97 protein-coding genes and 2 tRNA genes (2 of these 99 only partly in view) are annotated in these 115,343 nt (G+C 64.3%); 57 read left to right on the top strand and 42 right to left on the bottom strand.

Annotation, left to right across the window (positions count from 1 at the left end; translation table 11 throughout):
* Positions 1-10, top strand: partial view of a mechanosensitive ion channel family protein gene (locus BLV45_RS13120; protein ID WP_090533574.1) — the end only. 2,612 nt of this gene lie to the left of the window's left edge; the window shows 10 of its 2,622 coding nt (coding positions 2,613-2,622); its start codon lies beyond the left edge, outside the window; it ends in the stop codon at positions 8-10.
* A 16-nt stretch (positions 11-26) separates the two neighbouring features.
* Here the strand turns inward: BLV45_RS13120 and BLV45_RS13115 are convergent, their stop codons facing one another.
* Entirely contained in the window at positions 27-707 is a 681-nt protein-coding gene (locus tag BLV45_RS13115) for a cysteine dioxygenase family protein (protein ID WP_245753219.1), read from the bottom strand.
* A gap of 130 nt (positions 708-837) precedes the next feature.
* Between BLV45_RS13115 and BLV45_RS13110 the strand changes: the two genes are divergently transcribed.
* Both BLV45_RS13110 and BLV45_RS13105 read left to right on the top strand, forming a co-directional pair.
* Entirely contained in the window at positions 838-1,311 is a 474-nt protein-coding gene (locus BLV45_RS13110; RefSeq protein ID WP_090533570.1) for an Lrp/AsnC family transcriptional regulator, read from the top strand.
* A 170-nt stretch (positions 1,312-1,481) separates the two neighbouring features.
* Positions 1,482-1,676 (top strand): hypothetical protein, encoded by a 195-nt coding sequence (locus BLV45_RS13105; protein WP_090533569.1) that lies wholly within the window; start codon positions 1,482-1,484, stop codon positions 1,674-1,676.
* A gap of 28 nt (positions 1,677-1,704) precedes the next feature.
* Here BLV45_RS13105 and BLV45_RS13100 read toward each other — a convergent pair whose 3' ends face one another.
* Positions 1,705-4,140: an FUSC family protein gene (locus BLV45_RS13100; protein WP_090533567.1), complete on the bottom strand. Its 2,436-nt coding sequence runs from the start codon at positions 4,138-4,140 to the stop codon at positions 1,705-1,707.
* Between the two features lie 206 nt (positions 4,141-4,346).
* On the opposite strand from BLV45_RS13100, the gene recC reads away from it, so the two are divergent.
* The 3 genes from recC to BLV45_RS13085 are packed head-to-tail and all read left to right on the top strand — an operon-like array spanning position 4,347 to position 13,500.
* Positions 4,347-7,736, top strand: coding sequence for an exodeoxyribonuclease V subunit gamma (gene recC, locus BLV45_RS13095; protein WP_090533565.1), 3,390 nt, complete (start codon positions 4,347-4,349; stop codon positions 7,734-7,736).
* A complete protein-coding gene (gene recB, locus BLV45_RS13090; RefSeq protein WP_090533562.1) occupies positions 7,733-11,446 on the top strand; it encodes an exodeoxyribonuclease V subunit beta in 3,714 nt (1,237 codons plus the stop codon). The genes recC and recB overlap by 4 nt, the downstream gene beginning before the upstream one ends.
* On the top strand, positions 11,443-13,500 hold the full coding sequence (locus BLV45_RS13085; protein ID WP_090533561.1) for an AAA family ATPase: 2,058 nt from the start codon (positions 11,443-11,445) through the stop codon (positions 13,498-13,500). The genes recB and BLV45_RS13085 overlap by 4 nt, the downstream gene beginning before the upstream one ends.
* A gap of 158 nt (positions 13,501-13,658) precedes the next feature.
* On the opposite strand, the gene BLV45_RS13080 is transcribed toward BLV45_RS13085, so the two are convergent.
* A complete protein-coding gene (locus tag BLV45_RS13080) occupies positions 13,659-14,303 on the bottom strand; it encodes a VC0807 family protein (RefSeq protein ID WP_090533558.1) in 645 nt (214 codons plus the stop codon).
* A 252-nt stretch (positions 14,304-14,555) separates the two neighbouring features.
* Here BLV45_RS13080 and arfB point away from each other — a divergent pair, with 252 nt between their 5' ends.
* Positions 14,556-14,960 carry an alternative ribosome rescue aminoacyl-tRNA hydrolase ArfB gene (gene arfB, locus BLV45_RS13075; protein WP_090533556.1) on the top strand — a complete coding sequence of 135 codons (405 nt, stop codon included), beginning with the start codon at positions 14,556-14,558 and terminating at the stop codon, positions 14,958-14,960.
* Between the two features lie 101 nt (positions 14,961-15,061).
* Here the strand turns inward: arfB and BLV45_RS13070 are convergent, their stop codons facing one another.
* Complete coding sequence (locus BLV45_RS13070; RefSeq protein ID WP_090533554.1) at positions 15,062-16,348, bottom strand: EAL domain-containing protein; 1,287 nt, start codon at positions 16,346-16,348, stop codon at positions 15,062-15,064.
* A 293-nt stretch (positions 16,349-16,641) separates the two neighbouring features.
* On the opposite strand from BLV45_RS13070, the gene BLV45_RS13065 reads away from it, so the two are divergent.
* The gene (locus tag BLV45_RS13065; protein ID WP_090533552.1) at positions 16,642-16,932 is read left to right on the top strand and encodes a putative quinol monooxygenase; all 291 of its coding nucleotides are present in this window, start codon (positions 16,642-16,644) and stop codon (positions 16,930-16,932) included.
* Between the two features lie 162 nt (positions 16,933-17,094).
* Here the strand turns inward: BLV45_RS13065 and BLV45_RS13060 are convergent, their stop codons facing one another.
* From BLV45_RS13060 to BLV45_RS13050, 3 genes are all read right to left on the bottom strand, one after another.
* A complete protein-coding gene (locus BLV45_RS13060; RefSeq protein ID WP_090533550.1) occupies positions 17,095-17,352 on the bottom strand; it encodes a DNA-binding protein in 258 nt (85 codons plus the stop codon).
* Positions 17,353-17,515: 163 nt separating this feature from the next.
* Positions 17,516-17,743 carry a hypothetical protein gene (locus BLV45_RS13055; RefSeq protein ID WP_090533548.1) on the bottom strand — a complete coding sequence of 76 codons (228 nt, stop codon included), beginning with the start codon at positions 17,741-17,743 and terminating at the stop codon, positions 17,516-17,518.
* A 257-nt stretch (positions 17,744-18,000) separates the two neighbouring features.
* Positions 18,001-18,720 carry a YdcF family protein gene (locus tag BLV45_RS13050; protein ID WP_245753217.1) on the bottom strand — a complete coding sequence of 240 codons (720 nt, stop codon included), beginning with the start codon at positions 18,718-18,720 and terminating at the stop codon, positions 18,001-18,003.
* A gap of 245 nt (positions 18,721-18,965) precedes the next feature.
* On the opposite strand from BLV45_RS13050, the gene BLV45_RS13045 reads away from it, so the two are divergent.
* Positions 18,966-19,289 (top strand): hypothetical protein, encoded by a 324-nt coding sequence (locus BLV45_RS13045; RefSeq protein ID WP_090533546.1) that lies wholly within the window; start codon positions 18,966-18,968, stop codon positions 19,287-19,289.
* 298 nt (positions 19,290-19,587) lie between these two features.
* Here BLV45_RS13045 and BLV45_RS13040 read toward each other — a convergent pair whose 3' ends face one another.
* Together BLV45_RS13040 and BLV45_RS13035 are read right to left on the bottom strand one after the other, a co-directional pair.
* The gene (locus BLV45_RS13040; RefSeq protein ID WP_090533543.1) at positions 19,588-19,839 is read right to left on the bottom strand and encodes a hypothetical protein; all 252 of its coding nucleotides are present in this window, start codon (positions 19,837-19,839) and stop codon (positions 19,588-19,590) included.
* Between the two features lie 296 nt (positions 19,840-20,135).
* Complete coding sequence (locus BLV45_RS13035; RefSeq protein WP_090533541.1) at positions 20,136-20,537, bottom strand: transposase; 402 nt, start codon at positions 20,535-20,537, stop codon at positions 20,136-20,138.
* Between the two features lie 408 nt (positions 20,538-20,945).
* On the opposite strand from BLV45_RS13035, the gene BLV45_RS13030 reads away from it, so the two are divergent.
* The 9 genes from BLV45_RS13030 to truB all read left to right on the top strand — a co-directional run bounded on the left by BLV45_RS13030 (position 20,946) and on the right by truB (position 33,537).
* Positions 20,946-21,848, top strand: a complete 903-nt coding sequence (locus tag BLV45_RS13030; RefSeq protein WP_090533539.1) for a LysR family transcriptional regulator — start codon at positions 20,946-20,948, stop codon at positions 21,846-21,848.
* A 248-nt stretch (positions 21,849-22,096) separates the two neighbouring features.
* On the top strand, positions 22,097-23,305 hold the full coding sequence (locus tag BLV45_RS13025) for a pyridoxal phosphate-dependent aminotransferase (protein ID WP_090533537.1): 1,209 nt from the start codon (positions 22,097-22,099) through the stop codon (positions 23,303-23,305).
* Positions 23,306-23,591: 286 nt separating this feature from the next.
* Complete coding sequence (gene scpB / locus BLV45_RS13020; RefSeq protein WP_090533535.1) at positions 23,592-24,758, top strand: SMC-Scp complex subunit ScpB; 1,167 nt, start codon at positions 23,592-23,594, stop codon at positions 24,756-24,758.
* A gap of 61 nt (positions 24,759-24,819) precedes the next feature.
* Complete coding sequence (gene rluB, locus BLV45_RS13015) at positions 24,820-26,694, top strand: 23S rRNA pseudouridine(2605) synthase RluB (RefSeq protein WP_090533533.1); 1,875 nt, start codon at positions 24,820-24,822, stop codon at positions 26,692-26,694.
* A gap of 404 nt (positions 26,695-27,098) precedes the next feature.
* Positions 27,099-27,557, top strand: coding sequence for a ribosome maturation factor RimP (gene rimP / locus BLV45_RS13010; protein ID WP_090533531.1), 459 nt, complete (start codon positions 27,099-27,101; stop codon positions 27,555-27,557).
* Complete coding sequence (gene nusA / locus BLV45_RS13005; RefSeq protein ID WP_090533529.1) at positions 27,554-29,029, top strand: transcription termination factor NusA; 1,476 nt, start codon at positions 27,554-27,556, stop codon at positions 29,027-29,029. Before rimP ends, nusA begins: the two co-directional genes overlap by 4 nt.
* Positions 29,030-29,122: 93 nt before the next feature.
* Positions 29,123-32,035: a translation initiation factor IF-2 gene (infB, locus tag BLV45_RS13000; protein WP_090533527.1), complete on the top strand. Its 2,913-nt coding sequence runs from the start codon at positions 29,123-29,125 to the stop codon at positions 32,033-32,035.
* Between the two features lie 164 nt (positions 32,036-32,199).
* Positions 32,200-32,565, top strand: a complete 366-nt coding sequence (rbfA, locus tag BLV45_RS12995; RefSeq protein ID WP_090533525.1) for a 30S ribosome-binding factor RbfA — start codon at positions 32,200-32,202, stop codon at positions 32,563-32,565.
* 36 nt (positions 32,566-32,601) lie between these two features.
* Positions 32,602-33,537 (top strand): tRNA pseudouridine(55) synthase TruB, encoded by a 936-nt coding sequence (gene truB, locus BLV45_RS12990; protein ID WP_090533523.1) that lies wholly within the window; start codon positions 32,602-32,604, stop codon positions 33,535-33,537.
* A gap of 109 nt (positions 33,538-33,646) precedes the next feature.
* Here the strand turns inward: truB and BLV45_RS12985 are convergent, their stop codons facing one another.
* The 4 genes from BLV45_RS12985 to BLV45_RS12970 are packed head-to-tail and all read right to left on the bottom strand — an operon-like array spanning position 33,647 to position 38,632.
* Positions 33,647-35,203 carry a DHA2 family efflux MFS transporter permease subunit gene (locus BLV45_RS12985; protein ID WP_090533520.1) on the bottom strand — a complete coding sequence of 519 codons (1,557 nt, stop codon included), beginning with the start codon at positions 35,201-35,203 and terminating at the stop codon, positions 33,647-33,649.
* A gap of 49 nt (positions 35,204-35,252) precedes the next feature.
* On the bottom strand, positions 35,253-36,488 hold the full coding sequence (locus tag BLV45_RS12980) for an EmrA/EmrK family multidrug efflux transporter periplasmic adaptor subunit (RefSeq protein ID WP_090533518.1): 1,236 nt from the start codon (positions 36,486-36,488) through the stop codon (positions 35,253-35,255).
* A gap of 59 nt (positions 36,489-36,547) precedes the next feature.
* On the bottom strand, positions 36,548-38,059 hold the full coding sequence (locus BLV45_RS12975) for an efflux transporter outer membrane subunit (protein WP_090533516.1): 1,512 nt from the start codon (positions 38,057-38,059) through the stop codon (positions 36,548-36,550).
* A gap of 48 nt (positions 38,060-38,107) precedes the next feature.
* Positions 38,108-38,632, bottom strand: coding sequence for a MarR family winged helix-turn-helix transcriptional regulator (locus BLV45_RS12970; protein WP_090533513.1), 525 nt, complete (start codon positions 38,630-38,632; stop codon positions 38,108-38,110).
* A gap of 358 nt (positions 38,633-38,990) precedes the next feature.
* On the opposite strand from BLV45_RS12970, the gene typA reads away from it, so the two are divergent.
* The 6 genes from typA (at position 38,991) to BLV45_RS12940 (ending at position 48,812) form a co-directional block, all read left to right on the top strand.
* Positions 38,991-40,817, top strand: coding sequence for a translational GTPase TypA (typA, locus tag BLV45_RS12965; protein WP_090533512.1), 1,827 nt, complete (start codon positions 38,991-38,993; stop codon positions 40,815-40,817).
* Between the two features lie 366 nt (positions 40,818-41,183).
* On the top strand, positions 41,184-44,045 hold the full coding sequence (locus tag BLV45_RS12960; protein ID WP_090533510.1) for a 2-oxoglutarate dehydrogenase E1 component: 2,862 nt from the start codon (positions 41,184-41,186) through the stop codon (positions 44,043-44,045).
* Between the two features lie 146 nt (positions 44,046-44,191).
* A complete protein-coding gene (odhB, locus tag BLV45_RS12955; RefSeq protein WP_090533508.1) occupies positions 44,192-45,460 on the top strand; it encodes a 2-oxoglutarate dehydrogenase complex dihydrolipoyllysine-residue succinyltransferase in 1,269 nt (422 codons plus the stop codon).
* Positions 45,461-45,574: 114 nt separating this feature from the next.
* Entirely contained in the window at positions 45,575-47,005 is a 1,431-nt protein-coding gene (lpdA, locus tag BLV45_RS12950) for a dihydrolipoyl dehydrogenase (RefSeq protein ID WP_090533506.1), read from the top strand.
* Between the two features lie 88 nt (positions 47,006-47,093).
* Positions 47,094-48,191, top strand: coding sequence for a cell division protein ZapE (zapE, locus tag BLV45_RS12945; RefSeq protein WP_090533504.1), 1,098 nt, complete (start codon positions 47,094-47,096; stop codon positions 48,189-48,191).
* 153 nt (positions 48,192-48,344) lie between these two features.
* Positions 48,345-48,812 (top strand): transposase, encoded by a 468-nt coding sequence (locus tag BLV45_RS12940; protein WP_090533502.1) that lies wholly within the window; start codon positions 48,345-48,347, stop codon positions 48,810-48,812.
* A 132-nt stretch (positions 48,813-48,944) separates the two neighbouring features.
* Here the strand turns inward: BLV45_RS12940 and BLV45_RS12935 are convergent, their stop codons facing one another.
* Both BLV45_RS12935 and BLV45_RS27035 read right to left on the bottom strand, forming a co-directional pair.
* Positions 48,945-49,439 (bottom strand): DUF2147 domain-containing protein, encoded by a 495-nt coding sequence (locus tag BLV45_RS12935; protein WP_407671004.1) that lies wholly within the window; start codon positions 49,437-49,439, stop codon positions 48,945-48,947.
* Positions 49,436-49,618, bottom strand: a complete 183-nt coding sequence (locus BLV45_RS27035; RefSeq protein ID WP_143130418.1) for a hypothetical protein — start codon at positions 49,616-49,618, stop codon at positions 49,436-49,438. The genes BLV45_RS12935 and BLV45_RS27035 overlap by 4 nt, the downstream gene beginning before the upstream one ends.
* 454 nt (positions 49,619-50,072) lie before the next feature.
* On the opposite strand from BLV45_RS27035, the gene BLV45_RS12930 reads away from it, so the two are divergent.
* The gene (locus tag BLV45_RS12930; protein WP_090533500.1) at positions 50,073-50,810 is read left to right on the top strand and encodes a DUF2968 domain-containing protein; all 738 of its coding nucleotides are present in this window, start codon (positions 50,073-50,075) and stop codon (positions 50,808-50,810) included.
* Positions 50,811-51,061: 251 nt separating this feature from the next.
* Here the strand turns inward: BLV45_RS12930 and BLV45_RS12925 are convergent, their stop codons facing one another.
* Positions 51,062-52,252, bottom strand: a complete 1,191-nt coding sequence (locus BLV45_RS12925) for a low temperature requirement protein A (RefSeq protein WP_090533496.1) — start codon at positions 52,250-52,252, stop codon at positions 51,062-51,064.
* Between the two features lie 143 nt (positions 52,253-52,395).
* On the bottom strand, positions 52,396-52,557 hold the full coding sequence (locus BLV45_RS27535; RefSeq protein ID WP_176954155.1) for a hypothetical protein: 162 nt from the start codon (positions 52,555-52,557) through the stop codon (positions 52,396-52,398).
* A gap of 242 nt (positions 52,558-52,799) precedes the next feature.
* On the opposite strand from BLV45_RS27535, the gene BLV45_RS12915 reads away from it, so the two are divergent.
* Positions 52,800-53,042 carry a hypothetical protein gene (locus BLV45_RS12915; protein WP_407671003.1) on the top strand — a complete coding sequence of 81 codons (243 nt, stop codon included), beginning with the start codon at positions 52,800-52,802 and terminating at the stop codon, positions 53,040-53,042.
* Positions 53,043-53,095: 53 nt separating this feature from the next.
* Here BLV45_RS12915 and hfq read toward each other — a convergent pair whose 3' ends face one another.
* Together hfq and BLV45_RS27530 are read right to left on the bottom strand one after the other, a co-directional pair.
* Positions 53,096-53,599: an RNA chaperone Hfq gene (gene hfq / locus BLV45_RS12910; RefSeq protein WP_090533492.1), complete on the bottom strand. Its 504-nt coding sequence runs from the start codon at positions 53,597-53,599 to the stop codon at positions 53,096-53,098.
* A 286-nt stretch (positions 53,600-53,885) separates the two neighbouring features.
* Positions 53,886-54,062, bottom strand: coding sequence for a hypothetical protein (locus BLV45_RS27530; RefSeq protein WP_176954154.1), 177 nt, complete (start codon positions 54,060-54,062; stop codon positions 53,886-53,888).
* Here BLV45_RS27530 and BLV45_RS27525 point away from each other — a divergent pair.
* The 6 genes from BLV45_RS27525 (at position 54,055) to BLV45_RS12885 (ending at position 58,381) form a co-directional block, all read left to right on the top strand.
* A complete protein-coding gene (locus BLV45_RS27525) occupies positions 54,055-54,201 on the top strand; it encodes a hypothetical protein (RefSeq protein WP_176954153.1) in 147 nt (48 codons plus the stop codon). The two genes, BLV45_RS27530 and BLV45_RS27525, sit on opposite strands and share 8 nt — an antisense overlap.
* Positions 54,202-54,214: 13 nt before the next feature.
* Positions 54,215-54,748, top strand: coding sequence for a sigma-70 family RNA polymerase sigma factor (locus tag BLV45_RS12905; protein ID WP_090533885.1), 534 nt, complete (start codon positions 54,215-54,217; stop codon positions 54,746-54,748).
* On the top strand, positions 54,748-55,557 hold the full coding sequence (locus tag BLV45_RS12900; protein WP_090533490.1) for an anti-sigma factor family protein: 810 nt from the start codon (positions 54,748-54,750) through the stop codon (positions 55,555-55,557). The genes BLV45_RS12905 and BLV45_RS12900 overlap by 1 nt, the downstream gene beginning before the upstream one ends.
* Positions 55,558-55,695: 138 nt before the next feature.
* Complete coding sequence (locus tag BLV45_RS12895; RefSeq protein ID WP_090533488.1) at positions 55,696-56,223, top strand: hypothetical protein; 528 nt, start codon at positions 55,696-55,698, stop codon at positions 56,221-56,223.
* Between the two features lie 87 nt (positions 56,224-56,310).
* A complete protein-coding gene (locus BLV45_RS12890; protein ID WP_090533486.1) occupies positions 56,311-57,888 on the top strand; it encodes an FAD-binding protein in 1,578 nt (525 codons plus the stop codon).
* A gap of 55 nt (positions 57,889-57,943) precedes the next feature.
* A complete protein-coding gene (locus BLV45_RS12885; protein WP_090533484.1) occupies positions 57,944-58,381 on the top strand; it encodes a hypothetical protein in 438 nt (145 codons plus the stop codon).
* On the opposite strand, the gene BLV45_RS12880 is transcribed toward BLV45_RS12885, so the two are convergent.
* From BLV45_RS12880 to BLV45_RS12865, 4 genes are all read right to left on the bottom strand, one after another.
* Positions 58,378-59,331, bottom strand: coding sequence for a DUF1571 domain-containing protein (locus BLV45_RS12880; RefSeq protein ID WP_090533482.1), 954 nt, complete (start codon positions 59,329-59,331; stop codon positions 58,378-58,380). The genes BLV45_RS12885 and BLV45_RS12880 overlap by 4 nt on opposite strands.
* Before the next feature lie 50 nt (positions 59,332-59,381).
* Positions 59,382-61,121, bottom strand: a complete 1,740-nt coding sequence (locus BLV45_RS12875) for an AMP-binding protein (protein ID WP_245753252.1) — start codon at positions 61,119-61,121, stop codon at positions 59,382-59,384.
* 475 nt (positions 61,122-61,596) lie between these two features.
* The gene (locus tag BLV45_RS12870; protein ID WP_090533884.1) at positions 61,597-63,006 is read right to left on the bottom strand and encodes a 3-oxoacyl-ACP reductase; all 1,410 of its coding nucleotides are present in this window, start codon (positions 63,004-63,006) and stop codon (positions 61,597-61,599) included.
* Positions 63,007-63,608: 602 nt separating this feature from the next.
* Positions 63,609-64,829, bottom strand: coding sequence for an MFS transporter (locus tag BLV45_RS12865; protein ID WP_090533479.1), 1,221 nt, complete (start codon positions 64,827-64,829; stop codon positions 63,609-63,611).
* A gap of 428 nt (positions 64,830-65,257) precedes the next feature.
* Between BLV45_RS12865 and BLV45_RS27520 the strand changes: the two genes are divergently transcribed.
* Together BLV45_RS27520 and BLV45_RS12860 are read left to right on the top strand one after the other, a co-directional pair.
* Complete coding sequence (locus tag BLV45_RS27520; protein WP_176954152.1) at positions 65,258-66,934, top strand: hypothetical protein; 1,677 nt, start codon at positions 65,258-65,260, stop codon at positions 66,932-66,934.
* A gap of 119 nt (positions 66,935-67,053) precedes the next feature.
* Positions 67,054-68,172: an acyltransferase family protein gene (locus BLV45_RS12860; protein ID WP_176954151.1), complete on the top strand. Its 1,119-nt coding sequence runs from the start codon at positions 67,054-67,056 to the stop codon at positions 68,170-68,172.
* 161 nt (positions 68,173-68,333) lie between these two features.
* Here the strand turns inward: BLV45_RS12860 and BLV45_RS12855 are convergent, their stop codons facing one another.
* Together BLV45_RS12855 and BLV45_RS12850 are read right to left on the bottom strand one after the other, a co-directional pair.
* On the bottom strand, positions 68,334-69,026 hold the full coding sequence (locus BLV45_RS12855; protein ID WP_090533474.1) for a phosphatase PAP2 family protein: 693 nt from the start codon (positions 69,024-69,026) through the stop codon (positions 68,334-68,336).
* Between the two features lie 251 nt (positions 69,027-69,277).
* Positions 69,278-70,837, bottom strand: coding sequence for a hypothetical protein (locus BLV45_RS12850; RefSeq protein ID WP_090533472.1), 1,560 nt, complete (start codon positions 70,835-70,837; stop codon positions 69,278-69,280).
* Positions 70,838-70,894: 57 nt separating this feature from the next.
* On the opposite strand from BLV45_RS12850, the gene BLV45_RS27515 reads away from it, so the two are divergent.
* The 4 genes from BLV45_RS27515 (at position 70,895) to BLV45_RS12835 (ending at position 73,716) form a co-directional block, all read left to right on the top strand.
* Positions 70,895-71,038, top strand: a complete 144-nt coding sequence (locus BLV45_RS27515) for a hypothetical protein (protein WP_176954150.1) — start codon at positions 70,895-70,897, stop codon at positions 71,036-71,038.
* A gap of 278 nt (positions 71,039-71,316) precedes the next feature.
* Positions 71,317-71,766: a MarR family winged helix-turn-helix transcriptional regulator gene (locus BLV45_RS12845; RefSeq protein WP_090533470.1), complete on the top strand. Its 450-nt coding sequence runs from the start codon at positions 71,317-71,319 to the stop codon at positions 71,764-71,766.
* Between the two features lie 37 nt (positions 71,767-71,803).
* Positions 71,804-73,072: a M20 family metallopeptidase gene (locus BLV45_RS12840; protein ID WP_090533468.1), complete on the top strand. Its 1,269-nt coding sequence runs from the start codon at positions 71,804-71,806 to the stop codon at positions 73,070-73,072.
* Complete coding sequence (locus BLV45_RS12835) at positions 73,069-73,716, top strand: trimeric intracellular cation channel family protein (RefSeq protein ID WP_090533466.1); 648 nt, start codon at positions 73,069-73,071, stop codon at positions 73,714-73,716. Before BLV45_RS12840 ends, BLV45_RS12835 begins: the two co-directional genes overlap by 4 nt.
* A 443-nt stretch (positions 73,717-74,159) precedes the next feature.
* On the opposite strand, the gene BLV45_RS12825 is transcribed toward BLV45_RS12835, so the two are convergent.
* Positions 74,160-74,244 (bottom strand) — tRNA-Leu (locus BLV45_RS12825).
* A 200-nt stretch (positions 74,245-74,444) separates the two neighbouring features.
* Positions 74,445-74,529: transfer RNA gene (locus tag BLV45_RS12820), tRNA-Leu, on the bottom strand.
* Between the two features lie 308 nt (positions 74,530-74,837).
* On the opposite strand from BLV45_RS12820, the gene rnr reads away from it, so the two are divergent.
* The gene (gene rnr / locus BLV45_RS12815; RefSeq protein ID WP_090533462.1) at positions 74,838-77,294 is read left to right on the top strand and encodes a ribonuclease R; all 2,457 of its coding nucleotides are present in this window, start codon (positions 74,838-74,840) and stop codon (positions 77,292-77,294) included.
* Between the two features lie 218 nt (positions 77,295-77,512).
* Positions 77,513-78,262: a 23S rRNA (guanosine(2251)-2'-O)-methyltransferase RlmB gene (rlmB, locus tag BLV45_RS12810; protein WP_090533460.1), complete on the top strand. Its 750-nt coding sequence runs from the start codon at positions 77,513-77,515 to the stop codon at positions 78,260-78,262.
* Between the two features lie 90 nt (positions 78,263-78,352).
* Here rlmB and BLV45_RS12805 read toward each other — a convergent pair whose 3' ends face one another.
* The 4 genes from BLV45_RS12805 to BLV45_RS12790 form a co-directional block, all read right to left on the bottom strand.
* Positions 78,353-79,390 (bottom strand): porin, encoded by a 1,038-nt coding sequence (locus tag BLV45_RS12805; protein WP_090533459.1) that lies wholly within the window; start codon positions 79,388-79,390, stop codon positions 78,353-78,355.
* A 171-nt stretch (positions 79,391-79,561) separates the two neighbouring features.
* The gene (gene dctA, locus BLV45_RS12800) at positions 79,562-80,929 is read right to left on the bottom strand and encodes a C4-dicarboxylate transporter DctA (RefSeq protein ID WP_090533457.1); all 1,368 of its coding nucleotides are present in this window, start codon (positions 80,927-80,929) and stop codon (positions 79,562-79,564) included.
* 79 nt (positions 80,930-81,008) lie between these two features.
* Positions 81,009-81,926, bottom strand: a complete 918-nt coding sequence (locus BLV45_RS12795; protein ID WP_245753215.1) for a substrate-binding domain-containing protein — start codon at positions 81,924-81,926, stop codon at positions 81,009-81,011.
* Between the two features lie 29 nt (positions 81,927-81,955).
* Positions 81,956-82,807 carry an amidohydrolase family protein gene (locus BLV45_RS12790; RefSeq protein ID WP_090533455.1) on the bottom strand — a complete coding sequence of 284 codons (852 nt, stop codon included), beginning with the start codon at positions 82,805-82,807 and terminating at the stop codon, positions 81,956-81,958.
* 143 nt (positions 82,808-82,950) lie between these two features.
* Between BLV45_RS12790 and BLV45_RS12785 the strand changes: the two genes are divergently transcribed.
* The 13 genes from BLV45_RS12785 to BLV45_RS12725 all read left to right on the top strand — a co-directional run bounded on the left by BLV45_RS12785 (position 82,951) and on the right by BLV45_RS12725 (position 95,988).
* Positions 82,951-84,186 (top strand): LysR family transcriptional regulator, encoded by a 1,236-nt coding sequence (locus BLV45_RS12785; protein WP_090533453.1) that lies wholly within the window; start codon positions 82,951-82,953, stop codon positions 84,184-84,186.
* 103 nt (positions 84,187-84,289) lie between these two features.
* Entirely contained in the window at positions 84,290-85,009 is a 720-nt protein-coding gene (locus tag BLV45_RS12780) for a GntR family transcriptional regulator (RefSeq protein WP_090533452.1), read from the top strand.
* Positions 85,010-85,036: 27 nt separating this feature from the next.
* Complete coding sequence (gene mtnK, locus BLV45_RS12775; protein ID WP_090533449.1) at positions 85,037-86,305, top strand: S-methyl-5-thioribose kinase; 1,269 nt, start codon at positions 85,037-85,039, stop codon at positions 86,303-86,305.
* Positions 86,306-86,364: 59 nt separating this feature from the next.
* Positions 86,365-87,435 (top strand): S-methyl-5-thioribose-1-phosphate isomerase, encoded by a 1,071-nt coding sequence (gene mtnA, locus BLV45_RS12770; protein ID WP_090533447.1) that lies wholly within the window; start codon positions 86,365-86,367, stop codon positions 87,433-87,435.
* Positions 87,432-88,175 carry a class II aldolase/adducin family protein gene (locus BLV45_RS12765; protein ID WP_281246310.1) on the top strand — a complete coding sequence of 248 codons (744 nt, stop codon included), beginning with the start codon at positions 87,432-87,434 and terminating at the stop codon, positions 88,173-88,175. Before mtnA ends, BLV45_RS12765 begins: the two co-directional genes overlap by 4 nt.
* 50 nt (positions 88,176-88,225) lie before the next feature.
* Entirely contained in the window at positions 88,226-89,317 is a 1,092-nt protein-coding gene (locus BLV45_RS12760; protein ID WP_090533445.1) for a sugar ABC transporter substrate-binding protein, read from the top strand.
* 106 nt (positions 89,318-89,423) lie between these two features.
* Positions 89,424-90,977, top strand: a complete 1,554-nt coding sequence (locus BLV45_RS12755; RefSeq protein ID WP_090533443.1) for a sugar ABC transporter ATP-binding protein — start codon at positions 89,424-89,426, stop codon at positions 90,975-90,977.
* Entirely contained in the window at positions 90,974-91,975 is a 1,002-nt protein-coding gene (locus tag BLV45_RS12750; protein ID WP_090533439.1) for an ABC transporter permease, read from the top strand. The genes BLV45_RS12755 and BLV45_RS12750 overlap by 4 nt, the downstream gene beginning before the upstream one ends.
* Positions 91,976-92,011: 36 nt before the next feature.
* Positions 92,012-93,022 (top strand): dihydroxyacetone kinase subunit DhaK, encoded by a 1,011-nt coding sequence (locus tag BLV45_RS12745; protein WP_090533438.1) that lies wholly within the window; start codon positions 92,012-92,014, stop codon positions 93,020-93,022.
* A 45-nt stretch (positions 93,023-93,067) separates the two neighbouring features.
* Positions 93,068-93,697, top strand: a complete 630-nt coding sequence (locus BLV45_RS12740) for a DAK2 domain-containing protein (protein WP_090533436.1) — start codon at positions 93,068-93,070, stop codon at positions 93,695-93,697.
* 281 nt (positions 93,698-93,978) lie between these two features.
* Positions 93,979-94,830, top strand: a complete 852-nt coding sequence (locus tag BLV45_RS12735) for an N-acetylmuramoyl-L-alanine amidase (RefSeq protein ID WP_090533434.1) — start codon at positions 93,979-93,981, stop codon at positions 94,828-94,830.
* 46 nt (positions 94,831-94,876) lie between these two features.
* A complete protein-coding gene (gene rpiA, locus BLV45_RS12730) occupies positions 94,877-95,572 on the top strand; it encodes a ribose-5-phosphate isomerase RpiA (RefSeq protein WP_090533432.1) in 696 nt (231 codons plus the stop codon).
* 182 nt (positions 95,573-95,754) lie between these two features.
* Positions 95,755-95,988, top strand: a complete 234-nt coding sequence (locus BLV45_RS12725) for a hypothetical protein (protein WP_143130417.1) — start codon at positions 95,755-95,757, stop codon at positions 95,986-95,988.
* Positions 95,989-95,998: 10 nt separating this feature from the next.
* Here the strand turns inward: BLV45_RS12725 and BLV45_RS12720 are convergent, their stop codons facing one another.
* The gene (locus BLV45_RS12720) at positions 95,999-97,255 is read right to left on the bottom strand and encodes a glycosyltransferase family 4 protein (protein ID WP_090533427.1); all 1,257 of its coding nucleotides are present in this window, start codon (positions 97,253-97,255) and stop codon (positions 95,999-96,001) included.
* Positions 97,256-97,432: 177 nt separating this feature from the next.
* Here BLV45_RS12720 and BLV45_RS12715 point away from each other — a divergent pair, with 177 nt between their 5' ends.
* A complete protein-coding gene (locus BLV45_RS12715) occupies positions 97,433-98,623 on the top strand; it encodes a glycosyltransferase family 4 protein (RefSeq protein ID WP_090533425.1) in 1,191 nt (396 codons plus the stop codon).
* Positions 98,624-98,835: 212 nt separating this feature from the next.
* On the top strand, positions 98,836-99,567 hold the full coding sequence (locus BLV45_RS12710) for a class I SAM-dependent methyltransferase (RefSeq protein ID WP_090533423.1): 732 nt from the start codon (positions 98,836-98,838) through the stop codon (positions 99,565-99,567).
* 182 nt (positions 99,568-99,749) lie between these two features.
* On the opposite strand, the gene BLV45_RS12705 is transcribed toward BLV45_RS12710, so the two are convergent.
* The 10 genes from BLV45_RS12705 to BLV45_RS12660 form a co-directional block, all read right to left on the bottom strand.
* Positions 99,750-102,158, bottom strand: coding sequence for a polysaccharide biosynthesis tyrosine autokinase (locus BLV45_RS12705; protein WP_090533422.1), 2,409 nt, complete (start codon positions 102,156-102,158; stop codon positions 99,750-99,752).
* Between the two features lie 23 nt (positions 102,159-102,181).
* The gene (locus BLV45_RS12700; protein ID WP_090533420.1) at positions 102,182-103,462 is read right to left on the bottom strand and encodes a polysaccharide biosynthesis/export family protein; all 1,281 of its coding nucleotides are present in this window, start codon (positions 103,460-103,462) and stop codon (positions 102,182-102,184) included.
* 31 nt (positions 103,463-103,493) lie between these two features.
* Positions 103,494-104,432, bottom strand: a complete 939-nt coding sequence (locus BLV45_RS12695; protein WP_090533877.1) for a glycosyltransferase family 2 protein — start codon at positions 104,430-104,432, stop codon at positions 103,494-103,496.
* Positions 104,433-104,455: 23 nt separating this feature from the next.
* Complete coding sequence (locus tag BLV45_RS12690; RefSeq protein ID WP_090533418.1) at positions 104,456-105,850, bottom strand: undecaprenyl-phosphate glucose phosphotransferase; 1,395 nt, start codon at positions 105,848-105,850, stop codon at positions 104,456-104,458.
* A 25-nt stretch (positions 105,851-105,875) separates the two neighbouring features.
* Positions 105,876-106,610, bottom strand: a complete 735-nt coding sequence (locus BLV45_RS12685) for a Crp/Fnr family transcriptional regulator (protein WP_090533417.1) — start codon at positions 106,608-106,610, stop codon at positions 105,876-105,878.
* A 508-nt stretch (positions 106,611-107,118) separates the two neighbouring features.
* Entirely contained in the window at positions 107,119-109,638 is a 2,520-nt protein-coding gene (locus BLV45_RS27850) for a glycosyl hydrolase 2 galactose-binding domain-containing protein (RefSeq protein ID WP_245753213.1), read from the bottom strand.
* Between the two features lie 48 nt (positions 109,639-109,686).
* Positions 109,687-110,688: a DUF1839 family protein gene (locus tag BLV45_RS12675; protein WP_090533415.1), complete on the bottom strand. Its 1,002-nt coding sequence runs from the start codon at positions 110,686-110,688 to the stop codon at positions 109,687-109,689.
* Positions 110,685-111,704: an amino acid--[acyl-carrier-protein] ligase gene (locus BLV45_RS12670; protein ID WP_090533414.1), complete on the bottom strand. Its 1,020-nt coding sequence runs from the start codon at positions 111,702-111,704 to the stop codon at positions 110,685-110,687. Before BLV45_RS12670 ends, BLV45_RS12675 begins: the two co-directional genes overlap by 4 nt.
* 2 nt (positions 111,705-111,706) lie before the next feature.
* Positions 111,707-112,996 (bottom strand): acyl-CoA dehydrogenase family protein, encoded by a 1,290-nt coding sequence (locus BLV45_RS12665; protein ID WP_090533412.1) that lies wholly within the window; start codon positions 112,994-112,996, stop codon positions 111,707-111,709.
* On the bottom strand, positions 112,993-113,244 hold the full coding sequence (locus tag BLV45_RS12660; RefSeq protein WP_090533874.1) for an acyl carrier protein: 252 nt from the start codon (positions 113,242-113,244) through the stop codon (positions 112,993-112,995). Before BLV45_RS12660 ends, BLV45_RS12665 begins: the two co-directional genes overlap by 4 nt.
* A gap of 248 nt (positions 113,245-113,492) precedes the next feature.
* Here BLV45_RS12660 and BLV45_RS12655 point away from each other — a divergent pair, with 248 nt between their 5' ends.
* Complete coding sequence (locus BLV45_RS12655; protein ID WP_090533872.1) at positions 113,493-114,029, top strand: GNAT family N-acetyltransferase; 537 nt, start codon at positions 113,493-113,495, stop codon at positions 114,027-114,029.
* Positions 114,026-115,343: the 5' portion of a hypothetical protein gene (locus tag BLV45_RS12650; protein ID WP_090533410.1), read on the top strand. 401 nt of this gene lie beyond the right edge of the window; only the first 1,318 of its 1,719 coding nucleotides appear in the window; its start codon is at positions 114,026-114,028; its stop codon lies off the right edge, out of view. Before BLV45_RS12655 ends, BLV45_RS12650 begins: the two co-directional genes overlap by 4 nt.

The raw sequence follows: 115,343 nt of genomic DNA, 5'->3' as shown, positions 1-115,343 counted from the left end.
CAGAAACTAGCGACGCGACATAACCGTCATGCGACGGTGTATCGGGCCGCGTCTTCGGTCGTCGCGGCCACGCGGAGCAGGTCGTTCACGTGCGTGGCGATCTGTTCGCCCTGCACGCCGTACACATGCAGCGACACCGCGCGCGCGTCGCCGCGATTGCCGAGCTGATGAATGCCGGTTCGCCCGGCGCGCGTAAACGACACGGCGCCGCGCTCGCGCGGATGGGTGCGCACTTCGGACGCGCACTGGCCGGCTTCGCTCCATTCAAAAACCGTCTCCGTGAGCGCGCCTTCGATGACCGCGTAGCCGCACCACGTGTGATGGGCGTGTACCGGGCTCATCTGGCCCGGCATCCAGACGAGCGCGGCGACAGCGTAACGGCCAAGGGGATCGGCGGCGAGCAGGTGGCGGCGATAGCAGTCAGGCGAGCCTTCGCGGTGCGCGGAGCCCAGCAGCGTGTCGTCAGCGATGGCTTCGGCCAGCGCGGCGCGCACGACGCGTGCGAAACCCGCTTCGTGTGACGGTTCGATGTGGCTGACGCAGCGCTCGGGGCCGCCAAAGGCTGTGTCGAGCGAACGACACAAATGGTCGATGGCCGTGAGCGGCCGCATTGTCTGCCGCTCGCGCGCCTGAAGGGGGCGGGTGTCCGCGCCAGCGAGCATAAGGGCGGCACGGTCGGAGGGCATCAGGTTGGCGTCGTGGCTCATGGCGGTATTGGATGTGTTGTTGTGTGGTGTTCGGACAACGTCATTTATACCGGTTTGCATGGAGAAAGAGTTTCCATATAATTTCCCGTGCTAGCGTAAAAATAGAATAATTTCCTACCAGGATGCCATCATGGGAATGGACCTTATCGACCGGAAGCTGCTCGAGCTGCTTCAGCTGGACGCTACGATGCCGATCGCGGAACTCGCGCAGCAGGTACACCTGTCGCAGACGCCTTGCTGGAAACGCGTGCAACGGCTGAAGGAAGCCGGCGTGATCCGTGCGCAGGTGGCGCTGTGCGACCCGCGCAAGCTGGGCGTCGGGACAACCGTGTTCGTGGCCGTACGCACGAACCAGCACACGGAAGAATGGGCGCGGATGTTCACGCTCGCCGTGCAGGACATTCCCGAAGTGGTGGAGGTCTACCGCATGAGCGGGGAGACGGACTACCTGCTGCGCGTCGTGGTGTCCGATATCGACGACTACGACCGCGTCTACAAGCTGTTGATTCATGCAGTGCCGCTCTACGACGTCAGTTCCAGCTTCGCCATGGAGCAGATCAAGTATTCAACGGCGTTGCCGGTGCGCGCGTCGGCGATCACGTAAATAGCGCGGAACACGCCGGCCATGCGTGGGCTGACTGATTGCGCTGGTTGCCCGGTGAGGGTTGCCATGCAGGGCCGTCCGCGTGACGGGATGCGCGTTGCAAGCCCAGTGCAAGGACTGCGGGCGTAGAATGCCGCTTCCTTCGACACAACCCACCCTCTGGTGTTTTCATGAACGAACCGCGCAGGAAGAATCCGACTTTTGGCGTCGCCGTGTTTATCGTGGTCGCCGTGCTGATCGTGATCGGGACGCTGGCCTATAACGCGATCAAGGACAAGCGCGAGTTCGATCAGCAAAATGCCTCGGTGCCGCAGGCCGCCTCGCTCACCACAACGACGACCGGCGCGGCCGGCGCCTCGCAGTAACGCGGCATGGCGCGTTGGGTCGGGTCGGTCAGTCTTCCGGCAGCCTGATCACGCTCGCGTCCCGGCGGATCTGCGAGGCCGCCGCGATCATCTGCTTGCACTGATGCGCGAGCTGTTTCAGATCATGAACCGCATCCGCCGAATAATCCGCTGACTGCTCCGCTTCCACGACCGTGGTGTCGAGTTCGCGTGTCATCTGTTTCGCGATGTCGGCCTGATCAGCCGGCGGCGGGCTGCCCAGTTCGGCTTCGCTCAGGTTGTCCCGTACGAGGGTGAGCGCACGCTGCAGCGAGTTCAGCGACACGCCGTCTTTTTGCTGCGCTGTCGTGCGCAACAACGGCGCGGCGGCCGTGATGTGCGACGCGAGCACGTGACTGCGAACCAGCAGGTCATTCAGCTCGGGCACGAACTTCTGCACCGGCTTCGGTTCGAGCATCATGCGCTGGAATGCCTGGCCGAGATTCGCAAACGCGACGTGTACGTTCTTGCGCGCGAGGCGATAACGAAAGTCGCGATCGAGCGCGTTGGCGGCGACGGCGGCCGCGGGCGTGGCGGTTGCGTTCGGCGACACGCCCGGCACAGCGGTCGAGGCACCGGCAGCCGGATTGAGCGCCACGTTGCCGACGATTGACGGCGCGAGCACCGCCGTGTCGCCACCCGCCGACGCTTCCGCCAGCGCCGCGACCGGCGCCCGCGCACCCGCTTCGGTTACGGCCGTCGCGGAGATGCCGGCGCTGGCCGCGGCGGGCTTGCCGCTCCACCACCAGCTTGCTTCCAGATACTGCCGGGTCGCCGAGATCATGTCGTTGACGAGCTTGCCCATCAGCCGGTATTCCCAGTACGGAAACAGATGACTCGCGGCGATCGCGATCGCACAGCCCACGACCGTATCGATCGCGCGCTCGCCGATGATGTGCAGGCTGCCCGGCGCGAGCAGATGAAACATCAACAGAACATACGATGACGTGAACACGACGCTTGCCGTGTAATTGAACAGCAGCAGGCTGTAGCTCATCACCATCGAGGCGAACATCACGATCAGCAGGATGTGCGGCTCCTTGACGAAGATCATCAGCGCGATACTGGCCGCGCAGCCGATCATCGTGCCGATGATCCGCTGTCCGTTGCGCTGCTTGGTCAGCGAATAGCCGGGCTTCAGGATGATGACGGTGGTCATCACGATCCAGTACGCGTTCGTGAGGGGCAGCAGACGGCCCAGCCAGAAGCCGACCGCGACCGCGATCGTCACGCGCAGCGCGTGCCTGAAACTCGGCGACGCCATGGTCAGGTTCGAGAAGATCTGCCGGAACGGCACGCGGCGGCTGGAGATGAAGCGTGACAGCGCCTGGTCGACACGGACTTCGGTTTCCGTCACGTTGGCGTCATCAGACAGGCTCTTCCTCATCCGGTCGATCAGGCGCGTCGCGCTCCAGATGCGCCGGAAAGTTGCCGACACCGCCGCGTAGGCCTCCGGATTTTTCGTCTGCACCTCGTGCTTGCGCAGCTGTTCGATTTCGTATTCGATGGCCCGCAGTTCAGCCTTCATGCTGATACGCAGGCGCGGCGGCCGGTTGCGCAGGGCCGCGAGCCCGATGTCCTCGAGATCGGCCGCGACCTTGCGCATGAGGTCGCGATAAAAGATCAGCAGGTCGGAGCCGCCGAACGTATTGCGGATCAGCGGATAGTCGGTGTGCGCCCCGACGATCAGTTCGTGCAGGTCGACCGTGTTGATGAAGAGATTGAACAGCGCGGCGCGGCGGCCGTCCATCCGGCCGCTTTTCAGTTTCGGCAGATTGCGCAGCACGATGTCGCGGGCCGCGTCCTGGCGCTCGACCGCGGCGATCTGCCTCGCGACCAGATTGCGATAGCACTCGTCGAGATCGCGATCGAGGTCGTAGAAATCAGAGCGGGCCAGCAGATAATCGGCGCAGGCGAACACGCCTTCCGCGAGCGCCTGCTGTTCGATGCGGTGCATCTGCCAGCGGCTCACGAGCGTGGCCCAGTACGTGTACCACAGCCCGCCGAGCAGGATCCACGATGCATTGACGAGCGCCTGCACTGGCGTGAAGTGATCCTCCAGCGTCATGATCATCATGAAGAGCGTCGCGAAGCTGATCTGCGGCCAGCGGTTGCCGTAGACGACGATCAGCGACAGCACGAACGTGAGCGGGACGACAGTACACCAGAGCGCCACGGAGTTGACCGTGGCGAGCCCGGTGGCGAGCGCGGAAAGAAACCCGATCACCGTGCAGGCAAGCATCTCGTTGTGCTTGTACTTGAGCGGACCGGGCATGTCCACGACGCAGGCGCCGAGTGCGCCGGTGGCGATCGTGAACCCGAGGTCGCGATTGTGAAACACGACGAGGCAAAGCACGGCCGGCAACGATACGCCCACCGCAATGCGCAGTCCGCCATAGAAGTACTGGCTGTACAAAAATTTCTTGATTTCGACCGAATAGCGCATCGACTGCCTGGGCTTTACTGAGTTGAGGGAAACATAAAACGCCTGGAGGGTCAGACTCAAGCTGCGTCGAGTCTAACTGATTTCGCACGTGCTCTGACCTCATCCATCCGGCCAGGTTCTACGCGACCGACGCCTTTGTTATGCTGTCGCCTCAATGTCTGTCGCCGTGTCCTGTCCGGGTCGCGGCGCCGCTTTCCCCGGGTCCCATGCTCCAGCTCTTCTATTCGAACCGCTACGAAACGCTCGCAGCCGCGTTGCTCGACGACCTGCTGGCCGCGCCGTCCGATCCATGGGCGGCGCAGTCCGTCATCGTGCCGAGCGCCGCGGTGCGCCGCCAGCTCGAAATCGATATCGCCGAGCGGCATGGCGTCTGCGCGAACATCACCTTCGGCTATCTCGCGCAATGGTTGTGGGCGCGCATCGGCGGTGTGATTCCCGTGCCGGTTCATTCGCCGTTCGCGCCCGACCGGCTCGTGTGGCGGTGCTACCGTCTGCTCGGCGAGGCTGGCGAAGGCGAGGGCGGCGCGCCGTGGAACGCGTCGCCGCGGCTGCGCGGCTACCTCGATGCCGCCGATGCACCGATGCGCTACGAACTCGCGCGGCGCGTCGCAACGGTGCTGGATCACTACCTGACATACCGGCCCGAGTGGTTGACGCAATGGCAGGCGAGCGGCTCGATCTTCGCGGGCGCTCCGGGTTCCGCGCAGGATCGCGGCCCGCGGCTCACGGGCGGCACCGAGGCCATCCGCGAGGACGAACGCTGGCAGGCCGCGCTCTGGCGCGCGCTTTCGATGGAAGTCGCGGGTAGCGTGCAGTCGCCCGCCGATGCGGCGCCGCCGGCTTACCGCTTTCTCGATCAGGTATCCACGCTCGATCTCGATGCCGTCGCGCGGGCGCAATGGCCGGAGTCGGTGAGCGTGTTCGCGCTGCCGACCATGCCGCCGCTGCACGTCGCGCTGCTGCGCGAACTGTCGCGCTGGGTCAACGTGCGGTTGTACGTGATGAATCCGTGCCGCGAGTACTGGTTCGATATCGTCAGCGAAGGCCGTATCGAATCGCTCGATGCGGCGGATCAGCTCGATTTTCAGGAGGTGGGTCATCCGCTGCTCGCGGAGTGGGGCAGACAGACCCAGGCGCAACTGCACATGCTGCATGAACTGACGGAAAGCGCTGCGTCGAGCGAGGTGTCGCACTTCGTCGAGAATCCCGGTTCGAGCTGGCTTGCCCGCGTGCAGAACGCGATTCTCGATCTGCGCGACGAAGCGGACGGTGCGCCGCCGGCCGTGCATGGTATCGAGGTACACGTTTGCCACAGCCTGTCGCGCCAGCTCGAAGTGCTGCATGACCGTCTGCTTGGCTGGTTCGACGCGTTCGACGACCTGCAGCCGTCGGACGTGCTCGTCGCGTTTCCCGATCTCGGCGCCGCCGGTCCGCTGATCGACGCGGTGTTCGGCACGGCGCCGCCTGGCGACACGCGGCGCATCCCGTATCGCATCACGGGCTTGCCGCCTTCGCAGGCGAATCCGGTTGCACGCGTGCTGCTCGACTGGCTGGCGTTGCCGGAGCGCAACGTGGGTGCGCCGGAGCTGATCGAATGGCTGCGCGTCGACGCGATCGGCGCGCGCTACGGCATCGACGCAGTCGCGCTCGAAGCCGCGCAGGAATGGCTGGCGGCCGCCGGCGCGCGTCGCGGGCTCGCGCCGGTCGAGCCGGACGACGCAGCGGTGCCCGTCGCGCGCCATACGTTTTCAGACGCGCTGACGCGCCTCTTTCTGGGCTACGCGATGCCCGATGGCGGCGACCCCGTCGATGCGTGGCTTCCCGTCGAGGGCGCCGACGGCTCCGATGCCGAACTGCTGGGGCGGCTCGCGCGCTTCGTCGACGATATCGACGCGTTCGCGCGTATGTGCGAGACGGAGCACACGCCGGCCGAATGGACGCAGTTGCTGCTCGAAACGCTGGGTCAGTGCTTCGACGGCGGCGTGCTGTTCGCCGACGCGCTCTCGGGCGTGCGCGATGCGCTCGACGCGATGGGCGCGGCGATGCATGCCGGTGCGGAGCACCTGACGCTGCCGGCAGCGGTGGTGCGCACCGCATTGGCCGAGGCGCTCGACGATCCCGCGCGTGGCGGCGTGCCGTGGGGCAGTGTGACGTTTTCGTCGCTAACGAGCCTGCGCGGCTTGCCGTATCGCATCGTGTGCCTGCTCGGCATGGACGACGGCGTGCTGCCAAGCCTCGCCCGCGCCGACGAGTTCGATCTGATGGCAGCGTTCGGCAAGGCCGGAGACCGCCAGCGGCGCGACGACGAACGCAACCTGTTCCTCGATCTCGTCCTCGCCGCGCGTGACCGTCTGCTGATCGCCTATACGGGGCGCAGCATTCGCGACAACGCGCCGTTACCGCCGGCCGCGCTGGTCGATGAATTGCTCGATCACCTGGCGCGTGTCTCGTCGGAGCCGGATGCCACGCCGGCCGAAGTGGACCTCGCGCGGCGTGCATTCATCGTCGAGCATCCGTTGCAGCCGTTCGCATCGGAATACTTCAGGTCGAACGAGGGCCTTTTTACGTACGACACGGACCGTGCCGAGCTTGCTGGTTTGCTGACTGCGCCACAACAGGCGGCCGCCGCGCCGTTTTTCGCACAACCGTTGCCAGCCGAGGCGGCAACGCCCGTCGCGTTCGACAGTTTTCTGCATTTCTGGCGTCATCCCGCGCGCGCGATCCTGCGCGACCGGCTTGGCATCGTGCTGACGGATGCGCAGGGCGAACTGCTCGATGTCGAGCCGTTCGAACTCGACTACGCGGGCCGCGACGCGCTCGCCGACCGGTTGCTGCCGGGCCTGCTCGATCGCGACGAGTGCGATCAGGGCGGCGATGCCTTTGCGCGGGCACGTCGCGTGGCGCAGGCGAGCCCGGAGTTGCCAGGCGGTGCGACGGGCGGCGTGTGGCGCGAGCGCGAGCTTGGTGCGTTGCGCCATCTGGCGGAGCGTGTTCGAAGTGAACTCGCCACGCGTGTCGAGCGTTTGCCTTTTGCGCTCGATATCGTCCCGGCGTGGCCCGACACCGGCAACGTTGCTTTGTTCGGCGAGCATGACGCGGTGCTTCGACAGGCGGTTTCAGCATCTCCGCTGCAGTTGCATGGCACGCTCAACCTGCTCACGGAAGCCGGCCAGGTCGTGTTTCGATACGCACGTCCTTCAGCGCGCGATTATCTGTCGGCGTGGCTTGCGCATCTGGTCTACTGCGCCGCGTATCCAGCCGGACCGCGGCGCACCGTGTGGCACGGCAGCGGCGAGACCTTCGAACTCGCGCCCGTCGAGTCACCGCTCGACGAGCTCGCGCCGCTCGCCGCGCTGTATCGGGCCGGGCGCATGTTGCCGTTGCGCTTCTTTCCGAAGAGCGCGTGGGCCAGGATCAGCGACAGCGAGTCGGCGGCCCAGGGCGCGTGGATCAACGACCGCGTGCGCGGCGAATCCGACGATGCGGCGTTGCGGGTTGCGTTGCGCGGCACGCCACTGACGCTCGACGAGCCGTTCGGCACGCTCGCCGCGATTGTCTTCAAACCGCTTGTCCAGCATCTGCGGAGTGGATCATGAGCGGCGCATCGTGGGTGCATGAAACCACGGCGCAGGAGCTCGACGTTTTCGCGTGCATGCTCGACGGCGTGAACCAGATCGAAGCTTCGGCGGGAACCGGCAAGACCTGGAATATCTGCGCGCTGTACGTGCGGTTGCTGCTCGAAAAGAAGCTGAACGCCGACCAGATTCTCGTGGTCACCTTCACGAAGGCGGCGACGGCGGAATTGCACGAACGCATTCGCGGGCGGCTCGCTGAACTGGACCGCGCAATCGAAACGGGCGACCACGGCGGCGACCCGTTTATCACGCGGCTGTTCGAGACCACGCTCGCAGCGGAAAACGGTATCGACCTGGCCGATGCGGCGAAGGTGGTGCGTCGCGCGTTGCGCACGTTCGACCAGGCGGCCATTCATACGATTCACGCGTTCTGTCAGCGTGCGCTGCAGGAGGCGCCGTTTGCCGCGGCCATGCCGTTTGCCTTCGACATGGAAGCCGATGACGCCGCGTTGCGCTTCGAACTCGCCGCCGATTTCTGGCGTCAGCGTGTCGAGCCGCTCGCGGCGTTGCATCCCGCGTTCGCGTCGTGGCTTGTGGCAAAGCGTGCGGGGCCCGCGTCGCTCGACGCGCAACTCGCGCGGCGTCTCAAGAAGCCGCTTGCCCAGTTGCGCTGGGGCGGTCTCGATCTCGCGGATGCGTCCGGGGCGTCCGGCTCACCTGCGATGCAGGTGCGCTTCGACAACGCGCATGAACTCTGGCGCGCGCAGGCTGACGCAGTCGCCGGATTGCTGGCTGCTGCGCAGGAGCGTCTGAACAGGACGACGCACAAACCCGAGCAGGTGAGCGCAGCGATCTCCGCGTGGACCGAATATTTCGCCGGTGACGATCCTCACGAGGCGCCGCCCAAAGCCGCGCTGAAGCTGACCGCATCCGCACTGAAGAAGGCGACGAAGGGCAAGTTCGAGCCGCCGGAGCATCCGTTCTTCGCGCTGGCTGAAGAGCTTGCGGCTGCGGTCGTCGCATCGGAGGCGATGCAGCGGGCGCGCTGGCTCACGCTCGTCCAGACGTGGCTCGACACCGCGCCGGCCGAACTGGGCGCGCGCAAGCGCACGCGCCGGGTCGTGTCGTTCGACGATCTCCTGTCGAATCTGTATCGCGCGCTCGCATCGCATCCGTGGCTGGCCGACGCGTTGCGGACGCGCTATCCGGCCGCGCTGATCGACGAGTTTCAGGACACGGACCCGCTGCAGTTCGCGATCTTCGACCGCATTTTCGCGCCGGCGGGGCCACTTTTTCTCGTCGGCGATCCGAAGCAGGCGATCTACAGCTTCCGCGCGGCCGATCTGCACACGTATCTGGCGGCGCGCGATGCAGCGTCTGCCCGCTATACGCTCGCCGTCAACCAGCGTTCGACGCCGCCCATCGTAGAGGCCTGCAACCGCATTTTCGAAGCGAATCCCCAAGGGTTCGTGCTGGAGGGTCTCGACTACCATCCGGTGCGCGCGGGCGCACGGCAACGTCCGCCGTTCGTCGACCGGCACGGCACGGGCGCGGACTTCCGCATATGGATGCTGCCGCACGGCGAAGCTGCGTTGCTCAAACGCGAGGCGCAGCATCAGGCGAGCGAAGCGTGTGCAGCGGAGATCGTGCGTCTGCTGCGCGGCGCGCGCGAAGGCACCGTGTCGATCGGCGACGCGCCGCTTGCGCCGGCCAGCATTGCCGTGCTCGTGCAGACGCACCGGCAGGGGAGTCTCGTCAAACGCTCGCTGGCGGCGTGGGGTGTCGGCAGCGTCGAACTGGCGCAGGCATCCGTTTTCTCGACGCTGGACGCCGAGCAGATCGGGCGCGTGCTGGCGGCGGTCGACACGCCAGGCGACCTGCGGCGGCTGCGGGCCGCGCTCGCCACTGACTGGCTCGGGCTCGATGCGGCGGCGCTGTGGCGTCTCGAGCAGATCGTCGAAGCGCCCCCGGCGCAGGACGACCCCACGCACGCGGCCGATGCGATGAACTGGGTCGAGCGGTTTTCGCGCTACCGGACGCTCTGGCATGAACGCGGCTTCGCGGTAATGTGGCGCACGCTGATGCGCGAGCTTCGCGTCGCGCAGCGGCTGGTGGCGGGCGTGGATGGCGAGCGTCGTCTGACCGATATCAACCATCTCGCCGAACTCGTGCAGGCGCGCGCCGCGACCCAGCCGGGCATCGCGCCAACACTGCGCTGGCTCGCCGCGCAACGCACGCAGGGCGGCGGCGAGGAGGCGCAACTGCGTCTCGAATCCGACCGCAATCTCGTGCAGATCGTCACGGTACACAAGTCGAAGGGCCTCGAATACGCGGTCGTGTTCTGTCCGTTTCTCAACGACGGCAAGTTGCGCGAGCCGCCTTCGTCGGGTCTACCGGACGCGCGTGAGTATCACGATGACGACGGCGTCGCCGTGCTGCACTACGGCTGCGACGAGGACGAAGCGGAGCGCGCGCAGCGCTCGGCCGCCCGCGAACAGGCGGCCGAGCGGGCGCGGCTCGTGTACGTGGCGCTCACGCGCGCGGTGTATCGCTGCTATCTCGTCGGCGGTGTCTATCTGGCGTCGCGCGCTACCAGGGAGTCGCGTCGCAGCGTGCTGAACTGGCTGGTGGCGGGCGAGGGCCACACGTTCGACGGCTGGCTCGCTGAACCGCCCGATGAGGGCGTGTTGCAGGCGCGCTGGCAGGCACTCGCCGGCGGGCCGGTTTCGGTCGAACCGTTGCCGCCGCTCACGCGCCGCGTGCCGCTCGAAAGCCAGCAGGGTGACAGTGCGAACATGCAGTCGCGCATGAACCGCAGGCTGTTGCGCGATCAATGGCGCATTGCCAGCTTCAGCGGGCTCGTCGCGGCAGGGGCGCGCACCGAAGAGATCTTTACGCCGATCGAAGAAGCGCGTCCCGATCACGATGAAATTGTCGATGTGGCAGCGGGCGCGAACGCCGCGCCGGTCATCGTGCAGCGTCCGGTGCATGCGCCGGACGACATCCTCGGTTTTCCTCGCGGCGCGGCAGCCGGCGAGTGTCTGCACCTGATGTTCGAACTGGCCGACTTCTCCGACCCCGCGACGTGGCCCGCCGCGATCGAACGCGCGTTGCGCGAGCGGCCCGCGCCCGCGCTGCCGGAACTGGCGCGTCAGATGCCTTCGATGATGTACGCGCTGCTGACGGACATCGTCGCGACCGAACTCGTGCCCGGCATGACGCTCGCCGCGTTGAATCCGCAGCATCGGCTGAACGAACTCGAGTTCCTGTTTCCTGCGCACGCGCTGGATTTTTCCGCGCTGCGTGCATTGCTGGTGTCGCACGGTTATCCGGACGTCGCGCTGGAAGCGGGCGCGTTGCGCGGTTTCATCAAGGGATTTATCGACATGATCGTCGAGCATGACGGCCGCTACTGGATCGTCGACTGGAAATCGAATCACCTGGGCGATACGCCGGATGATTACGACGCGGCTTCGCTGGATGTGGCGATGGCCGATCACGCGTATCACCTTCAGGCGCTGCTCTATACGGTTGCGTTGCACCGCTATCTGCGCACGCGCGTGCGCGACTATGCCTATGACACGCATGTCGGGGGGTATCTGTATCTCTTCGTGCGGGGCGTGCGGCCTCAGTGGCGTGATGGCGGTGGTGCCGCCGGTGTGCATGTGCGCACGCCATCGGCGCAACTCGTCTTTGCGCTCGATGCCCTGATGGATGGAGACGCGGCATGAGCGCATTCGAACCACCGCCGCTCGACATCGAGGTCACGCTGCCGACGCCAGCCGATTTCAGCACGGCGCTCGCCGAGGGATTCGCGCGTCGGCTGGGCGTGCTGGCGCGCCGGCTCGGCGGCGACGCGGCAAGCGTGCGCTGGGCGCAGCGCGCGGCGTTTGCTGTCAGTCGCGCAACGTCGGAGGGACACGTCTGCGTGCCGCTCGACGTGCTCGCCGCACGCTATGAAACGCCGCAGGCGGAGGTGCGCGCGGCGCTGGCCGCGAGCGGGATCGCCTGTGACGGTTCCGCGAAAGCGCAGGCGCTGCGGCCGCTTGTCGTCGACGCGCAGGGCCGTGTGTTTCTCGCCCGTTACTACGAGCACGAGCGGCAGCTTGCACGCGCGCTCGTCGCGCATGCGGGGGGCGACGACGGACCGTCCGCGTCGGCGATGCACCACGTGGTGCAAGACACCGACGCGCTCCGCGCGCGTCTCTTGCGCTACTTTGGTCCGCCGCGCGATGACGAGCTGGACTGGCAGCGCGTCGCCGCGGTCATGGCGTTGTCGGGTCGGCTCACGATCGTGAGCGGCGGCCCGGGCACGGGCAAGACGACGACCGTCGTGGGCGTTCTTGCGTGCCTGCTCGACGCGTCGCCCGATCTGCGCATCGCGCTCGCCGCGCCGACGGGCAAGGCCGCGCAGCGCATGCAGGAAGCGCTGCTCGCCCGCGCCGGCGACCTGCCGCCGGAGATTGCCGCGCGGCTGCCGCAGACGTCCAGTACGCTGCACCGGCTGCTCGGCAGCGGGCCGGGTGGCCGCTTCCGGCATCATCGCGACAATCCACTGCCGTTCGACGTGATCGTGATCGACGAAGCATCGATGATCGACGTCGCGATGGCCGCGCATCTGCTCGACGCGATCGCGCCACGGACGCGTCTCGTGATGCTGGGCGACAAGGATCAACTCGCGGCGGTCGAGGCAGGTGCCGTGTTCGCCGAACTCAGCGCGCGCCCGGCGTTCAGCGCAGAGGGAATCGCGCGCGTTGCCGCGGCGCTGGATATTGGCGTCGCGCAGCTTGCAGCGGCTTTACCGGTGGCGGCGTCTGACGTAGCTGTGCCGTCGGTGACGCCGAACACGTCGAACGCAGAAGGATCGACGCCAGCACTATTCGACGACGATCTCGCCGGCATGACTTCCTACGAAGAAGTTCGCCCCGGCAGTCCTGCGCCCGCGCGGACCGGCGAGCCGCTCGCCGACGCCGTCGTCTGGCTCGAGCGCAACTACCGGTTCGGTCTGGATTCGGCAATCGGTCGCCTGTCGCTCGCGATTCGAGGCGGCGATCCACAGGCCGTACTCGATACGCTCACGCCGAACCCCGACGCGCCGTGCGCGGCCGCACTCTTCGAGGACGCGTCGCCTGCCTTGAGCGGGCGCACCGTCGCGCGACTCGCGGCCGGTTTCGCACCCTATGCCGAAGCGCTTGCGAACGCGCTTGCTTCCCGCGTGCCTGATCCCGCGCCGCTCTTCGAGGCGCTGAACCGTTTTCGCATTCTGTGCGCGACGCGCTCCGGGCTTCGCGGCGTCGAGCAGGTCAACACGTTGATGGCGGCCGAGGTGCGGCGCATGGCGCGGATTCCGTTGACCGTTGGCGCGGGCTGGTTCGCGGGCAGGCCGGTGATGGTCACGCGCAACGATTACGCGCTTGGCCTCTTCAACGGTGACATCGGCATTGCGTTGCCTGGCGCGGATGGTGCGCTGCGCGTGTATTTCTGGACGGGCGACGGCAGTGCGCGCGCCGTGTCGCCGGCCGCGCTGCCACCGCACGATACGGCCTTCGCGCTCACGGTCCACAAGTCACAGGGTTCGGAGTTCGGGCACGCCGCACTCGTGCTGCCGACGACGTTTAGCCGCGTGCTGTCGAGAGAGCTCGTTTATACGGCGATCACGCGGGCGCGCGAGCGGGTGGAAGTGATCGGCTCACGCGCGGTGCTGGCGCAGGCGATCGCCGCGCCCACGCAGCGCGACTCCGGTCTCGCAGCACGTATCGAGGAGGCGATGGCGCGCGACGCGTGACTCGCGTGACGGGCCGCGTTGCGTTGCATTGCATCTCAACGCGTGCCAGAGGGCGTCGCCACAGGTGGTAACTTCGCTGGATCGTCCGGGCGCAGGCGGTGCCGCGAACGGGGCCTTTCCACACATGCGCTTGCCGACCGGGCGATAGCGCCAGAGCACTATCCCGCAAAACCGTCCGTCACGCCGTCGGTATCCGACGTGCGCTGGTGAAGGCTTTTCCGGTACCACAACGTCCACAGCAGCAACGCGCCGTAGATGCCGTAGCTCACAAACGGCGACACGACCAGAAAGCGCTCGATGGGCCACGTCATCGCCATGAAGGCGCGCAGCGCGGTTTCGAGCGTCAGTCCCGCGCCCCACACGAGCGTCATCAGCCGAAGCGCGGATGCGAAAGCGGGGCGCGCGTGCCACAGCGCGTCGATCCGCGCGGCGCCGTCGGCGTTTTCGCGCGCGACGGTCGCCCGTGCGAGATAGAACACGAGCGGACGCGGCATCACGAGCGAAACCAGGAACGCGACACCGATCGCGCCCGACACCAGCGATTCCCGCAGCAACAGCATGCGCGGACTGCCGCCCGCCGCCATCGCCGCGATCGACAGCACGATGCCGAGCAGCACCAGCACGCTGAGCGCATCGACGCGGCGAAAGCGCGCGAGCTCGACGACGCTCCAGATCACCGGCGGCACCGCCGAGGCGATGAGCCCGCCCGTTTCTCCCCAATGCGGCACGGCGAGGCGATAGGCAAGCCACGGCAGCGCCAGGTTCACGACCAGTTCCAGCAAAAAGCTCGCGCGTATTTTCATGCTGATCCGTCTGTTCTTAACATGTCGCAAGTATCGTGAGCGCGCTGGTTGCCGGCAAATGTTTTTTATTCGATGCGCCTGGTCCGCGACGCGGGTAAAGTGCCGCGCATACGGCCGGATGCCGCGCCAGCGCTTTAGCGGTGCCGTCATCACGTGCGGTGTTAACCGGGCTTCGGACTTCGGTCTCCGGTTGAAAAGCACGCCGACGGTCGCCCAGGCTATCCTCGCGTTTGATCGAAATACATCCGGACCATGACTTCCCGTTACCCCATCCCACTGAACGAAATCGAACTGACGGCCGTTCGCGCGCAAGGCGCGGGCGGGCAGAACGTCAACAAGGTGTCGAGCGCGATCCATCTGCGCTTCGACGTGCGGGCGTCGTCGTTGCCGGACGTGCTCAAGATGCGCCTGCTCGCGCTGTCGGATCATCGCCTGACGCGCGATGGCGTCGTGATCATCAAGGCGCAGGAACACCGGACGCAGGAGATGAACCGCGCGGCCGCGCTGGCACGGCTCGACCAGCTGATCGAAAGCGTCAGCGTCAGCCGCAAGGCGCGCGTCGCGACACGTCCGACGCGCGCGTCGAACCGGCGCCGGCTCGACGGCAAAACAAGGCGCGGCGAAATCAAGGCAGGCCGTGCACGCGTCGACGACTGAAGTGTCCGCGCGTCGAACCAGAAGGCGGGCGTAGCGCGAATCTCCGCGCACCCGTATCAATCCGCGCGCCGGTGTGCTCAACGCGCTGTGCCTCGCTACCTCTAGGAACTCACAGACCTCTCCGGCCTGTCAGGCAGAAAATCCGCGCAGAACACATCCGGGCCTTCGCTGCCGTTCTCGCTATCGACGGTGATCGCGGCGGTATAGCAATCGTCGCCCTCGGTCAGCGAATAATGCGGTCCCATCAGCGCGACGCGCCCGGGCGTCGCCTGCGCGTGACGAAAATACGCGCGCCGTGACCAGTTGTTATGCGTATCGGGGAAGAGCGGCGCAAGGCGACCCGGCGGCGGCGCAAGATCCTTCGCGGTCACGGACGGCTGGTCCTGCAACCCATGCGAGTTGAGTACGAAGATGCGTCGTGCGTCGCTCATGGCGAAGACGTGCTCGGCCGCCTGCGCCAGATTCCGCGTCGCCGAATAGACCCGCGCGCCCTCGCGCACCGCTTCGGCGTAGGTCTCGAAACCCAGTTGCTGGTGGCGCCTGTTCGCGCGGTCATACGCTTCATATTTGCGCCACATCGAGTCGATCAGTTCCGGCGCACGGGCACCGGCCGCGAGCACGGACGCCTGCGGCTGGCCGAACCAGTATCCCTGCACGAAATCCACGTCGGCCTGCATCAGGATCATCAGTTCGTCGTCGGTTTCGACCCCTTCGGCGAGCACGAGCGTGCCGGCCTGGTGCAGCATCGCGATCAGATGCGTCATCAGCGATTCGTCGCCTTCGCGCTTGCCGGCGCGCGCGATCAGCGAGCGGTCCAGCTTGACGATGTCCGGGCGCAGCCGCCACACGCGGTCGAAGTTCGAAAAGCCGGTGCCGAAGTCATCGATCGCGATCAGAAAATCCCGTGGCCGGGTGGCCGCGAGCGTGCGCGCCACGGCTTCTTCGTCGCCGGCGGGCTGCTCCAGCAGTTCGATCACGATGCGCTCGTGCGGCAGGCCGAAATGGGCGCAGAGTTCGTCGATAAACGCGCGATGCGGCCACTGCGTTTCGAAAACCTGCGGCAGCGCGTTCAGAAACAGCCAGCACGCATCGATTTTCTGTTCGACGAAATTCGCGACGTGCAGACAGCGCGAAAGCCGGTCGAGGATCGGTGCGTTCGCGTGAACCTGCGCCTGGGAGAAGAGCGCCTCGGGGGTGACCGGGTTGCCCGACGAATCGGTCGCGCGCAGCAGCGCCTCATAGCCGACGATGCGTTGATGCGTGATCGACAGCACCGGCTGGAACACGCTGTGCAGCGTGATGGAGCGCCAGTTGGCCGACCAGCCGTCCCCCGCCCGGACGATGCGGGGCAGGAGGCGGCTAAGCGTCAGTTCGTCGACGGTGGACATCGGGTCGTGTGATGGCAAGGTGCTTCGGCATGCTGCCGGCCGCGCGTTGCGTTTTCGCGGTATCGGCGATACCAGCGATACCGGCCGGCGAAAGCCTCGCCTGCGCGCGGCTGCGTAACCTGTGCCTGAAGACGCGCTCCGGCGACTTCGCGCGTAGCGCCATGCAGACCCGGGGTCGAAAAGAGTCTATCAGTTCATTTGCCCGATGAGTGTTCGGCGGATCACAGAATCCGGCATTCAGCGCGTTCGCGGCGCGGCGAGTATGCTGCTGTTTTTCTGGAACGGAGAGCGATATGTCGGAAGTGGCAGTGGTGGCGATCTCGGTAGCGAAACCGGGCTGCGAGGAACAGTTGCGCGAGGCCATGGTGGGCATCGTCGGGCCGACGCGCAAGGAACCGGGCGCGCTGCAATACGATCTGCATCGCGATGTGAAGGAGCCGCGCCGCTTCGTGTTTGTCGAGCGCTGGGAGAGCGAGGCCGCACTCGCCGCACATGCAAAGTCCGCGCATATCGCGGCTTATAAGCAGGCGAGCGCGGACTGGGTCGAACACTTCGAACTTCGCGTCGTCTCGAAGATCGCGTGATGACATAGCGGCGCCATCCGGCTGCGCGTCGGTGACGGACCGGGCGAGGATCAGGCGAGGATCAGGCGACCCCGGATGGACCGACGGCGGGCATGTGCCCGCCGTCGTCGTTCTGGCCCGCCGTCGATGCCGGGCACGCGTTCACTCGCTGAAAGCGACGCTTTAGTGCGTTGCCTGCGGGACGTCGAGGATCAGGATGATCGTCCAGTCCGCATCGCCGTCGTGATGGTACTGGCGCTCCGCGACGATAAACGGTTGCTGCTTGCCAGACGGGCCGAGGAAGAGCACGTCGCCTTCCATGGGCAGGCATTCGACCGGCGGTAACGCGAGAAACGCTTCCTGGCTGCCACGCGGCATCAGTTTTTCAATCTTGCGGGACGCTGCTTCGGTCCATTCGATGTCCAGCTCGATGTTGCTCATTCTGTCCTCCGCACCAGGGTGCGCACGGGTTGGGATGGGTGGGTGCGCGACTTTAGCATACCGTCACCCAGGTACCGGCAACAAAAAAGCCGAAGCCGGTGACGCCGGCTTCGGCTTTTTCTCCTTGATGCGGCAAGATTTCGCCGCGACGCTGGAGCAGGCGTTATTCAGCCTTCGGGGCTTTCTTGTGCTTCATCGACTTGCCGTGGTGAGCGGGCCTCGGCGCGCTTTCCATGGCTTGCTGCCTTGCCTGCAAATCCTGCGCGCGTTGTTCGACGTCGGCTGCCTTTGCCGGATCGGTGCTCATCGTGACGCCGTTTTCGGACTGCGCATAAGCCGCCGTCGTCAGCGCCGAAAGGGCAACCAGGACTGCCAGGGACACTTTTTTCATTGCTACCTCCGTAGAGTGATTGATGGACCCGAGTAAAGCCTGTCCAGTCGGAAAGACACTGCATTCTAGCGAGCAATATCTGCTATCGCGGACCACTCGTAACAGAATTGACAGTTCGTTACATTCAGTTACGTTTGGCGCAAGCGATATGTTCTGTCCGGCCAGGCCGGTATCGATGCGATCCGCATGATCCGGTTCGCGGGGCGCGCTCACATCGATCTGCGCGTGCGAGCAGCATGTTGCGTGCCTCGATCAGCTCAGAACCAGCCGATCGCGTGATAGACATGAAATTGTGCAATTCCGATCAATTCGTGCAGCGCGATGTTCGCGTTGACGAGGTTGATATAGCGCGGTAGCACGCCAGGATGGGCGCGGCGCGTATTGGAAATAACCGGCTGCGGGAAACTGCCGAACCGGTGGAAGTCGAGCAACGCGCGTGGCATCTGATGCGCGGATGTCACGAGTATCGTCGAATCGTAATGTTCCCGTTGCAGAATGGGTACGACGAGCTTTGCGTTTTCGTAAGTCGTCAGGCTGCGGTTTTCGAGCACGATGTCGCTGCGCGCGACGCCGCGTTCCACGAGCCAGGGCAGATAGGTGTCGGCTTCGGTGGCTTCGTGCCTCTGCGGATTGCCGCCGCTTACGATGACCTCGCAGCGCACCGCGACGCGCGTGCAGTCGGCGTAGAGCGCGGCGGTTTTCTCGATGCGGGCGATGGCGTCGCGCTTCGGAACCAGGCGGTCGTGGCTGTCGTATTCGGTGCCGCTGCCGAGCAGCACGATCGCGGCGCGCCCGGAGAAAGTTGCATGCGCAACCGGGTTCGCGCCGTGCCCTGCCCACGCGAGCAGCGGCGCCGTTAGCCAACCGGACGAGAGCAGCCAGAAGAGCGCAAGTGCGATAATGACAATGATCGAACGTTGCCGGCGCAATAGCAGGAAAGCTGCAAAAAAAAGCGCCAATAAAGTGAATAGAATCAATTTAAATGGGGTAACGTATGACTTTCGGGACAATCTTCGCGCCTGCCATCGCACCGGCACGGACCGCATCGTCGGCACGGGGATAGAACGTCGGCAACGCGTTCGTACGGGGGTCCTGAATATAACAGGCAGCACCCGGTGGCAAACGGAACATCGGGAGAATCCGGTGCTTCGCCTCTCACCAGTGGCGCGGTGACAAGCGTTGCGCAAGTCGTGTCATGGCTGCACTTTAAGAAAGAAGTGAGATGACCACGTATTCCAACGAAGCGGTACTCGAAGCGCTAAGGCGGGCGCAATATCGCCAGGTACCCTGGGCCAGACGGCCCGGTGTTTTCGAATATCTCCGCGCACTGGGTCTCATGGAGACCGTTCGACAGCGCACGGTGGCGCCAGCCCCGGGCTTTCATGCCCCGGTCGATATAGCGGTGCTGACCGAACGGGGCAGGGCAGAGTTCGCGCGGCTCGAACGCGACGAGCGCTCGCTGCAGTGGCATGCCCACCGGATGAACGACTACACCGCAATCACGCCTGAAGCGAACCCGGTCGCCGCGCTCGAAGCGCGTTCCTGACCGCTGCAGATCCGGTTCACCGCGAACCGGCGCCTGGCGTCGGCGAGACCACCTTTCGCAAAAAAAGCCCGTATCGCAAGATATGGGCTCGAGATACGGGCATACCGGATTTACTTCTGCCACGCTGTGCTTATGGCTCGAGTGAGACAACGCTCATTTCGAAGTGGTTCCCGGTGTTGTCCGCATGCGTCGGTCACGGATCTGCATTCTTCCGATGCGCGCTGGCACCGCCATTCGACCGTGCATATCGAAGGTTAAACAACCGCGACTTCCCGCACGCCTGCTGGATGGAGAAAAGCTAACGCCTGCGCTGATCGTTGTCGCGTGATACGTCTGGCCGCCCGCGTGCGTTGCTCGCGATATCGCCGCGCAGATCGCCGCGCGGCGTAGGCGGCGTGAAGCCGCGAGTTGGCATCTCGTTCTGCCAGGTTTTGAGGCTGGCAGAACGTTCCGGATGCCAGTTCCATATCTGCGGTCGTTCCTGGGCTAGCAGGGGTATGGCAAGTAATGAAACCACCATGCCGCACAGAAGCAGGGACACTGGTTTCATGATGGGCTCCCGTCAAGCCGTCTGGTTCAGGCTTGTTCGCATACTCATACGGTATGCCTGGGAGCGAAAGCGTGATGTAAATAATGGTAAAGAGATGTTTCGCCAGGCGCTGAATACCGCGTAGGGATGGCGATGCGAAACCCGCGATGGGAACGCTGTCCCCGGCGTCGGCAGGACAGAAGCGAAGGAGACGAAAACGCCTTCACCCGTGACGTGGCGAAGCGGAACCCGTGTACGACAGGCCTCGCAGATGCGCTCCGGGCGCCCGAAGGCGCCCGGTGGCAAGGAGTGTGGTGTCAGGCCATCTTGACCGGTGCGCGCCAGGATTCCGGATTGGTCCAGAAAGCGCCGCGCAGACGGTCACGGCTCGGCGGTGCGGGCGGCTTGGCTGCCGTTGCGCCGATGCGTCCGCGCAGCGAAATTTCACGGCCGCTCGTGCCCAGTCGCTTGACTATTTCGGCGAGCGTACCATCGGCCTGCCACTCGTCGAAACGGCGGCGGCACGTGGGCGGTGACGGGTAGCGGCCCGGCAGTTTCGACCAGCCTTCACCGGTCGACAGCACCCACAGCACGGCGTTGACAACCGCGCGGGCTTCCACGCGAGGACGGCCGCGTCGTTCGCTCCGTGCTGGCTCCGCACAGAACAGCGCCTCGACCAGCGTCCACTCGTTGTCTTTCAAATCGTCGAACAGCATCATGTTTTCACCTCAGCGAAGCTAACTCCGGTGCGCTGCCCCGCGCCGCGCACTCTTCATGCACCCAGATTCGGGTGCCAGGCGGGTCGGGCTTGTCGTGGCGTGGAGAGCATCAATCCAGCGGCGAGAAGCGTCGACCCAGTGATCACCCTAATGCATGAAGCGTGCCATTTCTTCAGCGAACGCCCCAAAACCCCGTGGCATCGGGCTAGCGAGGGCGCTAGCCAGGGGCGTATGAGAATCCAAAAAACCCATCTCGCAAATCGGGACAATCACCAATCTTGTGCAATCAAGCCCGCCCACCGTGCGTCTGCGCTTTATTGCTGCATTGCAGCGAATAGTGATTTGTGCCTTTGCATGTTCAGAAACAATACAATTCGCATGAAAGACGTCAATTAATGAGGTGACTGGATGAATGTGACGTTGCGGCAGTTGCGCGTGTTTATCGAGGTGGCGCGGCTGCAGAGCTTCAGCCGGGCGGGCGACGAGATCGGGCTCACGCAGTCGGCGGTGAGCCGGTGTGTGCGCGAACTGGAAGGGGAGATCGGTCTCAAGCTGATCGACCGGACGACGCGCGAGGTCCAGCTCACGGACGTCGGCGGCAATCTGGTGGCGAGCGTGTCGCGACTGCTGACGGATCTGGACGACGCGTTGCGCGAGATTCGCGAGATCGGCCAGCAACGGCGCGGGCGGGTCGTGGTGGCGGCGAGCCCAACGGTCGCGTGCCGGCTGATGCCGCAGATCATCGCGACCTGCGGGCGGGATTTTCCATACGTCGCGCTGGGGCTGCGCGACGACGTGCAGAGCGACGTGGTGCGCAAGGTGAAGTCGGGCGAGGTGGATTTCGGCGTCGTGATCGGGCCCTTGTCCGCCGACGATCTCCTGAGCGAACCGATGATGACCGATTCGTTCTGCCTCGTGTCGCGCAGCGATCACCGGCTGGCCGCGCGGCGCCAGGTCGCGTGGACGGATCTGGAGGGCGAACGGCTCGTGATGCTCGACTACGCGTCGGGCAGCCGGCCGATCATCGATGCCGTCATGACCGAGCACAACGTCACCGCTACCGTCGCGCAGGAGCTTGGCCATTCGGCCACCGTGTTCGGGCTGGTCGAGGCTGGCATCGGCGTGACCGTGCTGCCGTGGCTGTCATTGCCTCTGCCCGCGAATTCGTCGCTCGTGGCGCGCCCGCTGGTACCGCGTGCGGAGCGGACGGTGGAACTGGTGCGCCGGCGGGACCGCTCGCTGTCGCCCGCGGCCGAGGCGGTCTGGGGATTGATCCGCCAGTTGCCCGCGCGGGCGGAAGATTTGCGGTAACGGGCTTTGCAGCCGAGAACAAGGCCGCCGTGTACGAACCCGGACGGCGGTTTTCCTGAACTAATGTGGCTCGCGGCCGGATTGCGCAGGCCGTTCACGACTGCGAGCGGCGCCGGCACAGGCCTTTGCCGGTTCGCCGGCGCGAACGGGTAGCAAACGGCGGCAAACCGGCGCCAAACCGGCGGCGAGCCATTAAACTCACGTTTTACCGCCGTCGCGAACCCCTTCACCGATAACCAGACAGCACGATGACCGAACTGCATTTGCGTCAACCCTCAGCCCCTGATGCCCGGGACGCCGTCCGGACGCTGCGACCCTCGCAGATCCGCGAAGTGGCGAATGCCGGATTGGGTATCGAGAACGTACTGCCGTTCTGGTTCGGCGAATCCGACCGCGTGACGCCTCAGTTCATCCGCGACGCGGCTCGCGCCGCGCTTGACGATGGCGCCACCTTCTACACGCACAACCTCGGTATCGCACCGCTTCGGGAGGCGCTTGCAGGGTACGTGAGCACGCTGCACGGCGCGACCTCAGCCGGACACGTCGCCGTGACGAGCGCCGGCGTGAACGCGCTGATGCTGGCCGCGCAGCTGGTGGTCGGCGCGGGAGACCGCGTGGTCGCCGTCACGCCGCTGTGGCCGAACCTCGTCGAGATTCCCAAAATCCTCGGTGCCCACGTCGACACCGTCGCGCTCGATTATGGCGCGCATGGCTGGACGCTCGATCTGGAGCGGCTGCTGGCGTCCCTCACGCCGGACACGAAGCTGTTGATGATCAACTCGCCGAATAACCCGACCGGCTGGGTGATGACGCGCGAGCAGCAGCGCGCGGTGCTCGAACATTGCCGTCGTCACGGCATCTGGATCGTCGCCGACGAAGTCTACGAGCGCCTCTATTACGCCGACAACACAAACGGTGCCCGCACGGCGCCGTCGTTCCTCGATCTCGCGACACGCGACGAGCGGGTGATCTGCGTCAACTCGTTCTCGAAAGCGTGGCTCATGACGGGCTGGCGGCTCGGCTGGATCGTCGCGCCGGCCGCGCTGATGGATGATCTCGGCAAGCTCGTCGAATACAACACGTCGTGCGCGCCGTCGTTCGTGCAGCAGGCCGGCGTGGCCGCGATCGGGCAGGGCGAGGCATTCACACGGCAACTCGTCGCCGATCTGCACGCTTCGCGCGATCATCTGGTGCGCGCGCTTTCATCGATCGCCGGTGTCGACGTCAAGGCCCCGGCTGGCGCGATGTATCTGTTCTTCTCGCTGCCGGGCGCGACGCAGAGTCTCGAACTGTGCAAGGCGCTGGTTCGGGAAGCAGGCCTCGGGCTTGCGCCAGGCAGCGCATTCGGTCCCGAGGGGGAAGGCTTCGTGCGCTGGTGCTATGCGTGCGACACGGCGCGCCTCGACGCTGGCGTGGAGCGTCTGCGACGCTATCTGGCAGAACCCGGCCGCCGCTGATGCCCGTCGGATAAACGGCTGGACGGACCTCCTGGCGGCTGCGTGGCCGGTATTTCGCCTTTACGCTTCGATTTTTTTTGCGTAAGATGGCGCTCAGTCACGCGATTCCCTGCGGGAATTTCGCTGCTCCGTCCGGCTGGGTTTGGCTCGATTAGCCTGTTTCGCCTCCCCCCGGTGCGTGCTCCCATCAATATGACCGATCAGAATCGGGCGAGCGCGTCTTCAGTTCCAAATCGTCTGCCTGATCCGGTTCTTTGACCCTAACTCATAAGGTCGACCTGGCTGCATGAATACCCAAGAGGCGAAAATCGTCCTCGAGACTGCCTTGATCTGCGCGCAGGAGCCGTTAAAGCTCGGCGAGCTGCGCAAGCTCTTCGCCGACGGCGTGTCGGCAGACACGGTTCGCACATTGCTCGAAGACCTGAAGCTGGAGTGGTCGGGTCGCGGGGTGGAACTGGTCGGCCTGGCGTCCGGCTGGCGCTTTCAGAGCAAGCCTGCAATGCGCTCGTACCTGGACCGTCTGCATCCCGAGAAACCGCCGAAATATTCGCGCGCGGTGCTCGAGACGCTCGCGATCATCGCCTATCGTCAGCCCGTTACGCGCGGCGATATCGAAGAGATCCGCGGCGTGACGGTGAACACGCAGGTCGTCAAGCAGCTCGAAGACCGTGGCTGGATCGAAGTGATTGGTCATCGTGACGTGCCGGGACGCCCGGCGCTCTACGCAACGACGCGTTCGTTCCTCGATGACCTGGGGCTGAAGGCACTCGACGAATTGCCGCCGCTCGACGATCCGTCGGCGCAGCTGAACGTGAACCTGCTGGGGCAGCGCGCAATCGAATTCCCCGATGGCGAGGCCGCGGCAGCTGAAGCGACGGATGCGGATACGGTCAACGCGACGCCTGTTGACGATGCGCCGGAAACGTTCGGTGCGACCGATGGGCACGTCGAAGCAGCGCACGCTGAATCGGGCGACGCAACTGGGACGTACACGGAAACCGGTCCGACGAACGGCCCGGCGAACATCGGAGCCGAAGCAGCCAACGACGCGCCGCACATCCCTGCGACAAACGGGGAAGGCACGCTCGCCGATGCCAGCGCGGAAGGGCAGCCGCTCGCAGCGCAGGCCGATGAACACCCGCATCCTGCCGAAACGCCCGATGACGTCAATGCCGATGCGCACGCGCAACCGGCGGAACCGTTCGCTGAAGCAGATGTGGAACCAAAAGCCGGTGATGCCCTGGGCGTCGCCGGTCATGCAGAAAATCAGGATCCGGCCTCCCAGGCCGATCCCGCAATACCCGCGCACGGCTCGGGCGAACTCCGCGAAACGGAGCGCGCCATTGAGTCGAACCCGACACGTGCGGCACACGACGATCAGGAAGATCGTGACGATGCCGCGCGGGACGCAGGCCTCCTGACCGACGACGAAACCGAATCGCGCAGCGCCTGACGTAACCGAACTTTTGCCGCGCCCGCAATGGGCGCGCGCGACCTGACACTTTGAGGTTGTTTTGACACATACCCACGACACCGATTCGTCCGAATCCGAGCGCGCCGTGAACTCCGCGCGTCCCGACGAGACGCGCGAATCACAGGCACCGGCCGGCGCAAGCGAGCGCACGGGCGACACCGCGGGCGCCGACGGCGAAGACCGTCCGCGTCGCGGTTTGCGCCGCGGTCCGCGCAGCCTGATTGCACGTCGCCGCTCGGGCACCCGGACGAAGGGCACGGAAGGCGCGCCGGCACAAGGCGAGCCGGTCGCGACGGACACGCCGCCGGACGGCGAGGTGGTCGCCCAGCCGCGTGCGCCGCGCAAGGAAGGTGGTCCGCGGCAAGGTCAGGGGCAAGGCCAGGGTCAGCGCCGCAATGCAGGTGGCAAGCGGCCCCAGGCGCCTCGCGACGGCGCGCCGCGCGAAGGCGGTCAGCGCCAGCAGAATCGCCGCGGCGAAGCGCCCGTCGCCGCAGTCGCAACCGATGCCTCCACGGACGATCTTTTCTCCTACGTGACCTCGCCGGCGTTCGATGCCGACAACAGTACGACTGGTGGCGTCCGCGCGCCGATGCTGCAACGTGGCCGGGCCGCCGCGCCGAAACGCGTGCTCTCCCCGGACGACGACGCGCCGAAGCTGCACAAGGTGCTCGCCGAAGCCGGCATGGGTTCGCGCCGCGACATGGAAGAGCTGATCATCGCCGGACGGGTGTCCGTCAATGGCGAGCCGGCGCACATCGGCCAGCGCATCATGCCGACCGACCAGGTCCGCATCAACGGCAAGCCGGTCAAGCGCAAGCTGGCGAGCAAGCCGCCGCGCGTGCTTCTCTATCACAAACCGACCGGCGAAATCGTCAGCCACGCAGATCCCGAAGGCCGCCCGTCGGTGTTCGACAAGCTGCCGCCGATGAAGACCGCCAAGTGGCTCGCGGTCGGCCGTCTCGACTTCAACACCGAAGGTCTGCTGATGCTGACCACGTCGGGCGATCTGGCGAACCGCTTCATGCATCCGCGCTACAGCGTCGAGCGTGAATATGCGGTGCGCGTGGTCGGCGAGCTCGCTGAGGGCATGCGTCAGAAGCTGCTGCACGGCGTCGAGCTCGAAGACGGCCCGGCGAATTTCCTGCGCATCCGCGATGGCGGCGGCGAAGGCACGAATCACTGGTACCACGTTGCGCTCGCCGAAGGACGGAATCGCGAGGTGCGTCGTATGTTCGAGGCGGCGGGGCTGATGGTGAGCCGCCTGATCCGTACGCGTCACGGCCCGATCTCGCTGCCCAAGGGCCTGAAGCGCGGCCGCTGGGAAGAGCTCGAAGACAATCAGGTGCGCAGCCTGATGGCGTCGGTTGGACTCAAGGCGCCGGCCGAGGAAAAGGGCGGTCGCAACGCGGCGCCGGAGCGTCGTCAGCCGGATCCGATGCAAACGTCGATGGGTTTCATCAACCGCGAGCCGGTGCTGATGTCGCACGCGCGTCTGACTGATCCGGCGCCGCGCGGCCAGGGTCGTCGCGGTGGCGCGGCCGGCGGGTTCGGTGGCGCGTCGTCGGGCTTTGGTGGTGCAGGAGCCGGCGGATACGGCGGTCGCGGCGCAGGTGGAGGCCGCGGCACGGGCGGCGCAGGCGGTGCCGGTGGCGGTCGAGGCGGCAATCCGGGTGCGCGCGGCGGACGCGATATCGATGGCAATCGTGCGCCCACGGGTAACGGCGGCAATCGTGCCGCGGGCGGCGGCGGTGCGAACCGTGCCGGCAGCGGCGGTGGCAATCGCGCGCCGGGCGGCAATCGCGGCGGCAATGCCGGTGGCGGCAACGCGGGCAACCGCGCGGGCGGCAACCCGAATGCGGCTGGTAACCGGGGTGGCCCGCGCGGCACGCCGCGCAGCCGCACACGCGGTCGCTGAAGCGCCGGATGAATCGTGCGCCGCGCGGCGGCTGGCCGTCGTCGACGCACGATCCTGATGTACTGGCCGCGCTGTCGCGCGCTTCGCCAAAGCGCGAGGTAAGCCGAGAAATTCCTGTTAAAACAGCCTTCAGCGGGCGTTCCGTGGGCATTGCAGGTTTGCGTTTGTCCTGAAAAATGCTACAATCGCGAAGTCGCTGGGTGTGCGGTTTTTCGTGTGCGACTCTGGTGCGAGCACCGGCAATAAGATGATGGGCGTTTCGCCCATTTTTTTTTGCCGGTGCGGTTTGCGTCCCGGGTCGCACGAACGCGCGCCGGCCTTGCGCGCGGCCCGCAGGTGTGATCGTTGGGGTAACCCGGTTGGCAAACCTGCTGGCCCGCCGCGCGAACATCCTAGAGGGCACTGTGCAACTGACGGAACTGATTGAAACCACGGTCGTGGGCCTCGGCTACGAGCTCGTCGATCTCGAGCGCACCGGGCGCGGCATGATGTGTGTGTATATCGACCAGCCGGCCGGCATCGCAATCGAAGACTGCGAGAAGGTCACGCGTCAGCTCCAGCACGTTCTGACGGTCGAAAACATCGATTACGAGCGGCTTGAAGTGTCGTCGCCCGGTCTCGACCGTCCGCTGAAAAAACTGGCGGACTTCGAACGCTTCGCTGGCAGCGAAGTGGTCATCACGTTGAAAAAGCCATTGGACGGACGGAAATCGTACCGGGGCATCCTGCATGCACCCACGGGCGAAACGATCGGTCTGGAATTCGAAGGGAAGGAAGGCGCCGCGATGCTCGATTTCACGGTCGCGGATATCGACAAGGCACGCCTCGTCCCCCAAGTTGATTTTAGGAGCCGCAAACAATGAGTCGCGAAGTGTTGATGCTGGTGGATGCGCTGGCACGCGAGAAGAACGTCGACAAGGACGTGGTTTTTGCCGCCCTTGAGGCGGCGCTCGCTTCGGCCTCCAAGAAACTCTTCGAAGAAGACGCGGACATCCGCGTCCATATCGACCGTGAAAGCGGTGAGCACGAAACGTACCGTCGCTGGCGCGTGGTGCCGGACGAAGCAGGTTTGCAGGAGCCGGATCAGGAAATCCTGCTGTTCGAAGCACGCGAACAGAAGGCCGACATCCAGCTCGACGAGTTCATCGAGGAACCGGTGCCGTCGATCGAATTCGGCCGTATCGGCGCGCAGGCCGCCAAGCAGGTGATCCTGCAGAAGGTGCGCGACGCTGAACGCGAGCAGATCCTGAACGACTTTCTGGAACGCGGCGAACACATCATGACCGGCTCGGTCAAGCGCCTCGACAAGGGTAACTTCATCGTCGAAACCGGCCGTGTCGAAGCGCTGCTGCGCCGCGACCAGCTGATTCCGAAGGAAAACCTGCGCGTCGGCGACCGGGTTCGCGCGTATATCGCGAAGGTCGACCGCACCGCGCGCGGTCCGCAGATCGAACTGTCGCGCACCGCGCCCGAATTCCTGATGAAGCTGTTCGAAATGGAAGTGCCGGAAATCGAGCAGGGCCTGCTGGAAATCAAGGCGGCCGCACGTGACCCGGGCGTTCGCGCGAAGATTGGCGTGGTCGCATACGACAAGCGCATCGATCCGATCGGCACCTGCGTGGGCATTCGCGGTTCGCGCGTGCAAGCCGTCCGTAATGAGCTCGGTGGCGAAAACGTCGACATCGTGCTATGGTCGGAAGATCCCGCCCAGTTCGTGATCGGCGCGCTCGCGCCGGCAGCCGTCCAGTCGATTGTCGTCGATGAAGAAAAGCATTCGATGGACGTCGTCGTGGACGAAAACGAACTGGCGGTCGCAATTGGCCGTAGCGGTCAGAACGTGCGTCTTGCCAGCGAACTCACCGGCTGGCAGATCAACATCATGACGCCGGACGAATCTGCACAAAAGCAGAATCAGGAACGCAGCGTACTGCGTGACCTGTTCATGGCGCGTCTCGATGTCGATGAGGAAGTAGCCGACATCCTGATCGACGAGGGCTTTACGAGCCTCGAAGAGATTGCCTATGTGCCGCTCAACGAGATGCTCGAAATCGAAGCCTTCGACGAAGACACCGTGCATGAATTGCGCAATCGCGCCCGCGACGCGTTGCTGACGCAGGCGATTGCAAACGAAGAGAAGGTCGAAAACGTAGCGCTCGACCTGAAGAGCCTTGATGGCATGGATGCCGACCTGCTCGCGAAGCTGGCCGAACATCAGATCCAGACCCGCGACGAACTCGCGGAACTGGCGGTGGACGAGCTGATCGAGATGACAGGTATGGAAGAAGAGGCCGCCAAGGCGTTGATCATGAAGGCCCGTGAACACTGGTTCCAGTGAAAATGACCATGACCCACTGACCTGAAAGCGGCCGTCAGGCCGCATGACCCGATGCTAACCGCAAGGAATCGGTCCTTGCATTAAGAGGAATGAATGGCGAGTAACAACGTAGCCCAATTTGCCGCGGAACTGAAAATGCCTGCCGGCGTGCTGCTCGAGCAGCTGCAGGCGGCGGGCGTCACAAAAGCGAGCGAAGACGACACCCTGTCCGAAACGGACAAGGCGCGTCTGCTCGACCACTTGCGCAAGTCGCACGGTTCGACTGATGCCGACAAGCGCAAGATCACGCTGACGAAACGGCACACGTCGGAGATCAAGCAATCCGACGCGACGGGCAAAGCTCGCACCATTCAGGTCGAAGTGCGCAAGAAGCGCACGTTCGTCCGCCGTGACGAAGCGGGCGGCGAAGGCGGTGATGCATCGAATCATGTGGCTGAGGATGTCGCCGAGGTCGACGATCTCGAACTCCAGCGTCGCGAGGAAGAGGCGCGGCACGAAGCCGAGCTGCTCGAAAAGCAGGCGCAGGAGCTGAAGGCCCGTCAGGAACAGCTCGAGCGCGAAGAGGCAGAGCGCCAGGCGCACGAACAGGCGGCTGAGGCGGAGCGTCGTCGCGCGGAAGAAGAAGCGGCGAAGAAGCGTGCGGCGGTTGCGGAAGCGGCTGCCCGTGTCGAAGCCGAGCAGGCGGAGGCCGTTCAGGCCGAACGCCCGTCCGAGCAGGACGACGAACGCGCCGCCGCGGAGCGCGCGGCGCAACGCGAAGCGGCGAAGAAGGCGGAAGACGCAGCGCGTCAGGCTGCGGAAAAGACGCGCGCCGAGCAGGAAGAAGTCAGCAAGCGTCGCGCAGCGGCTGAAGCCGAAGCGCGCGCGATCCGCGAAATGATGAACACGCCTCGCAAGGCGCAGCAGGCCAGGGCACCGGAACCGGCGCCGAAGGCCGCTGAGCCGGCGAAGGCCGCCGAAGCCAAGGGCACGCTGCACAAGCCCGCGCGTCCGGCAGGTGAAACGACGGCCCGTCCGGCCGCGAAGAAGCCCGCGGCTGCACCGGCCACGACGGCGGCGCCGTCGTCGGTGGGCGACAAGAAGAAGCCAGGTGGCGGCAAGGGCGGCTGGCAGGACGACGCAGCGAAGCGCCGTGGCATCAAGACGCGCGGCGATTCCAGCGGCGGCGTCGATCGCGGCTGGCGCGGCGGTCCGAAGGGTCGTGGCAAGCATCAGGACCAGAACACCACGTTCCAGGCACCGACGGAACCGATCGTGCGCGAAGTGCACGTGCCGGAAACGATTACGGTCGCCGATCTGGCGCACAAGATGGCCGTGAAGGCTTCGGAAGTCATCAAGTCGATGATGAAGCTTGGCCAGATGGTCACGATCAACCAGATGCTGGACCAGGAAACGGCGATGATCATCGTCGAGGAACTGGGCCATCACGCCGTCGCGGCGAAGCTGGACGATCCGGAAGCGATGCTCGTCGAAGGTGAAATCACCGACGCCGAAGCGCTGCCGCGTCCGCCGGTCGTCACCGTCATGGGTCACGTCGACCACGGCAAGACCTCGCTGCTCGATTACATCCGTCGCGCGAAGGTGGCGGCGGGCGAAGCGGGCGGTATTACGCAGCACATCGGCGCATATCACGTCGAAACGCCGCGTGGCGTCATCACGTTCCTCGACACGCCGGGTCACGAGGCCTTCACGGCCATGCGTGCCCGCGGTGCAAAGGCAACGGACATCGTGATTCTGGTGGTGGCAGCCGACGACGGCGTGATGCCGCAGACGAAGGAAGCGATCGCCCACGCGAAGGCCGCTGGCGTGCCGCTCGTCGTCGCGATCAACAAGATCGACAAGCCGGATGCGAACCTGGAACGCGTGAAGCAGGAACTCGTCGCGGAAGGCGTCGTGCCGGAAGAGTACGGTGGCGAATCGCCGTTCGTGCCGGTGTCGGCGAAAACCGGCGCGGGCATCGACGACCTGCTCGAAAACGTGCTGCTGCAGGCTGAAGTGCTGGAACTGACGGCACCGATCGATGCGCCGGCCAAGGGCCTAGTCATCGAAGCGAAGCTCGACAAGGGTAAGGGTCCGGTTGCAACGATCCTCGTCCAGTCCGGTACGCTGAACCGTGGCGACGTCGTGCTGGCGGGTAGCGCCTACGGTCGCGTGCGTGCCATGCTCGACGAAACCGGCAAGCCGACGAAGTCGGCGGGTCCGTCGATCCCGGTTGAAATTCAGGGTCTGTCGGAAGTGCCGGCGGCGGGCGAGGAAGTCATCGTCATGCCGGACGACCGCAAGGCGCGTGAAGTCGCGCTGTTCCGTCAGGGCAAGTTCCGCGATGTCAAGCTGGCGAAGCAGCAGGCCGCGAAGCTCGAGAACATGCTCGAACAGCTGGGCGAAGGCGAAGTGCAATACCTGCCGCTTATCGTCAAGGCGGACGTGCAGGGCTCGCAGGAAGCACTGGTCCAGTCGCTGCTCAAGCTCTCGACCGACGAAGTGCGCGTGCAGGTCGTGCACAGCGCGGTGGGTGGCATCAGCGAATCCGACGTCAACCTGGCAACGGCTTCGAAGGCCGTCATCATTGGCTTCAACACGCGTGCGGATGCGCAGGCGCGCAAGCTCGCGGAATCCAATGGCATCGACATCCGCTACTACAACATCATCTATGACGCAGTGGATGAGGTGAAGGCCGCGATGTCGGGCATGCTGGCGCCGGAGAAGCGCGAAGTGATCACCGGCATGGTCGAAGTCCGTCAGGTCTTCAAGGTGCCGAAGATCGGCGCGGTGGCCGGCTGTATGGTCACGGACGGTGTGGTCAAGCGTTCGTCGTCGGTGCGCGTGCTGCGCAACAACGTCGTGATCCACACCGGCGAACTCGATTCGCTGAAGCGCTTCAAGGACGACGTCAAGGAAGTCCGCCAGGGCTTCGAATGCGGTATGTCGGTGAAGAATTTCAACGATATCGTCGAAGGCGACCAGTTCGAAGTCTTCGAAGTCACGGAAGTCGCGCGTACGCTGTAAGTCAGGCGCAGCGCTCGAAGGGCGGAGCGGGCGCTTGCCCGGCTCCGCCCTTTGTTTTTGTGTCGGTGTCTGTGTGCGGATTCAGGTCGCGGCGGGTCGTTTCACTCCCCCTGCCGATGCGGCCTGAACGCAACGCAGCCGACAAACCGGATCACGGATTCACCATGCCTAAAAAACGTTCTTCTCCCAATCGCAACGTGCAGATCGCCGATCAGATCCAGCGCGACCTGTCCGAGTTGCTGCGCGAGGTGAAAGACCCGCGCATCGGGCTCGTCACGTTTCAGAGCGTCGAGTTGACGCCGGATTACGCGCACGCAAAAGTGTTCTTCACGACGCTGACGGGCGATCCGCAGCAGACGCAGGACGCGCTCAATCACGCGGCCGGCCATCTGCACAACCTGCTGTTCAGGCGCCTGCACATTCACACCGTGCCGACGCTGCATTTCCATTACGACAAGACGATCGAGCAGGCCGTCGAGATGTCGCGTCTGATCGACGAAGCGAACGCTTCGCGCGCCAAGGACGAGTGAGCTCGCGTCCTTCACTCAAGCCATCGTTCGATTGACATGATCGCACCACAACGCCCGCGCATTCCGCGCCGTGCGCTCGACGGCGTGCTGCTGCTCGACAAGCCCATCGGCCTGTCGAGCAACGACGCGCTGATCCGCGCCAAGCGTCTCTACCTCGCGAAGAAGGCGGGTCACACCGGCACGCTCGATCCGCTCGCTTCCGGCTTGCTGCCGCTGTGTTTTGGCGAGGCGACCAAGTTCTCGCAGGATCTGCTTGAAGCCGACAAGACGTACGAAGCAACGATGCGTCTCGGCGTTCGCACGACCACTGGCGACGCCGAAGGCGAAGCCGCGGAAACGCGTGAAGTTTCGTGCGACGAGGCCGCGGTGATCGATGCAATGGCGCGGTTTCGTGGCGACATCGTCCAGATTCCGCCGATGTATTCCGCGTTGAAGCGCGACGGCAAGCCGCTGTACGAATACGCACGCGCCGGGCAGGTGATCGAGCGGGAAGGGCGTCAGGTCACGATTCACGTGCTGGAGCTGATTGCGTGCGCGTTGCCCGACGTGACGTTTCGCGTCACGTGCAGCAAGGGCACCTACGTTCGCACGCTGGCCGAGGATATCGGCGAAGCGCTCGGTTGCGGCGCGCACCTGGTGGCGTTGCGCCGGACGGGCGTCGGCGCGTTGACGCTCGAACACGCGGTCACGCTCGATGGGCTTTCAGACGCGACGGAATCGGCGCGCGACGCCTGGTTGCAACCGGTCGACGCGTTGCTGTCGACGTTTCCCGAAGTGCAACTCGACGCCGAAGCCGCGCGACGCTTTTTGCACGGTCAGCGTCTGCGGCTCGATGAGCTGGCGATCAGTCAGGATGTACTGAAGCAGTCGCCGCGCATGCGCGTCTATGGCGATGGCCGGCTGCTAGGCGTCGCGAAAGCCGGTGACGGCGTGCTCGCGCCGGAACGACTCATCGTGAGCGCCGCGAACTGAAGCGCGAGCCGCGTTTCACAACGAAAAAAGCGGTGCCGCATGAGTGCGGCACCGCTTTTTTCATTCCGCGACGCATCGATCGAATCGCCGCGTCGCGGATAGACGAACCTCAGTGCGCGGCTGCCGCCGCGGCGCCCGCGTCGCCGCCCGCACGCTCCGGCTTCGTGGTCCAGATCAGCGCGATCAGCGCGACAAAGATGCCGGCCGAGACAAAGAACAGGTCGTTCACGCCAAGCTGCGCGGCCTGCTGCGTCGCCATTGAGTTGAAGAGGCCGTACGCCTGCGGCTGGTTGAACCCGACAGCGCCAAGCTGCTGCATCGAATGATCGAACACCGGGTTGTACGCGCTTGCCTGTTCCGAGAGTTGCGCGTGGTGCAGGATTGTCCGGTGATCCCAGGCGGTCTGGAAAATCGACGTGCCGATCCCGCCGCACATGATCCGCACGAAATTCGACAGGCCCGACGCGGCCGGAATCCGGTTGCCCGGCAGGCCCGACAACGTGATCGACACCAGCGGAATAAAGAAGCCCGCCATGCCGATGCCCTGAATCAGCGTGGGCATCAGCAGCGAATACGTGTCGACGCCCGTCGTGTAGCGCGAGCGCATCCAGAAGCACAGCGCGAACACGAGGAACGACGCGGTCGCGATATAGCGCGGATCGGTGCGCGGCAGGAACTTGCCGGTGAGCGGCGAGAGCAGCACCGCGAAGAGTCCGACGGGCGCCATCACGAGCCCCGCCTCGGTCGCGGTATAGCCGATGTCGGTTTGCAGCCACAGCGGCAACAGCACGAGGTTGCCGAAGTACAGGCCATAGCCGATCGACAGCGCGACGGTGCCGCCCGTGAAGTTGCGCTTCGAGAAGAGCGACAGGTCGACCACCGGATGCTCCGCCGTCAATTCCCAGACGATGAAGAACGCGAGCGCGATCACGGCGGTGAGGGCGAGCACGACGACCGTCGTCGACGAGAACCAGTCGAGGTCCTTGCCCTTGTCGAGCATGACCTGCAGCGAGCCGACCCACGTGATCAGCAGCGCGAGACCGACGCCGTCGATCGGCGCCTTGCGGATGACCGAGTCGCGGTGGCGAAAGATCGCCCACGTCGCCGCCGCGGCGATGATCCCGACCGGAATGTTCACGTAGAAGATCCATGGCCACGAGATGTTGTCGGAGATCCAGCCGCCGAGAATCGGCCCGGCCACCGGCGCGATCAGCGTGGTCATCGCCCACATCGAGAGCGCCATCGGCGCCTTGGCGCGCGGATAACTGGCGAGCAGCAACGTCTGCGACAGCGGAATCATCGGCCCTGCCACCGCGCCTTGCAGCACGCGCGACGCGAGCAGGAACGGCAGCGTCGGCGCGAGCCCGCACATCCACGACGAGATCACGAACAGGATGATCGACGCCATGAAGAGACGCACCTGGCCGATGCGATCGGTGAGCCAGCCCGTCAGCGGCACGGAGATCGCGTTTGCCACCGCGAACGACGTGATCACCCACGTGCCCTGATCCGACGAGACGCCGAGGTCGCCCGAAATCGACGGGATCGACACGTTGGCAATCGACGTGTCGAGCACGTTCATGAAAACCGCGAGCGAAACGGCGATCGTGCCGATCACCAGTTGCGCACCCTCCAGCGGAGGGTGCGGGACTTGAGCCTGAGCCATGAAACCTTTTGAAGTGTGGCTGGCATGGCGACAGGCGCCATGACGCCGCTTACATCAGCTTTGCCGCGCCTTTCGAGCCACGGTCGGTGGCCTTTTGCGCGCCGCTGTACTGGCCGCCGTTCGGGCCGGCGTTCGCCGCGATGATGCGTGCGATCTCGGCATCGGCCTGGTCGCCGTATTTGTCGAACACGTTCGTCTGATAGACCGTGTTCGGCGCGTTGCCGAGCTGCCCGCCGTTTTCGTCCTTGATGTTCACGTCAGCCTGCATCGACAGGCCGATGCGCAGCGGATGCGCCGCGAGTTCCTGCGGATCGAGCGCGATACGCACTGGCAGGCGTTGCACGACCTTGATCCAGTTGCCCGTCGCGTTCTGCGCCGGCAGCAGCGAGAACGCCGAGCCCGTGCCGGCCGAGAAACCGACGACCTTGCCATGGAACGTCACGCCCGAACCGTAGACGTCAGCCGTCAGCTCGACCGGCTGGCCGATGCGCATGTGCGTCAACTGCACTTCCTTGAAGTTCGCGTCGACCCACACGGCGTTCAGCGGCACGATCGCCATCAGCGGCGTGCCCGGCGAGACGCGCTGGCCGACCTGCACCGAACGCTTCGCGACGTACCCCGTGACCGGCGCCGGCAGCGTGTTGCGCGCGTTGTTCAGATACGCGTCGCGAACCTTGGCAGCCGCGGCCTGCACGTTCGGATGATTGGCGACCGTCGTGTTCGCGGTCAGCGCGCGGTTCGCGGCGAGCTGCTGTTGCGCGGCGTCGAGCGCGGCCTGCGCGCTCTTCACGGCGTCGCGGGCGTGCGAGATTTCTTCCTGCGAAACCGCGCCCGTTTGCGCCACCGTCATGCGGCGCTTCAGGTCGTCCTGCGCGCGCGACAGATCGGACTGACGCACGGCGACCTGGGCCAGATACTGGCTGTCGTCCGCGAACAGGCCGCGCACCTGGCGCACGACCTGCGCGAGATTGGCTTCAGCCGATTCGAGCGCGACGCGCGAATCCGCCGGGTCCAGCACGACGACCGGGTCGCCGGCCTTGACTGTCTGCGTGTCGTCGGCGTTCACCGAGACGACCGTGCCCGTGACCTGCGGCGTGATCTGCACGACGTTGCCGTTCACGTAAGCGTCGTCGGTGTCTTCGTGGAAGCGCGCGACGAGGAAGTAGTAGAGGCCATACGCAATCGCGGCGATCAGGATCACGATGACGAGCAGCGTCATCATCCGCCGGCGCTTGCCGTTGTTTGCCGGTTGCGTGCTCGCCGCGGGCTGTTGGGGGGTGCTCATTGATGTGCTCCGTATTCTCTCAGTCTTCGTCGTTTATCCGGATGGGCGTTCGGTCCGGCTCAGTTCGATGCGTGTGCGGCGGAAGCGGAAGCGGGTGCGGGTGCGTCGGTCGGCACCACGAGACCCGTCTGCGTGGCGTTGAACCCGCCGCCGAGCGCCTTGATGAGCGCGATCTGCATGTCGCGGCGCTTCATCTTCAGGTTCGTCACCGTCTGTTCGGCGGCGAGGCGGTTCTGATCGGCGGTCAGCACCTGCAGCTGCGGCGACAGGCCGGCGCGGTAGCGGATCACCGCGAGTTCGTACGCCTTCGACGACGCGTCGAGCGCGCGCTGCGCGTCACCCGACTGCTGGTCGATCGAGCGGATCGACGACACCTGCGTCGCCACATCCGAGAGCGCGTTGATCAGCGTCTGGTTGTAGTTCGCGACGTCGAGATCGAAGTCGGCGTAGCGGCCCTTCAGTTGCGAGCGCAGCGCGCCGGCATCGAAGATCGGCAGATGGATCGCCGGGCCGAACTGGATCTGGCGGCTCGCCGAGGTGAGAAAGCGGCCCCAGCCGAACGCATCGAAACCGAAACCGGCCGCGAGGTTGATGTCCGGGAAGAATTCCGCTTTCGCTTCCTTGATGTCGTGCGTCGCGGCTTCGACCTCCCAGCGCGCGGCGACGATATCCGGACGGCGGGCCACGAGGTCGGCCGGCAGGTTATCCGGCAGCATGACCTGCGCGCCCGCGTTCAGCACTGGCTTCGCGATCTGCAGGCCGCGGTCCGGCCCCTTGCCGAGCAACGCGCCGAGCTGGTAGCGCACGGTGGTGATCTGGCCGTCGAGTTCAGTCAGGTTCGCCTGGCTCGTGGCGATGTTGCCGTTGGCCGTCTGCCGTTCGACGTTCGTATCGAGACCGGCCAGAACCCGGCCGTTGGTGATCTTGCCGATCGTCTGACGATTGTCGATCTCGCGCTGGGCGATGTCGCGCAGCGCGTAGAGCTGCGCGAGCTGGTTGTACGTGCGCGCCACCGACGAGGCGAGCGTCACGCGCGCCTGCTGCATGTCGGCCTCGGCCGCCTTTTCCTGCGAGACGGCCCGGCCGAGCTTTTCGCGGTTCTTGCCCCACAGGTCCAGATCCCACGAGGCGCTCGCGAGCGCGTTGTTCTCGCTGAACCACGTGCCGCCGAACGGCGCCGGGAAGAGGGCGTTCGCCGAATACAGCTCGCGGGTCCACGAATAGCTCGCGTCAGCCTTCGGATACAGGTTCGAACGCGTGCTTTCGATGTACGACGATGCCTTGGCAATACGCGCCTGCGCCTGCGCGATCGACGGACTGCCGTCGAGCGCCTCGGCGATCAGCGCCGGCAGTTGCGGGTCGCCGAACTGGTTCGCCCAGTCGAGCGAGGGCCACTGTCCGCCCTGTGCGGGAACGCTCTGCACCGATTCGTACTGCGCGGCCGACGCCATCTGCTTGTCGCTCTTGATACCAATGTAGTTCGCGCAGCCCGACAGGGCGAGTGCTGTCGCCGCCGCGGCGATGACAGCCCGGCTCGACAGCGCTGGCGCGGACAGGGAAAGGGATTTCATTCGCTCGACTCTTCTTTGAGTGATGGTAATGATGGACGCTGCAACTATTTATCGGGTCTCGTGCGACGTGGCCGCCGGGGTGGCGGCGTCGCGCAAAAGCCACGCGGCGTCGCCACTGTTGGCGAGCGCGCGGCGCAGCATGCTCTTGAGGAAGCCCACTTCTTCGGGCGTGAAGCCCGCGAGCAGCTTGTCCAGCGTGCCGTTGAAAATGGCGGGCATGCGGGCCGCCATCGCCTGGCCTTCGGGCGTGAGGCCCAGCCGGACGACACGGCGATCCTCGCAGCTGCGTACGCGTGTCAGCAGGCCGCGCTTCTCCAGCCGGTCGATCAGGCGGGTGACGGCGCTCGCGTCGATGCCGTATTCGCGGGCCAGTTCGGCGGCGAGCAGACACTTGCCGCTCGCGACCATGAACAGGATGCTGCACTGTGTGCTCGTAATACCGAGCTCGGCGATCGTGCGCTGCGTGATCATGTTCGACATCGTCGATTTCACGCGCGAGAGCAGGTAGCCCACGCTTTCGCCAAACTCGTATTCGCTGATTTGGGGCGGTAACGCCGGATTCGGATCAGTCATGATTCTCTGCGACAGCAATGATTGACCAGGCAGGATTATAGGTGCGGTTAGTTGACGCGACAAGCGTTATTACAGCTTAGGCAAGGAACTTTCACTGACAAGCACCATAATCGATTCGTCCGGAGCGCGCAGCGATGGGACGGGCGTTGCGGGTGCGCCGCATGGTGATGAATGCGCTGGAAGGCGGGTTTGCGCGGGCGAAAAACGCCTGCCGAAAGGCTTTCTGACGGCCGGAGTACGTGACGGGTCGGAAAGCTTCACCTTCGCGTGCTATAATTTCAGGTTCCCAAAAGTGCGCTTTGGGCTTGTTGGCAGTTTCAAGAAGCGATCTGGCGCACTCAACTGTCTTCAGGTTCCTATGACCCGCGCCCTTCGTAACATCGCCATTATTGCCCACGTCGACCACGGCAAGACCACGCTCGTCGACCAGCTCCTTCGCCAGTCCGGCACTTTCCGCGAGAACCAGCAGATCGCCGAACGTGTGATGGATTCGAACGACATCGAAAAAGAACGCGGCATCACGATTCTTGCGAAGAATTGCGCGGTCGAATACGAAGGCACGCACATCAACATCGTCGACACCCCGGGCCACGCCGACTTCGGCGGCGAAGTGGAGCGCGTGCTGTCGATGGTCGACTCGGTGCTGCTGCTCGTCGACGCCGTCGAAGGCCCGATGCCGCAAACGCGCTTCGTGACGAAAAAGGCGCTGGCGCTCGGCCTCAAGCCGATCGTCATCATCAACAAGATCGATCGCCCGGGCGCACGGATCGACTGGGTGATCAACCAGACGTTCGACCTGTTCGACAAGCTCGGCGCAAGCGAAGAGCAGCTCGACTTCCCGATCGTCTACGCGTCGGGCCTGAATGGCTACGCCGACCTCGATCCGAGCGTGCGCGAAGGCAACATGCGTCCGCTCTTCGAAGCGATTCTCGAACACGTGCCGGTTCGCCCGGCAGACCCGGAAGGTCCGCTCCAGCTGCAGATCACGTCGCTCGATTACTCGACGTACGTCGGCCGTATTGGCGTTGGCCGCATCACGCGCGGCACGATCAGGCCGGGCATGTCCGTCGCCGTGCGCTCGGGCCCGGATGGCGCGATCCTCAACCGCAAGATCAATCAGGTCCTGTCGTTCAAGGGGCTGGAGCGCGTCCAGGTGGAATCGGCTGAAGCCGGCGACATCGTGCTCATCAACGGTATCGAGGAAATCGGTATCGGCGTGACCATCTGCTCGCCGGACGTGCCGGAAGCGCTGCCGATGATCACGGTCGACGAACCGACGCTGACGATGAACTTCCTCGTGAATTCGTCGCCGCTGGCGGGCCGTGAAGGCAAGTTCGTGACGAGCCGCCAGATCCGCGACCGTCTGATGAAGGAACTGAATCACAACGTCGCGCTCCGCGTGAAGGAAACCGGCGACGAAACCACGTTCGAAGTGGCGGGCCGCGGCGAGCTGCACCTGACGATTCTCGTGGAAAACATGCGCCGTGAAGGCTACGAGCTGGCCGTGTCGCGTCCGCGCGTGGTGATGACGGAAGTCGACGGCGTGCGTCACGAGCCGTACGAAAACCTGACGGTCGACATGGAAGACGGCCACCAGGGCGGCGTGATGGAAGAGCTGGGTCGCCGCAAGGGCGAAATGCTCGACATGGCGTCGGACGGCCGTGGCCGCACGCGCCTCGAGTACCGTATTTCGGCGCGTGGCCTGATCGGCTTCCAGTCGGAATTCCTGACGCTCACGCGCGGCACGGGCTTGATGAGCCATACGTTCGACTCGTACCAGCCGGTCCGGGAAGGCGCGGTTGGCGAGCGTCGCAACGGCGTGCTGATCTCGCAGGACGACGGCGCGGCCGTGGCGTACGCGCTCTGGAAGCTGCAGGATCGCGGCCGTATGTTCGTGTCGCCGGGCGAGCCGCTGTACGAAGGCATGATCATCGGCATTCATAGCCGCGACAACGACCTCGTCGTGAACCCGATCAAGGGCAAGCAACTGACCAACGTGCGTTCGTCGGGTACGGACGAAGCGGTGCGCCTCGTGCCGCCGATCCAGATGTCGCTCGAATACGCGGTCGAATTCATCGACGACGACGAACTGGTCGAGGTCACGCCGCAATCGATCCGCCTGCGCAAGCGCTACCTGAAGGAACATGAGCGCCGCAGCGCGAGCCGTAAGGGCGCAACCGATTAAACGCGGTTGACGTCGATAGGGCGTCAATAAGCGCCGTTGCGAGACAAAAGCCGCCTTCGGGCGGCTTTTGTCGTTGCTGGGCGCGGCCGGAGCAGGTCGCCCGGGCGTCGCAACGACCCGGCGCTGGGTGCCGGAAAGCCCTCGAAACCTCGCGTGCGGATGCAGCAAAACCCCGATGTGGCAAGACTTCAGCGCGCCGTGCCAGCTATGTAGAGTATGTGTTCTGTGCTATGCTTTTCCGGATGCAAGTTAAGGTCCTTCCAAGCAAGACTTGATTCGCGCAATCCGCCAAACGGTCAGGCCGTGTCGCGGAAGGTTGAGTAACCCGCTATTTCTCGAGAAACTCGAAGAAAGGTGAGCGTAAAAATGATGAAGCAACTCCAGCTGAACTCTTATCTGTTCGGCGGCAACGCTCCGTATGTAGAAGAGCAGTACGAGGCGTATCTCGATAATCCGGCGTCAGTGCCCGAGACCTGGCGTGAGTATTTCGACGCGTTGCAGAACGTCCCGGCATCGGACGGCGGCAACGGCAACGACGTGGCCCATGGCCCGATCGTCGAGTCGTTTGCACAGCGGGCAAAGGCGAATGCCTTTATTCCCCGGACCGCCACGGGCGGTGAAGACCTTGCCACCGCGCGCAAGCAGGTCTATGTCCAGTCGCTGATCGGCGCCTACCGTTTTCTCGGCTCGCAATGGGCCAATCTCGATCCGCTGAAGCGCCGCGAGCGCCCCAACATTCCTGAGCTTGAACCTGCGTTCTACGACTTCACCGAAGCCGACATGGACCAGACGTTCAACGCGAACAATCTGTATTTCGGCTTCGAACAGGGATCGCTGCGCGACATCATCAAGGCGCTGCGCGATACGTACTGCGGCACGATCGGCGCCGAGTACATGTACCTGAGCGATCCGGAGCAGAAGCGCTGGTGGAAGGAAAAGCTCGAGTCGATCCGCTCGACACCGAATTTCTCCGCCGACAAGAAAAAGCACATCCTGAACCGCCTGACGGCAGCCGAAGGCCTCGAGCGCTTCCTGCACACCCGGTACGTCGGTCAGAAGCGTTTCTCGCTGGAAGGCGGCGAAAGCTTCATCGCATCGATGGACGAAGTGGTGCGTCACGGCGGCGCGAATGGCGTGCAGGAAATCGTCATCGGCATGGCTCACCGCGGCCGTCTGAACGTGCTGGTCAATACGCTCGGCAAGATGCCGGCTGACCTCTTCGCTGAATTCGAAGGCAAGCACGTCGACGATCTGCCGGCTGGCGACGTGAAGTACCACAAGGGTTTCTCGTCGGACGTCTCGACGGATGGCGGCCCGGTTCACCTGTCGCTCGCGTTCAACCCGTCGCACCTCGAAATCGTGAACCCGGTGGTCGAAGGTTCGGCGAAGGCCCGGATGGACCGTCGCGGCGACGATCAGGGCCTGCAGGTCCTGCCGGTGCAGATCCACGGCGACGCGGCCTTCGCGGGCCAGGGCGTCGTGATGGAAACGCTGAACCTCGCGCAGACGCGCGGTTACGGCACGCACGGCACGCTGCACATCGTCATCAACAACCAGATCGGTTTCACGACGTCCGACCCGCGCGACACGCGCTCGACGCTGTACTGCTCCGACGTCGTCAAGATGATCGAGGCGCCGGTGCTGCACGTGAACGGCGACGATCCGGAAGCGGTCGTGCTGGCCACGCAGATGGCCATCGACTACCGGACGCAGTTCCACAAGGATGTCGTGATCGACATCATCTGCTTCCGCAAGCTGGGTCACAACGAGCAGGACACGCCAGCGGTCACGCAGCCGCTGATGTACAAGACGATCGCGAAGCACCCGGGCACGCGCGCGCTGTACGCCGAAAAGCTCGTGCAGCAAGGCGTGATCACTGCAGAAGACGCGGACAACTACGTCAAGGCATATCGTCAGGCGATGGACGAAGGCCATCACACGATCGATCCGGTGCTCTCGAACTACAAGAGCAAGTACGCAGTCGACTGGGTGCCGTTCCTGAACCGCAAGTGGACCGACGCGGCCGACACGGCCGTGCCGCTCGCCGAGCTCAAGCGCCTCGCGGAACGCATCACCACGATCCCGGATAACTTCAAGGTTCACCCGCTCGTCGAGCGCGTCATCAACGACCGTCGTGCGATGGGTCGCGGTGAAGCGAAGCTCGACTGGGGCATGGGCGAACATCTGGCGTTCGCGTCGCTCGTCGCATCGGGCTATGCGGTGCGCCTGACCGGCCAGGATTCGGGCCGCGGCACGTTCACGCACCGTCACGCGGTGCTGCACGACCAGAACCGCGAACGCTGGAACGACGGCACGTACGTGCCGCTGCAGAACATCGCCGAAGGTCAGGCGAAGTTCACGGTGATCGACTCGGTGCTGTCCGAAGAAGCCGTGCTCGGCTTCGAATACGGCTACTCGACGGCCGAGCCGAACACGTTCGTCGCGTGGGAAGCGCAGTTCGGCGACTTCGTGAACGGCGCGCAGGTCGTGATCGACCAGTTCATCTCGTCGGGCGAAGTGAAGTGGGGCCGCGTGTCGGGTCTCACGATGCTGCTGCCGCACGGCTACGAAGGTCAGGGTCCGGAACACTCGTCGGCGCGTATCGAGCGTTTCCTGCAACTGTGTGCCGATCACAACATGCAGGTCGTCCAGCCGACCACGCCGGCGCAGATTTTCCACCTGTTGCGCCGCCAGATGATCCGCCTCTTCAGGAAGCCGCTGATCGTCGCCACGCCGAAGTCGCTGCTGCGTCACAAGGAAGCCGTGTCGGACCTGTCCGAACTGGCGAAGGGCGCGTTCCAGCCGATCATCGGCGAAGTGAGCGAAGAGGTCGACGCGAAGAAGGTCAAGCGCGTGGTCGTCTGCTCGGGCCGCGTGTACTACGACCTCGTCGCGCATCGTCGCGAGGCGAAGGCGAACGACGTCGCGATCCTTCGTATCGAACAGCTGTATCCGTTCGCGCACAAGCAGTTCGAAGCGGAAATGAAGAAGTACGACAACGCGACCGAAGTGGTGTGGGTGCAGGACGAGCCGCAGAATCAGGGCCCGTGGTTCTACATCGAGCACCATCTGAAGGAAGGCATGAAGGAAGGACAGAAGCTGGCATACAGCGGCCGTCCGGCTTCGGCCTCGCCGGCTGTCGGTTACTACGCAAAGCATTACGAGCAGCAGAAGGCGCTGGTGGAAGGTGCGTTCGGCCGTTTGAAGAGCGCGTCGATCGCCAAATAACCAGGAACCGAACCGGGAGAACGCACTGCGTTCTCCCGTGCCGCGTTTGACGGATTCGTCGACGTTGTGTCGGCGGCGCATACACGGTTCGCAGACGGTTCGCACAGGGTTCGCAGAACCCGATACGTATTCAGGAAAAAATCACAATGGCTATTGTAGAAGTCAAGGTCCCCCAGCTTTCCGAGTCGGTCTCGGAAGCCACGATGCTGCAGTGGAAGAAGAAGCCGGGCGAAGCGGTCGCGCAGGACGAAATCCTCATCGAAATCGAAACCGACAAGGTCGTGCTGGAAGTGCCGGCACCGTCGGCAGGCGTGCTCGCGCAGATCATCTCGAATGATGGCGACACCGTGATCGCCGATCAGGTCATCGCGAAGATCGACACGGAAGGCAAGGCAGGCGCGGCTGCTGTCGAAGCAGAAGTGAAGCCGGTACCGGCCGCTGCTTCGGCGCCCGCTGCCGCACCGGCCCAGGCTGCATCCGCAACGGGTGCGAACACGGCGGCTTCTCCTGCTGCCAGCAAGCTGATGGCGGAAAAGAACCTGTCGTCGGGCGACGTCGCAGGCTCGGGCCGCGACGGCCGCATCACGAAGGGCGACGTGCTGACCGCAGGCCCGGCGCCGAAGGCTGCTCCCGCACCGGCCGCCGCGGCGAAGGCTGCGAAGCCGTCGCTGCCGGACGTGAAGGCACCGGCTTCGGCCGACGCGTGGCTGAAGGACCGCCCGGAACAGCGCGTTCCGATGTCGCGTCTGCGCGCGCGTATCGCCGAGCGTCTGCTCGAGTCGCAGCAAACCAACGCCATCCTCACGACGTTCAACGAAGTGAACATGGCGCCGGTCATGGACCTGCGCAACAAGTACAAGGACAAGTTCGAGAAGGAACATGGCGTGAAGCTCGGCTTCATGTCGTTTTTCGTGAAGGCCGCTGTTCACGCGTTGAAGAAGTTCCCGCTCGTGAACGCATCGATCGACGGTAACGACATCGTCTATCATGGCTACTTCGACATCGGTATCGCGGTCGGTTCGCCGCGCGGTCTCGTGGTGCCGATCCTGCGCAACGCCGATCAGCTGAGCCTCGCTGAAATCGAAAAGAAGATCGCCGAATTCGGCCAGAAGGCGAAGGACGGCAAGCTGTCGATCGAGGAAATGACGGGCGGCACGTTCTCGATCTCGAACGGTGGTGTGTTCGGCTCGATGCTGTCGACGCCGATCATCAACCCGCCGCAATCCGCGATTCTCGGCGTACACGCCACGAAGGAACGCGCCGTGGTCGAAAACGGCCAGATCGTGATCCGCCCGATGAACTACCTGGCGCTGTCCTACGACCACCGGATCATCGACGGTCGCGAAGCGGTGCTGTCGCTGGTCGCGATGAAGGATGCGCTGGAAGACCCGGCGCGCCTGCTGCTCGACCTGTAAATCCGCGTAACCGTCGCCATCCAGGCGACGGAGCTTCCCGCATCAGCGTGAAACCGCAGCGACGCGCACCATGAAACATGGCCGCGCGTCGGTGCGTCATCAAGAAGGATTGTCATGTCCAAAGAATTTGACGTCGTCGTGATCGGTGCCGGCCCGGGCGGCTATATTGCCGCTATCCGCGCCGCACAGCTCGGCAAGACCGTCGCATGTATCGAAAAATGGAAGAACCCGGCCGGCGCGCTGAAGCTCGGCGGCACGTGCCTGAACGTGGGCTGCATTCCGTCGAAGGCGCTGCTCGCTTCGTCGGAAGAATTTGAAAACGCTTCGCATCACCTCGCTGACCACGGCATCTCCGTGTCGGACGTGAAGGTCGATATTTCGAAGATGCTGGCCCGCAAGGAAGGCATCGTCGAGAAGATGACGAAGGGCATCGAATTCCTGTTCCGCAAGAACAAGATCACGTGGCTCAAGGGCCACGGCAAGTTCACCGGCAAGACGGACGCCGGCGTGCAGATCGAAGTGAGCGGCGAGGGCGAAACCGAAGTCGTCACCGCGAAGAACGTGATCATCGCGACGGGTTCGAAGGCACGCCACCTGCCGAACGTGCCGGTCGACAACAAGATCGTCGCCGACAACGAAGGCGCACTGACGTTCGACACCGTGCCGAAGACGCTCGCCGTGATCGGCGCGGGCGTGATCGGCCTGGAACTGGGCTCCGTGTGGCGCCGTCTGGGCGCTGACGTCACGGTGCTCGAAGCGCTGCCGGAATTCCTCGGCGCGGCGGACCAGGCACTCGCGAAAGAAGCCGCGAAGCAGTTCAAGAAGCAGGGCCTCGACATTCACGTCGGCGTGAAGGTCGGCGAGATCAAGGCGACCGGCAAGAACGTGTCGATCGCCTACACGGACAAGGACGGCAACGCGCAGACGCTCGACGCCGACCGCCTGATCGTGTCGATCGGCCGCGTGCCGAACACCGAAAACCTCGGCCTCGAGGCGATCGGCCTGAAGGCGAACGAGCGCGGCTTCATCGACGTCGACGATCATTGCGCGACGGCAGTGCCGAACGTGTACGCGATCGGCGACGTGGTGCGTGGTCCGATGCTCGCGCACAAGGCGGAAGACGAAGGCGTGCTGGTCGCGGAAATCATCGACGGCCAGAAGCCGCATATCGACTACAACTGCATTCCGTGGGTGATCTACACCGAACCGGAAATCGCGTGGGTCGGCAAGACGGAGCAGCAGTTGAAGGCCGAAGGCCGCGAGATCAAGACGGGCCAGTTCCCGTTCATGGCGAACGGCCGCGCGCTCGGCATCAACAAGGCGGAGGGTTTCGTCAAGATGATCGCCGATGCGAAGACCGACGAACTGCTCGGCGTGCACATCATCTCGGCAAACGCATCGGACCTGATCGCGGAAGCCGTGGTGGCGATGGAGTTCAAGGCCGCGTCGGAAGACCTCGGCCGCATCTGCCATCCGCACCCGTCGCTGTCCGAAGTGATGCGTGAAGCTGCGCTGGCTGTCGACAAACGCGCGCTGAACATGTAATGCATGCGGTCGGCTGACCGCACCTTGCATCGCACTCCAAAGGCGGGCGGGTTCAAACCCCTCCGCCTTTCTTTTTTGCTGCAACACCATGAACGTCACCGAATACTACGAAAAAGAACTACAGACGCGCGGCTATCAATCGGACCCGGCACAACGCGCGGCGGTCGACCGTCTGCAGCGGTGCTTTGATGAGTGGACCGAATACAAGTCGCGTCGCTCGAACGCGTTCAAGAAGCTGATCATCCATCCGGATCTGCCGCGCGGCGTGTACATGTGGGGCGGCGTCGGACGCGGCAAGAGCTTCCTGATGGACAGCTTCTTCATGATCGTGCCGGTGCAGCGCAAGACGCGTCTGCATTTTCACGAGTTCATGCGCGAAGTGCATCGCGAACTCGAAGACCTGAAAGGGCAGGCCGATCCGCTCGACGAACTCGCGCGACGCATCGCGAAGCGTTACCGGCTGATCTGCTTTGACGAATTCCACGTCTCCGATATCGCGGATGCGATGATTCTCTACCGTCTGCTCGACAAGCTGTTCGAGAACGGCGTGCAGTTCGTGATGACGTCCAACTACGATCCGGACACCCTGTATCCGGACGGCCTGCATCGCGACCGCGTGCTGCCCGCAATCGAGTTGATCAAGTCGAAGCTCGACGTGATCAACGTCGACGCCGGCATCGACTACCGGCAGCGCACCCTGGCTCAGGTCGAGGTGTATCACACGCCGCTCGGCGCGGCCGCCGACAAGGCGCTGCGCGACGCGTTCTCGCGTCTCGCGGCCGTGCCGGACGAAAGCCCGCTGCTGCACATCGAGAAGCGTGAACTGAAGGCGCTGCGCCGCGCGGATGGCGTCGTGTGGTTCGATTTCGCGACGCTGTGCGGCGGCCCGCGCTCGCAGAACGACTACCTCGAACTGGCGAGCCGCTTCCATGCCGTGGTCCTCTCGGGCGTGCCGCAGATGACGCCGCGCATGCAATCGGAAGCCCGGCGCTTCACCTGGCTCATCGACGTGTTCTACGATCACAAGGTCAAGCTGCTGATGTCGGCCGCCGTGCCGCCGGAGGAACTGTACGTCGACGGCCCGATGGCGAACGAGTTCACGCGCACCGTGTCGCGGATCGTCGAAATGCAGTCGAAGGAATATCTCGATGCGCCGCGACGTATTGTCGATACGTCGCTGACATAGGCGTATAGCGGTGCCCGGCGCGCGGACAAAACCGCGCCGTATGCGCGCCGCACGGATGTCTCGCAGGTCATTTTCGAGATTCAGACTCTTCTGATTTTCGCGTACGGGCTGTCTCTATATCTTCTCTTTACGGTTCTGATAAAGGAGAAGCCCGTGACACCTTACCGCGATATTAACGACGAAGAATGGCAATGCATCGCGCCGATGCTGCCTGAACTGCGTCCGCGCTCCGAATTGCGCGGACGGCCTCTTGCCAACACACGCTCCGTGCTGAACGGCGTGCTGTGGGTGATCTGCAGCGGTGCGACGTGGTCGGCGATGCCGCGTCGCTACCCGTCTTACCAGACGTGCCATCGCCGCTTCAAGGTGTGGCATGAGTCCGGTGTGCTCAAGCGCGTGATGGACTATCTGTACGACGCCGGCGCTGAAGATCTCTACGTCACGATGCAGGCCCGCATGCGCGTGCATGCGAATCCCGAACAGAAGACCGCGCGCCTCGGGAATGGTTTTCCGCAGCGTCCTGCCGGTGTGTTGCATGCTCATGCATCGAATGAAAGTGCTGTTGTGCAAGCCGCTTCGCAGGTTCCACCCGCCAGGTTGCCCTACAAGCACGCGGCATGACGAAACCCACGTGTTTTGACCCAGCCGGGAAAGCAGCAAAAAGCGGCCGACGATCACTACCGTCGGCCGCTTTTTTTCGCCTGGAATCCGAGCTTTGACGCGTGCCACGCGCCGTCTGTTACTGCCGTTATTTCATTGCTGGCGAATCCACGTCTGCGAACGTCCGAGCAGTGACACACCGATATAGCCGCGCACCACCAGTTTCTGGCCGCCGTCTTCCAGGTGCATCTTGCACTTGTATAGCTTGCCGTTTTCCGGATCGAGGATGTGTCCGCCGTCCCAGCCGTCGCCATCTTTCTTCATGTCGCTGATGATCGTCATACCGAGCATCAGTTGGTCCTTGCGCTCGTCCGTGCAGGCGGTGCAGCGGCGCTCCGGGTCGTCGTTCGGGCCGAGGCCCTTGATGATCTTGCCCGTGAGGTTGCCGCTGCCGTCAGGCGTGATCTGTATCAGCGCTTTCGGTTGACCGGTGTGGTCGTCGATCGTCTGCCACGTGCCGACTGCGGTTGCGCTCTGCGCCATCGCTGCAACGGCGCCCGCCATCAGGACGCCAGCCACGGCAAGATGTTTCGCCGACTTCAGCGCCACAGCGCGGACGCGCCGCGTCAGATGCGTCAGTTGAGTCATTGTCTTCCTCCTTGTTGAAAATCGTCGCGACCGGAGTCGCGCGGCGCCATGGTGAGTGTCAGGCGACGCCAGGCCTTGAAAAGGGTCCGGGCAGAATACGTGAAAGCACCTCCGCCGTTTGATAGTGGACCCTCTAATAAAGCAAGGTCGGCATCGTCGATACGGATCGTGTGCTGCATGGCGAGTTTCGATCTGCAGCGCGTCCGTGCTCGACGGCGGCGCGCTGATCCTGCGCGACTGGCCGGCCGCGGATGGCATCCCGGTGAGGGGGCGGTGCCGCACCGTGTGATCGGGACCCGGCGATGATCCGTCCGGGTGGTCGCATATCGTGCCGCTCGGGGTATTCGTGCTCGCGCTCGCTCACAGCGGTCAGCCGGTGCCTGCCGGCAGCGCGGCCGAAATAGCCCGTTGACCGCAGCAAGCGGAATATGCCGAACCCGTGCGTGACCGCCGCACTTGACAGCCACGGCAGGGCTGGCTATGCCGGGGCATCGCGCAGGCCTCGGCATCGACCGGAAAGTGTTGTGAGACGGGATACGAAAGCACCAAATTTATGATGAAAAACCCGAAACCCGTGAAAGTGGGTAATAATGAGATGGATGAGCTAAAACAAATGTTCGAGCACAAAAAAACATGGACCATAAGTCAAAAGTTCGCCACCTGAAGCGGGTCGGGTTGGCAGGGCTGGTAGTAATCGGGGGAATGCAGGTTGTTTGCGCACAGACGAGTCCCGAGCCTGTCGCAAGCGAAACCACCGCGCTGCCCGCAGCGGATCCTGGTGTGGATCCTGCCGCGAGTTCCGTGCTTTCCGCTGCGCCCGCACAGCCGGTCGTGCTGACCGCCGACGAGGCGAAGCAGTCCGCGACAGGTAATGTCGCCGAGCTGCAACAGATGATGCACGGATCGGAACTCAGCGAACTACGCACGACCCATAACGGCAGTTACGGCGCGAGTCTGCTCTTCTACGGCAAGGAGATGACGTGGTATGTCGCCTTGTTCCAGCAGAAGAATTTCTGGCGCGTGATCAAGACGTCGGATGAAGGTCGCGCTGAAGCGATCTATCGCGACTTCGCCCGTCAGACCGTTCAGCTTTCCGACGTCGAGATCCGACGCACGCGGCTCGACGCACAGAAGGCGTTCACGGAACGGATGGTCGCGGAGTCGCAGGACCGCGCGAACCGCCTCCAGGCTGACCTGACCGTTGCACGCCAGCAACAGGCCATCGTCGCCGACCAGCAGAAGCAGAATCGTGACGAAGCCGCCGCGCTGCAGACGCAGAAGCTCGCCGCCCAGGCACAGTTGCGCACGACGCAGCGTCAGGTGCGCAACCTGCAGCGTCAGCTGGAATCCGGTCTGCCGCTTTCGCGTTAATCGCATGGCACCCGGCGCGGCGCTGGTCGCGCATCATGGGTCGTCCCGACCGTGTTTTAACGCGCTTCAGTCAGATATTGGACTCGCTCCGTCCCGGTTCGCCGGACGGGGCGTGTTCCGTTTACGGCTGGTTTTCCGGTCAAGCTTCGTCGCGGTCTTGCGTCGCCGCGTCGTGCGGTTGATGCGCTGCTGACCGATGCCGCAGCGGCGCCTCGGCTCGCCATGGCACCGGACTCCAGCGCGCCGCCACGCTACTGCGTGCCCGCGGCTTCGGCCCGCGCGAGGCTGCGCCGCGACACGCTCTCCCATACTGCAACGACGATCATGACGATGGTCGTGAGGCCACCCGTCATCAGCAGGTCGGTGTGCAGCGCGAACGGTGACACGATCGCGAGCAGGACGAGCCCGATCCAGTGCGACAGCGGAAACCCGCCATACACGACGCGCTTGTACAGCCCGTTGCCCACGATAAAGAGCGCCGGGCCACCGGTGAGCAGCCACGCTGTCGCGGAGGCGATGTGCTCATCCGGATGCAGGATCACGAGATCGTCGGCCGCCGCGCAGACGATGACCCCGGCGATCAGGATCACATGCACGTAGTGGAAATACGCGGCCATGAGCCCCGGTTCGCCGGAGCGTCGGATCGCCCGGCTTCCGGCGCTGCTACTCGTGTCGAAGTACACCCACCACATCGCGACGCTGCCGAGAAAGCACACCAGGAACGCGATGACGGTGGGCGCGCTCCATGCCTCGATGTCCGACAGCGTGCCGCCGGTCACGAGCACCGATTCGCCCAGCGCGAGTATCACGAACGCCTGGCAGCGTTCCGCGATATGGCCGCCTTCGGCTGAACGCCAGTCTGCCGCGCCCGAGCGGCCGAGCCCCGGCAGCGGAAAGCCGAACATGGGCGACAGATACTCGCAGAGCACGGCAAACGCCCAGCATGCGAGACGCTCGGGCCCTTCGAGAAACCCGCCCGCGATCCACGCGATACCCGAAATCACGAGCCATCCGCAGATGCGCCGGAAGTTCGCCGTCAGCGCATGCTGGCCGCCCAGAAAGCGCAGCACGACGATGCTTCGGCCCACCTGGATCGTCACGTAACTGATCGCGAACACGAGCCCGCGCTCGCCCCAGGCGAGCGGCAGGCTGGCCGCCATCACCATGCCGACCAGCATCACCGCGAAGAGCAGCAGCCGCACCGGAATGCGCTCGGGATCGAACCAGTTGGTGACCCAGCACGTGTACTGCCAGCCGAGCCAGACCGCGAACCAGAGAATGAGCGTCTGTAGCGCGCCGAACGCATTCAGGTCGTGGACGAGCCGGTGCGACAGCTGCGTGACCGCGAATGCGTAGATCAGGTCGAAGAACAGTTCGACATAGGTAACCCGCGCTTCCTGACCGTCGCGTGGACGCAGGAAGCGGGCAGTGCCGTTCGGCATGGTGTCGTTCCTTGTGCTGAAACGCTCGTGGATGCTCGTGGACGTGTGCGGTTGCGCGTGCCGCTCATCGCCAGCTGCGCGGACCCGGCCGGGGGCAGGCCATGCCGTGTCGCAGCATTCAGCGCGTGCGCGCGGTGGCCCGGTCAGCGCAACTGGCGGCCAGCATCCTTCGGCGCCTTGCCTTCATCCTCTTCGGGATGGACCGCGACCGGATCGCTGGCGGGGAAGGTTTCCTCAAGCGCCTCGTCGAGCCGGTCGTCTGTCGGATCGACTGGCTCCGGCGCACGGGGTTTGGGTTTCGACATGATGGTGCTCCGCTCGAAGAAGTGGAACACCCAGCATAGCGCAAAGGCGTGTGCGGCGAACACCTGGCCGTCCGGCCATCTCCGCGTCGCATGCCGGTGCCGGCGTCACGGATGGCCCGCTCGAAGACGCCTGGCGGAAGCTGAAAAATCGCGCCGCATCGCTCGTCTTCGGTGTGTCACGGTGATGGCACAAGCTGGTGTCATTCGCGTCGACATACGGACAGGGCGACTCTGACATGCACATGAAAACGAAGGGGCCGGCGCAACGCGTTCATGCCTCGCACGTGGTGGAGGCGGAACTGGCGCATCTGGAATGGGCGACGCGGCAACCGGTCGACCGCACGCTGAGCCCCGACTACTGGCAGCGCCGCGTACTCGCGGTGAAATGCAGGTTTGAATTGACGCCGCAGCAGGGGCAGCGCGTCGAGGTCATCCTGAAGCGGATCGAAGCGACCCTGCAGCGACTCGACAATCGGCCCCGGTGAGCGCCGGCCTTTCGTATTGCGCGTAACGCGGAAAGACCGGCCATCCGGACAGGTTATTCGTTGCCGCTATTGTTGTTGCCGTCACCGTTGGCGTTGCCGAAGAGGCGCCTGCGACGCGTCACGACGACCGGGCCGTCCGAAGCGGGACGATCCGGCGGGGCCGACGAACTGCCCGGCCCCGATCCACCGCCCGCATCCGGAGCAGACGAAGAAGACGGAGCGCCCGAGGAGGAGCCCGAACCATACGGGCCACGCGGCTCACGGGGTTCACGGTGGTCGCGCGAGCCGTGCGGCCCACGCGTGGTGTGTTCGCCATGCGACGGCCGGCCCGCGCGCGGCGCCGGACGGGTGCCGGTGTCAAGCTGGATGGTCGAGATGGCACGTTTATAGATGCCCTGCAGGCCAACGGGCGTGCGCAGCATCACCAGGTACTGATCGAACGACTCGATGCATCCCGTCAGGCGGATGCCATTGACGAGATAAATTTCAACGCGCTTTCTTTCTTTGCGCGCTGCGTTCATGAAGTCGTTTTGCGGATGCGATTCTGCGGAAGGCATGGGCGATTCGGAGGCGGGCAGCGATGCGCCGCGGTCAGTTATAAGAATGGCTACTCGCCGCGATTCTACCCTGTACCGGATACAAACGCGCTGTGCGGGCGGCCTCACGCCCACTATAACGACTTGCGCGCCCGGAAGCATCCCTTAACGCAGGGTGTAACGTGTGGTTACGATTTATCGCCATCCCGCAGGCGAAATGACGCACCGCGACGACCGATGATGGCCGGTCACGGGTGGCACGGGGTGTGGGTAACGCGTTGCCGGAATAAAAGCAGGGCGCGCAACGTTAAGTCTGCATGGTGAGCGCCGGATGATCCGGCGCATCCAGCCCGACGGGATCCGCGATGTCCGCGACACCCGACCCAACCTGGGCGAGCCCGCCGGTGCGCGCGACCGCCGCACGTTCCGCGGGGCGGCGCACGCGCCGTCCAGTGCCCACCCGCAGGAGACGACTGATGAACATGCCTCGCATTCTTTCCGCTGCACTGACGGTTCTCGTACTCGCGCTTTCGTCGCTGACGGCGGCGTGTGGCGACATGGGCGCCTCGGGCAGCGGCACGTCGAGCAGCGGCAGCAGCGGCAGTAGCAGCGGCGGCTACTGATTCCGTGCTGCGTCTGAACGCCCGACGGGCGAGTTTCGAAGCCGATGTGATTTCGTGGCTCCCGCAGCTGCGCCGCTATGCGCGCGCGCTGACGGGTGACCTCGCGTGGGCGGACGATCTGGTGCAGGACACCGCGGAGCGCGCGCTTGCCCGCTGGACGGCGTTCCGTCCGGATACGAACCTGCGCGCGTGGCTGCTGACGATCCTGCGGCATCTGTACATCGACCAGCTGCGGATGCGCCGCGAGATCGCCGTCGACGACGAAAGCGCGCCGTGGCGAAACATGGAAGCGCCGCACGGCGAGGTCGACGGACTCGTGCTGCGCGATGTGCAGCGGGCGCTGTATTACCTGCCGGTCGAGCAACGCGAGGTTTTGCTACTGGTGTGTATCGAAGAACTGTCGTATCAGGAAACATCGACGGCGCTCGGGGTGCCGATCGGTACGGTGATGTCACGGTTGTCCCGCGCGCGTGAACACATGCGAGCCCTGCTGACCGAAGGCCCGGTGCGCAAAACCCCGCCGTTGAAAGTCGTAAGAGGCGCGTGATGACAAACGACGAAGAACACGATCACGTTCACGATCCTGATTGCGCATCCGGACTGGATCTGCACGCGCTGTCGGCGCTCGTCGACGACGAGTTGCCCGAAGGCGCGCGCGCGGCGCTCCTTGAACGGCTCGGGCACGATCCGGATGCGGCCAGCCGGGTCGCGGGTTACCGGGCGCAAAAGGCCGCGTTGCAGGCGCTCGGCGCATCGGCGGCGCACAACAGCGCGCCGCAGGTGGTCGTTTTGCGTCCGCACCGGCCGTGGTGGGGTCAGGCGGGCATCGCCGCGTGCTGGCTGGCGGCGGGCGCGAGCCTCGCGCTGACGCTTGCGCCGCTCGCGCCGCGTCTGATCGGCGGTGGGAGCGCCGAGCCCGCGTTCGCGCAGCGCGCCGATATCGCTTACGCCGTCTACACGCCGGAGCGCCGGCATCCGGTGGAAGTGGCCGCGGCCGAGGAGGAGCATCTCGTCACGTGGCTCTCGAAGCGGCTGAACCGGCCGCTCTCGGTGCCGTCGCTGCAGGAGTATGGCTATACGCTCGTCGGTGGCCGGTTGCTGCCGGGCGAAGCGGGGCCCGCGGCGCAGTTCATGTACGAGAATCACCAGGGCGCGCGTCTGACGCTTTACGTCACCGCCACGCGCAAGGGTGAAACGGCGTTCCGCCTGTTCCGGGACGGCAACCGCCGCACGTTCTACTGGGTGAGCGACGAAATGGGCTACGCGCTTTCCGGACCGATTTCGGAAGGCAAGCTGCGCACCATCGCAATCGACGTGTGCAGCGAACTCGGCGGGCGGCCGGAGTCATGGCAATAGCGCGTTTTTTACGAGCGGCGCTGGCAACCCGACGACACTGAAGCAACGCAACGCACAGCGGGGAACGGGAGCATACAAAGACAGGACCACGGGGATCAGCAAGGACGGCGACGCAAGCCGTCAAGGCAGGGCAGCATCATGCGCAATCTTGTTGGACTGGGAGCGGTGCTGGGTATTTGCATCGCATGCACGACGCCGGTGGCGTCACAATCGGTGGCGGACGATCCGCTGAACGATCCGGCGCTGACGTGCCGCACTGTCGTCGGCGAGGCACAGATCGACGGCGCGGCGCAGCAGATTGTCGGACGTGCGTGCCGGCAGCCGGACGGCACCTGGCAGATCGTGCAGGACGCCGACGGCAGCGAGGCCGCCATTTACCCCGTTCCTCCGTATCCGTACTATCCGTATTACGACCCGTGGTACTGGGGGCCGCCTGTCGCGATCGGCGTGGGCGCTTCGTTCATCTTCGTCGATCATTTTCACCACTTCCATCACATGGACCACGTCCACTTCGGACATCCAGCGTTTGGCATGGGCATGCATGGCGGCTTTCACGGCGGCTTTCATGGCACAGGTGGCGGCTTCCACGGCATGGGTGGCGGTTCTCACGGCATGGGCGGCATGCGGCCAGCCGGCGGCATGTCGGGCGGACGGGGGCGACGTTAGCGGGTGACGTCACGCTCCGTTCGTAGCGGCGGTTGCGCGTGCCGGTTGTGATGCCGGCTGCCGGCCGCCTGCATCGAGGAGGGTGACTTGGACCGCATATTGCCGCCGGGTGTATCCGGGGCGAGCTTCGAGCGCGCGCTCGCGGCGTGGGCGTCGATTGTCGGCGCCGCGAACGTCGTGTCGTCGCCCACGGGGCTCGCGTCGTATCGCGATCCGTTCGCGCCCGGCAACGCGTTTGATTTCGCCGCATCGGCTGCGCTGTTGCCGGCTTCCGTCGATGAAATCCGCGCGGTGTTGCGCGTGGCCACCCGGTTTCGCATTCCACTGTGGACCGTTTCGACCGGGCGCAACTTCGCGTACGGCGGCGCGGCGCCGCGTCTGGCCGGCTCGGTCGTGCTCGACCTGCAACGGATGAACCGCATCATCCATGTCGATGAATCGCTCGCCTATGCGCTCGTCGAACCGGGTGTCAGCTATTTCGATCTCCACGCGCACCTGCGCGACAGGGGTTACCGGCTGTGGGTCGATCCGCCCGCGGCGGGCTGGGGCAGCGTGATCGGCAACACGCTCGAACGCGGTTTCGGCTACACGCCGTATGGCGATCACGCGGCGACGCAGTGCGGCATGGAAGTCGTGCTGGCCAGTGGCGACGTGGTGCGCACGGGCATGGGCGGCATCGAGCCCGGCACGTCGTGGCAACTGTACAAGCCCGGCTACGGGCCGTCGTTCGACGCGATGTTCATGCAGTCGAACTTCGGCATCGTCACGAAGATGGGCGTGTGGCTGATGCCGGCGCCGCCTGCGTATCTGCTCGGCGAATTCCAGTTTCGCAACGAAAGCGATCTTGAGATGATCGTCGAAACGCTGCGGCCGCTGCGGCTCGACGACACGATCCGCAACCACGCGGTGATCGAAGGCGCGATCCGGCGCGCGGCGGGTCTTGCGCCGCGCTCGCAGTATTACGACGGTGCGGGGCCGATGCCCGAGAGCGCGGTTCTCGCGATGATGGACCGGCTGCACATCGGCCGCTGGAACCTGCATTTCGCGCTCTACGGCAACGAGGAGGTGATCGACGCGCAGTACGCGAGCGTGCATCGCGCGTTTGCGCGGGTGCCGGGCGCGGTGCTGTCGGCGGCGCGTTACGCGGGCGATGCGCAACCGGCCGGCGGCGGCGACCGCAACCTCGCCGGCATTCCCGCGATGAGCGCGTTTCGCATGCTCGACTGGCGCGGCGGCGCGGGCGCGCATGTCGATTTCTCGCCAGTGTGTCCGGCAACCGGTGGCGACGCGATGCGCCAGTACACGATGGTGAAAGCGCGCGCGGCGGAATATGGCTTCGATTACTACGGTGGCTTCACGGCAGGCACGCGCCATCTGCATCACATTTTCGCGATCATTTTCGATCGCGACGACGCGCGGCAACCCGAAATCGCGGGCGACCTGCTGCGCGCGTTGATGAGCGACGCGCGGGCCGCGGGCTACGGCGAATATCGCGCGCACCTCGCGTATATGGACTTCGCCGCGGCGCAATACAGCTTCAACGATGGCGCGATGCTGCGGCTGTCGGAGACGGTCAAGGACGCGCTCGATCCCGCGGGCATTCTGTCGCCGGGCAAGCAGGGCATCTGGCCGCGCGCATGGCGCGACCGGCGGGGCTATACGTGAGCGCGTGAGCGCCTGCACGCGTGGGTGCGGCTGACGCATGAGCAGGGAGACGCAGATGGACCGACGTGCGTTCATGACACACAGCGTGCTGCTCGCCGCGGCGTGCGCACCGCCCGCGTTCGCGCACGCGATCCGCACGCCCGGTACGCTTGCCGTGTACGACTCGACGCTCGCAGAGGGCCGCGCGCTGGCGGAACATGCGGCGCGAAGCGGCTTGCCCGCGTTCGACACCGGCGAGGATATCGGCGCGCTATGGTACGCGACGCTCGCGCCGTACGTCGTGCAAAAGGGCGGCTTGCTGATCGGCGTAACGCGTCGCTCCGATTATTTCGTGTTGACGCAGTTCATTGCGCACACGACGGGCGCAGTCGCTTTACAGCAAGACATCTCACGCAGCCTGGTGTCGACGCGGACATCGCACTTCGTCATCGACTGCGCAATCCGTCCGGGCGACGTGACACGCAACACGCGCACCGCGACGGGCGAAGTCTAGAATCTGTAATCCGGATTTTTCGGGTCGAACGTGGCGTCGTCGAAGGTCTTCGGCGTGACGGTTTCGAAGACGATTTTCTCGAAGATCCGGCCTTCGTTGTCATAGGACTCGGCGCTGCGAAACCACGGATGCCGCAGATCGAGCCCGAGCGTTTCCTTCTTTGCGTAGAACGCGGGCTGCCCGCTCGGCGCTTCGTAGGTGAAGGCAACGACGCGCACGCCGTCGAGGGTTTCCACCTCGATCCGGTTCGGCCGCGTAATGCCGGCTTCTGCGAACTTTCGCGCTTCCACGACGAACTGCTGCGCGATGTATTCCGTTCCGAGATCGCGCACCTGATGATTCGACTGGGCTCGCGCGAATGCGCCGTTCAGCGGTGTCCACAACGACACCGCTCTTAAGATGCCACCAGGGTGGCCGTACATTTCGTCGCTGCGTTTCGACTCGTCGTAGATGACTTCCTGGCCCGCGTGCGCGCCGTCGGGCAGCCATTTCGCGTAGATCCGCAGCGGCTCGCGCGAACGACGCACCAGCATGTGATCGGGCGTGTCGGGCCACACGCCCCGGATGCGTTCCTGTCGCGCCATCGTGAATTCATACGACGGATAACCGTTTGGCCCTTCCTTCACGTAGCGCGGCACGGTCTGCGAATCGAGCGACTGGAACAGCGCGAGCAACTGCGCGTCATCGAGTTGTTCGAGCGCGCCGCTTTGCGATGCGCGGCGCAGCCAGCGCACCTGCTGATCGACGGATAGCCGGCCGACCTGCGCCGGCGAAATGGCAGAGGCCGTCGCGCCAACAGAGGAGGGCGGGGGCGTGCCGCCCTGCGCGCGGGCAGCGCCCGCCACGACGCCCGCGCAAACCAGCACTCCGCATGCGGCGAGCCGGATGCGTCGTCTGGCAAATCCGGCATCGAGTACGGTGCGCGTCGGTCGATACTCCGGATACGTCATTCCGCTTTCTCCCGAATCGACGCCGGCGCGCGCGGTTTGCCGTGGCGCGCTTACTCCGGCTTCTGTTTCGCGAGTTCCTCGTCGCGCAACTGGCGACGCAGGATCTTGCCGACGTTGGTTTGTGGCAGCGCGTCGCGGAACTCGACCACCTTCGGCACCTTGTAGCCCGTCAGCAGCTTGCGGCAGTGCGCGATGACCTGCTCCTGCGTGAGCGTGCGGTCGCGCGGCACGATGAACACCTTGATGCGCTCGCCCTGCGCGGCATCGGGAATGCCGATGGCCGCGACTTCGCGCACGCCCGGATGCATCGCGATCACGTCTTCCACTTCGTTGGGGTACACGTTGAAGCCGGACACGAGAATCATGTCCTTCTTGCGGTCGATGAGGCGCATGAAGCCGCGCGAATCCATGACGCCGATGTCGCCGGTGGCGAGCCAGCCGTCTTCGTCGAACACCTTCGCGGTTTCCTCCGGACGGTTCCAGTAGCCCTTCATCACCTGCGGACCCTTCACGCACAGCTCGCCCGCTTCACCGACGTTCGCCCACGTGTCGTCATCCTTTCTGAAGCGCACCTGCGTGGAAGGCGCGGGCAGACCGATCGAGCCCTCGAAGTCGCGCATGTGCTTCAGGTCGACCGGATTCATCGAGACGATCGGCGAGCATTCGGTGAGCCCGTAACCCTCGATGATCGACTGGCCGGTCACCGCCTTGAAGCGATCCGCGACGGCCTTCTGCGTCGCCATGCCGCCTGCCATCGCGAGCTTCAGGTTCGAGAAATCGCGCTTGCAGAACTCCTCGTTTTCGAGGAACGCGTTATAGAGCGTGTTGACCGCCGTGATGCCGGTGAATTTCTCGTGGCGGATGACCTTCATCACGCGCTTCACGTCGCGCGGATTCGCGATCAGGATGTTGCGCCCGCCGAGACCCATGAAAATCAGCGCGTTCACCGTCAGCGAAAAGATGTGATAAAGCGGCAGGGGCGTGAGCACGCTTTCGGCGTCGCCCGTCAGCTGACCGGCAGACCACGCCTTTGCCTGCAGCAGGTTCGCGATGATGTTGCGATGCGTGAGCATCGCGCCTTTCGCAACGCCCGTGGTGCCGCCGGTGTATTGCAGGAACGCGATGTCGTCATGCACCGGACGCACGGGCGTGAGCGGGCGCGTGTAGCCGGTGGCGAGCGCGTCGAGCAGTTTCACGGCTTGCGGAATATGCCAGGCCGGCACCAGTTTCTTGACGTGGCGCAGCATGAAATTGATCAGACGGCCCTTGAGATTCAGGCCATCCCTGAGCAGGTCGCCGAGCCCCGTCACGATCACGTTCTGCACCTTCGTGCCGGGCAGCGCTTCTTCGAGCACCTTCGCGAAGTTCTCGAACACGACGATCGTCTGCGCGCCGCTGTCCTTGAGCTGATGGGCGAGTTCACGCACCGTGTAGAGCGGATTCACGTTCACGACCACCGCGCCGGCCTTCAGCGCGCCAAAGAGCGACACCGGATACTGGAACGTGTTCGGCAGCATGATCGCGACGCGATCGCCCGGCTTCACGCCGATGCCCTGCAGGTACGCGGCGAACGCGGTGGCCTTGCGAGCGAGTTCGCCATACGTCATCGATTCGCCGACGCTCACGTACGCCACGCGCTCACGGAACTGCGCGACGCATTCGTCGAAGAACTGCACGAGCGACGCGTACTGGTTGACGTCGATTTCGTGCGGCACGCCGGCCGGCCAGGAGTCGAACCAGAGGCCGTCGGTGTTCGGCGCTTTCGCTACCTTCGATGTGGGTTCGCTCATGGCTTCCTGCGAAGAGGTTGCGCCTGCCGAAGGCGGTTGCGTGGTCTGGGTCATCGCTTGTCTCCTGAGTGTGGCTGTGTTTTTGTGGTTGTCATTTTAATGCTCACCGCGGTGCCGCCAGCGCCCGGGAATGGCAACGGTGCGCTGGTCGCCCGCCGCGCAGGTTGAAGCGGGTGGGACATGCCCGGCTCCTTCAGGTCGTGCCCTGATTATCGATCGATTCAGATAGATGCGGCAGATCGTGTGTGCCAGCTGCTGTAAAGCAATAACGAAATACCGGGGCGTTGATTCCACGATTTTTCCGCGACGTAACGCGTGGCATGGGCGTTCATTGCAGCGTCCACTGAAGCCGGGTGCGTAAATGTGGCTTTTTGCCGGCACTGTCGCGCACTTCGAACTCGCGCGCGGCGGGCGCGGCCGTTTTCCGGGCGCACAGCGCCGGGCGGCGTGCCGAGGCGGAAGGGCTCGACCATCGTCAGGCTCCGATCAGGCTCTGGCCGCACACGCGCACCACCTGGCCCGTGATACCCGCGGAGCCCGGGTGCGCGAGCCATGCGATCGTCTGCGCGACGTCGACCGGCTGGCCGCCCTGGCTCATCGAATTCATGCGACGTCCTGCCTCGCGGATCGCGAACGGTATCTTCGCGGTCATCTGCGTTTCGATGAAACCAGGCGCGACCGCGTTGATCGTGATGTGCCGCTCGCGCAGATGCGGCGCCATGCTCTGCACGCGTCCGATCACGCCGGCTTTCGACGTCGCGTAGTTGCTTTGCCCGGCATTGCCCGCGATGCCGCTGATCGACGACACGCCGATAATCCGTCCGCCGTGGCGCAGCGTGCCGGCTTCGAGCAGCGCATCGTCGATGCGTTCCTGCGCCGCCAGATTGATATCGATGACGCTGCGCCACGCGGCTTCGGTCATCTTCGCGAGGGTCTTGTCCTTCGTGACGCCGGCGTTGTGTACGACGATGTCGACGCCGTTTTCATCGAGCGCCGCCGCGAGTTGCGCCGGCGTTTCCGGCGCGGCGATGTCGAAGGCGAGGGCGGTGCCGTTCAGCGCGCGCATCGTCTGATCGAGCGCCTCTTTCGCGGACGGAATGTCGACGCCAATCACCCGCGCGCCTTCGGCCGCGAGCACGCCTGCAATCGATGCGCCGATACCGCGCGCCGCGCCCGTCACCAGCGCGCGGCGACCCGCGAGCGGCTGCTTCCAGTCGAATACGGGCAGCGCGTGCGTCACGGCGTCGATGCGCACGACCTGGCCCGACACATACGCCGAGCGCGGCGACAGGAAAAACCGCAGCGTGGCTTCGGTCAGCGCTTCCGCGCCGGGCGCCACGTGAATCAGGTTGGAGGTGATGCCGCGACGCGCTTCCTTGCCGAGCGAACGCGTGAAGCCTTCGAGCGCGCGCTGGGCGGTCCATTGCCTTGTGGTTGCGCACGCTTCCGGCGGCCGGCCGAACACGACCATACGCCCGCACTTATCCAGCGAGCGCAACGCGTCGTGAAAGAACGCGTAGAGCGTATCGAACTGCGTGACGTCTTCGATGCCACTCGCGTCGAACAGCAGCGCGCTCATGCGGCCTTGCGACGAACCGCTCGCAACCGGTTCGAAGCGACCGGTCATCACTCCGTGTCGTTGCGCGAGGGGAATCCATAAGCCCGCGCTCTCGTGTGCGACGCCCGTCATGCCGGTGCGCGCGATCATGCCGGCGAGCGCTTCCAGCATCCGCGGCTGCGGCCCCGCGCCCACGGCGATCAGTCCTTCGAACTCCGGCTGGTCCGCGCGATAGCGGCGCAGCACCTCGGGCTTCGGCAGCCCGAGCGAGCTTGCGAGCCGCGCGCCAAATGGCGAGTTGACGAAGTTCAGGTAGGCGTCGGTCATCGTCCGGTTCCGCGGTGTGTTGTGTTGGCGTTCATTGTGGGCGAGGCGTTCCGCGCGCGGCGGGACGCGTGTTTCGAGCATGAGGATCAAGCCCGGCACTCGCGAGGAAGAGCGCAACGATAAGCCACGGCATGACGAATTCTCCCTGTTTTCAAGGTGCGCCCGGGCGAACGGCGTGCGTGTTCTGGATCGCCCGGCCATCGGACCTTTAACTGTCAGGCCAGATGGTTCACTGCGTGTTCGACTGTACAGGCGGATTGTGTCGACGTGTGCGGCGGCGGACCGTCGGCGGTCGTGCCGGAACCCACGTTGTCGCGCGCGCTGAACGCGCCGGCAGCGCCCGCGTCCAGGTCAGCAGGCGACGTGCCTGGGCATTCGGGTTCAATGTCGTCTAACGGCAAGCTGGAGTGTGGATGGGTGCCACTAAAAGTGCCGATCACCGGTATTTGCTGCGCTGCGATAACACAGGCGTCAGGCGTTGCGCAAAAGAAAAGGCCGTTCCGGGTGAAATCGGAACGGCCTCGTATGGCGGGCGAAAGCAGCGCGGGCGCAGCCTGTTGCCGGGTATGCATGGCCGGCAACAGGCCGGAGCCAAGGAGCGCTCAGTGAAGCGCCGCGACCTCTTTGGCTGACTGGGTCATATCGATGCCGCGTCGTTCGCGGCTAAACAGGATCAGCACGGCGATCACGATGGCGACGGTGCCCGCGACGAGTGCCATCGGCAGCGCGTAGTTGTTGCCATGCGCTTCCGCGAACTTCGCCTGCATGGGTCCGTTGATCGCAGCGAGCAGGTTGCCGAGCTGGTAGACGAGACCGGGGAAGGTCGCGCGGATGTCGTCCGGGGAGATCTCGTTCAGATGCACCGGAATCACGCCCCACGCGCCTTGCACCGAGATCTGCATCAGGAACGCGCCGGCGGCGAGCATGAGCGGACCCGTCGAGAATGCCCACGGCAGGAGGGCCGGCAGGGCGATCAGCGCCGCGATGAAGATGGCCCGCTTGCGGCCGATCTTTTCAGAGAGCGCGCCGAAGAAGAGACCACCGACAATCGCGCCGACGTTCAGCACGATGCTGATGTTCTGCACGATCTCCGGACCGAACTTGTGCTGCACGCGCAGGAACGTCGGGTACAGATCCTGGGTGCCGTGTGAGAAGAAGTTGAACGCCGTCATCAGCACGATCGCATAGATCGACAGCTTGACGTTCTGCCGCAGCGTGGCGACGAGGCTGGGACGTGGCCGCTGCTGCATCGTTTGCCACGCGGGCGATTCGGGCACGTGCGCGCGAACGTACAGCACGAGCAGCGCGGGCAGCACACCGATGAAGAACATGCCGCGCCAGCCGATGTACTGATAGAGCTGGCCGAACACGAGGGACGCGAGCAGGTAGCCGCTCGGATAGCCCGCCTGCAGCAGGCCGGACACGAAACCGCGCGAGCGGGGCGGAATGGTTTCCATGGTGAGCGCCGAGCCGACGCCCCATTCGCCGCCCATCGCGACGCCAAAGAGCGTGCGCAGGACGAGCAGGGTGGCGAGATTCGGCGAAAAACCCGACAGCAGTTCGAGCAGGGAATAACACGCGATGTTGACCATCAGCGTGGGACGGCGGCCGAACCGGTCAGCGAGCCGTCCGAAGATGAGGGCGCCGATGGGTCGCGCCATCAGCGTCAGGAAAATGGCGTAGGTGACGGACGATATTTCCGTATGAAACTCGGCGGCGATATCTTTCAATATAAAAACCATCAGAAAGAAATCGAATGCGTCGAGTGTCCAGCCCAGATAGGCGGCAATCGTGACGTTTCTCTGTTCCCGGGTCCAGCTCATCTCGTTGTTCTCCTGTTCCACAGTACCCCGCATACATGCGACGCGGTCTCCGGCGTGTCTCGCATGCCTCATGGGAGCGGGCTTCGCAAAAGTGTACGCCGGCTGTTAAACGGATGCGTGATTCGGACTCTCCTTTTCATGGCAATCCCCAGGTAAATTCGTATTCAATACAAACCGGAATGATTTATTGTCGGCAATATGAAATATTTGTATTGATTTAGATATATTTATTTATGTGATTTGTAATGTAACTGGCAGCGTATTTCCGGGCGGCGCGCGGTCTTCCTGGCCGCCGGCCGGGCGCGCCGTCTTGTTCGCCAGCAAACATACGGGGGAATACGCGCCGCTTACGATTTCATGACATATCGTCTGCGCGTTGCGGGACCACGACGGATTCCCAGGCGCGCGCGAATGCAGGGGGGATATTCATGAGCAGTATTTTTGCCGCGAGCGGTAACGTCGTTGCATCCCGTGATATCGGGTTGAGCCTGCAGCAGATCCTGTTTCTCGGCACCGTGGTCCTCGCCGGCGCATTGTTCTGGGTAGCGCCGCGGCCGCCGATGGGCGACCTCGCGCAACACGCGGGCCAGGTGGCGACGCTGCGCGATCTGCTCGACGGCACGTCGCCGTGGACGAATCTCGTCTACATCAATTACTTCACGCCCTATCTGCTCGGCTACGCGATTGCAGTGGCGCTGTCGTTCTTCATGCCCGTGCTGGTCGCGATGAAGCTTTCGCTGACGCTCGCGTTCTACGCGTTCATGCTGGGCTGCGTGTGCCTGCGCAGGCGCTTCAATGCCGATCCGCGTCTGGACTGGCTGTGTGTGCCCGGCTTCTTTGGCTTCGCCTTCCAGTTCGGCTTCTTCACGTTCCTGATGGCGGCGCCTGTCGGCCTGTTCTTTCTGGTCGTGGCGAGCCGCTTCGCCAATGCGCCCACGCATGCACGGGGCGCGGCCGTCGTCGGCATGGGCGTGCTGGCGTTTTTCTCGCACGGGCTTGTATTCGCGTTCGCCTGCGCGACGGGCGGCGCGCTGGTGCCGGTCATGCTCAGGGGGATGCGGCGCATCCTGCTCGCGTCAGTGCCGTATGCGCTGCTCGGCGCGCTGGCTCTCGTCTATATGTTGTACGTGAAGCAGCACCACCTCGTGACGTGGACCGGCGAGCCGCACACGGGCCCCAACCTGGTATGGGACTGGACGAACACGTCGTGGGGCTGGCACCGCAGCTTCAATTTTCTGCTGTACGTGTTCGCGGTGCAGATGAAAGACGGGTACTTTCTGCTCGCCGGCATGTTCATGCTGGCCGCGCCATGGCTCATGGGCGCGAGGCTGAACCGGAAGACCCCGGCCGCCTTCGTGCCGATGCTGGCGATGCTCGTCGTCTGGGTGCTGGTGCCGTCGGCCGCGCTCGATGTCGAGTACATGTATCACCGCTTCGCGCTGTATCTGCTGCCGGCGTACGCGTTGATGTTCGCCCGCCCCGACGTACACGACGAAAGCGCGAAGCGCGGCAACACGCAGGCACCCCATGCGCGTTTCTTCATGCGAATCGCGCCGGTCGCATTGATCGCGATCTGCTGGTCGTTTTTCGGTGTGCTCGCCGAGCGTGAAGCGCGCTTTGCAGCAGCGAATGCGTCGTTCGAGACCCTGCTTGAGGTGACCGAGCCCGGGCAACGCGCGCTGAGTCTCGTCTACGATCCAGCCAGCACGATCGTTCACAACCCGTACACGCTGCACGGCTATCCGCAATGGTATGAAGCCGAGCAGCAGGGGTTCGTCGATTTCAGTTTCGCGTATCTGCTGCCGCAGATCGTCCGGTTCAAACCCGGTCATGTGCCCGCGATGAGGCCTGAATTCTCGATGTCGCCGGAACGCTTCGACTGGAAGGCGGTGCAGGGCAGCGTTTACCGGTACTTCTTCGTGCATCACGTGAGGCCGCTTCCCGAACACATGTTCGACAACGACGAATGTCAGGTCGTGCTGCGCGCCGAGGCCGGCGACTGGTCGCTGTTCGAGAGTATCGGATGCCGTCAGACAGCGCTTGCAGGGCAGCCGGCATCCGGGTTCGTACGTCGGCGCACAGATGCCGGTCGTCTCTTCTCCTAGAGTGGCGACATGTCCGTCTTCCTGCGCGCAGGCCCTTGTCGTGCATATGCGGCGCACCGTGCGGATCTTGCCAGGCGTATCCCGTTGTACAACGAGGCGCCGCACAGGAAATGACCAGCATGAACGCCGATCACAAGCGGTTCGATTACCTTGAGATTCTCAGGTTCATCCTGGCGTTCCTGACCATGACGTGGCACTACTATTACTTCGGGCCGTCGGTCGGCACGATCGACGCGACACCGGTTCACGGCTTTGTCATCCGCTTTTTCTCGTTTTCCGTCGAGATATTCTTCATCATCAGCGGCTTCATCATTACGGCATCCGCTGTTAACCGGAGTCCGGTCAGCTTTCTGATCGGGCGAGTGGCCCGGCTCGGACCATGCCTGCTCGTTTGCGCCACGCTTTCGCTTGCCGTCGGGCTGCTTCTTGGCCGCTGGCCAACCCCGCTAAGCTACGTTGCGTCGATCCTGATCGTACCGCTCGCCTTTACTAACGGCGCTGACTGGTCCTACTGGTCGCTCCGGCTGGAAATCATCTTTTATGCCGTCGTATTCGTGACGATGTGCGTCGCGAATATCCGCAGGAGTGTCCTGTGGATTGCATTGCTGCTGACTTCCTGTGACGTGCTCAGCATTGCATCGGTGAAGCTCTTCGGCAACGATGTGTTTGGGACTGCAATGTCCCAGTACCCTGTTGAACGGTATCTGTCGTTCTTCGCGATCGGCATGTTGCTGTATCAGTTGATGGTCGCGAAAAAAATCAGTATCGCGACCGTGGGCGCGTTGTCGATTGCCGTGTGTGCGGGAGCCTTCCGTTGTTACGAGGATGCCAACCGGATCGCAAAACTCGTCGGTGACACGCACGTGAGCGCTTTCACGGGTGGCGCGATCCTCGCCGTGGGAATCGTGGCGTTCATCGGCTTTCTGCGAGGGACGACGAGTCCCCAGGCAGCGCGAATTTTCGCCGCGTTGGGCAGCACCAGTTATCCGCTTTATCTGATCCATCAGAACATGGGATACCTCATCGTCGGTTTTGTGGACGCGAAGCTTGGGCATGGCATCGACTCGCGCCCATTTGTCATGATCGGGATGGTGCTGCTGGCGGGCGGGATCGCGCTTTACCTGGAGCCCGTTCTCGCAAGGCAGTACAGACGGTTCCTCACGTATTCGGCGACGACGGTGAGCCTTGCGTGGGCGAGAATGCCTGGATCGAAACGCAGTTACGGCGACGCTGATTAAGCGGGTTTCCTGGACGTAGTGGTGTTCGGGATGTTCGCGGGCGGCGCGGTGCGGTCAATGCAGCGCGCCACGCTGTGCGAGGATGCGACTTGACCCGGCTGGCATCGGTCGCATGCGATCGCATCCATCGCATCCATCGCAAAGCGCCGGCGCTCGACGGCTCAAAGATGTTTGAGGAACGGCTCGCTCAACGTCCGGATCTCGTCGAACTGACTGGCAAGCTCGAAACCGAGCACGAAAATCCCCATCTGAAACAGGCCTTCGTGGCTGAGCGACCAGCCGAGTATGGGTGTCGCGATGCGTTGCCTGAGCGTCTCGCGATTCAGGATCAGGCAGATCGCCATGCCCAGCACCGCGCCGGCCAGTATGTCCGTGGGATGATGCAGGCCAAGATAGACTCTGGGCAGGCAGATGAAGACGAGCGAATAAAGAAGCGCGATGACGCCGAGGCGCCGGGACGCGAGAAAAACGCCGGCGGCGAGCGCGCACCACATCATCGCGTGATCGCTCGGAAACGCACTCCAGAAACGCAGAAAATGCGTGGTTGATTCGTCTTGCGGGAAGACCATTCCCAGTTCGGGATTGGCGTAGGGGCGCAGCCTGAATGGCAGCCAGTGCGCGAGCAGCCGCCCGCAAACGAGCGCGCTGAAGGTCGCCACGATCGTCGCGACGACAATCTCGCGATCGCGCCGCGCGGAAGGCCCGCCGCGAAACCAGATCCACCACAGCATTGCAACCAGAACCAGCCGTGTCAGATAGAGTCCCGATATTGCAATGACAATATGGTCAAAACTCGTCGAGCGAAAAGCGAAATGGTTTGCAAATCGCAAAATATCAAGATCGAATTTGTTCATTTTTGTTATTAAAATGAATGATTATTGTAATTGGCGGTTTCGGATGCCGGCCCGTGAGTGGAGTATAGGAATTTATTTCAAAGGGAAATGTGCGGAAGGAAACGGCCGCGTGAACGGAATGACCGCTTTTTCAGATCACCGGGTTTTGCGGTAATACGGGACACGCAGGCCTGTCCGGCACTGAGCCGGACGCCTGAACCGACAGGAATCGGGAGGCGTCCGTGTTTGCGGAAGGTACGCTGGCGAGTCAGTCAGGGGAATTCGATGCCCAGCCCCGTGCGCTGGATGCTCGCGAAGACGTCGTGAACGTGGGGTCCAAACCGGTAGACGCAGACGACCAGATTAAGTCGTTCCGCATTGCTGCCTTTATTGCACTCGTACAGCCTGTCGAAGTCCGGGACTATTTCCAGAAACGCATAGCTGTCGATTTCGGCGTGAAAAGGGCGGACGTATATATCCGGAATGCCAAAATCGCTCCTGAGGTAATTCGATAAAAGTTCAGGATAATTGTCGCGCTTTTTATTGCGCGCGACGAACAGGTCGTTCAGGCCAACGGTGTCAAAGAATTTCTTCTGTGAATAAAAAGCCAGTTTTCCGGCCTCGGAGGAGGCAATCGAAACACCGGGAATATCGCGAAGTTCCCGACCGATTTTTTCATACGGGGTGTGATCGACAAGCAGAAATTCAGATTCTTTCCTGTCGGCAAACAGGTGGCTGACGTTGCCGACTGCGAGCAGTGCCGTTATCGCCAGAATCAGCGCGGTGCCGTGTTTTCGTTGCATCGGCGATTTAACGATGAAATCGAAGAAATGCACCATCGCAAACGAGAGTCCGATGAGCACGGGCAACTGGAAACGATACGCGACGTCCACGATAGGCAGGACCGTGAACAGGTATGCGAAATAGACGGCGCAAGCAAGATAGACCGGCAGGTACGGCTTCGAATTCGCGCGCTCGAGAAGGGCCGTCGAGATGAGTGCCAGGATCACCAGCGGAAGAAGGTGGCTCAGAAATGCCAGCTGGAAGCCGAGGATAAAGCGGTATTGATTTCCCGGCAGCCGGCCGAGGAGCAGATCGGTCATGGCGAACTTCAGGCTGGCTGCAAGCGGAAGCGCCGTCCCCGTCAGGACATAGGCGATAAAGAGGGCGCCCAGTGCCGCGAGAAACGCGGAAACGGCGAGGGTGATACAGCCTTTTACCCGTTCCTTCATGGTTGCATCGGCAAGCGCCAGCCCGAAAAAGAAGAGCGAAGCCGGAAAGATCGGGAGGTCGGGTCGAACGAGAACAGTGAGCCCCGAAAATATGCCGGCCCATATCGGGTGCGTGCCGGTGGTTCGCAAAAAACCGAGCAGATAGATCGATAGCGCAACGAAGAAAACGGTGATCGATGTTTCGAGCCCGTTGCTTGCCGCCCTGATGAAAAAGGGACTGGAGACGATCGCGACCAGCGGGCACACGGCAAGCCATCCATTACGGGCGCTGAAATGGCGCACCGCGGTCGCGTAAATCGCGAGCAGCGTCAGGATGGAGAAAACCAGGCACCCGTAGCTGTTGGCGCTGATGACGTCGAGTCTGGTGATTCGCATCACGAGCGTGACGAGCGTCACCCAGGCTACGCCGGTCATGCCCTGGACGGTCCCGGCCGCGCGATTCCATTCGTACGGGAATCCGTCCGCTCCGTTCTGGGCATAGCGATACATGATGAAACTGTCTTCGAAATTGGCCGGAAACGGCATGAAATAGCGCGCAAGCCAGACAAATACCGCGAGCACCAGAATCAGGAGCAGTGCTCTTTGATAGCGCAGCTTCATTGTCGATTACCCCTCGTTTGCTTCGAGCAACCCGCAGCCCGCTGTCACCGACGACCCGTGAGTGCAAACGTGGTCTGGATCGTCGAGGCGCAACTCAATGGCCGGCTTGCGGACGTTTTTCTGGCGGTGTCGGACGCGACACATCGCTATGCGTTGTCGGCGCGATGCGCGCCGACACTTCCCGGATTGCGCGAAGTATAGAAAAAGAGAAGCTCGCCGACTGTGCGGAAGGATACGGTCGCCGGCCAGGCCGGCGCGTTACACGCCCGCCTGGCACTCGCGCAACCCTATAGACCCCGCCGTGCAATGGCTGCGCGATCTGGTCCTTGATGTTGCTGCACTGAGGGCGCCTGCTACGGGAACGAAGTAGTCGCCTGCCGTTCGCGGTGTGCCTCCAGACCGACGCAGTAATAGTTGAAATTTTCAACCATTGTTCTATACTTCCTCGCACCTTTCCCGCCGAGCTTGCTCCCGGTTTCATGCACTCCGATTACCTCACCTTCAGGCTCGATCTGACCAGCTCATTGCTCGTCGACAAGGCGAACGTGGTCTATAGCGATCAATGGGATCTGGACGTTCGTGCTCTTCGCGTGTTGCGGCTGGTCTGTGCCAAACCGGATATCACCCCTAAAGCTGTCTCGCAGCAGGCGTTGATCGAAAAAACGCTGCTGTCTAAAGTGCTTGGGCAACTATGCACGCGAGGACTGATCGCGCGAGTCACCCATTCGAAGGATCGCCGGAGCATCTCGCTGCGCGCAACGCCGGAGGGTGTTCGCGTTGCGAAGGCATCCCGAAAGCTTGGCGGAAAACTTGAGGCGAAACTTCTTGCGGCGTTGAGCGAGAACGAGCGGGAAACGCTGAACCGTCTTCTCACGAAACTGACATCCAGCCTGCTCGCAGCGGGCCAGGCCGCCGAAGAAGAAGATTAACCCGCACACGTGCGTACCGATTGAACAGGAGCTGAACATGCCGTCACTCGTTGAAGCCACCGCCGCCGATATCGACGCGCTGCTGCCGGCGCTCGAAGCGATCTATAAGGATATTCACGCGCATCCGGAGCTTTCGATGGCCGAGTTCCGCACGGCTTCGATGGTGGCCGACCGCATCGAAAAGCTGGGCTACGAGGTAAGCCGGAACGTCGGAAAGACCGGCGTGGTCGGCGTGCTGCGCAATGGCGACGGTGCGACGGTGATGCTTCGTGCCGACATGGACGCGCTGCCCGTCACGGAGGCAACGGGCCTTCCTTACGCGAGCCAGGTCAAGGCGAAGGACGAGGACGGCATCGAGGTCGGCGTGGCGCATGCGTGCGGACATGACCTCCACGTGACGTGGCTGCTCGGCGCGGCGCAACTGCTGGCGAAACATCGCGACGCATGGAAGGGCACGGTGCTGGTGGTCTTCCAGCCGGGCGAAGAGGTGGGGCGGGGCGCACGCAGCATGATGGACGACGGTATGGCAACGCGTTTTCCGAAGCCGGACATCATCCTCGGGCAGCACGTCATGGTGGGGGCGGCAGGTACGGTCGGCTACCGTAGCGGCACGATCCTCTCGGCGGGCGACAGCCTCAAGGTCAAGCTGTTCGGGCGCGGCGCGCATGGATCGCAGCCGCAAACGTCGATTGATCCCGTCATCATGGCCGCGTCGACGACCATGCGGCTGCAGACCATCGTGTCACGCGAAATTGCGCCGCTCGACAGCGCGGTGCTGACGGTCGGCGCGTTGCAGGCGGGGACAAAAGAAAACATTATCCCTGACGACGCCACGCTAAAGCTCAACGTGCGCACCTACGATGAAGACGTGCGCGAATACATGCTGGGCGCCATCCGTAGAATCTGCTGCGCGGAATGCGCTGCATCCGGTGCGCCGCGCGATCCGGAGTTCACGACGTTAAGCAGCTATCCCCTGACCGTCAACGATGAGCAGGCATCGAGCCGTATCAGCGACGCCTTTAAGCAATGGTTCGGCGAGCGCGCTTTCGAGACGCAACCGGCTGCCGCCAGCGAAGACTTCAGCGTGTTCGGACGGACCTGGGGCGTGCCATACGTTTTCTGGATCATTGGTGGCACCGACGCGCGGGTCTACGCGCAAGCCAAAGCAGAGAAGAAGCTCAACCAGATTCCAGGCAATCATTCGCCGATGTACGCACCCACACTCGATCCCACGCTGAGAACCGGGCTCGAAGCCATGATCTGCGCGGCCGCGGTGTGGCTCGACCAGCAAGATGAGAAAGCGTGAACCTGCATATCGTCTATGAAGTGCTCGACCTGGTCGGCACGTTCGCATTCGCCATCAGCGGCGCGGTGGCCGCAAGACAGCGAAGACTCGACCTGTTCGGGATTTTTTCGGTGGCGTTCATGGTCGCGTGCGGTGGCGGCATCGTGCGCGACGTTTGTATCGGCGCGACACCGCCGGTCGCGCTCTCCGATTGGCGGTATCTCGCGACATCGATACTGGCTTCGATGGTCACCATCGCGGCTTACGCGAAAGTCAGGCGGCTGCGATTCCCCGTTCTGTTCTTCGATGCCGTGGGACTGGGGCTGTTCGCCGTGTCGGGCGCGCAGAAGTCGTTAACGTATGGGCACAGTGCCGAGCTGGCGATCCTGATGGGCATGGTCACCGCGGTGGGTGGCGGCGTCATTCGGGACATGCTGCTGTCCCGCGTGCCGGCAATTCTGGCGCGGGAAATCTATGCGTCCGCAGCGTTGCTTGGCGCGATCGTTTTCGTTGCCTCCGCGAAGATGGGCGCGGTGTCCGCGTGGACGCCCTGGTGTGCAACGATCGCCTGCGTCGGGGTTCGTCTTCTCGCGCTCCACTACGGATGGCGCTTGCCTGTGTATCGAGGGCCGAAAGCGCGGCGCGGACAGAGCGTGTCTGAGTAAAAGTCTTATAGACGTTAATGCAGCCTGCACAACGCCCGCCCGTCACGGGAACGGTGTTCCTTCGCGATGGACGCAAATGCGTCGGGCCTGTGCGGCGGATTTCTGTTTGCGGTGCGTGGGTGTGTGCTTCGCCAGGGCGCGACGTGGCGTGGGAGCACGGGATTCGTTCAGGCTGAATCGATGTTCATAGAGTATGAACAGGAAAAAATAATTGAACATCCGGCGTTCGTCGTTCGCATGAACCGCGTGTTCATGTTTTTTGAACGATGGAAGTTTATGAACGACGACGATCCGGTCTGGGGAAGATTTGCCCCTCGAATCGGATAGATGCAAAAAAGTCGACGTCGATAGAGCGAAAGGGAATTGCGGAAAACAAAAAACCCCGTAAAACTTTAATCTTACGGGGTTTCTCGAATTTCATCGGCTTACGCCGGAACAACTGCTGGTGCCCAGGAGAGGACTCGAACCTCCACACCTTGCGGCGCATGGACCTGAACCATGTGCGTCTACCAATTCCGCCACCTGGGCACGTTTCAAGCTAGCCCGCTATTCTAGCGGGTTGAAACATTGTGTCAATCAGAACAGCATAACTTCGATTTCAACCTGCTTTTCCACGCTTTTCCCTATTCGCCATCGCATTGATTCAACCTGTATCGAACACAGCATGAAGCAGGGCGAAAGCGTTTCACAAAAAGAAAACCACCCGAAGGTGGTTTTCTTTTTGAATCTGGTGCCCAGGAGAGGACTCGAACCTCCACACCTTGCGGCGCATGGACCTGAACCATGTGCGTCTACCAATTCCGCCACCTGGGCAGGTGGGTGTGCAGCAAAGAGTGTAATTATAGCGGGCCCGATAATCGTGTCAAGCATTTTGCGACAGTCCGGCGCGAGCGTGGAAGCGCCTTGCCGCACCGGGCTCTGAGCGCCGCGTGGCGTGCGGGACGGGTGTTAGAATGCCTCGCAGCAGTAGTTCGTTGGCACGGGGAACGCGCCCGCCGGGCACGCTGCACGAACCGCGTCAATGCAGTGGCAACGCAGTAACTGGCATTGAATTGCAGGCGCAGTACAGAAGCGCATCATCGACCGATGTCCACGCAACGAGAAAAACCATCGACAAGCCCTTGAGCAAATATCCCTATCCGATTCCGAGCCGTGAAGAAATTCTCGGCGTGCTGCGCACGAGCGAAACGCCGCTCGCCGCGAATGACATCGCTGAGGCACTGTCGATCAAGCGCCAGGAGCGCGAAGGTTTTTTCAAGCGCCTCGCGGCGATGGAGCGCGACGGCCAGATCCGCCTCGACCAGCGCGGCCACTATCAACTGACGCACCCCTCGAATTTCGTCGCTGGCCGCGTGCAGGGCCATCGCGACGGCTACGGCTTCCTGATTCGCGATGACGGCCAGGACGACCTGTTCCTGCCGACGGGCGAGATGCAGAAGGTCATGCACAACGACCGCGTGCTCGCGCGCATCGTCGGTTACGACCGGCGCGGCCGGCCCGAAGGTCATATCGTCGAGGTCACGGACCGCGCGAACCGCCGCGTGATCGGGCGGCTCCTGAACGAGAACGGCGCGCTCATCGTGGCGCCCGAAGACAAGCGCATCGGCCACGACATCCTGATCACGCAGAACACGAAGAAAGCGCGCGTCGGGCAGGTCGTGGTGGTCGAGCTGACGGATTTTCCGAGCCGTCACTCACAGCCGCTCGGTCGCGTGGTCGAGGTGCTTGGCGATATCGACGATCCGGGCATGGAAATCGAAATCGCCGTGCGCAAGTACGGCGTGCCGCACGAATTCAGTCTGGCCGCGCTCGAAGACGCCGCGAAGCTGCCCGACGAGGTGCGCCCCGCGGACGTCCGCCATCGCATCGATCTGCGCGACGTGCCGCTCGTGACGATCGACGGCGAAGACGCGCGCGACTTCGACGATGCCGTGTACTGCGAGCCCATTACCGTCGGCCGGGGCGAGGGCTTTCGCCTGATCGTCGCGATCGCGGACGTGTCGCATTACGTACATCCGGATAGCGGCCTCGACGTCGATGCGATCGAGCGCAGCACGTCGGTGTATTTCCCGCGCCGCGTGATCCCGATGCTGCCGGAGAAGCTCTCGAACGGGCTGTGCTCGCTGAATCCGCACGTCGACCGCTGCGTGCTGGTGTGCGACATGGTCATCACCGCGCGCGGCGAGATCAAGGCGTACCAGTTTTATCCGGGCGTGATGCATTCCGCCGCGCGACTGACGTACACTGAAGTCGCCGCCGTGCTGACCAACACGAAAGGCCCGGAGGCTGCGCGCCGTGCCGCGTTGCTGCCGCAACTGCAGAACCTGCATGGCGTCTACAAGTCGCTCTTCACCGCGCGCCAGAAGCGCGGCGCGATCGACTTCGACACGACCGAGACGTACATCGTCTGCAACGCGCAGGGCAAGATCGAGCAGATCGTGCCGCGCACCCGCAACGACGCGCACAAGCTGATCGAGGAATGCATGCTGGCCGCGAACGTCTGCGCGGCCGACTTCATGAAGCGCAACAAACACGCGGGCCTGTATCGCGTACACGCCGGGCCGACGGCCGAAAAGCTCGAAAACCTGCGCACGTTCCTGCGCGGCATGGGTCTTTCGCTTGGCGGCGGCGAGACGCCGCACGCGAGTGACTATGCCGCATTGATGGCGCAGATCCGCGACCGGCCCGACGCGCAGATGTTGCAGACGATGCTGCTGCGCTCGATGCAGCAGGCCGTCTACAGCCCGGACAACATCGGCCACTTCGGGCTGGCGTACGAGGCGTACGCGCACTTCACGAGCCCGATTCGCCGCTACCCCGATCTGCTGACGCATCGCGCGATCTACGCGATCCTGCAGGGGCGCAAGTATCAGCCGGGCACGCCGCATGGCGTCACGTTGAACACGGCGCTGTCGCCGCGCGCGCGCGCCATGCAGCAGGCCGACGACGAAAAGCGCAACCGTAACCGCTCGAACACCGCGATCTGGGAAGAACTGGGCCTGCACTGTTCGTCGAACGAGCGCCGCGCGGACGAAGCGTCGCGCGATGTCGAAGCGTGGCTCAAGTGCTATTTCATGCGCGACAAGCTCGGCGAAGAATACGGCGGCATGGTGAACGGCGTCACGTCGTTCGGCATTTTCGTGCAGCTCGATGCGCTCTTTATCGAGGGCCTCGTGCATGTGACCGAACTCGGCTCCGACTACTTCCAGTACGACGAGATCAAGAACGAACTGCGCGGCGAACGCACGGGCATTCGCTACCGTCTGTCGGATCGTGTGCGGGTGCAGGTGAGCCGCGTCGACCTCGATGCGCGCAAGATCGATTTTCGTCTGGTGCGCGATACGCCGATCAAGGCGCCGTCGAGCCGTCCGGCGCTCGCCGAGAAGGGCGATATCGACGGCGGTCCACGTGTGCGTTCATTGCCGCCGGTCGAAGGTGGCCGCCGCAAGAAAGCCGCGCCCGCAGCCAGCGCGGCAGTGAAGGAAGCGCGCGATGCACGCGGCGGCGCGGCGAAAAAGCGCAGTGCTTCTCCGTCCGCGAAACCGGCGTCGAGGACACAGGCGCGCAAGAAGCGATAAGAGGCGACCGACCTCCGGCGTAACCGGAGGTCGACGCGCCCGATGAGGTGTGCAGCGCGCAGCCGGCATCGTGATCGATGCCGGTTGCGCGTTGTCTGTTTTTCCGTTTTCCGTTTTCCGTTTTCCGTTTTTGCTGGCGCGGCGCCTGACGTGCCGTCCATGCAGGCGGGCGCATTCGAAGCGCAACGCAGCTTCGCTCAATCAAAGGTTGTCCAGTCATGTCACGTCTCAAGGTTCTATACGGTTTCCACGCAGTGACCGCACGCATGCGGCACGACGCATCGTCGGTCGAAGAGGTGTACTACGACGCGACGCGTAAGGACCGCCGCATGACGGAGTTCCTGCATGTGGCGAAAGAAGCGGGCGTGCGCCTGATTGCCGCCGACGAAACGCGTCTGTGGGGCCTCGCGCACACCGAGCGCCACCAGGGCGTGGTCGCGCGTGCGGGCGACATGCCGCTCGCGCAGAATCTCGCCGAACTGCTCGACGGCATCAACGGTCCGGCGCTGCTGCTCGTGCTCGACGGCGTGACCGATCCGCACAACCTGGGCGCGTGCCTGCGCGTCGCCGACGCGGCCGGCGCGCATGCCGTGATCGCCCCGCGCGATCGCGCGGTCGGTCTCAATGCGACGGCGGCGAAAGTGGCGAGCGGCGCCGCCGATACGGTGCCGTACATCACGGTCACGAACCTCGCGCGCGCGTTGCGTGAACTGAAGGATGCGGGCGTGTGGATCGTGGGCACGTCGGGCGAGGCGTCGGCGGAACTCTACGAAACGAAACTGGATGGTCCTGTGGCGATCGTGATGGGCGCCGAAGGCGAAGGCATGCGCCGTCTCACGCGCGACACGTGCGACATCGTGATGCATATTCCGATGGCCGGCAGCGTCGAAAGCCTGAACGTTTCGGTGGCGAGCGGCGTGTGTCTGTTCGAGGCGGTGCGGCAGCGTGGGGCGCTGACGAAAACCTGAGGAGCCGGGCGCTTGTCAATCCGCCCGCTCCGCACGCTGCATCGCCGCGGAATCGAAATCCCGCGGAAAACCGCTGGCTCAAACGATCGCCTAGAACAGGTGATCGATACCGACGGTGAACGCTGTCTGACTGGACTTGCCGTTCGGATTGAGCGTGCTGACCACCGCGTGTTTGTACGAGGTGTAATCGAATTCGCTGTAGAGCGTGGTGCGTTTCGACAGCAGGTAGGCGAGTGAGAGCACCGACAGGCCACGGCGGTTCGCCTTGTCGTTCGACACGGTGGTCTGATAGTAGCCACCGCGGAAGACCAGCAACGGCGTGATGGTCCACGACAGACCGCCGAAGCCGTTATTCGTCACCTGGTGCGGTGCGGCCGGATTTTGCAGGTCCTCGGACATGAAGCCACCCGAGAGGCGCACCGGGCCAATCCTGTAGCCTGCGCCGACCATGTAGTAGCTGTCGCTGAGATAGTTCGTGCCGGTCAGGATGTTGCGGTGCCCGTACACGCCGCCGACGCTGACCGGACCCTCGCCGTAGCTCACGCCGACGGCGCGCGTGGCCCCGCTGCTGAAATCGCCTGCGACGCCGCCGAACGAGTTGTCCACCTCGAACAGCAACGGGCCGAAGACGTTCTTGTACTTGGTGTCGTTGTTGTTGCGCGTGCCGTCCGAGGCGGTCGTCAACGGAATGATCGGCGTGAAGTGGAACGAGAACGGATCGTAGATACTGATGATGTCGTGCGCGATCGTGTACTGGCGGCCGAGATCGAGCGATCCGTACTTCGCGTTTCCGATGCCGACGAACGCCTGCCGGTTGAATTCCGTGCCGGTGGTGTTGTCGAACTGCCCGTTGCCCAGGTTAAAGCCGCTCTCCAGCAGGAAGTGCGCGTTCCAGCCGCCACCCAGGTCTTCCTTTGCGCGGAAATCGAGTTTGTTCGAACTGTAGTAGCCGTTCGAATTCATCGTCGTTATCGAGCCGCCGCCTTTTGCCGCATTCGTCTGATAGCGGACACCGCCGTCTACCGTACCGTATAGCTGGACGCTCGATTGCGCGTGGGCGGGCATTGCGCCCAGTGCGCCGGCCGTGGCCGACACACATCCAATGGTTCTCCAAACCTTGTTTCTCATGGTAATTGTCTCCGGTCTCATGTTATATGTTGTAAAACACCTGGCAATGGCGAGCCTCGCCATATGATTCGTATGGCTAAATAAACCTTGTATTTTCAGCCTGGATTACTGGCTTCCGGCTGATCCGGCGGCGCTCGCCCGTCTGCGCTACCGGCGTTGCGGCATGTGTTGCTAGCCGCCTGCCTGGCCGCCGCTCGTCTGGGTCTGGCTGAGGCGCCCGGCAGGCGGCGGGTCGACCGGCCTGAAGCCGGTTTTCAGTTCATGGTGTAGCGCGACGCGGTCGAGCGCCTTTTCCCAGTTCGCCACCACGATGGTCGCCACGCTGTTGCCGACGATGTTGACGAACACAAAGCTGCTCGACATCGCCTTGTGAATGCCGAGAATCAGGGCGATCGATTCGACCGGAATCGTGTTCGACGCGGTGAGCGTCGCGGCCAGCACGGCAATCGCCGCACCGGACACGCCTGCCGCGCCCTTCGACGTGAGCAGCAGCACGGCGAGCAGCACCAGCTGGTCGTGCCAGTTCATCGGCGTGTTGGTGGCCTGCGCGAGAAACACGGCCGCCGCGGCGAAATACAGGCAGGTGCCGTCGTGATTGAACGTGTACGCAGTCGGCAAAACCAGCCCCACCACCGATTTTTCGCAGCCGAGCCGTTCGAGCTTGTCGATCAGTTGCGGGAAAACCGTCTCCGACGAACTCGTGCCGATCACGAGCAGCAACTCCGCGCCGATGTAGCGCATCAGGCGCAGCAGGCTGAAGCCGTTGACTTTCGCTATCGGCCAGAGAATCAGCACGATGAAGAGCGCGCAGGTCAGATAGAACTCGAGCACGAGCTTGCCGAGCGAGAGCAGCGTGCCGAAGCCGAACTTGCTGACCGTGAAGGCGATCGCGCCAAACGCGGCGAGCGGCGCGATCTTCATCGTGAGGCCGATGATCCAGAAGAGTGAACCCGACATCGCGTCGATCAGGTTCAACGCCGGCCGTGCGCGCTCGCCGATGGCCGCGAGGCCGAATGCGAACAGCACCGAGAAGAACAGCACCTGCAGCACGTCGCCGCCGGCGAACGCGCTGATCGCCGTGTGCGGGATCACGTTCAGCAGGAATTCACTCGTCGTGACGACGTGATGTGCTTTCGCGGCGTACGCGTCGACGACGGCGGAATGTACGCTGTGCATGTCCACGTTCATGCCGACACCGGGCTTGAGCACATTGATGACCACGAGGCCGATCACCAGGGCGAGCGACGTCACCACTTCGAAATAGAAGAGCGCCTTGATCGCCACGCGCCCGACTTTCCTGAAGTCGCTGATGCCCGCGATACCGCTGCACACGGTGCAGAAGATGATCGGTCCGATCAGCATCTGGATGATGCGGATGAAGGCGTCGCCAACGGGCTGCAGATTGATGCCGAACTTCGGGAAGACGTAGCCCGTGGCGATGCCCAATGCCATGCCGGCCAGCACCTGGAAGGACAGGTCGCGATAGAACGGCTGACGTGCCCTGGGTTTCGTGTCGGCGGACTTGCCGGGCAAGCTCATGATGTCTCCTTGTCAAGCGGCGGCGAACTCGGGTTCGCTCGTGAATCGTAAAACGGACGGATGCAGCGCTAATGCCGCGTTAGCGCGCGGCGTCGCCCAGAATGCCGAGGCTGTCGGCGAAGATTTCATCGACAGTCAGCTTGCACGGCAACAATCGCTGCTGCTCGCAGAACGCAAGGGTTTCCTCGAGCGGTCCGCGCAGCGCGTCGTAGCCGAGCAGCAGCTTGTCCGGCTTGCCGGGATTCTCCGCGGCGACCGATGCCTTGCCGCGGCACAGCAGGTCGTACACCGCGCGCACGGCGTGTGGGTGCGCGTCGGCCAGCGCCTTCGTCACCACGACGACGTGATTGACCGGAACGTAACGATGAATGGCGTACCACGCGTGGTCGGCGGCGGCCGCATTGTCGATCAGCGGCTCGATCCCCGGTTCGTCTGGCAAATCGTTGCCGAGAATGGCGGCATCGAGTTCACCTGCGCGAAGCATCGGCAACAGTTGCTTGTCCGGTTCGGCGCGGCGCACGAAAGGGGGATCGCGATACTCCGCGAGATGCGCATCTTCGATTGTGACCCATTCGATCTGTTCGGGCCGCACGCCGTAAGTTTGCGCGAGAATGGCGCGCACCCACATGCCGGTGGTTTGCGAGTAGGCCCGCACGCCGACTTTCTTGCCCGCGAGACTGCCCACGTCGAGCTTGCCGCGCCGCGCGTTATAAACAATGCAGCCCTGCTGAAAGCGCGCGGCGACGACCGCGGGCAACAGCACGACCGGTTTTCCATAGGCCTTCGCCTGCAGATACGTAACGATCGCCATTTCGCTGACGTCATAGACCTGGTTGCGTGCCATCGGTGCGAACGCGCGATAAATCGGCTCGACGTTCTCGAAGATCAGTTCGACGGCGGGGGCGCTCAGCTCGCCGGTTTTCAACGCCCGGGTGTGCGGATAGGTTTTTAGCGCGGTCTTCAGGCGCAGCGGTTGCGTAGCGGGGTTCACTGTCATGTGTTCCTGTTTCGTTCGAAGCGGACGGCTCAAGCGGCAAGCGGCGGATAAATCGTGCGCGCGGTGCCGCCGAAGATCGCTTCGCGCGCATCGGCGGGCAGCATCGACAGGCTTTCGCGGGCGTCGGCGAGCAGTCGCGGCAGCGCGCCTTCGGCAGCCGGGAAATTCGAGCCCCACGCGATGCGATGTGCGCCGAACGCTTCGAGTACGCGAGGAAAGAACGCAGCGGGCGTCGACGCGCCGCGCGCGGCTTCGGCGATCGTGCGGTTCGTGAGCTTCAGATACACGCCCTGATGCGACGCGAGGCCAAAGAGCGAGGCGGCGGCTGCATAGGGCGGGCCGCCCGCGAGCTCGGGACGCGCGAGATGGTCGAGCAGCACGCGGATGTCCGGAAAGCGCGCGAGCATGTTCAGAAGCGCGGGAATGCCCTGCGCGGTCATCTGCAGACAGATCGACACATGGTGGCGCTGCGCGTATTCCCACACGGGGAACGAGCGTTCGTCGTCGAGCCAGCCGGCCTGGCCGGGCATCGTGCTGCCGGTCGTGAAGAGACGCAGCCCCGAGAGGCCCGCGTCGAGCCAGCGCTGCATCTGCGTGACGGCGTCGCTCGCCAGCACGTCGACGGAGAACACGCCTGCGAAACGGTCGGGATGGCTGCGCACCGCTTCGACGACATAACTATTGTCGTTGCCATATACCGTGGAGGCTTGCACGACCACGGCGCGGTCGATGCCGGCTTCGTCCATCGAAGCAAGCAACCCTTCGAAACTAACGGGACGTTGCGTCGACCATTCCGACTGGTGTCCGCCAACCGGAGCAAGCGGATAACGCTGTTTATCCGGGGAAATTGCGTGAGTGTGCGAGTCGACAACTACGGGCATGAAGATGCTCCTGACTGGAATCTTTTTGATCGGATGAGCGTTACTGTAAGCGGAGCGAAGCCGAAGTCCTCAATATGAAATGCGCCGCAAGGCATAAATTCTGGTTAAGCTAAGGGTAATCACATAGCAATTCTGGAGGCGGGATGAGCGGAGTTGAGCGTGCTCAGCCGGATGACAACCCGGCGCGATTAAGACGTCTGTTCCTGTTCGACGCGGTGTGCGAGGCAGGCGGAATCGGGCAGGCAGCGGTTCGCGCAGGGCGCACGCAGCCGGCGGTGAGCCTTGCCATCGGCAAGCTGGAGGCGAGTTTCGGCGGACAGCTGTTCGAGCGCGGTTTCGGCGGAAGCGAGCTGACAGGGGAGGGGGTGATCCTGCAACGGCGTGTTCGTCGCATGCTTGAGCAGATGGAGCGGGCCGTTGCGAACGCAACGGGGCATTCGAGCTCGGGGACGGCGAACGCAGGCAAGATTTGCCGGCATCTGACCGACACGCAGGTGCGCTGCCACATCGCGATAGCGAACGCGGGATCGGCGGCGGAGGCCGCCCAGTTACTCGGCATTTCGCAGCCCGCGGTGCATCGGGCGGCGCGGCAGATCGAGCAGAATCTCGGCGTTTCGCTGTACCGCCGACGTGTGCATAGCGTGTCGGCAAACGCAGCCGGTATCGAATTCGCGCGTTGCCTGAGTCTCGCGCTCCACGAGATCGCGCTGGCAAGCGACGATCTGGCGTACGCCCGCGGGCAACTCACCGGGAAAGTGGCGATCGGCGTGTTGCCGTTGCTGCCGCCACGTCTCATCGCGCGCGCGATCCAGCGACTGCGCGAGCGCTATCCCGCCGCGCGCGTCACGGTCGACGAAGGCTCGCACGCCCAGCTTCTGCGCGAACTGCGCGCCGGCGCGATCGACATCATCGTCGGCGGGCTGCGCGCGCCCCGCCTCACGGGGTCCGTGCAGGAAACCGAACTGTTCGACGATCCGTACGTCATCGCGGTGCGCAAGGGGCATCGGCTGGCGAGACAGCAATCCATCGCGGCGCACGACCTCGCCGACTACGACTGGGTCGTGCCACAGCGCCACGTGCCACGACGCGCGGTGATCGATTCGATCTTCGCCCGCTTGCCGGTCACGCCGCCGCTCGTGGTCGAAACGAGTTCGCTCGCGATGATGGTGGCGATGCTCGTCGAAAGCGACTGCATCACGCTGTTGTCGCGCTCGCAGATTCGCGAGGCCTACACGGGTAGCGAGATGGTCGCGCTGGAACTGAAGACGCCCGAGGCAAGCCGGGCGGTTGGATTTACCGTGCGTACCGACTGGCTGGGCACGGCGATCCAGCAGGCGTTCGTCGAGCATCTGCGTGAGGAATGCGAGACCCGTTCCTGATCGATGGGCGCTTGCACCCCGCGCCAGTGTTACGGGTAAACACCCCCTGAATTCATCAGACATCTGATCTATATTGAGGCGGTACCAGCCACTTGAGACACGTATGCGCCTGAGCGTCGAACACTCGATGAGCGAGAAAATCCAGGAGTCGTTGATGACCATGATCCGGGAAAAATCGCTCAAGCCAGGTGACCAGATACCCACTGAAATAGAGCTTTGCGAGCTGCTGGGGGTCGGCCGGTCGAGTCTTCGGGAAGCGGTCGCGCAAATGATTTCGCACGGTCTGTTGTCGCGGATTCAGGGGCGCGGCACCTTCATCAGACAAATTTCGTTAAAGCTGCAAGGCGGCCTCGATGATCTGATGTCCGTGACCGACATGATCCGCAAGGTCGGCGCCGTGCCGGCCACCTGCCGGTCGCAGGTCGAACACATCAAGGCCTCCGAAAGTCTCGCCGGCAAGTTGGGTCTGGCCGTCGGCGATGATTGCGTGCGCATCGAGCGCGTGCGATGCGCGGACGACGCGATTTCGGCGTATTGCATCGATACCGTTCCGAAGCATGTCTTCGACGCATGCGGCGGCGAGCTCGGCGAATCGCTCTTCGCGATGTTCGAGCGGACCGGACGGAGGCTTTCGCATACGCATACGTCCATCCACCCGACGATCCTGACGCCGCGCGATCTGCCCGAGCTTGGCGACGGCTTCGGCCTGTTTCTGCTGCTGGATGAAGTGGATTTCGATCAGAGCGGCGTGCCGATCTGCTATAGCAACGACTACTACAACACAGCCATCTTCAAGTTCGATCTGGTCCGCAAGAAACGCTGATCCCGTTCGAACGTGGAGGAGACATTCATGGAATTCGAAGCACTCAGTTCTTCGGAGTTGTCGGCATATTTGCGGGGCGTTCCGGCGGTGTATGCGCTGCTCGACGAACCCGGCGAACTCGACATCGAGGAAGTCGGCGACGGCAACCTGAACTTCGTCTATTTCGCCAGTAACGCGCGGGCCCCGGAAAAAAGCGTCGTCGTGAAGCAGGCGCCGCCGTTTTTGCGGCTGGTCGGCAAGTCGTGGCCGCTCACGCGGCACCGCATGGAACGCGAGGTCGCCGCGTTGCGGCGCTTTGGCGCGTTGTGTCCGCAGCATGTGCCGCGCGTCTATCACGCCGACAGCGACCTGTTCCTGATGGTGATGCAACGGCTATCGTCGCACCGGATCCTGCGGCAAGGCTTGATGGACGGCGTCGTCTATCCGAAGCTCGCCGCGCATCTTTCGACGTATCTCGCGCACACGCTCTTTTACGGCTCGGATCTGTTTCTCGCGCCCGACGTGAAGAAGCAGGCGGTTCGCGACGCGGTGAACAGCGAACTGTGCAAGGTCACCGAAGACCTGGTGTTCACGTACCCGTTCGAGGACCATCCGTCGAATGACTATAGCCCGGCTTTTCCGCGTGCTGAAATCGGGCGTTTGAGGCAATCGCCCGCGCTGCGTATCGCCGTGGCCGAGATGAAATGGGCGTTCATGAACGACGCCGAGACGCTTTTGCACGGCGATCTGCACACGGGCTCGATCATGGTCAACCAGAACGACACCTACGTGATCGATCCCGAGTTCGCGTTCTATGGGCCGATGGGGTTCGATATCGGCGCGGTGCTGGCGAATCTGTTGCTCGCGTATTTTTCGCGCGACTGGCACGACCGTGTGCACAACGCGGGCGCCGTGCGTTATCGCGACTGGCTTCTCGATCAGGTGACGTCGATCTGGGGCGGTTTCGAACAGACGTTCCTGAAGCTGTGGCGCGATCACGAAAGCCGGCGCAAGAGTCATTTCATGGGCGACGACCCGGGCGGCGTGTGCGCCGAAGCGTATCGCGCGCGGTTCATGCAACGGCTCCTCGCGCAATCGCTGGGATTCGCGGGCTGCAAGATGATCCGGCGCATCGTCGGCATGGCCAAGGTCGCCGATATCACCAGCATCGCGGATAACGCGTCGAGGGCCGCGATCGAAGTGCGCGCACTGCGTTGCGCCGAGCGCCTGCTGGTCGAGCGCAACGCGATCGGCAACATTGCGCAGGTCGTTTCGATGGCGCGCGCGTTGCAAGCCGACGGACACGTATCGCCATGAATCTCTCCACGTCTTCCGAAATGGTCACTCTTCAGTCTTCATCTCTCACCGGAGCACGCATGGCATCGCCGTCGCCTTTCCCGAACCTGCCAGCCACGCTCACGTGGGAAGACGACTGTTTGCGGATTCTCGACCAGACCCGCTTGCCCCAATCCACCGTCATCGAAACGCTGACCAGCGCGCATGAAGTCTGGCGCGCGATCCACGAGCTGCGGGTACGCGGCGCACCGGCGATCGGCGTCGCGGCCGCGTATGGCCTGTGTGTCGCGATGCAGTCGTCGCGCGACTTGCCCATCGGCGCATTCCGCGAAACGTTGAAAGAGCGCGCGTCCTATCTCGACACCGCGCGACCCACGGCGGTCAATCTCAGTTGGAGCCTGAAGCGGATGCTGCGCGCGGCAGACCGTTCGAACGCAGGCGACACGCTCTCGCTCTATCGCGCACTGGTGGACGAAGCGACGTCGATCCATCGCGAGGACCAGTCGCTGTGCGAGCAGATCGGCAGACACGGCATGACGCTGATCGCGCCCGGTAGCGGCGTGCTCACGCATTGCAACGCTGGCGCGCTCGCGACGACCGGTCTTGGCACCGCGACCGCGCCGATCTATCTCGCACAGCGCGCCGGCATTCCGTTTCGCGTGTATGCCGACGAAACCCGGCCGTTGCTGCAAGGCGCGCGTTTGACCGCGTACGAACTGCAACAGGCAGGCGTCGACGTCACGTTGATCACGGACGGCATGGCCGCATCCGTGATCGCGGGAAAGCGCGTGGACGTGGTGATCGTCGGCGCGGATCGCGTGGCGGCGAACGGCGACTTCGCGAACAAGATCGGCACGTTGAGCGTCGCGATTGTCGCGCGTCATTTCAACGTGCCTTTCTATGTCGCGTGCCCATCGTCGACGCTCGATCTGCGCACGCCTGACGGCAACGCGATCGTCATCGAGGAACGTCGCGACGACGAGGTCACGCATCTCGGCGCCCACGCGATCGCACCCACGGGCATCAAGGTTCACAACCCGGCTTTCGACGTCACGCCGCACGATCTCGTGACCGGCTATATCACCGAGCGCGGCATCATCAACGCGCCGTTCGATACGCAGCTTGCCGCGCTGTTCGGAGCCGCGTCGTGAGCGGACACGTGAATGTGAACGAAGCCGCCGACCACAGCGCACATGAGGCACGCCTGCGTGCGGAAATCGTGAAGACCGCGCTCGAGATGGAGCGGCTGCGCATCAATCAGGGCACGTCGGGCAATGTCAGCGTGCGCTGGCGCGACGGCTTGCTGATCACGCCGAGCGGCGTATCCGCGTCGGCGCTGACGGCGGACATGATCGTATGGCTGCCGCTCGACGTGCAGCCGGATGCGGCGGTTTTCAGCGAGCGCGGGCCGTCGAGCGAATGGCGCTTTCATCGCGACATCCTGAAGGCCCGGCAGGACATCGATGCGGTCGTCCACACGCATTCGAACGCCGCGACCGCCATCGCGATTCACGGCCGCGACATGCACGCGCATCACTACATGATCGCGGCAGCGGGCGGTAATTCGATCCGCTGTGCGCCCTATGCGACGTTCGGCAGCCAGGCGCTGTCGGATCACGCATTGCAGGCGTTGCGGGATCGCACCGCGTGCCTGCTCGCGCATCACGGCGTCATTGCGCTCGGCCGCGATCTGGCGCTCGCGCTGTGGCTTGCAAACGAAGTCGAAGTACTGGCGCAGCAGTATCTGCTCGCCAGTCAGCTCGGGCCGCCGCCCGTGCTGACGGATGAAGAGATCGGCGAAGTGGTGAAGAAGTTCAGCAACTACGGCTTGCGCCGCGAAAGCAGCAACAGTGGAAGCAGCAACAACAGCAACAGCAACAGCAAGGCCTGACGCCGGCTCGTGACACACGGCGCTACATAACTTGAACAATGGAGACAGATATGGCCTGGAATTCAGGAAGATTCGACCGTTGGGGCACGTTGGGCGCATCGGCGAGTGCCGTCGTGCTGTGCGCGGCTGCCGCGTTGAGCGGCTGTTCGAAGAGCGAGTCGCCGTCGCCGGCGAGCACCGCGGCAAGCGACACGGCTGCGAGCGCGGCACCCGTGGCTGCCGCGAGCGGCAAGCCCAAGATCGGCTTCTCGGTGTCGACGCTGAACAACGCGTTCTTCGTCGGGCTGAAGCTGGGCGTCGAAAAGGGCGCGAAAGACCAGGGCTTCGACCTCGTGCAAACCAATGCGAACGGCGACGCGCAGCAGCAGGTCAACGACGCGAACAACCTGTTGAGCCAGGGCATTACCGCGCTCGTGCTCAATCCAATCGATTCGAAAGCGATCATTCCCGCCGTCCAGAAAGCGAATTCGATGGGCATCCCGGTGTTTACGCTCGATCGCGGGTCGGACGGCGGCAAGGTCACATCGTTCGTCGCGTCCGATAACGTCGCGCTCGGCGCCACCGGCGCGAAATGGATCGCCGACAAGCTGAAGGAACGCTACGGTTCGCCGAAGGGCAACGTGGTCGACCTGATCGGGCTGGTCGGCACGACCGCCGCGACCGACCGCGAGAAAGGCTTCAGCGACGAGATCGCGAAATATCCTGACATCAAGGTGGTCGCCCGCCAGGAAGGCGCGTTCGACCAGGAGAAGTCGCTGAACGCGATGACCAATATCCTGCAGAAATTCCCGCAGATCGACGCCGTGTTCGGTGCCAACGACGACAACACGGTCGGCGCGGAAAAAGCGATCGACAACGCAGGCCGTTACAAGCCGCTCGGCGACAAGGAACACATCATGGTGATCGGTGCGGACGGCACGGCGCAGGCGCTCTCGGCGATCCGGGCGGGCAAGCAGGACGCGACGATCTCGCAGAACCCGATCGAAATGGCGGCCAAGGCGTTGAGCTTCATCGCCGACAACAACGCGAAGAAGCCGGTGCCCGCGAACTACGCGTGGCCGACGCTGCTGATCGACAAGTCGAACATCGATTCCGACGAAACGAAGAAGTACGGGCTGTGGTCGTTGCAGGTCAGCCAGTAAGCTGAAGACGGCTTGAGCTTCAGTTGACGACGCACTGGAGTCACGCCAGGGCACGCGTGTTGCCCGCAGCAGGCAACGCGCGTGTCCTTCCACGCAGGACGCAATCATGAATGCGCAAACAGCTTCGCAGTATCAGGCCGGCGCGCAGCCGGACGCAGACACCGGAAGTCGCGCGCCTTTGCTGCATATGGAAGGCATCGTCAAGAGCTTTCCAGGCGTGAAGGCGCTGCGCGGCGTGAGCCTCACGCTGCACGCGGGTCACGTGATGGCGATCGTCGGCGAGAACGGTGCGGGCAAGTCGTCGTTGATCAAGACGCTGTCGGGCGCGTATGAACCGGACGAAGGCACGATCGAGATCAACGGCCAGCCGCTTGCCCGCGGCACTCATGCGGCAATCGACGCGGGCGTCGCCGTGATCTATCAGGAACTGTCGCTGATCAACGACATGACCGTCGCCGAAAACCTGTTTCTCGGCCGGATGCCGGCGCGCAATGGCTTCGTGCTGCGGCGCGACGCGGACAAACGGGCGCGCGAAGCGCTCGCCCAGGTGGGGCTCGACATGGTGTCACCGTCGATGCGGCTGGGCGACCTGCCGTTGAACAGGCGGCAACTGGTCGAAGTCGCGAAGGCGGTCGCGCGCGACGCCCGCATCCTCGTGATGGACGAACCAACGGCGGCCCTGCAGGCCGCGGATATCGCCAATCTCTATGCGGTCGTGCGACGCTTGCGGGCAACCGGGATGGGCATCATCTTCATCTCGCATCATCTGGAAGAAGTATTCGAGCTGGCCGATTCCGCCGTCGTGATGCGCGATGGCGCGACGGTCGGCGAGCGGCCGATGGCGCAATGGACCGAACAGGATCTGGTGCAGGCGATGGTCGCGCGCACGCTGGATTCGTTCTATCCGTGGGAGCCGCGCGATTACGGGCCGGTGGTGCTGGACGTGCGCGACCTGGCGAGTCCGCCGATCGTCCGGCACGCGAGTTTCAGCGTGCGGGCAGGCGAAATCGTCGGGATCGCGGGCATTGCCGGCGCCGGGCGCACCGAGTTGCTGAAGGCGATTTTCGGCGCGCACAAGGTCACCGAAGGCGAGATCTGGATACGCGGCCGCAAGGTCGCGATTCATTCTCCCGTCGAGGGCATGCGTCACGGCCTCGTCTACACGGCGGAGGACCGCAAGCTCGAAGGTCTCGTGCTCGACGCGAGCATCGAGGAAAACATCGCGCTGTCGAGCCTGAAGGCGCTGGCGACGGGCGGCTTCGTGCGCAACGCGAGAAAGCGCACGCTCGCGCAGGATGCCATTGCGCGCTTCGCGGTGCGCGCGCCTTCGGCGCTGCAGATCACCGGCAACCTGTCCGGCGGCAATCAGCAAAAAGTGATTCTCGGCCGCGCGAGCGCGACGCAACCGGCCGTGATCATGCTCGACGAACCGACGCGCGGCATCGACGTCGGCGCGAAGACGGAAATCTATTCGCATATGGTGTCGATGGCGCGGGCGGGCGCGGCGGTCGTGATGGTGAGTTCGGAGTTACCGGAATTGCTGGGCATGTCGGACCGCGTCCTCGTGATGCATCGCGGCAGGATCGTCACCGAGCTGCCGCGCGACAAGGCGGATTCGGAAACGGTCATTCAGTGGGCGACGACAGGAGTAGGCGCATGACTTCGACGGCAGCAAAACCGGCAGATACCGAAGCGGTTTCGAGCCGCCTGATACGACAGTTGCGCAGCGGCATCGGGCCGCTGTTCGCCGCGCTGGTGATCATCTGCGTGGTGCTGTCGGTGGCTTCGCCGGAATTTCTCACCACCAGCACGCTGACCAACATCATGGTGCAGGTGTCGGTGGTGGGGATCGCCGCGGTCGGCGGCACGTTCGTGATCATCACGTCCGGCATCGACCTGTCGGTCGGCTCGCTGGTGGCGCTAAGCGGGATGGTCGCCGCGGCGCTGATGGCGGGTTCCACGCCCGACAACATCGGGCTCGGTCTCGCCGGTCTCGTGATTGCCGTCGCGGTCGGGGCGGGCGTCGGCGCGCTCAACGGCATTTCGGTCGCGTGGTTGCGGCTCGTGCCGTTCATCGTGACGCTCGCGATGATGGCGATGGCGCGCGGCCTCACGCTCGCCATTTCCGACGGCCGCACCAAGTTCGATTTCCCCAACGCGTTCACCGCGTTCGGCGCGAAGTCGGTGGCGGGGTTGCCCGCGCCGATGATCGTCATGCTGATCGTGTTCCTGGCCGGCCACGTGCTGCTGCGCAAGACCACCTTCGGCCATCAGGTGTTCGCGGTCGGCGGCAACAAGGAGGCGGCGCGGCTCGCCGGCATTCCGGTGAACCGCGTGATCTTTCTGACCTATACGCTTGCCGGCGTGACGGCGGCGATTGCCGGCATCGTGCTCGCGGGACGCCTGAACTCGGCGTTGCCGTCGGCGGCGAACGGGCTCGAACTGCAGGTGATCGCGGGCATCGTGATCGGCGGCACGTCGCTTGCCGGTGGCCGCGGTTCGATCGTCGGCACGTTTATCGGCGTGGTGCTGATCGGCGTGATCAACGTCGGGCTGTCGCTGCTCGGCGTGAATCCTTTCTGGACCCAGTTCATTCAGGGCGGCGTGATCTTCGCCGCGGTGATGCTCGACGCGCTCAGCCAGCGTCGCAAGAACTGACCACTTTTTTTAACCGGATATCCCAGGGAGACTCGTGTGAAAAAAATCATCAACCAGCCGGACCAGTTCGTCGACGAGGTGATCGATTCGCTGCTGATCGCGCACCCAGGCTGGATCAAGGCCGCCACCGCCGATCGCCGCGCGCTGGTGCGGGCGGACGCGCCGAAGCAGGGTCGCGTCGGTATCGTGACGGGCGGCGGATCGGGCCATATGCCGGGCTTTCTCGGCTATGTCGGCGAGGGGCTGTGCAGCGGCGTCGCGGTGGGCAACGTGTTTTCGTCGCCGTCGTCGGAACAGATTTTCGAGGCGACGAAGGCGGTCAACGGCGGCGCGGGCGTGCTCTACGTGTACGGCAACTACGGCGGGGACGTGTTCAATTTCGACTTGGCCGCCGATCTCGCGGAACCGGAAGGCATCGACATCAGGACCGTGCTGCTGACCGACGACGTCGCGTCGGCGCCGCCTGAGCGCGCGAGCGAGCGGCGCGGCGTCGCCGGGATGGTGTTCGCGTTCAAGTGCGCGGGTGCGGCGGCGGAGCGCGGCGATCCGCTCGACGAAGTCGCGCGGATCACGGCGAAGGCCAACGCGCAGTGCCGGACGATGGGCGTCGGCCTGTCGCCGACGATCCTGCCCGCCGCCGGCAAGCCGACCTTTACGCTGCCTGAAGGCGAGATGGAAATCGGCATCGGCATTCACGGCGAGCCCGGCACGCATCGCGGAAAGCTCGAAACGGCCGACGCGATCGCCGACCGGCTGTCCGGCGAAATCCTGCGCGACCTCGCCGCGCCGAAGGGCTCGCGCGTGGCGGTGCTGGTCAACGGGCTGGGCGCGACGCCGCTCGAGGAACTGTATCTGCTGTACCGGCGCACGGCTGCGACGATCGCGGATCAGGGGCTGACGATCGCGCGCTCGTATGTCGGCGAGTATGTGACGAGCCTGGAGATGGCGGGTGCGTCGATCACAGTGCTGCTGCTGGACGACGAGCTCGAAGCGCTGCTCTCCGCGCCCGCGCGTTCGCCGCTCTTTCATGACTGGTCTCCGGCCTGATCGCTGTTTGAAGCCGGTTTCGGGCCGATTTAAAAGGAGAGTGGCATGCGTGTTTCCTGCAGCGAATTGCGCACTGTGCTGAGCCGTGCATTGTCGACGCTCCCCGCGCACGCGGAGGAGCTTCGCGAACTCGATGCGGCGCTGGGCGACGGCGACCTCGGCATCACGGTGCAGGCCGGCTCGGCGGCGGTCGTCGCGGCGCTCGCGGCATTGCCCGCCGACGCCACGCTCAACGACGTCCTGCTTGCTGCCGGCAAGGCCTTCTCGACGGCGAATCCGTCGACGTTTGCCGCGCTGATCGGCGGCGGGCTGCTTGCCGCCGCGAAGGCGGTGTCGGGCAAGTCTTCGGCCGGCAAGGATGAGGCGCTGGCCATCGGCCGCGCGGTGGCGGCGCGCATCACCGAACGCGGCAAGAGCAAGGTCGGCGACAAGACCGTGCTCGATGCGCTGGTGCCCAGTCTGGATGTGCTGGAGGCGTCGCAGGGCGAGGCGGATGCGCTGCTGGCCTTGATGATCGATACGGCGCGCGAGAGGATCGGGGCGACGGCGGGCCTGCAGTCGCAGAAGGGACGGGCGGCGTGGGTGCAGGAGCGCAGCATCGGCCATCCCGATCCGGGGGCGACCGCGTATCTGCGCTTTCTGGAGGCACTGCGCGGCGCACTGACCGCCGATTGATGGATTGCGCCCCGGTCAGCTGACACGACTTCATCCCGATAGCCGACTAGAATGTCGGCCAGCGTGGGGCGTTCACAAAGACGTAAGCGTTCGCGCTTCATGCGTGCGGACTCGTGCGCGGAAGCGGTTGTGACCTGGCTCAGGGCGCAATCCGCCCGCGCATGACACGCTTCATTTCAATCGTGCCGGCGTCGACAAAAGTCATCGAACCCCCGGCGCCCGCGGCTACGCAGTGACGAATGAATTCAATTGACGTAAATCGCGCCCGCGTTCAGTGCCTCATGCGCGCGGCGGCGCTCGCGCTCTGCACCGCGTTGCTCGCCGCCTGCACGACGACGATGGTCGAGCGCGGCACCTACCTCGCCGACACAAGCCGGCACGCACGGAGCGCCGACTCGCGCGTGCGGTTTCTGGTGATGCACTACACCGAGATCGACGAGGCGAAGTCGCTGCAGGTGCTGACCACGGAAGGCGTCAGCGCCCATTACGTCGTGCCGGACGCGCCCAGGATCGAACACGGCGAGCCCGTGGTTTTCCAGCTGGTGCCCGAGAGCCAGCGCGCGTGGCATGCGGGGACGAGCTACTGGCAGGGCACGACCGAACTGAACGCGGCTTCCATCGGCATCGAGAACGTCAACCTCGGCCCCATCGACACGCCCCAGGGCCGCGGCTGGCAGCCGTATCCGCCGGCGCAGGTCGACGCGCTGATCCGTCTCGCGAAGGACATCGTCTCGCGCTACGGCATTCCGCCGACACGCGTGGTGGGCCACAGCGATATCGCGCCGCAACGCAAGATCGATCCTGGCCCGCTGTTTCCGTGGAAGCAGCTCTACGACGCGGGCGTCGGCGCATGGCCGGACGCCGCTACCGTGAGCGCGCATCTTGCGGGACGCGACCCCGCTCAACCCGTCGACGTAGCCGGCCTGCAGCGCCGGCTTGCGCGTTACGGCTACGAGACGGCCACCGATGGCGTGCTCGACGCGCGCACCCGCCGCGTGTTCGCGGCGTTCCAGATGCACTTCCGGCCGCGCGACTACGCGGGCAACCCCGATGCCGAAACCGAAGCGATCGCGGACGCGCTGCTCGACAAGTACATCGGCCCCGAAGCGCCGCCGACGCGGCCGGCCCCCTGAGCTTCCGGTAAACTCACGTTTTTACTCACGCCCGCCTTACATCCCCATGACTCAGGACGAACTCAAGCAACTGGTCGGCCAGGCCGCCGCCGACTACGTGAATGCCCATGTGCCCCAGGGCGCCGTGATCGGTGTCGGCACGGGCTCGACCGCGAACTGCTTTATCGACGCACTGGCCGCGACGAAGCAGCGCTATCGCGGCGCGGTGTCCAGCTCGCTCGCCACCACCGCGCGTCTGCAGTCGCACGGCATCAAGGTGTTCGATCTGAACGAGATCGATTCGCTGACGGTGTACGTGGACGGCGCCGACGAGATCGATGCTAGCGGCGCCATGATCAAGGGCGGCGGCGGGGCGCTGACGCGCGAGAAGATCGTGGCTTCCGTGTCGGAAGTGTTCGTCTGCATCGCGGACGCCAGCAAGCGCGTGGACGTGCTCGGCACGTTTCCGCTGCCGGTCGAGGTCGTGCCGATGGCGCGCACCGCGACTGGCCGGCGCATCACGGCGATGGGCGGCGTGCCGGTGGTACGCGTGCAGAAGGACGGTACGCCGTTCCTGACCGACAACGGCAACGAGATTCTCGACGTCAAGGGTCTTCGCATCAGCGACCCGCGCACGCTCGAAATGCACGTGAACGCATGGCCGGGCGTGGTGACGGTGGGCCTCTTCGCCGCGCGCGGCGCCGATATCTGCCTGCTTGGCGGCGACACCGGTGTCGAGACGATCGTGTACGAAAGAAACTGAATTTGCTGCATCACGTTGGGTCCGCTAAAAAGCGCCGCGCTGCCCCCTGGCACGCGGCGCTTTTTCAATGTGCCCGATCTTTCTCGCGAGAGCTATAGGCCATCCGGCCAGTTACGCTTCGACCTGCGCACGGGTACGCTTCTTTCGTCGGTGTTGACCGCAGAAAGGAGAGTCCGGTGACGATGCAAGGCAAATTGAGGCGCACGCTCGACGTCGCTTATGAGCGCATGAAATGCAACTCGACGGCCGCAAGCGTGCTCGCGGGCAACTATGGGTTATGTCTTGGCGTGATCATGGGCGCGCAGGCGTGTAACGCGATGAGCGACGAGGAGGTGGCCGTCGAGCGCGCGCATCTTGCCATGCTTGCCGCGATGCACGACATGAAGGCGGGTGGCGCCGAGCGGTCGCGGGGCTGACGTGTGTGCCTTACCGCGCCGCGCGTGCAATCGCCTGGGTCATTCTGCTCACGTAGGCTTCGAGCGAAAAGTCGCGTTGCGCGTCGATCGCCCCCTGTTTCGCGAGACGCTGCGCGACGTCCGGGTGAAGGCGAACGGTGTCGATGGCCTTGACGATGCCGTCTACATCGCCGGGTTGGGCCAGCAGACCGTTGTGGCCGTCGCGCACGATCTCCAGTACGCCGCCGGCGGCTGCCGCGACCACCGGGCGCTCCGCGATCATGCCTTCGATCACCACGCGCCCGAGCGGTTCAGGGTCGATCGACGTATGCAGGATCACGTCCATCGCTTTCATCCAGGCCGGCATGTCGTCGCGAAAGCCCGCGAAATGCACGCGCCCGGTCACGCCGAGTTCTTCGGCCTGCAGGCGCAGGCCGTCGGCATAGGCATGTTCGCCGAAAAGCGGCGCGCCAACCAGCACGAGATGTACGTCGGGCAGCTTCGCAAGCGCCTGCAACGCGATGTGCTGACCTTTCCACGGCGCGAGGCGGCCAAAGAGACCCGCAAGGTATGCGTCCTCGGGCAGGCCGAGGCGGCGGCGCAGCGCGGCGCGGTCGTCGGCGGTATGCGCGTCGACCTTGTGGAAGGCGGCGGCGTCGATGCCATTCGGAATCACCGGAATGCGTTCGGCGGGGATGCCGGCCAGCGCGCTCAGGGCTTCGGCCGAGGCGCGCGAGTTGGCCACGACCTGGTCCACCACGTAACGCGCGAGCCATTTGACGACCAGCAACTGCACGCGTCCGAAGTGCGCGCGCGACATGATGTCGTGCAGAAACCAGATCACCGGGCGCCGGTGCAGCGGCTTGCCGAGCGCGCCGAGCACCATCGCTTTCTGCGTGTTGACGAAGAGCACGTCGAAGCGCCGCGCCTCGCGTGCGATCGCCCGTATCTGCCTCAGGATGCCCGGCACCGCGGAAAGCAGGTTGAGCCGCACGGCTTCGCGGTCGAGGTTCGAGACGCGCGCGTCGCTCAGCACCTTCACGTGCACGCCGTGTTCCTCGAGCCGGGCGCGAAATGGCCCGTCGGCCAGCAGCACGACCTCGCCGCGCGCCGTGCATGCTTCGGCGAGCGGCAGCAGCGCGAATTCGGCGCCGCCCATCTGGCCGGTCTGATCGAGGAAGAGCACCGTCGGCGTGCGCGTGCCGTCGTACACGCCGGCTTCGGCGGGCAGCGCCGCGGCGCCGGCTTTGGCTGGCTGGAAACGGCGGATCAGGTCAGGAGCGTTCATCGTCGTGCGCCAGGAGAGATGCGGAATCAGGCGGGCAGGGCGCGGCGCGCAGGCCGGCCGCCCGACGAGTCCTCATTATTCGCAAAGCGGCGTGCGTGCTGTGTGGCCGCGCGCACGCACGGCCGCAAAACGGCCGCTTACACTGGCCTGGTCTGCTTTTCTCCTGGTACGGAAATCATGAAAGTCGCGATCGTCCACGACTGGCTGGTGTCGCCCGGCGGTGCGGAGAAGGTGCTCGAGCACATCATCCACTGCTTTCCGGATGCGGAGTTGTACAGTCTCGTCGATTTTCTCGAAGACCGTGCGCCGGTTCACGGCAAGAAGGTCACCACCAGCTTCATCCAGCGTCTGCCATTTGCACGGCGCCACTACCGGATGTATCTGCCGCTCATGCCGCTCGCCATCGAGCAGCTTGATCTGTCGAGCTTCGATCTCGTCATTTCGAGTTCCTATGCGGTCGCCAAGGGCGTGCTGGTCGGCCCGGACCAGACGCACGTGAGCTACGTGCATTCGCCGATGCGCTATGCGTGGGACCTGCAGCACCAATATCTGCGTGAGGCAAAGCTCACGCGCGGGCCGCGGTCCTGGGCGACCCGCGCGTTGCTGCACTATCTGCGCGGCTGGGATACGCACTCGACGAACGGCGTCGACCGGCTGATCGCGAACTCGGAGTTCGTCGCGCGCCGGATCCAGAAGGCGTATCGCCGCGACGCGACCGTGATCGCGCCGCCCGTCGACGTGAACAGATTCGATGTGTGCGCGCAGAAAGATGATTTTTACCTGGCCGCTTCGCGCATGGTGCAGTACAAGCGGATGTCGCTGATCGTCGAGGCGTTCACGGCGACACCCGGCCGCCGGCTGGTGGTTGTCGGCGACGGTCCGGAGATGGCGTCGATTCGCGCCAGGGCGGGACCGAACGTGCAGATTCTCGGATATCAACCCTTCGAGGTGCTGCGTGACCTTCTGCAGCGCGCGCGGGCGTTTGTGTTTGCCGCCGAGGAGGATTTCGGCATCGTTTCCGTGGAGGCGCAGGCGTGCGGCACACCGGTGATCGCCTATGGCAAGGGCGGCGCGCTCGAAACGGTGATTCCGCTGGGCGAACCGTGCCCGACGGGCGTCTATTTCGAACGGCAAACCGTCGCTTCGCTGCTGGAGGCGCTGGAGCGCTTCGAGCGGCAGCACACGCTGATCACGGCCACCGCGTGCCGCGCGAACGCCGAGCGGTTTTCAGCGGCCACGTTCCGGCACAAGTTCATGCTTGAAGTCACGCGCACGATTGCCGCGGCGGGCGCGCGCCCGCGCGTCGAAGTAACGCCTGTCGACGCGTGGCCCGGCGACGCCGCGCGACGCGGAACGTGGGGACGCTAGCCGATACCGGGTAGCTAGCCGGTAGCTAGCTGCCTCCACCTGCCGTCCGCGCCACCGCCGCGTTCCACCAGGCTTTGCGCGCCCGCATCGAGCGTGTGTGCGCGAACAGTGCGGTATCGACCGTCCGGCAATAATGTCGACGCGCGATTCCGCGCCGCTCGAAGTTAATTGAACCTGCCGCGAATGCCGGCAATGGATGCAAGGAGCAATCGATGCAACAGGCTACTGAGTTTTGGGACGGTTTGTTTCGCGCGCGCAGCGAAGACAGCAGTCGCCTTGTCGACATGCCGGACCTCGATTGCCCCGTGTATCGCCGCGCAGTCGAGCACTTTGGCCCGTTACACGGCAAGACGCTGGTCGACCTGGGCTGCGGCGCGGGCGCGTCTTCGCTCTATTTCGCGTCGCTCGGCGCCAACGTGATCAGCGTCGATTTGAGCCCGCTCGCCATCGAGAACCTGAAGCGCTATTGCGCGGAGCATCGCATCGACAATATCCGGCCCGTCGTGCTCGCCGCGCAAAACCTCGCGACATTGCCGCAGGTCGACTGTGTATTCGGTTCGATGATCCTGCACCACATCGAGCCGTTCGATCAGTTCGGCGCCGTGTTGCGGGCGACGATCAAGCCCGGTGGCCGGGCCTTCTTCTGGGAAAACAATGGCGCGAGCGACACGATGATGTGGTTTCGCGATAACGTCATCGGCAAGTTGTGGGTTCCAAAGTACGGCGACGTCGACGAGTCGCCGCTCGCGCCACGCGAGGTCGATGAACTGCGCAGGCATTTCACGGTGACCACGGAATTTCCGGAAATGATCTTTATCCAGATGGCGTCGACCTACCTGCTGCGCGGTCGTCTGCACGGACCGGCGCTGGCGCTCGACCGGCTGCTGGCCCGTTTCCCGGCGTTGCGCAAATATAGCTATCGGCAGTACGTCTGCCTGTCCTGACAGGTGAATCGTCGCAACGACGAAGAACGAACCTGAAGAGAACGCCGGCACCGCTGCCGGCGTTCTGCATTTCGCGGTGCCAGTCCGCAGGTCCCGCGCTCCCGAAATCCGCGATGAACCATAAAAAAGCCGCGCCCGCGTTGTACGTCGGGCACGGCCATCACGTCTTCGATACGACAGCGTCACTCGTCTTTGGACTCGTCCGTCGGCATCGACACGGTATAGGTATGCGCGTAAGCGTAGTCATAGGAGCCGTAGCGGCCGCCACGCTTGATCTGCATGGCATTCATCACGGTTCCGATGATGCGGGCCCGAGCGCGCCGCAGTTTCTTGAGCGACTCGTCGATATCGCGTTCCGTATGGATGCCCGCGCGCATCACGAGAATCGTCGAGCCGGCGATGTTGGCGACGACCGCGGCATCCGCCACCGCGAGAAGCGGCGGCGTGTCGACCAGCACGATGTCGAACTCCTGTTCGAGCCGGTGAATGACATGGGAAAAACGCGACGACGCGAGAATTTCAGAAGGATTGGGCGGGTAAGCACCGGCTCCGATGAAATGCAGCCCCTCGACGCCGGTCGCGCGCGCCGCGGTCTCGACGTCGATCTGGCCGGTCAGCAGTTCGGTCAGCCCGCCTTCCGGTGAACTGCCGAAATATTGCGCGAGCCGTCCGCGTCGCAGATCCGCGTCGATCAGCAGTACCCGCCGGCCCGATTCGGACAGCAGCGTCGCCAGATTGGCGCACAGGAAGCTCTTGCCGTCGGACGGCGCCGGACTCGTCAGGCACACGATGCGGTTCGGCGCATCGACGAGACCGAATTGCAGTGCCGAGCGCAGGCCGCGCAATCCTTCCACCGACACGTCGAACGGATTCATCTTGACGAGCAGCGGCCGGGTCGGCGTGTGCTCGCCGTGCAGCACGACCGACGCTTCGCGCACCGCCGCCACCGCGCCCGCACCCGGGAGCCGCGGTATCACGCGCCGCATGAAGCCGGAAAGGGTGGTCGCGTTCGGCATCGACGGACTGGCGAGCCGGGCCCAACCCTGGGGACGCTGCAATCGGGCCTGTTTCCTTTCGTACGCGAGACGGTCGGCGCGGGCCTGCTCGACGCTATACGAAATGGAGCCGAGCACGGGCACGCGAAAGCGCCGTTCCACCATGTCGGGATCGGCGACACCCGTCAGGAACTTGCGTCGCACGATCGCAAAGCCGATGCCGGCAATGACGCCGAGCATCGTGCCGCCCGAGATGATCAGCGCGGCCTTCGGCTTCACCGGTGCGGACGGAACCAGCGCCTCGTCGACGATATGGACGTTGCCGATCGTGCCCGCACGCGTGATCGACAGTTCCTGGATCCGGTTGAGCAGCGCGACATAAACTTCCTCCGCGACTTTCGCGTCCCGTTGCAGCGACATCGCCTGGCGTTCGGTGCCGGGCAAGGTCTTGAAACGGTCCTCGAAACGGGCCTTCTCGCGTCCCATCGCGGCGATCTGCGCGTCGATCGTTTGTACCTCGAGGCTGTCGGGCGTGAACCGTTGTAGCAACTGCGAGCGCTGGATCCTGAGCGACGCGATTTCCTTTTCGTACTGGAGACCGCCGGACAGATACACCTGCGCTTCCTGGGTCGGCTGAAACGTGCCGACGCGCGCCTGATATTCCGACAGCGCCGTTTCCGAGCGCTTCAGTTCGTCGCGCAGATGCGGCAGCTCGCTGTTCAGGAACGACAGCATCTTGCTGGCTTCTTCCTGGGCCCGCTCGGTGCGATGGTGCATGTACGAGAGCGCGACGGCATTCGTGATCGCCGTGATCAGCTTCGGATCGACACCGGAGTACGACAGTTGCACGATCCCCGTGTCGTGGCCCTTTTCGCTCACCTGCAGGCCGCCGGCAAGACCGAGCACCGCATCGAGCTGATTGATGCGCGTGACGAAAAATTCCGTCCCCGGGCGCGCGACGAGCTGCTTGACGAGCAGCGTGACGCCGCCCCCCGTCGCGGGCTCGCCGGCGACACCGCTCAGGACAGGCTGCCTGTTCCCGTCGAGAAGCTGGTAGGTGCCGTTGTTCCCGGCGATCAAGGTCAGTTTGACCCCGTCCAGGCTCTTCGGCACCGTGATCGAGTCGACCGTGAAGATTTCGCCGCCCCATGCATAGGACTGCATGCCGAACCACGCCGCGAGCGGCTTGCCTCGATGCGCGAAGAGCCGGGAAACCGCGCTGATATACGGCACCCGGTTCTCGGCCGTCCAGAAGTTCAGCTTGAACTGCTCGACCACCGGCTCCACCACGGTCCGGCTGCGGATGATCTCGATCTCCGCGTCGGTACGCGGCGCGCTGCCGCCCACCGTGGTCAACGCGGAAAGGGCAGCGGCGCTCGACGTGCTCGACGTCGGCGTTTCGACCTGGATCATCGCATCGGCGGAATAGATGTGAACCGCCGTCTTTGCATAGATGACCGACAGCAGGATGACGGTGCCGGCGATACCGAGCACCCACCAGATCTGCTCGAACACGATCCGGATCAGGTCCCGTACTACTTCCTCCTCGTCGCTTCCTGGCGCGGGCGAGGGGTCAAGCGTGTCGTAGGTGCTCATGGGTATCTCTCGCATGCCCTGGATCAGGGGTGGACCAGTTCTTTGGTAAAGAAGATGGTCTGGATAGTCGGCGTCAGCTGTTCGAGGAAGCGGTTAAAGCGTGCGGAACTCGCGACCTGCACGTAGACCACGTCGCGCGGCTGCAACTCGAAGCGGGTCATCAACATGATCGCGTCGACCTGCGTCATGTCGAGCCGGTACACGAGCGGCACGAGCGCGCTGTCCTTGAGATTGGGCTTCGCCGAAACGGGCACCGCCCCGGCGGGTTGCGTGATGGGCGCGAGCGCGGGATTGAACGCGCCGCGCACCACGTAGATGAAACGCGGGTCGCCCGTTTTCACGTCGATGCCGTTGGCGCCTGTCAGCGCGTCGGCGAGCGACAGCTTGCCGCGGTTCATCGGCAGCGACGTGGGACGCACGACTTCGCCGAGCACGAAGACGCGGCTGTTCGAGCGGTCCGGCACGTCGACGATGTCGCCGTCCTGCAGGATGACGTTCTGCTGCGGGTCGCCGGTTTCGAGCAGCGCCGCGACGTCGACCAGATAGCGTTTGCCGTCACGCGTGATGCCGACGTTCTGCAGGTCCGCATCGGCCAGCGCGCCGCCGGCGCGGTTGATCGCGTCGACCACGGAAAGCGGCAGGTCGGTAATCGATTCGGCGGCGGGGCTGCGCACGTTACCGGTCATCTGGATGACCTGGCTGTTGAAGCCCGAGACGCGCACGTCGAGCTGCGGATTCTTGATCTCCTTCGAAATGCGTTGCGTCAGCACGTGCTGGATCTGCTCCGCCGTCATGCCAAGCACCTTGACGCGGCCGACGCGCGGGAAAAATATCGTGCCGTTGTTGGCGACGCGAACCACGAGCCCCCCCTCGACGCCTCCGACGCTGCTGGTGATGCCGCCGGACGCGGGCGAGAGCGCGGCCGAGTTGCCGGCATTGCCCTGTGGCAACGGCGCCGGCGTGTTGCCGCCGCCTCCGCTGTTGCCGAATCCGCCACCGCCTCCCGTCAGTTCGGGGTGGTCCCAGACGATGATGGTGAGCTGGTCGTTGATGCCGACCTTGTAGCTGTAGTTGTTGCGTTCTTCTTTTGTCAGGCAGGTCAACGGACACTTCGACGGCTGCGCGGCGGCGCGCTCCTGCGCGAAGTACGCGATGTCGATCGGCTTGACGGGATATTTCAGGGACGCATAGGTCGGCTCGACGGTCTGGTCGAGACGGTCACGGTCCAGATACGGCCCCGGCGCCAGCGAACAGGCTCCCAGACTCATCAGGAGCAGGCCGGCTGATAATGTTTTGATAATCATGGTGGTCCCTCGCGTTAGCGGGTATTGCCTTTCACGCCTGGCGCATGGCTTCGCGCCACGCACCGCGCATTGCGCGTAAGCCGACCCACCATTTACGCAGCGCGACCGTGAGACTTTCGCCGGCCAGCACCAGCGACAACGCGCGCGCAAGCCCCGGGTCCGCGCGATTGCCGATCAGCGATGCATAGACGACGAACATCCCCCTGCCAAGCGGCGGCAGGTGTTCACACATGATGAGACGGAGGTTGAAGGAAGCGTTGTAAAACGCCGTGTCGTTGAACGTGTAACGCTGGTCTTCGTCGCTGCGTTGCGCCGGGTAGTGCTCGACGAGCAGCGTCGGATCGTAGATGAGCTTCCAGCCGCGGCGCATCACGTCGAGGCAGAACGCCATTTCGCAATGCACCTGGGCGCCGCTGCCGCGCAGGCGCGGATCGAAGCGCACGGCGCCGATGGCCTGGCGGCGAAACGCCATGTTGACGGCCTTGAGTATCTGCACGTCGCGCGGCTCGCCGACACCGATGTGATGGTTGCCGACCGCGCGCCCGTACCAGCTCACGACGCCCACCGCCTGTTTTTCGCCGGTGAGAATACCGTTGCGTTCGTGAACGATGTCGCGTCCGCCGAAGCCGCCCAGCAGCGGATCGCGCGCGAACGCCGCGACGATGCGCTCGACCCAGTCGGCGTGCGGCGCGGCGTCGTCGTCGGTAAAGCCGACGATGTCGCCAGTCGAGGCCTCGATGCCGCGGTTATACGCGGCCACCACGCCGGGCTCGCGAACGAGCGCGACGCGCAGCGGCGTGTCGTGGGGCGTGTTCTGGAATTGCTCGAGCCATTGAAGTGAAGCATGGTCTTCCGCGCGTGCGACGACGACCAGCTCGTCGACGCGTCGTGTCTGCGCACAGAGCGCCGCGACGCATCGGGCGAGATCGGCGGTACGCCGCCATGTCGGCACGATCACAGAAACCTTCACGATGAATCCCCGATGAAACAGAATCAATAGACGTTGCGGCCGACAAACCCCTTGAAGATCGTGATGAACACGATCCGGATGTCGAACCAGAACGACCAGTTATGTATGTAGAAGAGGTCGAACTTCACGCGCGACTCCATCTTCTCGACTTTCGTCGTCGCGCCACGATAGCCGTTCACCTGAGCCCAGCCGGTGATGCCCGGCTTGATGCAGTAGCGGTGCATGTAGCCGTAGACGAGCTCCTTGTACAGGTCGTCGTGTTCGAGCGCATGCGGCCGCGGCCCGACCACCGACATCTGGCCGCGCAACACGTTGATGAACTGCGGCAACTCGTCGAGGCTCGTCTTGCGCAGCAGCGCGCCGAGCCGCGTCACCCGCGCGTCGTTGCGGCAGGCCTGGGTCACGTGGCCCGCCGCTTCGTGATGCACGGTCATCGAACGGAACTTGTAGATCTCGAACGGCCGGCCGTCCGCGCCCTTGCGCATCTGCTTGAAGAACACCGGCCCAGGCGAGCTCAGCTTGATCGCGACGGCGATCAGCGCGAAGAGCGGCGACAGGACCGTCAGCACGAAGAGCGCGAACACGCGATCGAAAACCAGCTTGGGCCACAGTTGCGGCGGCGAAATCGGCGAGGCGCTCAGGTTGATCGTCGGCAGGCCGAGAATCTCGACGATCGCGCGGTCGAACAGCGAAAGGCTTCGTACGTCAGGAATGAAACGCAGGTTGATGAAGTCGTCGCGAAAGAGCTTCGTGAAGCGATAGATCGTGCGCTCTTCCGAAAGCGGCAACGCGAGCCACACTTCGTTGACTTCGTCGGTGCGCGTCTTTTTCACGAACGCCTCGACGTCGGTCAGCACGGGCACGTGATGCATGCGCGTGCTGGCCGCTTCGGCGTATTCCGGATCGGCGCTCGTGTCGAGCACGAACACCGGCTTGAAACCCGCTTCGGGCGCATGTTCGAGATGCGCGAGCAGCATGCGCACGAAGCCCGGCGTGCCGACGATCGCGACCGTCCGGTAGTTCAGGCCGCGACGGCGCACGTAACGCAACAGCAGATGCGCGACCAGTTTTGTCGTGATGATGAGACCGCCGGCAATCAGCGTCGACGAGCCATACCAGAGCCGCGACACCGCATCCATCCTGTGCAGCGTGAAGACCAGCACGAGCCCGAGCGCCGATGCCACGACGAGCGCGACCAGCACGCGCGCGAGCATCGCGGGCAGCGACTTGCCGCGCCACGTGTCGTACACGCCGAAGCCGGGGAACAGCAGCAGCACGAGCGCGCAATACAGCGCGATCACGAGCCGCTCGGTATCCGACAGCTCGATGGGCGTCGAAAAGCGCATCCAGTGGGCGACCAGCGCGCCCGTGATGACGAAGAGGGCATCGAGCGCGCGTGCAATGTGCTTGAAGAGCATGATATGGCTCCCGCCACGTCGCCGTTCAGGTCACAGCCTCAGCCTGGTGCAGGCGCGGCAGCAGCCGGTCGAACTCGCGCTTGACGAGCCCGTAGCATTCGCATGCGCGCGATTCGAGAGCGTGGCGGTCGAGAATGCGGATATGGCCGCGGCTGTGATGAATCAGGCCTTCGGCATGCAGGCGTCCCGCTGCTTCCGTGATGCCTTCGCGACGCACGCCGAGCATGTCGGCGATCAGTTGCTGCGTGACGGTCAGATCGTTCGACGCGACGCGATCCACTTCGATCAGGAGCCACCGGCACAGCTGCTTGTTGAGCGAGTGATGGCGGTTGCACGCGGCGGTTTGCGCGACCTGCGTGAGAAGGGCGTGCATGTAGAGCAGCATGAGGCGGCGGATCAGGTCCGAGCGCGCGAACTGTTGACGCAGGCATTGCGACGTCATGCGATACGCGAAGCCGGCGCTTTGCACCTGCACGCGGTTCGGCATCGTTTCACCGCCAGTGAGAACCGGCACACCCGTCATGCCTTCGCGACCCACCGCGGCGATTTCGACCGAGCCGCCGTCTTCCATCGTGGAGAGCAGCGAGATGATCGCGCTGGTCGGGAAATACACGTGGTGAATGCGCTGTCCGGAATCGCACAGCAGCTGTTCGGCGCGCAGATGAACGAGTTCGAGATGAGGCGCGATGGCCTGCCACTCATGGGAGGGCAACGCCCCCAGCAGATGATTGCCGTGCAGATCGGATTGGAGCGTCAACATGATTTGGTCCTCGCACGAAGCCGCGCGGTGCGCGTCTTCTGTTTTTTGATCCGGCTACTGCATTCCTTTGCGCCTGACCGCCTGGTGAGCGGTCGTGAATGTGCAGTGCCGGCCCCGTATGTCCCGTTGCGCGACCGATGTCGTTGACGTCATGTCCGGTAGCGCTTGTTTTGTCGCGCTCATCTCTAAGCGAGTTGTGTGCCAGTGAGATCGAAAGCGAGCGCTCGTGCGGTGCGGCGAACCGCTGGCGCGTTGGGCGCATCGAAAAACGACGGTTTTTGTTTCACATCTGCAAACACGTTTTGCGGCCCGTGTGGGCTCCGGCGTGCTTTTGTACGTGCCAAGTCGTTGATCGGATTGGGTTCGTGGACCGTGCGCAAACCGGTGCGCCGCTGTAACACCCGCTACACCGGGCCTTGCCCGACCGCTTTGCGGCGTGCCAGAAGTGATTCAAAACTGGTTCGCAACCCGGGACGCCCGCCAATTTCGATTCACGGCTGCGACCGTCTCAGCCGTAAAACACAGGCGCGAGCGCGTTGATGGCGCGCAGTTCGCCCTGTGGCCGCGACGTTTTATCGTTTGCGTCCAGCCGGATCAGCGGAATCGTTTGCGGCCGGTTCGGCGCGAGATGAAACACATCGTGCGCGGCCCGGAAGTGCGGGTCGACGACGTGCACGGCGCGGGCGAAGCGCCGCGCCTCGACAACCAGCTGCCAGCCTTGCCCGACGGGCTCGAGCACGACTTCCATGGGTACCTCGCAGCGGCTCTGGACGCCGCGGTCGGGCAGATGAAACGCTTCCGACAGCACGCATCCGTCTGAAACATTGCGTAATGTAGCGATCGTTACGTCGTGCGAACGGGGCCCGAAGCGATACGCGTAAGTGAAATCGAAAAACTGGCCAAGACAGTCGGACGCCCGCAGACACTGTGTGCTGCGCGCCGACAGTGTCACGGCGACCGATGCGCACGCAACCTTCTGCACGCCGTCGCGCAAACTCACGATGTCGAGTTGCGCGTCGATGAGCGTGTCCGTCTCATTGATGAGATGAAGGTCGAGGCCGTCGAGACCCTCGTCGGTGATCAGCAGCTGCACCGGCTGCAACGTGCGCGCAAGGGCGTGCCAGACGCTTTTCGGCCGGCCGGTGGCATCGACGAGACCCCAGCCGGCGCCCGCGCGCAGATCCTGGAACTGCCACACGAGCGCGCCGCGGCACGACGCGCCATGGCGGCGCCACTCCGAAAACACGTCGGTCATCACCTCGGCGAGCACCGCGCGCGACAGGTCGAGATAGCGTTGTGGGTCTTCGTAGCGCAGTCGCGCGGGCTCGACGCCGTAGAGCGTGTGCAGGTAATGGTCGCGCACGTCGTCGAAATCCCAGCCGGCGCCGGGGTCGCGCGGCACCGCGGCTTTCCAGCGCGGATCGTGCTGATGGATCGTGCCGGTCACGCCGTTGAGCGTGGCGTCGTCGGGCACGTTGGCGAACGCGAGGCATTCGGCCGCGAAGCGCACCTGCGCGCGGCGCGCGTCGTCGAGCGGGCGCAGGTACGCGCCGACGCCGTAGTAGTGCGTCACGCCGCGACGCGTCGAGAACGGCCACGTGCCGCCCGACGGCGAGTTGACGACATAGGGCACGTCGGGCCGCAACGCCGCGACGAGGGCGGGCAGGCGTTCGGTGAAGAGCGGCTGCGCGCGCAGGGCCGGCGGCAGGCCGAACATCGCGGCCTGCTGCTCGACTTCGCTGCCGCCGCACAGCACGGCAAGCGACGCATGACGGCGCGTGCGGGCAAGAAACTGGCTCGCCTCGCGCGTCGTCTGTCTGGTAAACGAATCATCGGCCGGATAATCGAAATTCGCGAACGCGAAGTCCTGCCAGATGAGGATGCCGAAACGGTCGGCGAGCGCGTAGAACGCGTCGGACTCGTACACCGTCGTGCCGCCCACGCGCAACATGTTCATGCCTGCATCACGGGCAAGCGCGAACGCATGGTCGAGCTGCGCGGGCGAACCGGTGAGCGTGACGAGATCGGCGCTCGTCCAGCACGCGCCGCGGCAGAACACCGGCACGCCGTTGACGATCAGGCCGAAGCCCTCTCCATCGGCACCACGGTCGACTTCAATCGTACGAAAGCCGACGTGGCCGAGTTCGATCGGCGCATGCGCGTCGCCGAGCCGCAGGAACACGTCGTGGAGGCGCGCCGCGCCGTGCGTATGCGGCCACCATCGCTCCACGTCGGGAATGCGCAGCGAGCCCGTCAGCGTGCGCGTGTCGCGCCAGGTGAGCGCCGCGTCGACGCCGCCGCACATCAGCTGCGCGGGTAGCGCGGGAACCTGTTCGTCGATAAAGCTCAACGTAAGCGAAACGATGCCGTCGCTGCCCTCCAGCCGGCTCGCGAGGTCGACGGTGTCGAACGCGTGCGGCGTGCCGCCCAGCAGCTCGACGGGCCGCCACGGGCCGGCCGCCTGCAGCGGCGGACACCAGCCCGGCATGTGGCCGAGGAGGGTCGTGCGCACGTTGCGCAGCGTCGGCGGACTGACGAGCCGCGGCCGCCAGCGCGCCCGCGTGCGGCGCGCGTCGAGCGCGGGTGTGAGCGAGCGGAAGCACAGCGCGAGCGTCGCCGTGCCGTCGAGTTCGATGTCGATGTCGTGTGCCTCGAACATCGAATCCGAGCGCAGGACGAGCGTTGCGTCGAGCCACACCTCGGTGATCGACGCGAGGCCATGCAGCCGCAGACGCCGGTGTCCGTGGCCGGACAGCGTGAGCCGGTACCAGTGATCGTCGTAAGCGAAGCGAGGCGGATGCGCGGTGTCAAGACGGCCTGCCGCGCGCCGCGCGGACGCGACGGTGCCCGGCACCTGGGCCGCGAGCCAGCCGGCGGCCGGGCAGTCGGCGGGGGTCGCGCAGGCGCCAGCGGGCGTCGTCACGCACTGCCAGCCGGCCGTGAGCGCGAGCGGCCAGACGGGCCAGTCGCGCCCGACTCTGTCGTCGGGACGCGTCACATGGTCCCGCAGGTCTGGTGGTACACGCATGGCCGGTTCATCCACTGAAACACTGACGTCGGTCACGCGTGTGCATCGTCAGAGCGCGAGCGCGGCGAGCGGCGGCAGCGTGCTTTCGTAGGCGGCTTCGAGCACGTCGAAGCAGTCCTCGCACGGATCGTGACGCTTGCGCGCCATCGCGCGCACGAGCCGGAACTGCATCACCATCGCTTCCGACGAGATCTGCTGCGCGGCGGCCGGAATCGATTCCGGCACGTCGTAACCCTGCGCGGTCAGCCATTGCAGATACTTCGAGAGGAACTCGAAGTTCGCGCCGAGCTGCCGCATCAGGTTGAACGAGTACAGGTGAAAATACGGCTCGCCGCGCGTGAGCAACTGGTCGAGCTGCTCCGGGAACACCGCGCGCCACATCGAAACGGGATTGCGCAGCGGCCGGCGGGCAAGATGCGCGCACAGCAGTTCCGCGGAAGCTTCGGCGAGCGCGGCGCCTTCCAGCGCCGGCCGCGCGTTCTTCGCGAACTCGACGTATGGAAAGAGCAGGTCGGGCTGGCCGGCGAAGCGCGCCAGCTTGCGAAACACGCCGTCGTAATCCTCGCCGTCGAGCTGGTGATAGCCGGTGTTGTGGAAATAGCCGAGCCTGCGGCGCACCGGATCGATGAAATCGATGCCGATGGTCGTCTTCGGGTGCTCGCGTTTATACGACGTTGCGCGCGTGTTCGGCAGATAGTGGCCGTCGACTTCGACGAGCACCGTATGGCCGCGCCGGGTCTGCGCGAACACGCGGTCTTCGAGCGAATCGTAGATCGCCAGTTCCTGCACCTGCACGCCGTAGAGCCGCTCGATGTCCTCGAGCGGAAACTTGAAGAACGTGAACTGGTCGCCTTCGAAATCCTGAATCACCGTGAACGCGAACGCGGCGCGCGGATCGAGCCCGAAGCCGTGCAGCACTTCGATCCACAGGTCGACGTAGCAGTTGGTCTCCTGCCAGACGCGATCGCCCTGGTGCAGCGCGTGCGGTGCGTGGACGCGTTGCGGCCGGACATCGGGATGGGTCCACACGGTCGTGAGCGGTGAATTCATGTTGCGGCTCCGGCAAGGCCATGTTCGATGCGGGCTTTCGTGTCCCCCCACAGCAGGCCGCGCACGTCGTCGGGCCATGCGTGTACGTCGAAGCCGTGGTGGCGGAAGAGGGCGAGCGTGATGCGTTCCATGCCGAAGCCGACGCATCCCGTATGAGCCACCGAGCCGTCTTCGCAGGCGAGTTTCCAGATCGCGCCGAAGTGGTCCATGTGGTAGTTGAACGAGAGGCACGCGGTCTTGCTGTCTTCGAGCGCGACCGGAATCAGCAGCTCGAACTTGAGCGCCTGCGCGCGCTGGCTGTCGGCCACGATCTTGCCGCCGCGCCCAAAGAACGGATCGTTCGCGAGATCGACCTCGACCGGCAGACGCAGCAGGTCGATCAGCAGCGACCCGCGTTCGATCCACATCTGGCGGAACGTCATGACCTGCTCGGGCGAGCCGATCCGCACGTATTCGCGCTGGCGGAACATCTGCATGCGGCCCGGATCGATGGACGGTTCATGACGAAAGCAGTACGACAGCACGTCGATCGTATGGCCGCCGGCCGGTGCGGGTCCGCGCCGCGCGATGACCGGATAGATCGGATAGCAGGCCGCCGGCGTGAGCGTGAGCCGCGTCGGCTTCTGGTATTTCATCCATTCGTCGTTGCGGTCGTCGTCGCTTTCCTTCATCGCGTCGTCGAGACAGCGCAAGAGGCGCACGTGGTCGCCCTCGTTGCCGCAGAACGAGTGAATCGTGCCGGCAAGATTCGGAAAGCTCTTCAGATACTCGCTGTCCTCGAAGTCCGTGCGGCGCATCGCGGGCGGAAAACGCAGGAACTCCGGATGCTGGTCGGCACCCAGATGCGTGATCGCGGCGTTCAGCCCGTCGACGACGCTCTCGAACACCTGGCTGCGGCCGTACAGGCCGTTTTCGCCGGTGTCGATCAGGATGCCGTGAGAGAAGAGTCCGTCGCGAAAGCTGGACGCGTCCGTCTGCGCGGCCGCGATCGCAGCCGCATCGGTCATCGTGTTCATGGTCATGCTCTCCCCGGAGTGGCTGGCCGCTGCGCAAGCAACAGGCTGGCCGTGTTCTGTGCGATACGGTCGTTGTTGATCATCAACGGCGCCGAGTACAGGTCGCGCAGATGCCGCCCGACGCTGTAATCCGTGCCGTTCTTGTAGCCCGCCATCCCGCAGATCATCAGCACTTCGTGAACGACCTTGAGCGCCATCGTCGAAATGCTGGTTTTCAGCGTGTTCATGTCGGACGCGAAGCCGAGCATCGCGGAGAGCGGCGCGTCGTCCTGCTGCGTGCCGTGCGACGCGCGGCGCGCGACGCGCGCGGCATCGAGCGCAACCGACAGGCGCGACTGCATCATCTGCAGCAGGCCGACGGCTTCGGCGAGACGCGGGCCGCACGGCGGCACGAAGCCCGGCTTGCCGCGCGCCTGGGCGCGGAAGAACGCTTTCGCGCGATTCACGGCGTCGGTCGCGATGCCGGTCCAGACCGCGGCCCACAGCGTGTGCGAGACCGGCAGCATGGTCTGGTCGGCGATTTCGGCGAAGGGCGTCGGCAGGATCTGCGCCGTGGCACCCGTTGCCACGAGGCGAAAGCCCTCGCTGCACGTGCCGCGCATGCCCATCGAATCCCAGCTGCCGCGTTTTTCCAGCGCGATGTCGTCGTTCAGCGCGACGATCAGCACCTGGTCGCTCGCCGGGCTTTCGGTGGTGCGCCGCGCGGTGACGAGAATGCCGTCGGCGTGCGCGCCATACGAAATCGTCGGCGCGAGTTTTTCGATGCGAAAGCGCTCGCCCTCGACTTCGACCGCGCAGGCGCTCGTGCGCATGTTGCCGCCGATGGTTTCTTCAGACGTGGCCGACGCCAGCAGCCACTGGCGCTCGACGATCTGCGCGAGCACGTCGCGCTGCCAGGCGAGCGCCGTGCCGTGTTCCTCGATGCAGGCGACCTGGATCTGATGCATCGCGTAGACCATCGCGGTCGACGCGCAGCTTTGTCCGAGGATTTCGCAGATCGTCGCGATATCGGCGAGCGGCAGGCCGGCGCCGCCGAATTCCGTCGAGATCATCGCGGAAAGCAGGTGCTCGGCGCGCAGCGCGGCGAACGCCTCCGCCGGAAAGCGCGCTTCACGGTCGACCGAATCGGCATGCTGGGCGGCCACCTGCGCGGCGCGGCGTGCCGCGGCGCGCCAGCCCGATTCGGTTTCGACTGTCGAAAGCGGGATGGGGGAAGCCACCTCGGCCGGCGCGGCCGCCGGCGAATCGGCGCGCCCGGGCGTGACGGCATCCTGCGCGAGCGGGGCGTTCATGCTGCCGCCTGCGCCTGTTGCAACTCGCTCACCGCGGCGGCCAGCGAATCGATGCTGGAAAAGAGACGCCGCGTCAGCATGCGGTCCGGAATCTCGATGCCGAATTCATCTTCGATCGCCAGCATCAGATGGACGGTCGCGAGCGAGGAGAGCCCCGCCGCGTAGAGATCGGCATCGTCGGCCAGGGTGTCCGGCGCCACGTCGAGACGTGCCGACTCGGAAAGAATGCGTCGCAGTGCCGTTTTCATGGAATTCAGCCCCTTCAGGAAATGTGACATCGCACCGACATGGTTGTGTGTGGCCCGTCGCCGGTGAATCCAGGCCCATCGCACGACGCCCGGGACGAACGGGACCGTGCATCGGTTAGACGTATTAAACGGACCGGCAAGGTTGAGCGTCAGTGCGATTCCGCACGGAAACGGGCCGGTTCCAGACGTAAGGTGTCGCCATGGCAACGGGTGTGTGCCGTTGCGCGACCTGTCTGGGGGACATCGTGATGAACTGGAAGACGCTGGAATTCGAGCACCTCACCGCGCGCGAGCTGTATCTGATTCTGCGTGCACGCAGCGCGGTGTTCGTGGTCGAACAGTGGCACGTCCATCTCGATGCGGACGGCCACGACGATGGCGCGCTTCACCTCTTCGCCGCCGAGGACATGAGCCGCTCCATGCCGATCATGGCTTATGCGCGCATTCAGCCAGGCGATGCGGAAGACCCGGAAGTGGTGATCGACAAGGTGTTGACGAGCCCCGCGCGCCGCGGCGACGGCACGGCGGAAGTGTTGATCGAGCGCGCGCTGAACGCGATTGCCGAGCGCTGGCCGGGCCGCGTGGTGCGGCTCACCGCGCCGATCGGCCTGCGCGGTTTCTACGAGCAGTTCGGCTTTCGTAAGACGGATGGACCGTTTCTCGATCATGGCACGCCGTTCATCGGCCTGCGACGTCAGCCGCGCGGAGGCGGGCAGCCGGTTTTCAGCGGGCTGCGTCGCGAGCGGGGCGGCCTGTCGGTCGTCAGTACGTTTGAGCTGCTGTGAATCCGGACGCGGGTTTTCCTGACGGCCTGCCGCCGGGCCCGGGCAATGGGGTGCCGGCAGGCGCCGGCGCGCGCGCCGTCACGCCGCTCGTGCAGCCACGGGACCCGGCCGTGTCGCCCTGGCCCCGGCCACGGCCGCTCTATCCCACGCCCGATCCCATGCAGCCAGGTGTGCGCCGGGCGCCGGCACGCAAGGCGCGAAAGAAAAGCCGGATCGGTCCGGTTTCGGTGCCCGCCGTCATGTTCATCGTCATGTTCGCGCTGTGCTTCATGCACATGGGACGGCTCGTCGAACTGTTTTATCCGGCGGCCGCGGTGCTGATCGCGTTGTGGCTGTATCGCGTGCATCCGGCGCATTACCTGGGCTTTACGTGCTGGGTGTTTTTCCTGTCGGCGGAAATCCGGCGCGTGGGCGACTTTTTCGCGGGCGGGTTCAATCCGGTCAGCACGATCATGGTTGCGCCGCTCGCCTGCGCCGCGATCTCCGGCTTCGCGCTCATCACCGACATGAAGATTCTCGGGCAGCGGCGCGCGATGCCGCTCGCGCTCGTGCTCTCGGCGTTGCTGTACACCTGGCTGATCGGCGTGACGCGCGCGGGTTTTTCCGCGGCGACCTTCGCGCTCGCCAACGCGATTTTTCCGGCTCTCGTGGGTTTTCGCTTTATCAGCACGTGGCAGGCGTATCCGGACTATCAGCGCGTGCTGCTGAGCACGTTTATCTTTGGCAGCATCGTGATGGGCGCCTACGGCATTTACGAGTTCGTTTCGCCGCCGCCCTGGGACGTGTTCTGGCTGCTTGCCTCCGGCATGACCTCCGAAGGCCAGCCGGTGCCGTTTGGATTGCGCATCGCGAGCACGATGAATTCGTCCGGCCCGTTCGCGAATACGGCACTCGTGTGCATCCTGATGGTGCTCGCCGGCAAGGGCAAGCTGCGCATCGCCGCCGCGATCATGTTGCCCGCGCTGATGTTCACCGCGGTGCGCAGCGCATGGGGCGGCCTGCTGATCGGGTTGATCTATCCGATTGCGATGCTCGACGGACGCAGCCGTATCCGGATGATCGCCGGTATCGTGGCCTGCGTCGCGATATGCCTGCCGCTCACCATGATCGACGAAGTGTCGAAGCACTTTACGTCACGGCTCGAGACCGTCCAGAACCTCGGCCAGGACGACAGCTACCAGGTTCGTGTCGGCATGTACTCGAGTTTCATGGGCCGCGCGCTGACCGACATCTCGGGGCAAGGGTTCGGCACGACGGGCGTCGCGAGCAAGCTGGCCGACACGTCGAACGTGATCGCCGTGTTCGACAGCGGCG

Source organism: Paraburkholderia sartisoli (assembly GCF_900107685.1).
GTDB classification, from domain to species: Bacteria; Pseudomonadota; Gammaproteobacteria; order Burkholderiales; family Burkholderiaceae; genus Paraburkholderia; species Paraburkholderia sartisoli.
Note: the sequence above shows the minus strand (reverse complement) of the source record. Positions and strands in the feature narration are given on the sequence as shown.

Coding starts and splice junctions, on each gene's coding strand:
- BLV45_RS13115 (WP_245753219.1), bottom strand. CDS start 707: ATGAGCCACGACGCCAACCTGATGCCCTCCGACCGTGCCGCCCTTATG.
- BLV45_RS13110 (WP_090533570.1), top strand. CDS start 838: ATGGGAATGGACCTTATCGACCGGAAGCTGCTCGAGCTGCTTCAGCTG.
- BLV45_RS13105 (WP_090533569.1), top strand. CDS start 1,482: ATGAACGAACCGCGCAGGAAGAATCCGACTTTTGGCGTCGCCGTGTTT.
- BLV45_RS13100 (WP_090533567.1), bottom strand. CDS start 4,140: ATGCGCTATTCGGTCGAAATCAAGAAATTTTTGTACAGCCAGTACTTC.
- recC (WP_090533565.1), top strand. CDS start 4,347: ATGCTCCAGCTCTTCTATTCGAACCGCTACGAAACGCTCGCAGCCGCG.
- recB (WP_090533562.1), top strand. CDS start 7,733: ATGAGCGGCGCATCGTGGGTGCATGAAACCACGGCGCAGGAGCTCGAC.
- BLV45_RS13085 (WP_090533561.1), top strand. CDS start 11,443: ATGAGCGCATTCGAACCACCGCCGCTCGACATCGAGGTCACGCTGCCG.
- BLV45_RS13080 (WP_090533558.1), bottom strand. CDS start 14,303: ATGAAAATACGCGCGAGCTTTTTGCTGGAACTGGTCGTGAACCTGGCG.
- arfB (WP_090533556.1), top strand. CDS start 14,556: ATGACTTCCCGTTACCCCATCCCACTGAACGAAATCGAACTGACGGCC.
- BLV45_RS13070 (WP_090533554.1), bottom strand. CDS start 16,348: ATGTCCACCGTCGACGAACTGACGCTTAGCCGCCTCCTGCCCCGCATC.
- BLV45_RS13065 (WP_090533552.1), top strand. CDS start 16,642: ATGTCGGAAGTGGCAGTGGTGGCGATCTCGGTAGCGAAACCGGGCTGC.
- BLV45_RS13060 (WP_090533550.1), bottom strand. CDS start 17,352: ATGAGCAACATCGAGCTGGACATCGAATGGACCGAAGCAGCGTCCCGC.
- BLV45_RS13055 (WP_090533548.1), bottom strand. CDS start 17,743: ATGAAAAAAGTGTCCCTGGCAGTCCTGGTTGCCCTTTCGGCGCTGACG.
- BLV45_RS13045 (WP_090533546.1), top strand. CDS start 18,966: ATGACCACGTATTCCAACGAAGCGGTACTCGAAGCGCTAAGGCGGGCG.
- BLV45_RS13040 (WP_090533543.1), bottom strand. CDS start 19,839: ATGAAACCAGTGTCCCTGCTTCTGTGCGGCATGGTGGTTTCATTACTT.
- BLV45_RS13035 (WP_090533541.1), bottom strand. CDS start 20,537: ATGATGCTGTTCGACGATTTGAAAGACAACGAGTGGACGCTGGTCGAG.
- BLV45_RS13030 (WP_090533539.1), top strand. CDS start 20,946: ATGAATGTGACGTTGCGGCAGTTGCGCGTGTTTATCGAGGTGGCGCGG.
- BLV45_RS13025 (WP_090533537.1), top strand. CDS start 22,097: ATGACCGAACTGCATTTGCGTCAACCCTCAGCCCCTGATGCCCGGGAC.
- scpB (WP_090533535.1), top strand. CDS start 23,592: ATGAATACCCAAGAGGCGAAAATCGTCCTCGAGACTGCCTTGATCTGC.
- nusA (WP_090533529.1), top strand. CDS start 27,554: ATGAGTCGCGAAGTGTTGATGCTGGTGGATGCGCTGGCACGCGAGAAG.
- infB (WP_090533527.1), top strand. CDS start 29,123: ATGGCGAGTAACAACGTAGCCCAATTTGCCGCGGAACTGAAAATGCCT.
- rbfA (WP_090533525.1), top strand. CDS start 32,200: ATGCCTAAAAAACGTTCTTCTCCCAATCGCAACGTGCAGATCGCCGAT.
- truB (WP_090533523.1), top strand. CDS start 32,602: ATGATCGCACCACAACGCCCGCGCATTCCGCGCCGTGCGCTCGACGGC.
- BLV45_RS12985 (WP_090533520.1), bottom strand. CDS start 35,203: ATGGCTCAGGCTCAAGTCCCGCACCCTCCGCTGGAGGGTGCGCAACTG.
- BLV45_RS12980 (WP_090533518.1), bottom strand. CDS start 36,488: ATGAGCACCCCCCAACAGCCCGCGGCGAGCACGCAACCGGCAAACAAC.
- BLV45_RS12975 (WP_090533516.1), bottom strand. CDS start 38,059: ATGAAATCCCTTTCCCTGTCCGCGCCAGCGCTGTCGAGCCGGGCTGTC.
- BLV45_RS12970 (WP_090533513.1), bottom strand. CDS start 38,632: ATGACTGATCCGAATCCGGCGTTACCGCCCCAAATCAGCGAATACGAG.
- typA (WP_090533512.1), top strand. CDS start 38,991: ATGACCCGCGCCCTTCGTAACATCGCCATTATTGCCCACGTCGACCAC.
- BLV45_RS12960 (WP_090533510.1), top strand. CDS start 41,184: ATGATGAAGCAACTCCAGCTGAACTCTTATCTGTTCGGCGGCAACGCT.
- odhB (WP_090533508.1), top strand. CDS start 44,192: ATGGCTATTGTAGAAGTCAAGGTCCCCCAGCTTTCCGAGTCGGTCTCG.
- lpdA (WP_090533506.1), top strand. CDS start 45,575: ATGTCCAAAGAATTTGACGTCGTCGTGATCGGTGCCGGCCCGGGCGGC.
- zapE (WP_090533504.1), top strand. CDS start 47,094: ATGAACGTCACCGAATACTACGAAAAAGAACTACAGACGCGCGGCTAT.
- BLV45_RS12935 (WP_407671004.1), bottom strand. CDS start 49,439: ATGACTCAACTGACGCATCTGACGCGGCGCGTCCGCGCTGTGGCGCTG.
- BLV45_RS27035 (WP_143130418.1), bottom strand. CDS start 49,618: ATGCAGCACACGATCCGTATCGACGATGCCGACCTTGCTTTATTAGAG.
- BLV45_RS12930 (WP_090533500.1), top strand. CDS start 50,073: ATGGACCATAAGTCAAAAGTTCGCCACCTGAAGCGGGTCGGGTTGGCA.
- BLV45_RS12925 (WP_090533496.1), bottom strand. CDS start 52,252: ATGCCGAACGGCACTGCCCGCTTCCTGCGTCCACGCGACGGTCAGGAA.
- BLV45_RS27535 (WP_176954155.1), bottom strand. CDS start 52,557: ATGTCGAAACCCAAACCCCGTGCGCCGGAGCCAGTCGATCCGACAGAC.
- BLV45_RS12915 (WP_407671003.1), top strand. CDS start 52,800: ATGAAAACGAAGGGGCCGGCGCAACGCGTTCATGCCTCGCACGTGGTG.
- hfq (WP_090533492.1), bottom strand. CDS start 53,599: ATGCCTTCCGCAGAATCGCATCCGCAAAACGACTTCATGAACGCAGCG.
- BLV45_RS27525 (WP_176954153.1), top strand. CDS start 54,055: ATGAACATGCCTCGCATTCTTTCCGCTGCACTGACGGTTCTCGTACTC.
- BLV45_RS27530 (WP_176954154.1), bottom strand. CDS start 54,062: ATGTTCATCAGTCGTCTCCTGCGGGTGGGCACTGGACGGCGCGTGCGC.
- BLV45_RS12900 (WP_090533490.1), top strand. CDS start 54,748: ATGACAAACGACGAAGAACACGATCACGTTCACGATCCTGATTGCGCA.
- BLV45_RS12895 (WP_090533488.1), top strand. CDS start 55,696: ATGCGCAATCTTGTTGGACTGGGAGCGGTGCTGGGTATTTGCATCGCA.
- BLV45_RS12885 (WP_090533484.1), top strand. CDS start 57,944: ATGGACCGACGTGCGTTCATGACACACAGCGTGCTGCTCGCCGCGGCG.
- BLV45_RS12880 (WP_090533482.1), bottom strand. CDS start 59,331: ATGACGTATCCGGAGTATCGACCGACGCGCACCGTACTCGATGCCGGA.
- BLV45_RS12875 (WP_245753252.1), bottom strand. CDS start 61,121: ATGAGCGAACCCACATCGAAGGTAGCGAAAGCGCCGAACACCGACGGC.
- BLV45_RS12870 (WP_090533884.1), bottom strand. CDS start 63,006: ATGACCGACGCCTACCTGAACTTCGTCAACTCGCCATTTGGCGCGCGG.
- BLV45_RS12865 (WP_090533479.1), bottom strand. CDS start 64,829: ATGAGCTGGACCCGGGAACAGAGAAACGTCACGATTGCCGCCTATCTG.
- BLV45_RS27520 (WP_176954152.1), top strand. CDS start 65,258: ATGAGCAGTATTTTTGCCGCGAGCGGTAACGTCGTTGCATCCCGTGAT.
- BLV45_RS12860 (WP_176954151.1), top strand. CDS start 67,054: ATGAACGCCGATCACAAGCGGTTCGATTACCTTGAGATTCTCAGGTTC.
- BLV45_RS12855 (WP_090533474.1), bottom strand. CDS start 69,026: ATGAACAAATTCGATCTTGATATTTTGCGATTTGCAAACCATTTCGCT.
- BLV45_RS12850 (WP_090533472.1), bottom strand. CDS start 70,837: ATGAAGCTGCGCTATCAAAGAGCACTGCTCCTGATTCTGGTGCTCGCG.
- BLV45_RS12845 (WP_090533470.1), top strand. CDS start 71,317: ATGCACTCCGATTACCTCACCTTCAGGCTCGATCTGACCAGCTCATTG.
- BLV45_RS12840 (WP_090533468.1), top strand. CDS start 71,804: ATGCCGTCACTCGTTGAAGCCACCGCCGCCGATATCGACGCGCTGCTG.
- rlmB (WP_090533460.1), top strand. CDS start 77,513: ATGTCACGTCTCAAGGTTCTATACGGTTTCCACGCAGTGACCGCACGC.
- BLV45_RS12805 (WP_090533459.1), bottom strand. CDS start 79,390: ATGAGAAACAAGGTTTGGAGAACCATTGGATGTGTGTCGGCCACGGCC.
- dctA (WP_090533457.1), bottom strand. CDS start 80,929: ATGAGCTTGCCCGGCAAGTCCGCCGACACGAAACCCAGGGCACGTCAG.
- BLV45_RS12795 (WP_245753215.1), bottom strand. CDS start 81,926: ATGACAGTGAACCCCGCTACGCAACCGCTGCGCCTGAAGACCGCGCTA.
- BLV45_RS12790 (WP_090533455.1), bottom strand. CDS start 82,807: ATGCCCGTAGTTGTCGACTCGCACACTCACGCAATTTCCCCGGATAAA.
- BLV45_RS12785 (WP_090533453.1), top strand. CDS start 82,951: ATGAGCGGAGTTGAGCGTGCTCAGCCGGATGACAACCCGGCGCGATTA.
- BLV45_RS12780 (WP_090533452.1), top strand. CDS start 84,290: ATGCGCCTGAGCGTCGAACACTCGATGAGCGAGAAAATCCAGGAGTCG.
- mtnK (WP_090533449.1), top strand. CDS start 85,037: ATGGAATTCGAAGCACTCAGTTCTTCGGAGTTGTCGGCATATTTGCGG.
- mtnA (WP_090533447.1), top strand. CDS start 86,365: ATGGCATCGCCGTCGCCTTTCCCGAACCTGCCAGCCACGCTCACGTGG.
- BLV45_RS12760 (WP_090533445.1), top strand. CDS start 88,226: ATGGCCTGGAATTCAGGAAGATTCGACCGTTGGGGCACGTTGGGCGCA.
- BLV45_RS12755 (WP_090533443.1), top strand. CDS start 89,424: ATGAATGCGCAAACAGCTTCGCAGTATCAGGCCGGCGCGCAGCCGGAC.
- BLV45_RS12750 (WP_090533439.1), top strand. CDS start 90,974: ATGACTTCGACGGCAGCAAAACCGGCAGATACCGAAGCGGTTTCGAGC.
- BLV45_RS12740 (WP_090533436.1), top strand. CDS start 93,068: ATGCGTGTTTCCTGCAGCGAATTGCGCACTGTGCTGAGCCGTGCATTG.
- BLV45_RS12735 (WP_090533434.1), top strand. CDS start 93,979: ATGCGCGCGGCGGCGCTCGCGCTCTGCACCGCGTTGCTCGCCGCCTGC.
- rpiA (WP_090533432.1), top strand. CDS start 94,877: ATGACTCAGGACGAACTCAAGCAACTGGTCGGCCAGGCCGCCGCCGAC.
- BLV45_RS12725 (WP_143130417.1), top strand. CDS start 95,755: ATGCAAGGCAAATTGAGGCGCACGCTCGACGTCGCTTATGAGCGCATG.
- BLV45_RS12720 (WP_090533427.1), bottom strand. CDS start 97,255: ATGAACGCTCCTGACCTGATCCGCCGTTTCCAGCCAGCCAAAGCCGGC.
- BLV45_RS12715 (WP_090533425.1), top strand. CDS start 97,433: ATGAAAGTCGCGATCGTCCACGACTGGCTGGTGTCGCCCGGCGGTGCG.
- BLV45_RS12710 (WP_090533423.1), top strand. CDS start 98,836: ATGCAACAGGCTACTGAGTTTTGGGACGGTTTGTTTCGCGCGCGCAGC.
- BLV45_RS12705 (WP_090533422.1), bottom strand. CDS start 102,158: ATGAGCACCTACGACACGCTTGACCCCTCGCCCGCGCCAGGAAGCGAC.
- BLV45_RS12700 (WP_090533420.1), bottom strand. CDS start 103,462: ATGATTATCAAAACATTATCAGCCGGCCTGCTCCTGATGAGTCTGGGA.
- BLV45_RS12690 (WP_090533418.1), bottom strand. CDS start 105,850: ATGCTCTTCAAGCACATTGCACGCGCGCTCGATGCCCTCTTCGTCATC.
- BLV45_RS12685 (WP_090533417.1), bottom strand. CDS start 106,610: ATGTTGACGCTCCAATCCGATCTGCACGGCAATCATCTGCTGGGGGCG.
- BLV45_RS27850 (WP_245753213.1), bottom strand. CDS start 109,638: ATGCGTGTACCACCAGACCTGCGGGACCATGTGACGCGTCCCGACGAC.
- BLV45_RS12675 (WP_090533415.1), bottom strand. CDS start 110,688: ATGAATTCACCGCTCACGACCGTGTGGACCCATCCCGATGTCCGGCCG.
- BLV45_RS12670 (WP_090533414.1), bottom strand. CDS start 111,704: ATGAACACGATGACCGATGCGGCTGCGATCGCGGCCGCGCAGACGGAC.
- BLV45_RS12665 (WP_090533412.1), bottom strand. CDS start 112,996: ATGAACGCCCCGCTCGCGCAGGATGCCGTCACGCCCGGGCGCGCCGAT.
- BLV45_RS12660 (WP_090533874.1), bottom strand. CDS start 113,244: ATGAAAACGGCACTGCGACGCATTCTTTCCGAGTCGGCACGTCTCGAC.
- BLV45_RS12655 (WP_090533872.1), top strand. CDS start 113,493: ATGAACTGGAAGACGCTGGAATTCGAGCACCTCACCGCGCGCGAGCTG.